Genomic DNA, 113,266 nt, shown 5'->3' with positions numbered 1-113,266 from the left:
TGCTCGATGCCGCACACGAATTGCGCACGCCCATCGCCATCCTGCAGACGCGACTGGAAACCATGCCGGAAGGCGCCTTCCGCAATCGCCTGCTGGTGGACGCCGGGCGTATTGCCGCCCTGGCGGAACAGATGCTGGACCTGCAGCGCCTGGACCATGGCAAAGCGGCGTTCACCGCCGTCGACCTTGTTTCCCTGTGCCGGCAGGTTGCTGCCGACCTCGCTCCTCTCGCCATCGCCGACGGTTACGAACTGTCGTTCGAGGCGGGCGAGGATCGCGTGATCGTCAAGGGCGATGCTGGCGCGCTGGAACGCGCTGTCGTCAACCTGGTCCAGAACGCCATCGAGCATGGCGGTCAGAAGGGCCTTATCCTGGTCCGGGTCACTGGCGACGGGATCATCGAAATCTCGGACGAAGGAACGGGAATTCCGTTCGATGAGCGCGAGCGGATTTTCGAACCCTTCCACCGCTTGCGGCCGCGCGATCGCGGCGCGGGGCTGGGGCTCAATCTGGTGCGGGATATCGTCAGCAGGCACGGCGGCCATGTCTCGGTGGCCGATGCGCCCGGCGGCGGCGCCTGTTTCAGCATTGCTCTCCCTAAGGATGCCTCGCGCAAGCCCAGCGATTTGGTCTCTCTGCGGAAGCATCAGGCAAAAGCGGCATTGTAACCACGGCGCTGCGTTCTTTGGCAGATTCCGGCATGCCCTCGGGAGAGGCGTGGCCTTGCTACTTTGGCACTCGTATCCGAGGCAGATGAACCTCGCGGCGATCCGGAACCGGTTCCTCGGCGCGTGGTATCCGTTGATGACGCGGCAGCGGCGAGATGCAGCGCAGCAGGTCGAATGGCTCGACGAAGGCAGTGATCAGCGGAAGGCGTTGCATAGCAATATCCAGTTCCGTTTTAAATATGTATGCAGTATGCATATTACTGAAGCAACTGTCAAGACACGCCCGGCGACGCTGCCAGCGTATCTTTACCAGATCACGCCTTCGCAGCCATATCGTTACGAAGCGGGAAAACCGCTCACCAGAGTCAGGAGCCCTTTCCAAGGGCGGCTGTCGCATCGACGATCCGGGTAAAGCTCGCGCGGGCGCGGCCGACCGTGTGCCGGGCCCTCAGATAGCCATGCACCAGCCCCGGTTCCTCGAACCAGGTGGCTTGACCGCCTGCCGCGACGATACGGTCGCGATAGGCTTCGCCATCGGACGACAGTGGGTCGCATTGCGCGGTGATCAGCACCGTCGGCGGCAGGTTGGAGAAATCGGTATCGGCAAGCGGCGCCAGCGTCGCGTCGCCGCTGCGCTCCTGCCCACCGGACCGGATGTGCTTGTAGAATTCGAGATCACGCACGGTCAGCATCGGCGCTTCGGCATGAGTCACGTAAGATCCCTTTGAGCGGTCGCCGCCGAGGCCGGGATAGATCAGCACCTGGCCGATCGGCTTGCGCGGATGGCCGCGTGTCGCATGGCTGACTGCAGCGGCGAGGTTGCCGCCGGCGCTGTCGCCGCACAGCAAAATAGGATGCGAGCGGGTTCCGGCGGCCCATTCGAATGCGTTCATCACATCATCGAAGGCGGCTGGGTGAAGATGCTCCGGCGCCAGCCGGTAGTCGACCGAGACCACCTCATAGCCGGTGCGGGCGCAGAGTTCGGCACAGACATCATCATGGCTGTCCAGCCCGCCAAGGATGAAGCCGCCACCATGGAAATACAGCACCATCGCCGCCGCCTTGTCCGATGTCGGCGTGCGGTAGATGCGGATCGGGATGTCGTGCGTGGACGTGGCAATGGCCGAGGTTTCGACCGTCACGCCATCTGGATAGCCGGCAAAGAACTCCCGGCACATGCGGTCGTAGATGCCCCGCTGCTGCGCTATGGTGTAGTCGATCGTATCGGGCGGATAGTGGGAATTGGTCCTCTCGATGAAGGCCCACGTCTCGCCATCGATGAGGGTTGTGTAGTCGGTCATGGGAGCCGGCCCGCCGCTCACTTCCCCTTCCACACCGGCTCGCGCTTTTCGGCAAAGGCCCGGAAACCTTCCATATTGTCCTCGGAGCCATAGAGCGCGTCGACCGTCGGCAACTGGCGGCGCGTCACCTTGTTCATGGCGTCCTGGAAGGTCAGGGATTCAGCCACCCGTGCCGTCTCCTTGATGGCGGCAAACACCAGCGGCGGGCCGCCGGCCAGCAGCCGGGCGATCTCCCAGACGCGGTCCTCGAGCTTTTCCTTGGGCAGAATTTCGTTGACCAGGCCCCAGCGATGCGCCTCGGCGACATCCATCCAGCGGCCGGTGAGCAGCAGGTCCATGGCGACATGATAGGGAATGCGCTTCGGCAGCTTGATCGTCGCCGCATCGGCCAGTGTGCCGGCGCGGATCTCGGGCAGGGCGAAGGAGGAATGATCGGAGGCGTAGATGAGGTCGCAGGACAGCGCCAGCTCGAAGCCGCCGCCGACAGCCATGCCGTTGACGCAAGCGATGACCGGCTTGTTGAGGTCGCGCAGTTCCTGCAGTCCGGCAAAGCCGCCGACACCGTAGTCGCCGTCGACCGCGTCGCCGCCAGCGGCCGCCTTCAGGTCCCAGCCGGCGCAGAAGAACTTGTCGCCGGCGGTCTTGACGATGGCGACGCGTAGGCTCGGATCGTCGCGAAATGCCTTGAAGGTTTCGCCCAGCAGTCGCGAGGTCTTGAGGTCGATGGTATTGGCCTTGGGGCGGTCGAGCGTGACCTCGAGGATCGTGCCCTCGCGGCGGGTCGAAATGACGTCAGACATTCTTGTTCTCTCCAAGCACGAGCAGGGCATCGGCGATCCAGGCGCCCTTGCCCTCCCTGCAGACGATCAGCGGGTTGATGTCGAGCTCCTCGATCTCGCCGGCATTCTTCTGCACGAAGGCGGCAATACCGGCGATGGCGTCGATGGCGGCCGCGACATCGGCCTTCGGCCGGCCGCGATAGCCCTCGAGCAGCGGGAACAGTTTCAGGCCGCGCAGCGCCGCATCGATGTCGTCGCGCGTGGCCGGCAACATCAGCGTGACGCTGTCGCGCAACAATTCGACCAGCACGCCGCCGGTGCCCAGCGTCATGACAGCGCCGAACATCGGGTCGCGGGTGAAGCCGACGATCAGTTCGGCGACGCCGTCACGCACCATGTGCTCGACATAGAGCCCGGTGCCGAGCGGCAGGAGATCATGGGCGGCGGCGCTGACGGATTCAGCATCCTTGAGGCCGAGCCTGACGGCACCAACCTCGGATTTGTGCGTGACGCCCAGCGCCTTCAGCGCCACGGGGAAACCGAGCGCCATCGACGAGATCACTGCCTCGACCGCATTGCCGGCGCGCTCGCCCTTCGGCACGGGAAGCCCGGCCTTGATCAGTCGGGACTTGGCTTCGGCCTCGTCAGGCGTGACGTGGTCGCCGCTGGCAGCACCGGAGGCCGACGTATCGACCGGCTGTGCCTGCGGCTCGTGCCAGGCCCAGCCGATGAAGGCCGCCGCCTGGGCGGCATCCATCGCCTCGGAAATGCCGAACAGCGGCACCATGCCCCGCGCCATCAGCTCGGCTGTGTATTCCTCCGGCAGGTTCTCCGGCAGGGAGGAGACGATCGCGCCATGCGCCTTGTTGGTCTTCAGTGCCGATTCGAAGGCGCGCAGCGTTGCCCACCAGTCGGTGACCGAGCAGCGGTCGGGGCGCGGAAAGTCGAGCACCAGCATGTTGAGGTCGAAACCGCCCGACACCATGGCGGTGAAGGTGGCGGTCATCGCCGGCTCGTTGTTCCAGATGAAGGTGTGGTAGTCGAGCGGATTGGCCACCGCAACCAGCGGTCCGAGCGTCGATTTGACATGGGCGCGGTGCGTTTCGGTCAGAACCGGGAAATTGACCCAGCGACCTTCGGCGCTGTCGGCCATGACGGACGCTTCGCCGCCCGAACAGCTCATCGACGACAGCTTGTAGCCGGGCAGCGGTCCGGTGATGTGCAGAAGCTTCAGCGCCTCGATGAAGGCCGGGATGGAATCGACGCGCGCAATACCGAGCCGCTTCAGGAAGGCGCCGGATGCGGCATCGGAACCGGCGAGCGAGGCGGTGTGCGAGACGGTCGCCTGCCTGGCCTGTTCGGAACGGCCGACCTTCATGGCGATGATCGGCTTCTTCAGTTCCCGCGCCCGTGCAGCCAGCCTTTCGAAGCCGGCTACCGAATCGAAGGCCTCGATGTGCAGGCCGAGCGACGTGACCCGTTCGTCCTCGATCAGGCCGAGCGCCATTTCGGAGAGGCCGGTCTGCGCCTGGTTGCCGGCGGTCATCAGGAAGGCGATCGGCAGGCCGCGCTTCTGCATCGTCATGTTGATGGCGATGTTGGAGGACTGGGTGATGATGGCGACGCCCTTGCCGCCCTCGTCCAGCCGGATCCCGCCATGCTGGTCGGGCCACAGGAGCGCACCGTCGGCATAGTTGATCAGGCCGTAGCAGTTCGGCCCGATGATCGGCATCTGGCCGGCAGCGGCGACCAGTTCGGCCTGCAGCCGCTCGCCGTCATCGTCATAGGCCTCGGTTTCGAGGAAGCCGGCGGCAAAGCAGACGGCACCGCCAGCACCCCGCTCGGCCAGCGCCTTGATCACTTCGATGGTCAGATGCCGGTTGACACCGACGAAGGCGGCATCCGGCGCTCCTGGCAAATCGGCGACCGAACGGTAGGCCTTGCGGCCGGCAACCTCGTCCTTGGTCGGATGCACCGGCCAGATCTCGCCGGCAAAGCCCATCTTGATCGATTGCGCAACGACCGCGGCGGCCTGCACGCCGCCGAAGACGGCGATCGATTTCGGCCGCAGAAGACGTTCTAATTTATGCATTGTCATTCTTCTCGTTTGAGCATGATCTTGTCCGAAAACCGGATCCACTTTTCGGGATCATGCTCTAGGCTCCAAACGGACGCAGCAGCGACCGCGAAATGATGTGGCGCTGGATCTCGGACGTGCCTTCCCAGATACGCTCGACGCGGGCGTCGCGCCAGATGCGCTCCAGCGGCAGGTCGTCCATCAGCCCCATGCCGCCATGGATCTGGATGGCTTCATCGGCGACGAAGGCGAGCATTTCGGTGGCCTTCAGCTTGGCCATGGCCATGTCCTGGTCGGTAACGGTGCCCTGATCGTACTTCCAGCCGGCTTCGAACACCATCAGGTCGGCGGCCTTGAGTTCCGTCGCCATGTCGGCAAGCTTGAACGACACGCCCTGGAACTTGCCGATCTGCTGGCCGAACTGCTGGCGCTGCGCGGCATATTCTATTGCATGGCCGAGTGCCCGCTCGGCACGGCCGAGACAGGTGGCGCCGACCTGCAGGCGCGTTGCGCCGAGCCAGGAATTGGCGACCTCGAAACCCTTGTGGACTTCGCCGAGAACCTGACTTGCGGGAAGGCGGCAGTCGTCGAATTCAAGGATGGCGTTGGTGTAGCCGCGATGCGAAACGTTGCGGTAGCCGTCGCGCACCGTAAAACCCTTGGTGCCCTTGTCGACGAAGAAGGCGGTGATCTTCTTGCGTTTTCCCCGCGCGGACTCTTCCTCCCCTGACGCCATGAAGACAATGGCGAAGTCGGCGAGATCGGCGTGGGAGATAAAGTGCTTGGTGCCGTTCAGCACCCAGTCGTCGCCATCCTGCACGGCGGTCGCCTTCATGCCGCGCAGGTCGGAGCCGGCGCCTGGCTCCGTCATTGCCAGGCAGTCCCACTTCTCGCCACGGATGCAGGGAAACAGGTATTTTTCGCGCTGCTCCGGCGTGCCGGCCAAGAGGATGTTGGAGGGGCGCGCAACGCAGGTCCAGTGCAGCGCATAATTGGCGCGGCCGAGTTCCTTTTCGTAGAGCAGCCAGGTCACCGTATCCAGGCCGGCGCCGCCGACATCGGCCGGCATGTTGGCGGCATAGAGCCCGGCTTCGATCGCCTTGGCCTTGATCTCCTCGATCAGGTCACGGCGCAGCACGCCGGTGCGCTCCACCTCGCGCTCATGCGGATAAAGCTCGTTCTCGACGAACGCGCGCGTCGTCTCGACGATGAGTTTCTGCTCCTCCGAAAGACCGAAATCCATGGTCTCAGCCTTTCTTCTTGCTGCTCTTCTTCGGCTTTTCGGCCTTCTTCACCGGCTTGCTCGCCTTGGCCTTCTCGGCCGCCTTGGAAGCCGTCGGCTTCTTCGCCGCCAGCTTGGCGAGCTGCTTGGTATAATCCTTGTGCAGGGCGCCGGCGCCCCAGCCCTTGCCCTTGTTCTGCTTCGACAGCGCATCCATGATCGCGACCAGATTGTCGTCACGGATCTTTTCCAGCTCGCGGATCGACAGGCCATGGGCCTGGTCGTCCGACTGCGTGGCGATCAGGTCGACCAGCTCGTCATTGAACTCCGGCACGTCCATCAGCTTGGTCCACGGCCATTTCAGGCACGGCCCGAACTGCGCCATGAAGTGGCGCATGCCGGCCTCGCCGCCGGCGACGCGATAGACCTGGAACATGCCCATCTGCGCCCAGCGCAGGCCAAAGCCGTAGCGCATGATGTCGTCGAGCTCCTCGACCGTGCAGATGCCGTCCTTGATCAGCCACAGCGCCTCGCGCCATGCCGCTTCGAGCAGGCGGTCGCCAACGAAGGCCTCGATCTCCTTGCGGATGACCACCGGCTTCATCCCGATCGAGGCATAGATCTCCTTGGCGACCTCGATCGCCTCGGGAAAGGTCTGTTCGCCGCCGACGATCTCGACCAGCGGCAAGAGATAGACCGGGTTGAACGGATGGCCGACGACCAGCCGCTCCGGGTGGTTCTTCATCGCCACCTGCATGTCGGTCGGCTTGATGCCGGAGGTGGAGGAGCCGACAATGGCGTTGGCCGGCGCATGGGCGTCGATCTCGGCCAGCACCTTGTGCTTGAGGTCGAGCCGTTCCGGCACGCTCTCCTGGATGAAGTCGGCGTCGGCAACGGCCTCGGCGATCGTCTTGGCGAAGGTGAGTTTGCCTTCCGTGGGCAGGCCGCCGGGCACCATCTGCTTGTATGCGCGGCGTGCGCCCTTCATCACTTCCGAGACCTTGCGCGACGCTTCGGGATCGGGATCGAAGATCGACACGTCGATGCCATTGAGCAGCAGCCGCGCCACCCAGCCGGCGCCGATGACACCGCCACCGATGGCGGCTGCCTTGTTGATGATGCTCATGCTGAGGCTCCGGTTCTTGTCTTGGCTGTTTGGGGATCGATGAGGGATACACGCTCGCCGGCGCGGATCACGGCGGGGTCGTAGGCCTTGCGGGCAAAGACTTCGAGCACGAAGGGCCGGAAGAACTCGATCGGCAACGTCTCATAGTCGGGGTCGAAGCTCGACTGGTCCCAGCGCTCGCAGAACTGGTCGCAATCGTCGAAATAGGCATGGCCGGCGAAGCGGTCGCGCGCATGGCGATTGCCGCCAAGGTGATGGGCATAATAGAGCCGCTGGAAATCGCCGTGCTTCTCCACCACCCAGGTGCATTGTTCGCGCACAAAGGGTTTCAGGATCGAAGCGGCGTATTCGTCATGATTGTAGGGCGCGTAGATGTCTCCGATGTCGTGCAGCAGGGCACAGGCGATCCAGTCGGTATCGGCGCCGTCGCGCCAGGCGCGCGTCGCCGCCTGCAGCGAATGTCCGAGCCGGGTGATCTTGTAGCCGGACAGGCCCTCATCGAGTTGGACAAGGGCATCAAGCAGACGATCGCCGGTCTTGGCCGCATAGTCGATCTCATGCGCGGTCAGGAACTGGTAATCGTCCCAGTCGCCATCCTTCATCGCGGTGAACTTGACTGTCGTCATGTCGATCTCCTCCCAGCGATCGTGCTATGCAGCTATTGGCGCGCGCTTGGTCAGGTTCAGCTTCTTGCGCACTTCCTCCGGCCCGATGACCCTGGCGCCCATATTGGTGACGATGCTGGCGGCGCGCTCGACCAGCTGCGCATTGGTCGCCAGCACGCCCTTGTCGAGCCAGAGATTGTCCTCGAGGCCGACGCGGACATTGCCGCCGGCCAGCACCGCGGCGGCGGCATAGGCCATCTGGTTGCGACCGATGGCGAAGGCCGACCAGTTCCAGGTCGACGGCACATTGTTGACCATCGCCATAAAGGTGTTGAGGTCGTCGGGCGCCCCCCACGGCACGCCCATACAGAGCTGCACCAGCGCGTCCGCATTGAGCACCTTTTCCTCGACCAACTGCTTGGCGAACCAAAGATGGCCAGTGTCGAAGGCCTCGATCTCCGGCTTGACGCCAAACGCCGTCATCATGCCGCCCATGGCGCGCAGCATGCCCGGCGTGTTGGTCATGACATAGTCGGCTTCGGCGAAATTCATCGTGCCGCAGTCGAGCGTGCAGATTTCCGGCAGGCACTGGCGCACATGTTCCATGCGGTTGGTGGCGCCGCCCATGTCGGTGCCTTTTTCGTTGAGCGGCAGCGGCGCTTCCGGCGAGCCGAACACCATGTCGCCGCCCATGCCGGCGGTCAGGTTGAGGACCACATCGACATTGGCCTCGCGGATGCGCTCGGTCACCTCGCGGTAGAGATGCACGTCGCGCCTGGGCTTGCCGGTTTCGGGGTCACGGACATGGCAGTGAACGATCGCGGCACCGGCCTTGGCGGCATCGATGGCCGAATCAGCGATCTGCTTGGGCGAGCGCGGCACATGTGGGCTGCGGTCCTGCGAGCCGCCGGACCCGGTCACGGCACAGGTAATGAAGACCTCGCGGTTCATCGCAAGCGGCATGGAACTCTCCTCCCAATCGAAAACCACGCATGTCGCCCAAAGGGTGGGAACCGGTTTTGGGACAACGACATGCACAAAGACGAGCCAACAATGCCCGACTTGCCGGAAACTGTTTTGCGTTTTACGAAGGCGTTATGATCAAAAGCGAAAAACCGACAATCTTTCGTGTCGAGCACGCGCCGCTCAAGGTGACGCTGCTGGTGTTTTCCGGGGCGTCCATCATGTGCGTGGCGTGCGCCGTCGATCCGTTGCGCGCCGCCAACCGCATTGCCGGCGAAACCCTGTTCGATTTCAGGCTGGTTTCCGTGACGGGCGACGCGCCGGTCACGACATGCGGCCTGCCCGTGGCGGTCAGTGGCCGGTTCGACGCGACGGAACCAACCGATGTCCTTGTCGTGGTCGCCGGCTTCGGCACGCAGAACTATGCCACATCGGCCTTGCTTGCCGGCCTGCGCCGCGCGGCGCGGTCGGCGCGCGCCTGCGGCGGCGTCGAGGCGGGCACATGGCTGGTGGCACGTGCCGGCTTGCTGGAAGGGCGCAGCGCGACCACCCATTGGGAGGACATGGAGGATTTTTCGTCGGCCTTTCCGGGTGTCGACGTGCGCCCCGATCGATACATCATCGACGGGCCGGTCTTCACCACGGGCGGCGCCTCGCCAACCCTGGACCTGATGCTGCACCTGATCCGCACCCGGCTCGGCATGGCCGTGGCGCTGGATGTGGCAAGTGCGTTCATCTACGACCAGGCGCGCGCGGCGACCGACGCGCAGCCGCTGGTCTCGCTTGGCCGGCTGGATGGCTATGACCCGCGATTGGCACAGGCGATCCGGCTGATGGAAGCGCATGTCGACCAGCCGCTGACCATAGAGGCCATAGCAAAGCGTGCCGGCGTGACGGCGCGAACACTGGAAAGCATCTTTCGCAAGTCGATCGGCGAGACGCCGGGCGCCTATTATCTCAGGCTCCGCCTGGGTGCGGCGCGCCGGCTGGTGGTCGATACAAGGGTCGCGATGGCCGATATTGCCGGGAGGACGGGGTTCTCGTCCGCCGCGGCATTTTCACGGGCATTTTCACGGGCTTTCGGCGAGGCGCCAGTCAGGTTGCGGCGCGGTTGGTGAGTATCCAGTCCGCCGCGGCAGCGAGGTCGTCCACCAGCGCCGTGGGGGCCGGATTGAAACGTGTTTCGTCGCCTGGGCGATACTTGCCTGTCCGTACAAGCAGCGCCGCGCCAAGCCCGGCGCGCAGTGCGCCGGCGACATCGCTCTCGGCGTCGTCGCCAACCATCACCGCATCGGCCGCCGGACAGTTCATGTCGGCAAGCGCCGCAAGAAAGAAATCCGGTGACGGCTTGCCGAGCACGACAGGACTTCGGCCACTGGCGAATTCGAGGGCGGCAACGAAGGCGCCCGTATCGAGGCTGAGCAGACCGTCTGCATCCTTGAAGGTCCGATTGGTGGCGAGCGCCACAAAATCGGCGCCGGCAACCAACTCGCGGAATGCCCGGTTGAGCCTGGCATGATCGAAGGCTTCGCCGGCATCTCCTATGATCACGGCCCGCTTATTCGCGCCGTCCAGTCCGGAAAACTCAGGTTCCAGGTCGGGATGGACGAGCAGATGCGGTGCTCGGCCATGCCTACGCAGCCATTCGACTGCGGCACGTGCCGGCGTCAGCAATTCCGCTTCTCCAACCTCGACGCCGAATGCGGCAAGTTGCGCGGTGATTGCCTTGCGCGGCGAGCGAGTTGTGTTGCTGACGAAGCGGAGCGGCAAGCCCGCACGGCGCAGGCGCTCGATGGCGGGGATAGCGCCCGCTATTGGGGTGTCGCCATTGTAGACGACACCCAGTAGGTCCAGGAGCACCGCGTGTACCATCGGTGAAGGATGACGAAACAGCCTGGGTTCGTCAAACCACGGGGACCATCAGGCGACATCGCGGTTTTCGCTGACAATGCGGGAACGCATGCTCTTGGCCAGCACAGTCTCGAGCCGCGCGGCAATCGCGCGATCCCATTCGTTTGAATGCCGTGCGCCGTCCTTCGGGTGCGGAATTGCCATGAGCCGATCGATGATGGATCCGGTCTCGCCCGGTGAGAGCAGGGCGTCGATTTCACGTTCGTGCTGCATATCGTTTCGCCTCCTTCTTCCTCTCCCGCCACGCAACACATATACGAGATACGTGACGGCAGTTTGAAGGCAAGAGCGAGGTCATTGAAGGGCGGCCGGGGGCAAATCCTGTCGTCGCGATCAACCCTCCGCGCAAAGGATTCCAAACGTCGAAACGGTTAGCTGGTGGGGCCGCCCAACCGCTTCTCGAACAGCACGGTGGTGAACCCGCTGTCCCATTCATCGTCAGGGTAGCGACCCTTCTCGACATAGCCGACGGCCTTGTAGAGGCCCTGGGCGCGTTCGTTGAACGTATCGGTTTCGAGCCGCGCCTGCGGGAATCCGGCGGCGCCGATGGCCTGTTCGGCATGGGACAGCAATTTGCGGCCGACGCCCTGGCCCTGGCGGTTGGCCCTGACATGCACGGCCTCGATGAAATCACCGCGCCAGTGGATCAGGCCGGCGATGTCGCCGTCAATTTCGGCAACGGTGAATTCCGGCCAGCTCTCATCGACGTAACGCCCGCCAAGATCGGCCTCGACATAGCGCTGCGCCGAAGCCTTGGTGATGTGCGGCAGCCAGGTGCCTTCGAACGTTTCCCGAAGGACCCGCTTCACGGCCGGGATATCGCTTGCCTGTGCCGCGCGCACGCTGATCTGGCCCTCTGCCATGTCCATCTCCACCTGGTTGGGGTGCTGACTAGCAGAGGGCGTCGAAGATGGCTTTCAGCCACCTTCGACAGGCATGGGTCCAGATGTCGGACGGCCCGTGGGGTCAGACGTATCTGTTGACGATGTTTTCGAGCAGCTCCTGGCGTCCGGACCTTGGCTGCGGCTCGATCTTCTTCTTCACGACGCGTTCAGCGATCTCTTCCAGCGTGCGCTTGCCCGACAGCATCGCCTTGCCCTCGGCCGTGTTCCAGCCGGCATAGCGCTCGGCCAGCGGCGCCGACAGCGCCTTGTCCTCCACCATGCGCGCGGCTGCCTTCAGGCCCCGTGCGCAGGAATCCATGCCGCCGATATGGCCGATCAACAGATCCTGCGGATCGAGCGACTGGCGACGCAGCTTGGCGTCGAAATTGGTGCCGCCCGTCTTGAAGCCGCCGGCCTGCAGGACCTGGTAGTAGGCCAGCGCCATTTCCGGCACGTTGTTGGGGAACTGGTCGGTGTCCCAGCCCGACTGGTAGTCGTTGCGGTTCATGTCGATGGAACCGAAGATGCCCAGCGCATTGGCCAGCGCAAGCTCGTGCTCGAAGGAATGGCCGGCCAGGATCGCGTGGCCCTGCTCGATGTTGACCTTGACTTCCTTCTCCAGGCCAAAACGCTTGAGGAAGCCGTAGACGGTCGCGACATCATAGTCGTACTGGTGCTTGGTCGGCTCCTGCGGCTTCGGCTCGATCAGGATCGTGCCCTTGAAGCCGATCTTGTGCTTGTAGTCGACCACGAGGTTGAGGAAGCGGCCGGCCTGTTCCTGCTCGCGGGCAAGGTCGGTGTTGAGCAGCGTCTCATAGCCCTCGCGCCCGCCCCACAATACGTAGTTCTCGCCCTTCAGCCGTTTGGTCACGTCGATGCAGTGCTTCACCGTCGCCGCCGCATAGGCGAACACATCCGGATCCGGATTGGTGGCCGCTCCCGACATGAAGCGGCGATTGGAGAACAGGTTGGCGGTACCCCACAGCAATTTGACGCCGGTCTGCTTCATCTTGCCGGCAAAATAGTCGGCGATCTCGTCGAGCCGATCGGCACTCTCGGAGAAATCCTTGCCCTCGGGCCGGACATCGGCGTCGTGGAAGCAGAAATAGGGCGCGCCGAGCAGCGAGAACATCTCGAAGGCGACATCGGCCTTCAGCTTTGCCAGCTCCATCGTGTCGGTGCCACCGGCCTTGGGGAACCACGGCCGGTCGAAAGTCTGGCCGCCGAACGGATCGCCGCCCGGCCAGGCGAAGGAGTGCCAGTAGGCGACGGCAAAGCGCAGATGATCCTCCAGCCGCTTGCCCGCCACGACCTCATCGGGATTGTAGAAGCGATAGGCCAGCGGATTGGTCGAATCCGGGCCCTCGTACTTGATCTTGCCAATGTCTCCGAAAAATCCGCTGCTCATGATTTCTGTCCTCTCGAATAGTTCACCTGATTACCTCAGGCGTAATTGGTTTCGTTCTTCTGCTGGTCGAAAAGGTTCGTGTCAAAGCCACTCAACTGAAGGAGATAGACCATGACCGACCTCAACAAGATCGCCGAAGGCTACATCATCGCCTGGAACGAAAGCGATGCGGACCGTCGCGCAGCCCTGCTGAAGGCTGTTTTCACCGAAGACGTCAGCTACCGCGATCCGATCATGCAGGGCGACGGCCATGAAGGCATCGCGGCGCTCATCGGTGGCGTGCAGCAGCAGTTTGCCGGCTTCCGGTTCTCGCTGAAGGGAACGTCGGACGGCTATGCCGACAAGATCCGCTTCTCGTGGAATCTCGGGCCTGAGGGAACCGACTCCATCATCGAGGGCACCGATATCGGCATCATCGAAAACGGCCGTCTGAAGAGCGTCACCGGCTTCCTCGACAAGGTGCCGGCGCAGTGAGGTTTTCGGGGTAAGGTGGGTGTGAAGCACCCCCCTCTGGCCTGCCGACCATCTCCCCCTCAAGGGGGGAGATTGGCTGGCTTTTCTACCTTCGCCAGACCCCAACCTCTCAAGACCGGCATAGCCGTTGACGCTGCTGATCTCCCCCCTTGAGGGGGAGATGGCCGGCAGGCCAGAGGGGGGTAAACCCACGCTCACGCCGTGGCGCCCTTGATCGCCGGGTATAGCGCCCGGTAGCGCTGATAGGCATCCGCATAGGCGCCGCCAAGGGCGGCATCCGGGTCGATCGTGGCGTCCGTCGCCGGCGCCGTGCAGACGCCGAGAGGATCAGCACCCGTCGCCGCGATCAGGCCAAGCCTGGCCGCACCGAAGGCGGCGCCGAAATCACCATCGGCCGGAATGTCGACAGGTATTTGCAGGGCGGTGGCGATGGCCTTCAGCCAGTAGCGCGAGCGCGAGCCGCCGCCAATCGCCGTCACCCGCGTCAACGTGGTCCCGGCCTTGGCCAGGGCTTCGAGGCTGTCCCGGAAGGCGAAGGCCACGCCCTCAAGCACGGCCTGTGTCAGCACGGCGCGGCTGGATTCATGTCCAAGCCCGGTAAACGCGCCGCGAATGGCAGAATCATTGTAGGGCGTGCGCTCGCCCGACAGATAGGGCAGGAAGGATACGCCGGTGGGCGCCCGCAGTGTGTCGCCGAGTTCGGCGGTCAGTTCACCCGCGCCCTTGCCGGTGATTTCCGAAAGCCAGTTGAGCGAATCGGTCGCCGACAGGATGACGCCCATCTGGTGCCAGGTATCGGGCAAGGCATGGCAGAATGTGTGGACAGCACTTGCCGGGTTGGGCAGGTAGGAGGCGTTGGCGGCAAACAGCACGCCTGATGTGCCGAGCGAAACGAAGGCATGGCCGGCGCCCACCGTGCCCATGCCGCAGGCCGAGGCTGCATTGTCGCCGGCGCCGCCGGCGATCGGAATGCCTGCCTGCATGCCCCATTTCGACGCCAACTCGGCGCGCAGCGCGCCGGCCTTGTCCGTGCCTTCGACCAGCGACGGCATGTGCTTTTCATCAAGCGATGTCGCGGCAAGCAGGTCTGACGACCAGCTGCGTTTGCCGACATCGAGCCAGGACGTGCCGGCTGAATCCGACATTTCCGAAATATGCTCGCCGGAGAGCCAGAGCCGCAGGAAATCCTTCGGCAGCAGGACCTTTGCCACCCTGGTGAAGACAGCGGGCTCATTGTTCTTCACCCAGGCCAGTTTCGGCGCGGTGAAGCCAGGAAAAACGATGTTGCCGGTGAGCTTGCGGAAACGTGGGTCGGCATCGAGCGCGGCGGCTTCCGCGTGGCTGCGCGTGTCGTTCCACAGGATGCACGGGCGCAGCACCTTGTCGCCGGCGTCAAGCAGCGTGGCGCCGTGCATCTGGCCGGACAGGCCAATGCCCTTGACCGCCGCGAGTTGTCCTGGATGGGATGATTTGAGCTCGGCAATCGCGTCTTCGCAGGCGCGGATCCAGTGATCGGGATTTTGTTCCGACCAGCCAGGATGCGGCCGTGAAACGTCAAGCGAGCCGTGGCCGGAACCGATGACGCTCTGGCGGGCATCAATAAGCAGCGCCTTGACACCTGACGTGCCCAGATCGAGGCCGAGATACATGCATTTCCTCCCATTGCCCAATTTTTTCGGATCTCGAAAAAATCTGGCTTGGCCAGTTTTTAAGACAAGATACGTCGCAGGTCAATTCTCTGACAAATCGGCCGCGCGTCGCGAAAACAGAACCGACAATGGGCTGTCTGGCCGCGCCAATGCGCGTTCAGCGGCAAGCGCGCTCGCCAGGGCCCTGTCGCCCGACCGCAATGCCGCTTCCATCAATGTCAGGTCGATGACGTCGCGCTGCGCGTGGCTGCCACCGAAGCGATGGGCGATTGCCCGGATCGGCCTGATCCGCCGCACCGTCTCCTGGTAGTCGCCGCTTCCGAATGCCTTGATGGCCAGGGTGAGGGGATGGCCGACATCCCGGGTGAACGCGGCGTTGTCGTCGCCGCCCAGCATGGCTTCGTGCTGCGCCTGAAGAAGGGTTTGAGCCAGCGCTTCGAGCCCCGCGCCGACAAAGGCCATCATCGCGTGGGCATCATTGAAGGCGTAGTTGCCGGCGCTGGCCTTCGGCGCCCAATTGGCGGCAAGCGTTGCCCAGCGGTCGCCGACATCGACGCCGCCGAGCTGCAGCCGCCACAGGATTGCCGAGGCATCGACCATGTTGAGCGCCAGCGTCGAACGCTTGCCGTATATCGGGCCGTCATAGAGCGCCAGCGCCTCGTCGACCTCGCCGAGATCGTAGTGGAAAAGCGCCAGGTGCCACCAATTGTGCACTTGCAGGAAGCTTTCCTGCGTCCATGCGTCGGGATTGGCGCGCATCCAGGCAATGCCGTCCCTTTGCCGGCTTTGCATTTCCATGACGTGCGCCACTGCATGCTGCGCCCAGCCGTCGCGCGGCTCGATCTCGATCGCGGTCCGGCCGAACTTTTCGGCGCGGGCATAGTCGCCCATTTCCTCCAGCCCGAAGGCCTGCATGCCGAGAATGGCGTGGTAGCCGGGCATGCCGTTTTGCCATGACGGCAATGCGCGGCCGATGCGGTCGCGCAGCATGCGGGCATCGCCGGTGAAGAAATCGATCTGGTGCCCCACCTGCAGCGCCAGCGCGTCGAGCGGGTGCTCGATGGTGATATCCTCGAGAAGGCGGGACGCCTCGTGCCAATGCCCTTTGGCGAGATGTCCGAGCGCGGCGACATGCGCCCGCTCATGCGTCGAAGCGGCCAGGGGGAGCGCTGCCGCGTGGCACGCGGCGGTTACGACCATCGCATCGCGCTCCGTGGCGAGCCCGAACAGATAGCCCTTCAGCACATGCGCCATGACGAACCCCGGCGCATCGGCAATGGCGTGGTCGACGGAACCGACGGGGTCGCCGACGAAACATTGCAACTCGTGGAGAGCCTGGCCGTACGAGGACAGGCTGGTTTGCGTCGCGCCCGAGAACACCGGAGGAAATGCACTCCTGATCGTCATGCCATGCCCTTCGACTGCCCATTCATATCCGGGCCACGACTATAGGGCAGGGGCGGTCGGAGCGGCAAACAGGATCTGGACCAGCCACCATGCAGGTCTATCCAGTCTTCTTCGCAGTGTATCAACCATAAGTTTGTGATTAGGCTTTGTAAAACGAGGCGAATTATGACTTCATTGCGGCAGAGGGTGGGGAGCTTGTAATCGCGACTGCGAGGAACGCGATGCGGCAATCTGAAGATCGGCTTCCAAATGGCGGTTTGGAAGAAGTTGCTAATGTAGTTGTTTCAAGGCGAGGGAAGATACGATCGTTTAATCCTTGGGTCTCTGTCCTTCTCGCCTCCACGGCGCTGGTTTTGCTGCCCAATTCCGCGACCCTGGCGGCCTGCGTGCTGAGCCCGACGGCCGGAAATGACACGTTCACCTGCGACAGTGGCGATTCAGGCGGCAGTCTCACCGATACGAGCGGTAACAACACACTGACATTTCCTGCTGGTGGCACCGGAACGTTGAGCGGCAACGTCACCTTCGGCAGCGGCTCCGACCACATCGATATGCAATCCGGCACCATCACCGGCGCCGTCGACCAGGGCGGTGGGAACGACTTCTTTGTCATCGGCGCGGGCACGGTTGCCGGCAATGTCCAGCAGGGCGCTGGCATCGACGATTTCAGGATGACCGGCGGCCAGATCGGCTCGCTCAACCAGGGTGACGGCCTCGATACCTTCTTCATGTCGGGCGGGCGCATCGTCGATTTCTTCGACGATGGCGACTATGCTGTCATGACCGGCGGCCGCATTGGTCGCGTCAACATGAAGCTCGACAAGAACTACTTCAACATGTCGGGCGGCACGATCGACCGCAATCTCGTCACCGGTTTCGATGACGACACGATCATCCTCTCGGGCGGCACCATTGGCGGCAACATCAGCGTCAGCGGCGGCAATGACAGCGTCACGGTGACCGGCGGCACGGTTGGTGGCGATGTGCTGATGAGTTTCGGCACCGACACATTCGTCTGGAACGGCGGCGGCATCATCTACGGCACGGTTGACCTCGGCCCCGACAACGACACCGCCAGGCTCAGCAACCTTACCAACGCCAATCTGGGCGGCACTGTTGCAATAACCGGCGGCCTTGGCACCGACACGCTGACCTTCGACAATGTCAAGCTGGACCGGATCAGCCGGGTCCAGAACTGGGAAAGCATCAACGCCACCAATGACACCGAACTGACGCTGGACGGCAATCTGGTGCTCGGCGACAGCGGCACGGGCACAGGCGCGCTCAAGGTCGATGCATCGAGCACGCTGTTCGGCGGCGGCTTCAACGCGTCGATCCAGGCCTTTACAGCTGGCCAGCTGACGACGGTCACCAATGCCGGCCGCATCGACCTGACCAATGGCGGCACCGGCGCCACGGATCGGCTGACGATTTCCGGCAACTATGTCGGGATGGGCGGCCTGCTTCTCGTCCAGACAGTGCTCGGCAACGATTCCTCCGCCTCGGACAGGCTGGTGCTGTCGGGCGGAACAGCATCCGGCTCGACTGGCATCTCCGTCGTCAATGTCGGTGGTGCCGGCGCGTCGACGACGCAGGACGGCATCATGGTCGTCCAGGCCATCAACGGCGCCACGTCCGGCGCCACGACATTCGCGCTCGATGCGCCGGTCGCCGCCGGCGCCTTTGAATATTACCTTTTCAAGGGCGGCGTCAGCGACGGCAGCGCGGAGAACTGGTACCTGCGCTCGACGCTGACGACGCCGGCCCCGCCGGCTCCGGCGCCGCCGCCGCTCGAGCCGACAGCGCCTTTGACGCCCGTGCCGCCGGAAACCGCGCCGCCGCCGCCACCGTCGACATTGCCATCGACACCGCTTCCGACCGATGGCGACATCAACAATCCGCCGGTCGACCCCACAGCGCCGGTACAGGCCGGCGATCCGGTGCCGCAAGGGCCACCGCCACCTCCGCCGGCTCCCCCGGCGGACCCGCCACCGCCACCGCCGACGCCGCCAACGGCTGGCCCCGATCTTCCCGTCCCGACGCTGCCAGGCCCGCCGCCCGTCCAGCCGGCACCGCCGACGCCCGGCGCGACCGCGGTGTTAGCAGCCGAGATCCCGCTCTACCGCATCGAGGTGCCCGTCTATTCCGCGGTGCCGCCGGTGGCCGAGCATCTGGCGATGACGACGCTCGGCACCTTCCATGAGCGGCGCGGCGAGCAGAGCCTGCTGTCGAACACCGAATTGTCGCCGGTCTGGGGACGCATTTTCGGGCAGGACGCCAAGATGAACTGGTCAGGCACGGTCTCGCCGTCCTTTGACGGCACGCTGTTGGGCTTCCAGACAGGGTTCGACGCATTTGGCAGGGAAACCGCGTCGGGTGTGGTCGACCGTGCCGGCCTGTTCATCGCCTATGGCAGCATGAACGGCGACGTGCATGGCCAGGCGCTGGGATGGAACAATCTGTCGGTGGGGAGCATCGACCTCAGCGGCACCAGCGTCGGCGGTTACTGGACCCGCATCGGCCCGACCGGCTGGTATCTGGACGGTGTCGTCATGGGTACCTTCTTCAGCGGCAACGCGAGCTCATCGCGCGACATCGGCATCGATGTCAGTGGAACGGGCATCACGGCGTCGCTGGAAGGCGGCTATCCCGTTGCGCTGGCGCAGGGCTGGACCCTCGAACCGCAGGCGCAACTGGTCTGGCAGCATCTGTCGCTCGACGATGCCAGGGATCGGTTCTCGTCGGTTTCCTTCAATCTCGACGATAGCGTGACCGGCAGGCTGGGCCTCAGGCTGCAAGGCGAAGCGACCATGAATGGCATCGCCCTGCAGCCCTACCTGAAAGCCAATCTGTGGCACGATTTCGGCGGTACCGACCGCGTTACATTCGATACAACCGATATCTCGACCGAGGGCAGGTCAACCTCGTTCGAGTTCGGCGGCGGCATGATCGCCAAGGTAACCGACAAGGTCAGCGTCTTCGCCACCGGCGACTACACCACCAATCTCGGCGGCGACAGGCGACGCATCCTCGAAGGCAATCTGGGCTTCAGCGTCAAATGGTGAGGCGGGGTCCTGATACCAGGATAATGCCGGTTTGCGATGGCAGTTTTCGCGATGACACCCAAGGTTGGTGCCGCCCCTCATCGCCCTGCCGGGCACTCCTCCCCGTATAGTGACAGGGAGAAGGGGACTGGCCGCAACCTCGGCACGACTTCTGCAACGTTGGTGATTGGCGAAATCGTAGACGACAGCGTCCCTCTCCCCGTCACTATACGGGGAGAGGGTGCCGGCAGGCAGGTGAGGGGCAGCCCCCACGTTTCATAAACCTAACCTCAATTCCCCGAACGCATCGCCACCGTGGCGATGCCGGCGCCGACCAGCAGCGAGCCGCCGGTGCGGTTGAAGATGCGGATCGCCTTGGGGTTGCGCACGACATTGCGGGCGCGCGCCGCGACCAGCGCGTAGCCGAAGGCATTGGCGAAGGCGAGCGCCAGGAAGGTCGTCTCGAAGATCGCCATCTGCGTCCAGAAATTGGCGTGCCGGTCGAGGAATTGCGGCAGGAAGGCGACGAAGAAGGTGATGCTCTTGGGGTTGAGCGCCGTCACCAGCCAGGCATGCGCCATCATCTTCGCGGAGGATACCGCATCGGTGCGCGGTTCGGCCTTGAGCGTGCCACCGGCACGAAACAGTTTTATGCCGAGATAGATCAGATAGCCGGCGCCGATCAGCTTCAGCACCGTGAACACGGTGGCCGAGGCGGCCAGCAACGCACCGATGCCCAGCATCGACAATGTCATCGCGGTGAAGTCGCCGAGCGCCACGCCGACAGCCATTGGCAGCGCGGTGCGCCAGCCCTGGCCCAACGCATAGGACACCACCAGCAGAATGGTCGGGCCTGGAATGATGAGAAGGATCGTCGACGCGGCGGCGAAAGCGGCCCAGTTTTCGAAGGACATGTCTGTCTCCCTAGGGTTAAAGAAAAGGATAAATCCTCGGGCCCGGGAGAATGTAAAGAGGCGAAAGTATTAATTTCGCCAAGGCGAGGTCGGCGTCAGTTCACGCCGCTGATCGCGCCCACCATATCGGCCAGGCTGACATTGGCACCGAGAACCACGGCGGCGGCGATGATGGCAGCCGCAAAAAGCTTGATGTCTGTCATTAACGTCTTGCACATGATTTCCCCTCGATCGCGGTCCGAGGGGTAGGGCTTGCCCGCGCCGGGATTATGACCTGACGGAGGTCATTTTGTGCGGGATGAGTCGTTCGACGGGCGGATTGCTCGGTCAGAGCCCATGCTCATCCGCGCGAATGCAGGAAACGCAAGGCCTTCACCCTTTATCAACCATGATTGTTGAAAATGCCCGATATCCGGCCGGACCGTGCTTCCCGCCGATAGCGTAGGGTTTGGTATATGCGTGAGTTGCCGCAAGGTCTGACGCCGCCGCGAAACGGCGACGCAATCGAAACCGAAAATCGCCTTTCCCGCCGCGCCGTCCTGTCCGGGGCCGGTGCATTCGCCCTGCTCGGCGTCGCCGGCTGCTCGACTTCGGGCGGAGGCGGTGGTCTGTCAGCGCTGCAGCTAGACGACACCGTCACCGGTTCCGTGCGGCCCATGCGCCCGAGCATCAGCGTCGACAAGCACGTCACCAGCCCCGACCTCATGTATGCCGCCATGACCGATGGCGGCTTCAACGTGCCCGAGGTGCCCTATCTCAAGGTCAAGCCGGAGTTCCGCCGCCAGATCGTCGTCGATCCGACCGGCGAGCAGCCCGGCACCATCGTCGTCCATCTTCAGGAGCGCATGCTTTATCTGGTGCAGCCCGGCGGTGACGCGATCCGCTACGGCGTCGGCATCGGCAAGGACGGCTTCCGCTGGTCCGGCCGCGCCAACATCCAGTACGGCAGGGAATGGCCGACCTGGACGCCGCCGCCGGAAATGATCGCACGCAAGCCGGAACTGGTGAAGTGGCAGGGCGGCCAGCCCGGGGGCCTGACCAATCCGCTCGGCGCGCGTGCGCTCTACATCTACCAGAACGGCAAGGACACGGGTTATCGCATCCACGGTTCGCCCGAATGGTGGAGCATCGGCCAGGCCATGTCGTCAGGCTGCGTGCGCCTGATCAACCAGGACATCATCGACCTCTACAGCCGCGTGTCCAAGAAGAACCCGGTCGTCGTCATGTGACCTGCTGGCCGCCGCGTGCGGCGGCCCTATCTTTTTGTTTGAGCATGAACTTTTTCGCGAAAACCGGTTCCGGGTTTTCGCGATCATGCTCTCGTTTCTCCCGTTGCGCGATGGCGCAAGACAGGCGAATGTGGCGGGAAACCCACCGCCCGGGAGGCCTGAACAATGTCCGGAACTTTTGTCATCGCGCAAGGCGGCGGCCCGACCGCCGTCATCAACCAGACCGTGGTGGGGGCGGCACTGGAGGTGCGCAAGCGGCATCCCGGCGCCAAGGTTCTGGGATCCCTGCACGGTGTGCGCGGCATCCGTGACGGCAACTATGTCGATCTCTCCGCCGTCCCCGAGGATCGCCTGCGGTTGATCGCCGGGACGCCGAGCGCAGCCCTCGGCTCGACGCGCGACAAGCCGGACGCCGCCTATTGCGAACTCGTCCTCGCCGGCCTCAAGAAGGTCGGCGCCGACGCCTTCATCTATATCGGCGGCAACGACACGTCGGGCACGCAGCAGATCCTGACCGACGCCGCCGGCGGCAAGATCGCCTTCGTCCATGCGCCCAAGACCATCGACAACGATCTCGAGGAAAACGACCATACGCCGGGCTTCATGTCGGCGGCCGAATTCGTCGCCGGCGCCTTCCTGTCCGTCGATCTCGATTTCCGCGCTCTGCCGGGCATCTATGTCGGCATCGTCATGGGCCGCCACGCCGGCTTCCTGACGGCGGCCGCCGCCGCATGGCAGCTCGACCGCGACAGCGGCCCGCATCTGATCTACGTGCCGGAGCGTCCGTTTTCTCCCTCCGGCTTCATCGACGATGTCCGCGCCACGATGGACCGTCACAAGCGTTGCATCGTCGCCGTCTCGGAAGGCGTCAGCACCGCCGATGGCAAGGCACTTGTCGAGAGCCTGGTGCCGCCTGAGAAGCTGGAACGCGACCAGCACGGCAATTTGAAACTGTCGGGCAGCGATCTGCCGGCCGCACTGGAGCGTGCGCTGGCCGAGGGCCTGCCGGGCAAGCGCGCACGCGTCGATGCGCTCGGCTACATGCCGCGCGGCAATGTCGGCGCCATCGGTGCTGTCGACGCGCAGGAAGCCTTCGATGCCGGCGCCTTTGCCATCACCGTCGCGGAACAGGGCGGCGGCTCGGTGGCGCTGCAATATGACGGCACGAAAACGGTGTTGAAGAAAGTGCCGCTCGAGAATGTAGCCGGCAAGACACGTCACATGCCCGATGATTTCATGAAGCCGGACGTCCATCAGCTGTCCGATACCGGCAGGGCCTATTTCAAGCGGCTGGTGCCTGAAAAATACAAGGTCGGAAAGCCGTTCGTCTGATGGACTGGTTCAGCAAGAGCAGCGTCGACGACAGGACGACGATGCTGACCGAGCCATTCGTGCATGAATACGTGCGCGCCAATATCTGGCATCTGCGCGGCCGCGACGTCGACCTGCTGGTCGACACCGGCATGGGCATCTGCCCGCTGGCACCCGAGATCGAGACGCCAGCAGGCAAGCCGCTGCTGGTCGTCGCCACCCACATCCATCTCGACCATGTCGGCTCGCTGCATGAATTCCCGCTGCGCGCCGGACCACGGCAAAGCGCTGGTCAATTCGACAGCATGGATGATGCCGTGACCTATGCCTACATGTTCCATGATCTCGAAGGTGCCGTCTCGAAACTGCCGGCGCCGGGCTGGAAGGCAGCCGACTATGTGATTCCGCCCGCGCCGCTGACGCGCATCCTCGACGAAGGCGACGTGATCGATCTCGGCGACCGGCAATTCCGCGTGCTGCATCTGCCCGGTCATTCCCCGGATTCGATCGCTCTGTTCGACGAGGCCGACGGGCTGTTCTTCAGCGGTGACGCCATCTACGACGACACGCTGATCGACAGCTTGCCGGATTCCGACCGGGCCGCCTATCGCCGCACGATGCAGCGGCTGCTCGACCTGCCGATCCGCATCGGCCATGGCGGCCACGGCCCAAGCTTCGACGGCAAACGAATGCGCGAGATCGCGGCCAGCTATTTGCGCAAAACCGGCGAGGACGACGCCTAGCGGCAGAACCGCTCCCCGGCATGGCTGCCACTGCGATGTCAGGAGTGGTCGGCAGAATGGCCGGCGCATGGTGGCCATGGGCGTTTGACATCTGTATAAGCGCCGCTCCCGAAAAGAGCCTTGCCATGTCCATTGTATCCGGTTCCAAACGCCAGGCGGCCATCGCCTTCATCTTCGTCACCGCGGTGCTCGACATCGTGGCGATGGGCATCATCATCCCGGTGCTGCCGTCGCTGATCGAGGAGTTCGCCGGCTCGAATGCCAATGCCGGCTGGATCAACGGGGTGTTCGTGGCGCTGTGGGCCGGCATGCAGTTCGTCGCCTCGCCGGTCATCGGCTCGCTGTCCGACAAATATGGCAGGCGGCCGGTGATCTTGTTGTCGACCATCGGCCTTTCGGCCGACTATGTGTTGATGGCGCTGGCGCCGAACCTTTGGTGGCTGGCGCTCGGCCGCATCGTTGCCGGCATCACCTCTTCCAGCTTCACCACGGTGTTCGCCTACATGGCTGACATCACGCCGCCGGAAGGACGTGCCAAGGCCTATGGCATGATCGGCGCGGCCTTCAGCGCCGGTTTCGTCGCGGGGCCGCTGCTTGGTGGCTTTCTCGGCGAAATCTCGCCGCGCGCGCCGTTCTGGGTCGCCGCCGGCATGAGCGGCCTCGCTTTCCTCTATGGATTACTCGTCCTGCCGGAATCGCTGGCGCCCGAAAAGCGCATGGCGTTTTCTTGGCGCCGCGCCAATCCGTTCGGCGCCATGGTGCTGCTGCGCTCGCATCCGGAGCTTTCGGGCCTCGCCGCTGTCACCTTCCTTCTGCACTTTGCCCATCACGTCTTTTCGGCGGTGTTCGTTCTCTACGCCGCCTATCGTTACAACTGGCATGCCTGGGAAGTCGGCGTCTTGCTGGCCATGGTCGGCGTGCTCGACATGATCGTGCAGGGGCTGCTGGTGAGCCGGGTGGTCAAGCGCTTCGGCGATCGCGCCACCATGGTCTTCGGCCTGTTCGGCGGCGCCATCGGCATTGCGCTGATGGGTCTGGCGCCGACGGGCCTCATGTTCACGCTTGCCATGCTGCCGAACGCGCTGTGGGGCCTCGCCATGCCAACCCTGCAGTCGCTGATGACGCAGCATGTTTCCGAATCCGAGCAAGGCCAGTTGCAGGGTGCCACGATGAGCGTGGCAAGCATCGCTGGCGTTGCCTCACCGCTGTTCTTCGGCGCGGTCTATGCCTTTTCCATCAGTGAGGATTCGCCGCTGCCCTATCCCGGCCTGTCCTTCCTGATCGCGTCGCTGGTGCTGCTTTCAGCGGCGCTGCTCGGCTGGTCGGTTGCGCGCACCGCCAATAGGGCCGAGGCGCAGGAACAGGCATCGTAGCTGCAGGTTTTGTTTTCGTCTGGAAGGCTCCGGTGTTCTGGCTATGTCGACGGTTGCGTTGCTGTAGATCTCGTGTATCGCAAAGTTGTGGCTGGCGATTAAGAAAATATAATTTTCAGACCAATCAAATTCGTCTGGTGCAGCGTGAACATCGACTGCGATTTTGTCCCGTTGCCCTGCGCTGGCGTTCAAGCGTCGATCAGTTAAACGTGAACTTCAGCTTTTCGGGATGAACAGGAGCCCGGTTGCGGTCCACCAGAAAAGAATTAAATCTTTGTAACATGGCTTGAAGGCCTAATTCTCGCCCACCCGCGCACTAGATTCAAATTCGTCGACCCCATCGGTTGCCGCGAAAAGCGAGACCGGCAACCCCGAGCGTCGACAGCCGAATGGGCGATTCCGGAAGGGATATGCCACGGCGCCCAACCCGTTTCTCGCTCGGACAACGACCATGTCATCTCTTAACATTCTACGCAGACATCGCGTCGCCGCATTGTTGGGCGCCGCGCTGATCGTAAGCCCCTTGGCTGTCTCGGCTCTCAGGGCCACCAATCATGCCCAGGCCGCGACAATGACACCTGTCGCCGGCGTGGCGGCTCCCAACGGCTCGTTCGCGCCCATCGTGGCGACCGATAAGCCGGCGGTGGTGACGGTCACCGCCCTCATGAAGGCTCAGCCTTCCGACACGAGCGACGACACGCCGTCCAACGGCAACCCGTTTGACCAATATTTCCACCAGTTCTTTGGTGATCAAGGGCGCCGGTCGCCCAAAACGCCGCCGCAGGAGCAGGCGCAGCGCGCCGAGGCCCTCGGTTCGGGCTTCATCGTTGCCGCTGACGGCACCATTGTCACCAACAACCACGTCGTCGACGGCGCGGTATCGATCAAGGTCACGCTCGACGACGGCACCGAGCTCCCCGCCACACTGGTCGGTCGCGATGCCAAGAATGACCTCGCGGTCCTCAAGATCAAGGCCGACAAGCCTCTGCCAACCGTCAAATGGGGTGATTCCGACAAGCTGATGACGGGCGACCAGGTGCTCGCCATCGGCAATCCTTTCGGCATCGGCACCACCGTCACCGCCGGCATCGTTTCGGCGCGTGGCCGCGATCTGCACAGCGGCCCGTTTGACGACTTCATCCAGATCGACGCGCCGATCAATCACGGCAATTCCGGTGGTCCGCTGGTGGATGTGAACGGCGATGTCGTCGGCGTCAACACGGCGATCTATTCGCCGAATGGCGGCAGCGTCGGTGTCGGCTTCGCCATCCCGTCCGACCAGGCGCAGAAGGTGGTCGCCAAGCTGATGAAGGACGGCTCGATCCAGTATGGCTACCTGGGTGTCCAGATTCAGCCTGTGACACCCGACGTGGCCAGTGCGATCGGGCTCGATCATTCCAGCGGCGCCCTGGTTTCCCAGGTCAATGACGGCTCGCCTGCCGCCAAGGCCGGCGTGGAGACTGGTGACGTCATCACCAGCTTTGCCGGTCAGGAGATAAAGGACCCCAAGGACCTGTCGCGTGCCGTGGCTGACGTCTCGCCCGGTGCCAAGGAAACGCTCGACATCTGGCGCAACGGCAAGGACATGGCGATTTCCGTCGATGTCGGCAGCAACGGAGATGACGTCAAGACCGCTTCGCTGGACGATTCCGGCACGCCATCGGTCGAGCAGGGGCTTCGGTCTCCCGCCATCGGCCTTGGCTTAATGGACATCACACCCGACATCCGCCAGGCGATGAACCTCCCGGTCAATCAACACGGCGCCATCGTCGCGGCCGTCAATCCCGACAAGACCGCATCGGCCGCGGGCATCCAGACCGGCGACATCATCATCGCCGTCAATCAGGCCCCGGTGAAGACCGCCCGGCAAGTGACCCAGGCGATCGCGCAGGCCGGCAAATCCGGCAAGAAGTCGGTGCTGTTGCTGGTGGAGCGTGGCGGCGCGCAGATATTCGTCGCGGTGCCTTTCGCCAATGGCTGATGCCAGGCGCTGATGCAACCCGGACCGGGGCAAGCCTGCCAATCCCTTGGCAGGCTTGCCCCGGTCCGGGCCGACGAATCTTGTTGCCTGCCATCGCATCTTCGAGAACACTGCCGAAGGCCGTAGGACGGCCGAAGCAAACGGAGTGTCTCGATGATCACCCGCGGCTTTTCCGGACGGCGGCCTCCCACCGGCAACGATGGGCGCATCCCGCCCGGACAGTATCTCGAACAGGGCTTTCCGGTCCTGTCGGCCGGGCCAACGCCGCGCGTGCGTACGCAGGACTGGTCGTTCACGCTGAAACACGGCCCCCGGCCGATCAAGAAATGGAACTGGGCGGAGTTCAATGCCTTGCCCCTGAGCAAGATGACGCGCGACATCCATTGCGTTACCGCCTGGACGAAGTTCGACACGCCGTGGCAGGGCGTGCTGGTCGACGACATTCTGGGCGATGCCGGGATCGAGCCGCCAACCGCCTTCACGCTGGCACTTTCCTTCGACGGCTATTCCACCAATGTGCCGACAAAGGATCTCGTGGCCGGCAAGGCGATGGTGGCGTTGTTCTATGAAGGCAAGCCGATCACGCCAGACCATGGCGGACCCGCACGGCTGCTCGTTCCACATCTCTATTTCTGGAAATCGGCCAAATGGGTGAACGGGCTGCAGTTCACCCAACGCGATGAGCCGGGCTTCTGGGAATTGCGCGGGTACCACATTTACGGGGATCCCTGGCGCGAGCAGCGCTATACGAGCGACCCATGAGCGGCGAACTGGCCGCGCAATCGCCCTGGCAGACAGCCACCATCACCGGCATCCGCAAGCGCACGCCACGCGTCACCAGCTTCTTCATCCAGCCGTCGCGTCCCTTCACCTATCGCGCCGGGCAGCATGTCGATGTCAGGCTGACGGCGCCGGACGGCTATCAGGCGCGCCGTTCCTACTCCATTGCATCCGCGCCGGAAGCGGGCAAAGCCATCGAACTGGCCATTGAAAGACTGGACGATGGCGAGGTCTCGCCCTTCTTCCACGATGTCGCGGCGGTGGGCGACGAGATCGAATTGCGCGGACCGCTTGGCGGATATTTCGTCTGGTCCGACAGCGACGGCGGCCCGCTTCTGCTGGTCGGCGGCGGGTCCGGCGTTGTGCCGTTGGCGGCGATGATCCGTCATCGCGCCGCGCGCAAGTCGCCGGTGCCGGTCGCCCTGATGTTTTCCGCCCGTGTCTGGGACGAGGTCATATTTCGCGACGAGTTGATCCGTCTTGATGACCGCATGGATGGCTTTCAACTGGTGCTGACACTGACGCGCGAGGCAGCCCGGCGTCCGTCGGATTACTCGCGACGCATCGACGCCTCAATGGCGGTGCAATCCATGGCGCGGCTTCCCGAGCCGCCGAAACTGGCCTTCGTCTGCGGCTCGAACTCATTTGTGTCGACCGCCGCGCAGGCGCTGATCGACGCCGATGTTCCAGCCGATATCATCCGCACCGAGCGCTATGGCGTCTGACCCTGAAACTCGCCTTTGCCAATCAGGCGGGCGAGAACTTCGCCGACAGCAACTGAAAGGGCAGTGCGCCGTAGGCGGCGACGGTCGCCTCATCGTTCCATTCGCGAAACTGGCGGGCTGGCCTGGCCTCGAGCACGAACGCTTGCCGCGCGCCGTCCAGCGTGACCTTGCCGCGGAAATGCAGCACCCTCTCCTTGCCTGAGCGGCTTATGGCCATCGACCGCAGGCGGGCGACATGGCGGCTGGCGGCATTGATCTCCATTTCGATGCGCCGCCGTACCGGAGGAACGCCGATCCTGACGACGAGGTCCAGCATGACGTCTCCCGTCGTCTCCGGGTGGGGGACGGCTTGCGAAAATACGAACGGCGCCGGCGCTGCCGCCGCTGCATGCCTGATCGATCGGCCGCGCCAGACGATCTCGGGCGTGGATTGCCGCAGCCGGCCCTGTCGGCCATTCCGACCACGCTTGCCAGCGCGATCGGCGGCATCGCGCTGCCTCAGCAATGAGCGTAGCGCCGAGCCGACATATTTTTCGCGATTGTAGACCGGCATGATCACGCTGAGCTTCATCAGCCGTCTCGCATCAGGGGATTTGCCGTGATTGCCCCGTCCGCCCAAGCCACGGTCCCGGCATCAATCATCCCATCATCGACCATGTCACATGAAACGCCAACCGGCGGAATCCCTGAGGTCGAAGATACCCTCGACCATGCGCAGCGATGGATTCGCCTTGCGCCGGCTCATCGATTTGTGGATGGCGCGCAAATACTCGCGAAGCGGAACGTCCCGCGCCTTGGTCATGTTGCCGGGGTGGCGCCTGTAGTAGGTCGCCACGGTATCGGGCATGACGAACCTCGCGCCGCTTTCAAAGATTCGCAGCAAGTAGTCGGTGTCTTCGGCCTGGCTGAACGCCTCGTCGAAGCCACCGGTTCGATCGACCAGCTTCCGGGTGAATATCCCAGCGCTCAAGGAGAGCCCCCGGACGGTCAACGACCGGGTGTTGGCCGCCGGCTCCAGCGCCTCATCATCCATGCTGTCGACCAGCTTGATCAGCGAATAAGTCAGTTCAAGACTGGGATCGGCCTCGAAGCGGCCAAGGTCGGCCTTGAAGCGTCCGGCTGGCGAAATGTCGTCGGAGTCTAGAAACGATATGAACTCGGTTTGCGGAAGTAATTGCCTCAGCCCATGGTTGCGCGCCCTGGCGACACCCTTGTTGGTTTGCTGGAAGAGGCGGATGCATGGTGCCTCGTCCATCATCGCGCGCACCGCCTTGGCCGATCCGTCGGTCGAGCCGTCGTCGATGACGATGATGTCGAGGTCGGCGGCGTCGCGTTGCCTCAGCAGGGATCGCAGGGCAGGGACGACATAACGCTCGCGATTGTAGACCGGCATGATCACGCTGAGCTTCATGAATTGCCTCGCGCCAGGAATTCCGAAATCGTGCTTGCGATCTCCTCGGGCTGTGTCCCAAGAGACAACCGGTAGCACGGCAGAAGGCGCGTCAACTCGCTGAAAAAGCGGAAGCCGCTTTCCCGTTCGCCCGGCATCTGGGCAATGCCAGATGGCGCCAAGGCAATCATGGCATCCTTTCGCGATACCGGCATTATCGAGCTTGCCCCACCCCCGCCGATACTTGGCACCAACAATGCAACAATGTCCAGACGTGCAGGCGTTGTTTGCACCGCGATATTTTCCAGAAGAAACTGATGCTTCCCCTGCCAGTTTAGCGGGCCTTGTGACTTCAACCTGTGCTGCAACCCCAGTCGCCTGAAGCCTTTGGGATCCTGCTTGAGCGTAGCAAACAATGGATAGGCGGCCACGCCGCCGGCTATGTCCGCCAACACATAGTCGTCACCGACACTGTCCAGTCCATTGAGTAATCCGGCGACGACCGTTCCAGATTTCCCGGACCCGCCCGCGCCGGCGAGCAGAATGCCCCTGCCATCGATGCCCAGGGTTCCGGCGTGAGCCAGCCGCATGCCGCGCGCCGCATACTCCCAATGCAGGAAGGCTCGCAGTGGCGCCCCTGGCTCCCAAGGCGGAAAACTGTCGGCTGATCTCATCAACTGGGCGCCGACGCGCCGGCGCGGATCGTAGAACTGCCAGAAATCCAGATCGTAGAAATAGCTGCCGCGCAGCCCGGCATCGGCCAGTTTGCTGGCAAAGGACTGCGGCGTGAAATGCTCATGGCCCCACGCCGCGGGTTCAGGAACGGCGCCGATACCCGGGTGGCCGACGAAAATGCGGCATTCTTCTGATGGGATTTGGCTATCGGGAGCCCGGACAAAGGCGTGCTCGACGGCGTCCGCCAATGGGCCATGGCCCGCATGCACGGTAAGGTTCAGGCCCGGCAGCCGCACCGTGCTGGTGACGGGATAACTGTCGGCGTTGCTCACAGCCATATCGAGCACATGGCGGGCATAGTCCGTCAGGTTTTCGAGGGTGACACGCTGCATGGCCGGCCTATCCCCGTGCCGGCCATGCAGCGTGACGGTGCGCAAGGCATGGGTGCTCACGATGTATGCTTGACCGCCGGCCAGCCCTGAGGCTCTTCGACCTCATGGATCGGGTCGGCGAGATCGTCATGAACCTCGACCCTGATCGGTTCGCGGGTCTGGGCGAGATCGGCAAGACGGTCGGCGGAAACGGGCTGCGCCGGCGTGTCGGCCAGAGGTGCGAGCAGCCCGTATTCGAGCAACCGGGAAATGAAGCCTTCGAGCTCGGCCATGCTTATCGTTGCGCCACCGGCCGATTGGCCAGCCAGGGCTTGGGCGGAAACACCTGACGACAGAGCGTGCCAGATCCTGCTGCCGGAATCGGAGAAGCCAAAATACTTGCCGGTCGACAGATCGAGGACCACGGCCTCGCCGTCGAAAGACTCAAAGACGATATCCTTGCTTGCAACAGCGTAAACATCGCAATGACGCATTCGTCCTGGCCCCGCTCCGCGACGCCCGTCAGTCGCTGCCGACGGACGCGATCACTCCACCCCTCGACAAGGCCTGTAAACAGTCGGTTCCGCCTTGGCGAAACAAAGGCGCCGGCGCGGCGCCGACCATTTTGGGGTCAGTTTGGCCGCTGCCGGATCATGCCTCGATTTCAAGCGCCGACAGCGGCCTGGAGCAGCAGGCGAGAATGAAGCCGTCATCGACCTCGTGGTCGAGAATGCCGCCATTGTGGCTCATCTCGACGTCGCCTGCGACCTTCTTCACCTTGCAGGTTCCGCACAGGCCGAATTCGCAAGCGGCGGGAATCCGGACCCCTGAAGCGCGTGCCGTCTGCAACACTGTCTGGCCGGCGACACATTCGGCATCGACATCCGAAAGCGAGAAGCGGATCGGCACCATGACTTCCACGGCGGCTTCGATGCCTTCCGTGGGCGAAGCGAAGGGAGCCGGTATTTCCTCCACGACAGAAGCGGCGAAGCTCTCCTGATGGTAGTGGTCCATGTCGAAACCCGTGGCTTCCAGCATGCCGCGCACGGCGCGCATGAAAGGATCTGGACCGCAGCAGAAGATCTCGCGCTCGCGAAAGTCGGGCGCCAGCAGCGGCAGACGTATCGCGTCGATCCTGCCCATATGCCCGTACCAGCCTTCGCGGCTCGACCGTTCCTCGATCATGAAGCCGAGCGACAGGCCCGGCATATGGCCGCCAAGCAGCTCCAGCTCCTTGCGGAAGATGATCTCCTCCGGGCGCCGCGCGCAGTTGACGAAGCCGACGTCGGTCCATGGCGCGCAGTCGTTCAGCCAGCGCAGCATCGACATCATCGGCGTCACGCCGGAGCCGGCCGAAATGAACAGATACTTCGCGGCCGGGTGGCTATGCAGCGAAAAGTCGCCTGTCGGGCCATAGGCCTTGACGTGCGTGCCGGGCTTCAGATGGTCGAACATCCAGCGCGTGCCGATGCTGCCCGCCTGCGCCTTCACCGTCACCGCGATCGAGAATGGCCGCGACGGCGAGGACGACAGCGTATAGGTGCGCATCAGCGGGCCGTCGGCTGTCGGCAATTCCAGTGTCACGAACTGTCCTGGCTTGTAGCGGAACCAGGTCTGGTTGTCGGAGCGGAAGGTGAAGGTCTTAACGTCCGGCGCCTCGTCGCTGACGCCGATCACTTCCAGCACCTGAAGCCTGTCGTTCCAGGGCGTCATCTGGTCGAGATGACGATAGAGGCCAAGGTCAGTCATCGCGTTCATCCCTCAAGTCCTTCTTGCACTGCTCATGTCGTGATCCCAAAACCGCGGAGCACTTTTGGGCGACATGAGCTAGGCGACACTGCGCAGCGCCGGCCGGCCGCCTTCGGCAAGGCGCGGCCCGATGAAGTTCGCATACCACTCGACGAACTGGATCACGCCGCCTTCATGCAGCTCTGAATAAGGGCCGGGTTCATAGGCCGGCGACAGGATGCCGAAAGCATTCTCCTCGACGATACGGCGGTCCTGGTCGTTGGTCTCGGTCCAGACATGGGTGAGTTCGTCGAGCTTGTAGTCGACGCCCTCGACCGCATCCTTGTGCACCAGCCACTTCGTCGTCACCGCCGTTTCCGTGGCGCTGATCGGCAACACGCGGAAGGTCACCGCGTGGTCGCCGAGGATATGGTTCCACGTCGTCGGGTAGTGGTAGAGCAGCAGCGAACCGATCCGGTCGGTGGAAACACTGTCGGAAAGGTTCTTCTCCACGGCGCGCTTTCCCGTCATCGTGTAGCTGACGGCATCGCGCAGCAGCGGCGCGCGGGTGGCGCGGTACTGCCCGGCCGGATCGATGCGGAACCTGCTGGGCAAGCCCGCCGCCTCGCACTTCGCCCAATGCGCCAGCATTTCCGGATCGCTGTCGGCGCCCTGCACGCCGGTCACGGTCGGCGCCTCCGGGAACGTCTTGCACAGTTCCGGATGGTTGCCGGCGCAATGATAGCACTCGCGGTTGTTCTCCCAGACGAGCTTCCAGTTGCCCTTCTCGATGATCGTGCTCTCGAAGGCGACCTTTGCCTCGCGCAGCCGGTGCGGCAGAAGATAGGGTTCGATCATGGCGCGCATGGGCGCGAAATCGGCGGGTTCCTTGGCCAGGCAGATGAAGATGTAACCGCCGACGCTTTCGCAGGCGACCGGCTTCAGGCCGAACTGGCTCTTGTCGAAGCTGTCAGCCATCTGTCTTGCGAACAGAAGCCGGCCATCCAGCTCATAGGTCCATTGGTGATAGGGACAGACCAGTTTTGCCGCCGTGCCCTTGTCGGTGTTGCAGACGCGGCTGCCGCGATGGCGGCAGGAATTGTGGAAGGCGTTGATGTTGCCCTTCTGGTCGCGCACCAGGACAACCGGATAGTCGCCGATCTGGACGGTGATGAAGCTGCCGGGCTTCGGCAGTTCGCAATCATGGCCGATGAACAGCCAGTCGCGATACCAGATCAGCTCCATGTCGAGCTGGAAGTATTCCGGATCGGTATAGAAGGGCTGCTCGAGCGAGAAGCCGTCCCTTCGGCTGTGCAGCCGCTTAAGCATGTCGTTGCGCGCGTCCATGTCCTGTCCTCATGCTTTCGCATCGGCCCGAAATCGGACGATGCGCAATCCAAATCCCGAAGCGTATTTGCGCGGCCAACAGCGCACGACGCTCCAAAAACTGAACAGGAGGGGAAGAGAGGAAGGATTGGACGCAGGCCGGCAATGCGCCGGACATGCACGATCCACCTCTTGACCGCCCACCGCGATCAGTCGAGTTCAAAAATCTCGGGCTGGTTTCCGGGCTCTGGAGTGTCCATTTGGACGGTCGCAACACCTTCCCAGGCCTTGGCCCAGTGGTCTCCCGTTGCGACTTGAACTCCACCACCGTTGCGGGGGCAGCGCCGGATTTCGACCGGCTTCCCAATTCTCCGCTTCGTTTGTCTCGAAGCGGCACCTGAGATGCCATGATCTAATCACGATGGCGTTTGCGACATCGGCATGAAAGCGACATCGCATCCATGTAGCGCGACACGTATCCAAAACGTGCTGGCCCTGGATCGCAGGGCGGATCGCGGTCGGGAAGGTCACCCGTTGCGGGCCATAAGCGGCGGATTCGGCGCACCGGACTCGACCCCCAACGTGGTTAAAAACCGTTAACAGTATCAAAAAGTGACTATTAGCACTTTCTAAAATCGAACCGAACGGTTCGTTTCTGTTGACGGTGCGTGCAGCAGGGTGTGAACGCCGGCTCACGAACAGGGTCTGATGGGAGACCGTGGAATTCAAGTAACCGTTTGATCATAAACGATAAAATTAGAGGTGTAGAGACGTCTGGCACAATTTCAAGATGTGGATTCATGGTCCACGCGGAACAACTTCGTGATTGGAAATGGCCGGGTGGCTCACCCACATCGGGGCTGTCCGAACGACGCGAATTCCTTCCAAGACACGCCGCTAGACGGACGGAAAAATACTGGAGTACCAAAAATGAAAAAGATCATCATCACTGCCGCCGCCCTTCTGGCGATTTCCGGCAGCGCCTTCGCTGGCAGCGACAACTACGGTTCCAATGGCGCCAATCAGGCTGCCACTGCTGTCGACAGCTCGTACACGGCTTCCATCAAGAAGCCGGCTCCGGCTGCCCAGACGCCTGCCCCTCAGGGTGCTGACCATAACCTTTTCGGCAACAACTAACAGCCGATCCCTCGCAGACGGCGGGCACCGCCCGCCGCCCTCGCGGAATTCAGAAATTCAGGAGTACTTGAAATGAAGAAGATCATCCTCACCGCCGCCGCGCTTCTCGCGATTTCCGGCAGCGCTTTCGCCGGTAGCGACAACTACGGTTCGAACGGCGCCAACCAGCACGCTACCGCTGTCGACAGCTCGTACACGGCTTCGATCAAGAAGCCGGCACCGGCTACTCAGACGCCTGCCCATCAGGGTGCCGACCGTAACCTCTTTGGCAACAACTAACATTGCCGGCCAGAGGGATGGGCACGCCGATCCCTCCGGCCGAACTTGAAATTCAGGAGTACTAAAAATGAAAAAGATCATTCTTGCTGCCGCCGCCCTTCTGGCGATTTCCGGCAGCGCCTTCGCCGGTAGCGACAACTATGGTTCGAACGGCGTCAACCAGCCGGCTGTGACCAATGTCGACAAGGCCCCGACGGCGTCGATCGCCAACAGTGGCTCGCCGGTCTACAAGCTGCTCAATTCGTCGAATGATGCGCCGAAGTCCGCGCCTCAGGGTGCCGACCGTAACCTCTTCGGCAACAACTAACAGCTGAAATTGATATACAAAAAAGAGCGGCGGGCCTGGCCCGCCGCTCTTTTTTGCGTCGCTGGTTTTGGCGCTGGCCTGTCTCAGGCCGCCTTCGCCTCTGCCGCGTGCAGCGCGAATGAACGCCCGTCCGTGTCGAAGATATGGAGGTCCTCGGCGTTCGCGGTCAGCCGCAGCGTCGCCCCGCGCTTGACCTCGACATTGCCCGGCAATTTGGTCACCAGCGGCAGGTCGGCACGGCCGATATCGACATAGACCAGCTGCACCTCGCCGAGTTGCTCGACATAGTCGACCTTCCCCTCGAACAGATAATCCGTGCCGGTGGCGATCATCAGATTCTCGGGTCGTACACCGAAGCTCACCGAAGCTCCCTTGGCGGATGCCGGTGTCGTGATCGGCACGGTCGCCTTGCGCCCGCCGACATGGCTGACGACGGTGGGGCTTCCAGTCTTGTCGACGGTCGCCGGCAGGATGTTCATAGCCGGCGAACCAATGAACTGTGCAACGAACAGATTGCCGGGTTTCTTGTAGAGATCCATCGGCGTGCCGACCTGTTCGATATGGCCGTCCTTCAGCACCACGATGCGGTCAGCCAGCGTCATCGCCTCGACCTGGTCGTGGGTGACATAGATCATCGTCGTGTTCGGCATCGATTCCTTGAGCTTGGCGATCTCGATGCGGGTGGCGACGCGAAGCGCCGCGTCGAGGTTGGACAGCGGTTCGTCGAACAGGAACACCTTTGGATTGCGCACGATGGCGCGGCCGATGGCGACGCGCTGGCGCTGGCCGCCCGACATCGCCTTGGGCAGACGGTCGAGATATTTGGTCAGCTGCAGGATTTCGGCTGCCTGCTTCACCCGCCGGTCGATCTCCGCCTTGTTCTCTTTGCCGATCTTCATCGAGAACGCCATGTTGTCGTAGACGGTCATGTGCGGATAGAGGGCGTAGGACTGGAACACCATGGCGATGCCCCGCTTCGACGGCGGCACATCGTTCACCACTTCGCCGGCTATCTTGAGCTCACCGGAGGTGATTTCCTCCAGCCCGGCGATCGACCGTAGCAAGGTCGACTTGCCGCAGCCCGACGGGCCGACGAAGACGATGAACTCGCCCGACTTTATGTCGAGGTCGATGCCGTGGAGAATGTGCAAATTGCCGTATGATTTCTTCACTTGCCTTAGCGTGACATCGGCCATGATTTCCTCCCAGTGAATTCTTCTAGCGATTCAGTCGATACGCCCAAACCAGGCTCCGTAGCCGCCGAGCCGGATGGAGCCGGTCCCCGACTGCCCTGAAAATCCGTGTCCCGGCAAGGGTTGCAGCGAACCGCCGCCGAGATCGACTTCTGCCGGTTTGGCTCCGAGATTGAAGACGCAGGCGATCCGCTCATTGCCTTCGCGGCGCGTGAACGCAACTGTATCGCCCTCGCTTTCGATGAAATCAATATCGCCCTTGGCGAGCGCCGGGTGAGCGCGGCGGAAGGCGAGGAAGCGCCGGTAATGTTCGAGCAGCGAGCTGTCGTCATCCTGCTGCACGTCGACCGCCTGCGAAAGGTGCTTGCCGGGCACGGGCAGCCAGGGTTTTGCCGTCGAGAAGCCGCCATTGGCGGCGGCGGCGTCCCACACCATCGGCGTGCGGCAGCCGTCGCGGCCCTTGAACTCCGGCCAGAAGCGGATGCCGTAGGGATCCTGCAGATCTTCGAACTGCAAGTCGGCTTCGCCGAGCCCGAGTTCCTCGCCCTGGTAGATGCAGACCGAGCCGCGCAGGGACATCAGCAGCGCCGATATCACCTTGAGATAGGCGGTCGGATCGGCTTCGCCGACCGCCCAGCGCGTCGCTGGGCGCATCACGTCATGGTTGGAGAACGCCCAGCACGACCAGCCGTCGCTGGCGACCCTGCCGAAGGCTTCCAGCACCGAGCGCACCTTGGTGGCACTGATTTTCTCAGGCGCCAGGAAGTCGAACGAATAGCACATATGCACGCGCTTACCGCCGGCGGTGTAGGCGGCCACCACTTCCAGCCCGCGCTGCGAATCGCCGACCTCGCCGACAGCGGCGGTTGCCGGATATTCATCGAGCAGGGCGCGGAAGCGTTCGAGGAAACCGAGGTTCTCCGGACGGCTCTTGTCGTAGAGATGGTCCTGATAGTTGTAGGGATTGACCGACGGCGCGGTCTGGTCGTTGCGCTCTTCCGGCGGCAACGGCGGATTGTTTTCCAGGCCCTGGCTGTGGAAGTAGAAATTGATCGTGTCGAGGCGGAAACCGTCAACGCCGCGCTCCAGCCAGAAGCGGGTGACGTCGAGCAGCGCGTCCTGGACTTGGCGGTTGTGGAAGTTGAGGTCTGGCTGCTCGGCCAGGAAATTGTGCAGGTAATATTGCTGGCGGCTGGTGTCCCACTGCCAGGCCGAGCCGCCGAAGATCGACAGCCAGTTGTTGGGCGGCGTGCCGTCCGGCTTCGCGTCCGCCCAGACATACCAGTCGGCCTTCGGATTGTTGCGGCTGGCTCGGCTTTCCTTGAACCATGGATGGTTGTCGGCGGTGTGCGAGAGCACCTCGTCGATCATCACCTTCAGCCCCAGCCGGTGCGCTTCCGCTGTCAGCGCATCGAAGTCGGCCAGCGTGCCGAACATCGGGTCGACGTCGCAATAATCGGTGACGTCGTAGCCGAAATCCTTCATCGGCGACTTGAAGAAAGGCGAGATCCAGATCGCGTCCGCGCCCAGCGCCGCGATGTAGGGCAGCCTGGTGATGATGCCCTTGAGGTCGCCGATGCCGTCGCCGTTGGAGTCCTGATAGCTGCGCGGATAGATCTGGTAGATCACCGCGCCACGCCACCAGTCGCGATCGACGGCGGCATCGGGCTTTGCGGTAACCTTCAAAGCGGATTGCATTATCTCAACCTCCTTTCACCGAGCCGGCAAGCAGCCCGCGAACAAAATAGCGCTGTAGCGAGAAGAACACGATCAGCGGCACGATGATGGTGATGAACGCCGATGTCGTCAGGATCTCCCAATTGCCGCCACGCGAACCGAGCAGAGCGTTGAGCTTGGCGGTCAGCACGATCTGGTCCGGGGCGGTTCCGAGGAAAACCATTGCGACCAGCAGATCGTTCCATACCCACAGGAATTGGAAGATGGCGAAGGACGCCAGCACCGGGAACGACAGCGGCAGCACGATCTTGACGAAGATCTCGAAATCACTGGCGCCGTCGATGCGCGCCGATTCCATGATTTCGCGCGGCAGGCCGGCAATGTAGCTGCGCAGCAGGTAGATGGCGAAGGGCAGGCCAAAGCCCGTATGCGCCAGCCATATGCCGAGATAGGTTTTCGAGGGAACTCCGAAGAAGGTACCGACGCCGTTGTAGAGCTTTAGCAGCGGGATCAGCGACATCTGCAGCGGGACGACCAGCAGTCCGATGATGACCGCGATGAGCAGGGCACGGCCGGGAAACCGCATCCAGGCCAGCGCATAGGCGGCGAACGCGGCGATCAGGATCGGGATGACGGTCGCCGGAATGGTGACGGTCAGCGAGTTCATGAAGGAGCGGCCGATGCCTTCCGAAAACAGCACCGTCTTGTAATTGTCGGTGGTGAATTTCGGCGGCGCCGACGAGGCATAATAGACGCGCTGGCCACGGTCGCCTTCGAAGGCCTTGGGCGATTGCATGACGAAACTACCGTCGGCATTGAGCTGCAAGGTCACGCCATCGCCAAGGTCGGCGGTACTGCCGGCGGGGTACTGCGTCGGTGCGGCCGCCTTGGTGCCGAAGGCGCTGATGTTGCGCTTGGCGCCGTCGCCGAAGATGTTGCCCTGGAGGACGAACTTGCCGTCCTTCTGGACTTGCGTCGAGGCGGCGGGCAGGCGGCCCGCTTCCGTCTGGCTCGAACTGGAGAACGAGTTCCACCAGCCCGAGGCGATGATCTGGTCCTTGTCGCGCAGCGACGAGACGAGAATGCCGAGTGTCGGGATGGTCCAGATCACCACGAAGATCAGCACGGCAAAGTGGACACCGAAGCGGCTGGCAAAGGAGTTTCCGGTTGCGACGGCCATCTCAATGCCCTCCCGTCTCTTTGTTCGCCTGGCGGATGTTCCAGATCATGATGGGAATGACCGCGATCATGATGATGATGGCGATGGTCGCTCCGCGGCCGAAATCGCCACCGCCGCGGAACATCCAGTCGAACATCAGATTGGCCAGAACCTGGCTGTTCCATTGCCCATTGGTCATGGTCAGCACGATGTCGAAGACCTTGAGCACAAGGATGGTGATGGTGGTCCAGACCACGGCGATGGTGCCCCAGATCTGCGGCACCATGATCTTCCAGAAGATCTGGAACGGGTTGGCGCCGTCGATGACCGCGGCCTCCAGCGTTTCCTCGGGAATGCCGCGCAGGGCAGACGATAGGATGACCATGGCAAATCCGGTCTGGATCCAGATCAGGATGATCATCAGGAAGAAACTGTTCCAGAACGGCAGCGATATCCAGACCTGTGGCTGGCCGCCGAAATGCTGGATGATGGCGTTGAGGATGCCGATCTGCACCTGGCCCTCGCCGCGATACTCGTAGATGAATTTCCAGATCACGCTGGCGCCGACAAAGGAGATGGCCAGCGGCAGGAAGATGAGGCTCTTGGCGATCGTGCCCCACCAGATCTTGTCGGTGAGCACGGCGATGATCAGGCCAAGGAAGGTGCAGGCGGCAGGCACGACGGCCAGCCAGATGATGTTGTTGAGGATCGAGTTGCGGAAGTCGCGGTCGCCAAACGCCCATTGATAGTTGGCAAACCCGACGAAACTGGTGCCGCCACGGTCGAGGAACGACAGCCTCAGCGTCTCCACCACCGGGTAGATCAGGTAGATGGTCAGGATGATCATTGCCGGGCCGACGAACAGCCAGGGGCGGATCAGCCCTTGCCGGCGCAGATTGTCGATCGCGGCGGCGCCTGCCACGCCACGCGACGGGAATATCAGGTCGACCAGCTTGTTGGCGCCCCAGAAATAGGCGACGCAGCCGCCGACGCCGATGATGATGACGAATATGGCCGAGAAAATCTGACCCGCCATGGTATCCCTCCCCATGCGCGTGATCGGCGAAGGTGAGTGACCTTGGCGACGGAATCAGGCGCAGATTCAGTTTTTTCGAGAGCACTGCGGAGGCAATCAGGTTCCCCTTCTTGCGGACAGCGCTTCATGCCGGAAATGGTCTATGCGCTCATGAGGATCGCGAGCGGTGATGCTCGCCGGATCCGGGCCGACAGGTCCGGATCCAGGGCAATGGGCTGGACCGCTTACTTGATCGCGTCCCAGGCCTTCTGGATATCGGTCGCGACATCCTGGGCGGACTTGCCGCCGACCAGGTCGACCATGCCCGTCCAGAAGGCGCCAGCGCCGATCTTGCCGGGCATCAGGTCCGAGCCGTCGAAGCGGAAGGTTGTCGCATTCGCCAGGATTTCACCCTGCCGCTTGAGCGCGTCGCTGGCATAGGCATCCTTGTTGACCGCCTTGAAGGGCGTCACGAAGCTGCCCTGGGCCATCCAGAGTTCATGCGCCAGCGGCATCTTGAGGAATTCGATGAAGGCGCGCGCCGCCTTTGAATCCTTGGTGATCATGACCAAGGTGCCGGCGCCTTCCACTGGCGTGCCGAGTTCAGGCTTGGAGGCATAGGGCGGGTACAGGAAGAAATCGGCGTCCTGACCAAGCTTGGTGCCTTCGGGGAAGAAGCTTGGGATGAACGATGCCTGGTGATGCATGTAGCACTTCGGCGGCACCGTGAAGAGCCCCTTCGGGCTGTCGCGGAAATCAGTGGCCGCAACCGCCTTGGCACCGCCGTCGACCATCTTGTCGTCGGTCGCGATCTTGGCGAAGATGTCGATGGCGTTGACGACGGCGGGATCGGTGAACGGGATCTGGTTCGTCACCCACTTGTCATAGACCTCCGGCGCCTGCGTGCGCAGCATGATGTCTTCGACCCAGTCGGTCGCCGGCCAGCCGGTGGCGCCGCCCGAACCGAGGCCGATGCACCATGGCTTGCCGCCGTCAGCGATGATCTTCTGCTCTAGCGTGGCCAACTCTTCCTGGGACTTCGGCACCGTGTAGCCGGCTTCCTTGAAATTGTCCGGCGAATACCAGATCAGGCCCTTGACGTCGGCCTTGTAGGGCAACGCATAGAAGTCGGACTTTCCGTCCTTGCCCTTGTACGTGCCGAGCGCGGCCCAGGACTGGCCGGCGCCATAGTTCTCGGCGACCCATTTTCCTGTCGCATCGCCGAGCGGCGTCAGCAAGCCCTTGGAGGCCAGGTCCTGGATCAGGCCGGGCTGTGGCAGGACGGCGATGTTGGGCGGGCTGCCGGCCTGCGTATCGATGACGATCTGCTGCTCGTAATTTTCCGACGAGGAGTATTTGATCTCAACGCCGGTGGCTTCCTGGAAGTATTCAAGAACGTTGCGGACCAGGGCCTCGTCCTCGCCGCGCCATGGCCCGAAGATCGATAGGGTTTCGCCCTTGAGGTCGACCTTCTTGAGGTCTTCATAATTCGCCCAGTGAAAGCGGGGATCCTCGCCTGGCTTGAATTTCAGTTCGGCCTGCGCTGGCGCGTTCAAGGCGAGCGCGGCCAGCGCGACGCCAAGCAGAAGCACTTTCTTCATCGGTATTCCTCCCAGTGGTCATCAACACCGGACGGAACCTCCATTCCGCCCGCCGACGTCGCAGGAATGTGACTCAGTCAGAAAGGAACCGCAACCTTTCGAAGAGCATTCCAAAGCGCTTTGGCTTTGCTGATCTCGCCATTGAATCGATCGGAAGTCAAGAGGGATGCGAGCTAATCGATTTAGTCTCCGAGTTCAGAAGCCATAAAAGTGCGCTGCAGCATGCATTTATGGCAGTGCAATAGCAATTTTCCTTTCAAAGCGCCCCAAAGCCCGGCTATGGTCCCTGCGGTTGCTAGCGCCATCACGGCTGCGGCCCGGATTCAAAATTGAAAGCGCTTTGAGGCTTGGAGGCCTCCTGTGAATCTCAAGCAACTCTCGCACATGCTGGCGCTTTCGCAGACCACGGTCAGCCGTGCGCTGAACGGTTATCCCGAGGTCAATGAGGAAACCCGCCGGCGGGTTATGGATGCCGCCAAGCGCCATGGCTATCGCCCCAACCCGAGTGCACGGCGACTGGCCACCGGCAAGACCGGCATGATCGGCTATGTGCTGCCGACCGGTGCCTCCGTCGACATCGATCCGCACTTCGTCGAGTTCCTGTCCGGGCTCGGCGACTATGCCCGCTCGCATGAACTCGACCTCGTGCTGTCCCCGGCCGATGCCGACGACCAGGAAACGACCTATCGGCGCATTGTCGCCAACAAGCAGGTCGACGCCGTCTACATCTCGTCGCCGAGGCCCGCCGACCGCCGCGTCGCGCTGGTCAACGCGCTCGGCATTCCCTTCATCGTCCATGGCCGCAGCGAAGGCCTCGATTTCGAATACCCCTTCACCGATATCGACAATGAGGGCGCCTTCCACGAGGCAGCCAGGCTGCTTATCCAGCTTGGCCACCGCCGGCTGGCGCTGATCAATGGCGACGATCGCGAGACCTTCGCCATCCATCGCGAGCGCGGCGTGCGCCGCGCCCTGGCGGCGAGTGGGCTAATGCTGGGCGAGCGCCGAGTCTGCTCTGTCTCGATGACCGAGGAGAACGGCTATCGTGCCACCAGGCGGCTGCTCGAACAGCCGGATGCGCCGACGGCGATCGCCTGCTCCAGCCTGATCATGGCGCTGGGCGTCGTGCGCGCGGTGCGCGACCTTGGCCTCACCATCCCGGGAGACGTGTCGCTCATTGCCCATGACGACGTCTTCCCCTGGCTGAAACCGGAGAATTTCTCGGTTCCGCTGTCGACCACGCGCTCGTCGATCCGGCTGGCCGGCGCCCGCATCGCCGAGCGGCTGGCGGCGCGCATTTCCGGGCTGGAAGAAGGCGCGCGCGGCGAAGTCTGGCCTGTCGATCTGGTGGTGAGGGGATCGGTTGCCGGCGCGCCTGTGTAGTGAAGTAGGCGCACGACCTCCATATTGGTATAGGTATGAGCTTTCCCGAGCGGGCACTGGTCATCAAGCACAGTTCAAGGCGCTATTGGGGATTGTTAGGAGAGTTATGTGAGTCTGGAAGACTGGATCGTCACGGATGAGGGGAGGCGCATTGGGGGACAGGGGACCGTCGCAAAGGTGCGTCACCGGGTAGATGGGCACGCTGGTGCGCTCAAGCTCATGCACGAAACCAGACAAACTGAAAGGCGCTATCGGTTTCTCGCAGAAGTCAGCGGCCTTCGCGCTATGGCGGCGAATGGAGTTCCTGCCGTGTTGGAAGCGAATGAGCGAGGGTGGGAAAACCCTGATATCGAACTCTACCTAGTGATGGACCTCATTGACGGTCCGACAGTGCAAGAGTTGGTTCAAAAGTCGCCGCCAACGCTGGATCAGGCGCTTGCCGCCACTCGACGGATCCTCGCGATACTGGACGCTGGTCATCAACTTCCCCTTCTTCACCGCGACCTCAAGCCCGACAACGTGATATTGCGCCACGGAAAATGGGAAGACCCTGTTTTGGTAGATTTCGGCATCGCTTGGTATCGCGACCACCCTGATGTCGATTTCCGAACACCCGATGGCAGCGAACTTGGAAATCGATTCCTAAGACTTCCAGAGTTTGCTCCTGGCGGGGAGCACCATGACCTTCGTTCCGATGTAGCAATGGCCGCCGGTCTGCTGTTCTTCATGCTGTCCGGCCGGGCACCTCGCACCCCTGTCAACGCAGATGGCCGTCATCCTCATGAGGTCACACCTTCTCCTATACGACCTGCGGTATTGGAAGACTTGCGATGGCCTAAACTAAACCGACTGTTGCGAGTCGCGTTTCAACAAAGAATTGAGGCTCGTTTCCAAAGTGCTCAGGAGTTTTCGGCTCATTTGAATCAGCTGGATGGAGACAAAAGCGTGCCGATCGATGACCTAGACGCGGAGATAGCTCGATACATTGAGACAACCAGCTCCGCTGTTGCAAGGGAACGGTCCGAGGCGGCCCCGGCCATGGAGCAGGCGAGCCAAGCTCTCTACGTCGAATTGAATCGCATATGGACCGGTGTTGGTCTCCAGCAGGGCGGACAGAATCCTACGTTCAAAAATGGTGGCGCCACTAATGAATTCTACTGCGTGGTTTCCAGACAAGGGCAGGCCGATCCCGCGGTAGTTTTTCGACACATAATCGAGCTGCTTGATGGTCGCCTGCGCGCGAGTTGGTCCATCGATGGGGCCGGGTCAGGCCTAGAGTTCGATGGCTCCACTGCCGACGGCGAAGGCCTTCGGGAGGCGCTAGTGATGTCAGCCCGCAAATTGTCGAGCGGCGTCATACGAGAACTTACGCACAAGTTGACCCCACCTGCAGACCTTAGGCCGTTTTTCAAACAATAGAGCGAGTGGGAATGAGCGGCTTCTGGCAACGTGCTCGTTATGGCAGATGACCTGAAGGGCAACTTCCCACCCATTTCGGCCATTGATGATCGAGTTTCGGCCATAACCAGAAGCGTTTAAGCGTTAGACCTACTCCTTCGCCGCCTCGGCCGCCTTGATATCCAGCAGGCCATAGCCGAAATCACTGTCGCGGCCGTGACCACCGAGATCCCTGGCGGTGGTGGCCAGCGCCTTCTCGACCCAGTCGGCGGTGCGGTCGGGTGCGGCATGAAGGAGGTTGGCGATGGCGCCGGTCACGATTGCCGCGGCAAACGAGGTGCCGGTGACCACATCCGAACCCGCACCGCTCGGCGCCACCATCTCGACGCCGGGCGCGGAGATAAACACATAGGGTCCGCGATTGGCCTGCGGCATCAACTGGTCCTTGGCGTCGGTGGCGGTCACCGCGATGACGCCGTCGAAGGCGGCCGGGTAGCCATAGGGCGCCTTCGGCCCGTTGTTGCCGGCGGCGGCGACCAGCACGATGCCCAGCGCCCGCGCGTTCTGGCAGGCCGTGCCCAGCAAGTCGTTCTTCGGGCCAACGAAGCTCATATTGATGATGCGGACATTCTGGTCCGCCGCCCAATCCAGCGCCGCCAGGATGACGTCCATGGTCGACTTGCCGCCTTCGAAGGCGCGAGCGTGGTAGATCTTCGCTCCTGGCGCCATGCCTTCGAGCGCGCCGACACCGGCAATCAGGCCGTCAACGGATGTGCCATGGTCGCGCGCCTTGATCGGCACGTCGGGCATGGCGTCGAACTGCTGGGCGATGACGCCGGACAGCGCCGGATTGGTGTCGTCGATGCCGGTATCGATCACGGCAATGCGCACATTCTCGCCGCTGGCCTGCTTTGGATCGAGCACGATGTGGTCGAAGGCATAGTTGACGATGGTGGCCGCCTGCTGCAGCGAATAGATGTGGTTGGGCTCGCGCCTCTGGGTGCGGCCGTCTGCGGCAAGCTGCGCCAGCACCACGCCGACCGGGCGCCCGTCGGGGATGCCGAAGCGCACCAGCGTCGAGCCGAGCAGCCTCGACTGGCGCTGCGAACGCACCTGGAGGCCGAATGAGGTGGCGATCTGCTGCACGGCGGCCGCATCGCCGGCAACCGTCACCAACACCTCGTCGGGCACGAACGCGCCGGTGACGGCGCGTGGCGGCTCGGTCAGGACGGCATTCGTGAGCGGGCTGACAGGTCCACTCGGCGCAGCGGCCTGCCCGGCAACGGGCTGAGACGGCGCTGCTGCGCCGTTTGCCGGCTCGCTGGGCACATTGGTGGTTGGCGCTGGGCTCGCGCCGGCAGGATTGGGGAACAGGTCGACGATCAGGCTTGGGAGAAATACAGCGCCGGGGCGTGCCGCACCGGTGCCGGGCGTCGCCCCTGCATTGTCTTTTCCGCCGGCCTTCGTGTCGCCGCCGCCCTTGTTGCAGTCGGCGGCCGCCGCGTTCGTCCGGCTGAGGCAGTCGATCTGCGTCTGGGTGAGGGTCGGATCGTTGGTTTGCGCGAAGGCCGAGCCGGCGGTGATTGTCATCGCCACTGCCACCGAAAATCGAATGACCGCCTTAGCCGCCACTGGCCGGTTTCCTTCCCTCCATCACAGCTTCCGCGAAAGGCTGGGCAGCAATAAGGCCGAGCGCTTTTTCATAGTCGGCCGCGCTCGTGGCAGGGATACCCAGTCGGAAAACGCCGTCGGCGGTCGGGCCATCCAGGACTTTCATGCCATTCTGGCCGAGAAAGCCGGTGATATCGGACATCCTTGCATCCGGCTTGAACCTGGCCAGCGCGAACGGCATCTTAGCCAGGTCGGTTTCCGTGCCGGCGACCTCGAAATCGCCGCCCTTGCCGCCGGGATGCACAAGCGATTGCACCGTGATCACAGCAAGCAGCACCGCGGCAGCGGCCCAGGCGACGCCAACGGGAACCGACATGAAGCGGCTCCACGCCTGCGCCAGCCAGGACGGACTTGCCGGCACACGGGCCGGACCGGCCTCGGCGTCAAGCGCCCTGGCAAAGCGGCTGAGTGCATCGGCCGGCGGCCGGATCGCTTCATTGGCGGCGGCGGTGCCGGAGAATTCGGCCTCGGCCTCGCCAAGTGCCGCCATCGCCGTGGGATCACTGGCCAGCCATTCCTCGACGGCTTCCAGATCCGAGCCTTCCAGCGAGCCGTTCAGGTAGAACGGCAGCAGCGTTTCCATTTCGTCGCGGCGCGACATTTTTTCAGCGGCGCTCATGGCCACCCCCTGTCGTAGCCGGCGGCCTTCAAGGCTTCGCCGAGTTTCTTGCGGGCGTAGAACATCCGGGTCTTGACCGTGGCGACCGGAATGCCCAGCACCTCGCCGATCTCGCTCACCGATTGTCCATGGTAATAGGCGAGGTCGATCACCACGCGGTGTTCTTCGGGCAAGGCATCGACGAAACGGCGCAAGGCGGCCGCCTTGTCCTCCTTCATGGTGACGACTTCCGGCGTATCGGCGCTGTCGGGCACCGCGGCGGCGGCCTCGTCGTCGATCCAGTCTTCCTTCCTTTTACGCAGCAGGGAGAGCGCCTTGAACCGGGCGATGCCGAGCAGCCATGTCGAGACTTCAGAGCGCCCCTCGAAACCTGGCGCCTGCCGCCACAGTTCCAGGAACACCTCGTTCGCGATATCGTCAGCCATCATTTCCGATCCCGTCTGGCGCGCCACGAAGCGGTAGACCCGCGCGTGGTGACGCATGAACAGGAGCCGCACGGCGGCCCGGTCGCCCTTCGCGACCCGGTCAACAAGCGCGCGATCGGTCTCCGTCGCGGCGGTCATTGCCGGTCGAGCCGCCTGGCTCCTGCCTGCTCTGTCGTTGATCGGTCCAAAAAGGTTCATCCTCCGCCAAGGAATTCGCGGAGGCTAGCCGAAGAGCGGGGATGTTGCCAGAGCATCCCTTCTCCCCGTCATTATACGGGGAGAAGGTGCCGGCAGGCGGTTGAGGGGCGGCGCCGGCGTTCACAATTGTATTCAACGTTCGCGCTGCCCCTCACCCTTACCCTCTCCCCGTATAGTGACGGGGAGAGGGGGCACCAGCGTCACGGCTACCCACTTACACCAAAAACGGCTTCGCCCTCATCGTCGCCGGCACCGGCACACCAAGGCGGCTCAGCACGGTCGGCGCAAGCTGCAACTGGCCGAGCAGCACATCGGCCTCCGGCCCCTTGCCCGGGCCGAAGTAATACAACGCGAAATCCTGCATCTCGTCGTCATGGCCGCCATGGTGGCCGCGGTCGGTCTGGCCGTGGTCGGCGGTGACCATCACTTCATAGCCGGCTTCGCGCCAGCGCGGCAGGAAGGCGGCGAGCATCCCGTCCATGGCGTAAACGGCATGGTCCATCTCGTGGCAATCATGGCCGAAGCGGTGGCCCATCGAGTCCAGCGTGCAGGTGTGCAGGATGCCGTAGTCGATGCCGTGGCGCTTGGTCAGCATGGTCAGCGTCGCGAACAGGTCGACATCGCTCGGCGTCATCTGGTTGCGCAGATTGTAGCCGGTCATGGTGTGGAAGCGGCCATGCGTGATCGGCCCATTCGGCTCGTCGTACTCCATGTCCTCGACCAGATCGAACGGGTAGGCACGGAAGAACTCGGACCAGTAGGAATGCGTGACCGCGCCCGTCTTGCCGCCGGCCTTGCTGACTTCCGAAAAAATGTCCGGCTGCTCGACGCGGAACCGGTTCTCATTGGACAGGATGCCGTGCACCTGCGGCGAGACGCCGGTATGGATCGAGGCATAGCAGCAGGCCGAGGTCGACGGCAGGACGGAGCGCATCTTCCAGACGCTTGCCTCGCCCGATTGCACCCAGCCTTCGAGATTGCCCATCAGCCGGCGCCAGTTCCTGTAGGGAACGCCATCGAGGATGATCAGCAGGAGTTTTGATTTGAGCGCCACGGGCTGCTCCATGCGGTTCGTCATTTAACTGGAAGCGCCGCGCATCCTGCCGGATGTGCGGCGCTCTTGTTTGGTGGATGGACTGAACAGCTACGCGCGGAGCCGCTCAATCGCCAAATCCATGCTAGGCGTTGAGCCAGCACTCGCCAAGCGCGTAGCCATCCATCATTTCGCCGATAGGGCTCTTGGCAAAGCCGCCTATCTTGTTGGTGGCCGCGGCGTCGATGAACTGGTTGAAGAAGGGCACGATCAGGCCGCCTTCATCACGCATCAGCATCGCCATGTCGTGGTAGATCGCCTTGCGTTTGTCCTGGTCGAGTTCGCCGCGCGCGGTGTACAGCATCTTGTCGAACTCCGGCCGCTTGAAGCGCGTGTCGTTCCAGTCGGCGGTCGAGACGTAGCCGGTGGAATACATCTGGTCCTGCGTGGCGCGACCGCCCCAATAGGAAAGCGAGAAGGGCTGCTTGTTCCAGACTTCCGACCAGTAGCCGTCGCCCGGCTCGCGCTTGATCTCGATCTTGATGCCGGCCTTGGCCGCACTCTGCTGATAGAGCTGCGCTGCATCGACGGCGCCGGGGAAGGCGACATCGGAGGTGCGCAGCAGCACCGGGCCGCTATGGCCGGACTTCTTGTAGAGGGCGGCGGCCTTTTCCGGATCGAATTTGCGCTGTTCGATGGCGGTGAACAGCGGATAGGCTTCGTTGATCGGAAAGTCGTTGCCGACCGAACCGTAGCCACGAAGGATCTTCTCCAGCATCTCGTCGCGGTCCATGGCGAGCTTGAGCGCCATGCGCAGGTCGTTGCTGTCGAAGGGCGCGGTGTCGCAGAACATGTTGAACGGGTAGTAGCCCTTGCCCGAGACGTTCTCGATGCTGACGCCCGCGATGCGCTTGACCAGATCCACGACCTTCGGCTCGACGCGGTTGATCATGTGGACCTGACCGCCCTGCAGGGCGGCCAGACGTGCCGTCGCGTCGTTGATGACGACGATCTCGATCTGGTCGGCATGGCCGGCCTTGTCGCCCTGCCAGTAATTGGCGAAGCGCTCGCCGCCATGGCGCACGCCGGGCTGGTTGACGGTGACCTTGTAGGGGCCGGCGCTGATGCCGGCATTCGGGTTGTCCTTGCCGCCATTCGGCTGGATGACAAGATGGTAGTCGGCCATCAGATAGGGGAAGTCGGCATCCGCGTCGCCCAGCGTGACGATCACTTCCTTGCCGCTCGCCTTGACGCCCTTGATGTTCTTGAGGATGCCGAGCGCGCCGGACTTCGACTTCTCGTCGGCATGGCGTTCGATGGTGGCGGCGACGTCTTCCGCGCTGACCGTCTTGCCATTGTGGAATTCGATGCCGTCACGGACCTTGATCGTCCAGGTCTTGGCGTCCTTGGAGGCGCCGATGTCCTCGGCGATCAAATTGACCAGCTTGTTGTCGGGGGTCAGCCGGACAAGGTATTCGCCCCACTGCTTGCCAAAACTGTAGGTGACCTGGCTGAGGTTCAGCGCCGGATCGAGGCTGTTGGTGGATTCGCCACCTTGCAGGCCGGCCTTGATGATGCCGCCCTTGACCGGCGTCTGCGCGAAGGCCTTTCCGGCCAGTGTCGTCGCCAATGCGGCCGAGACGCCGAGCGCGGCGGTGCGGCCGAGAAAGTCGCGGCGTGAGATCCTGCCCTTGCCGGCGAGCTCAGCGAGATGGTCGAGTTCGGTCTTCATATCCAAGTCCCCCTTTTACAAACTCTAAAAAATGCACGGGCGGCGCCCGTTGGTGTCAATCCTGTTCGTCCTGCATTGCAACCGGATGACGGTCACAGTGCTTTGTTACATCCCGGCTGTGAATCGATGGTTCCGGTCGGCCTAATTCCCCGCGCTGGCCATACGGCGTCCCTTGATTGCCTTCTCCAGCCAGCCCATCTCCATTTCCGGAACCGAGGACAGCAGGAGGTCGGTGTAGTCGTCGAAAGGCGGCGTCAGCACCTTGCTCTTCGAGCCGTAGCGAACCACTTCGCCGCGGTACATCACCGCGATCGAATCGGCGATCGACTTCACCGTGGCGAGGTCGTGCGTGATGAACAGGTAGGCGACGTTTTCCTCCTGCTGCAGGTCGAGCAGCAGCTTCAATATGCCGTGCGCCACCAGTGGATCGAGCGCCGAGGTCACCTCGTCGCAGATGATCAGCTTCGGCTTGGCGGCGAGCGAGCGGGCAATGCAGACACGTTGCTTCTGGCCACCGGAGAGCTCGGCCGGATAGCGGTCGATGAAACCCTTGCCCATCTCGATCTTGTCGAGCAGTTCGGCGACGCGGGCGTCGCGCTCCCTGCCACGCATGCCGAAATAGAACTCCAGTGGCCGGCCGATGATGGTGCCGACCGTCTGGCGCGGGTTCATCGCCACATCCGCCATCTGGTAGATCATCTGCAACTGGCGCAGATCCTCCTTCGGCCGGTCGGCGAGCCGGTTGGCAAGCGGCCGTCCGTCGAAGGTGACGGTGCCTTGTTCGGGCGGCAGCAGGCCGGTGATGGCGCGCGCCAGCGTCGATTTGCCGGAGCCGGATTCGCCGACGACGGCCAGCGTCTGTCCCGGATAGATGTCGACCGAGACGTTCTTCAGCACCTTGATGTGGCTGCGGCCATAGGCGGCGGTGATGTTCTTGACCGACAGGAACGGCGTCGTGCCGGGCCTTTGCTCGGAATGCTCGATCTCATGCACCGACACCAGCGCATTGGTGTATTCCTGGCGCGGCTCCTTGATGATCTGGCGGGTGCCGCCCCATTCGACCAGCCGGCCATGGCGCAGCACCATGATCTCGTCGGCGACCTGGGCGACGACGGCGAGATCGTGAGTGATGTAGAGCGCTGCCACATGCGTATCGCGAATGGCGTCCTTGATCGCCGCGAGCACGTCGATCTGCGTCGTCACGTCGAGCGCGGTTGTCGGCTCGTCGAAGACGATCAGATCGGGTTCCGAACACAGCGCCATCGCCGTCATCACGCGCTGCAGTTGGCCGCCCGAGACTTGGTGCGGAAAGCGTTCGCCGATGGTTTCCGGGTTCGGCAGACTGAGCTTCTTGAACAGCGCGACCGCTCGCTTCTCGGCCTCGGCCCGTGTCGCCCTGCCATGCAGCAGCGTCGCCTCGACCACCTGGTCCATCAATCGGTGGGCGGGGTTGAAGGCGGCGGCCGCCGACTGCGCGACATAGCAGACCTCGTGGCCGCGCAGCTTGCGAAAACCTTCCTTGCCGCCCTTAAGGATATCGCGGCCGTTGAGGATGACCTCGCCGCCGGTGATGCGCACGCCACCACGACCGTATCCCATAGAGGACAGGCCGATGGTCGATTTGCCGGCGCCGGATTCGCCGATCAGGCCCAGCACCTTGCCCTTCTGCAGCGTCAGCGAGACGTCGTGGACGAGCACGATGTTCTTCGGCGCCTCGCCAGGCGGGAACACGGTGGCCTCGATGCGCAGGTTGCGGATGTCGAGGAGCACGTCGGACTTTGCTTGCCCGGACTTCGGTTGCCCGGACTTCGGTTGCTTGTCAGCCATCAGCCGCGTCCTCCCTTCAGGCTTGTCGTGCGGTTGAGCACCCAGTCGGCGACGAGGTTCACCGAAATCGCCAGCAGCGCGATTGCCGCTGCCGGGATCAGCGCCGCGGCGATGCCGAAGACGATGCCGTCCTTGTTTTCCTTGACCATGCCGCCCCAGTCCGCGTCCGGCGGCTGGACGCCGAGGCCGAGGAAGGACAGCGTCGACAGGAACAGCACCGCATAGATGAAGCGCAGGCCGAGTTCGGAGACCAGCGGCGACAGCGCATTGGGCAGGATCTCGCGGAAGATGATCCAGCCGCTGCCTTCGCCGCGCAATTTCGCGGCTTCGACATAGTCCATGACATTGATGTCGACGGCGACGGCCCGCGACAGGCGATAGACCCGCGTTGAATCCAGGATGCCCATGACAAGGATCAGCGTCACCAGGTTTGTCGGCAGCACGGAGAGCACGACAAGGCCCATGATCAGCGTCGGGATCGACATCAGGAGGTCGACAAGGCGCGACAGGATCGTGTCGAACCAGCCGCCGAAGACCGCCGCCGAAAAACCGAGAATGGCGCCGAGCGAGAAGGACAGCGCCGTGGCCAGCACCGCGATGAACAAGGTGATGCGGGCGCCGTAGATCATGCGCGACAGCAGATCGCGGCCAAGATTGTCGGTGCCCAGCCAATGCGTCGCTGACATCGGTTCCCAGACGTCGCCGACGATCTCGCCATTGCCGTGCGGCGCGATCCAAGGCGCGAACACCGCCGCGATCACGAACAAGGTGGTCAGGATGATGCCGATGAGCGCGGGAATGGGGATGCGTTTGATATCGAGCATACCCGCCCCCTATTTCGGATGTCTGAGGCGCGGATTGGCGATGATCGCCGCAATGTCCGCGATGATGTTGAGCGAAATGTAGACGGCGGCAAAGATCAGGCCGACAGCCTGCACCACCGGCACGTCGCGTTTTGTGACGTGGTCGACCAGGTACTGCCCCATGCCCGGATAGACGAAGATCACCTCGACCACGACGACGCCGACGATCAGATAGGCGAGGTTGAGCATGACGACGTTGATGATCGGCGCGATCGCGTTCGGGAAGGCGTGCTTGCGAATGACCGCAAAGGCCGAAAGCCCCTTGAGCTCCGCCGTCTCGACATAGGCCGACTGCATGACGTTGAGGATCGCGGCGCGCGTCATGCGCATCATATGGGCCAGAACCACCAGCGTCAGTGCCGTTGCCGGCAGCGCGATCGCCTGCATGCGTTCGCCGAACGGCATGCCGTCATAGACGGTCGAGATGCCCGGGAAGATCTGCCACTTCACCGCGAAGAAATAGACGAGCACATAGCCGATGAAGAATTCGGGAAACGAGGTCGAGGCCAGCGCCAGTCCCGAGATCAGCTTGTCGACCCAGCCGTTGCGGTAACGCACGGCGATCAGGCCGAGGATGATCGCCAGCGGCACGGCCACGATAGCCGCCCAGAAGGCGAGGAACAACGTGTTCCACAAGCGTCCCTTGATCGACGTCGCGATATCCTGGCCGCTCGACATGGCCGTGCCGAGATCGCCGGTCAGCACGCCGCCTAGCCAGTGGAAATAGCGGACATAGGCCGGATCGTTGAGCCCGAGCTGCTCGCGCAGATTGGCGAGCGACTCCGGCGTCGCCGATTGTCCGAGAATGGCTTGCGCGACGTCGCCGGGCAGGATCTGGGTGCCGGCGAAGATCAGGACCGATATGGCCAACAAAAGGAGGATGCCCAGCGCGATGCGCTGGGCAATGAGTTTCAGGATGGGTGAAGACATATCTGCAAAGCCGGTCTCAGGCCTGCAGCCAGCACTTCGCCAAAGCGTAGCCGTTCATCAATTCCTGATGCGGATCGTCCACCCAGCCGTCGACCTTGGCGCCGGTCGCATCGATGAACTGGTTGAACATCGGCAGGATCAGGCCACCGTCGTCGCGCACCATGACGGCCATGTCGTGATACATCTGCTTGCGCTTGGCCTCGTCGAGCTCGGCGCGCGCCGCCAGCACCATCTTGTCGAAGTCCGGGCGTATGAAGCGCGTGTCGTTCCAGTCGGCCGTCGACAGATAGGCGGTCGAATACATCTGGTCCTGGGTCGAGCGGCCGCCCCAGTAGGAGGCGCAGAAGGGCTGCTTGTTCCAGACCTCGTTCCAATAGCCGTCGCCGGGCTCGCGCTTGAGCTCGAGTGTGATGCCAGCCTTGGCCGCGCTCTGCTGGAAGAGCTGAGCAGCATCGACCGCGCCGGGGAAGGCCACGTCCGAGGTCCGGAGCAGGATGGAGCCGTCGTGACCCGACTTCTTGTAGTGGAACTTGGCCTTGTCGGGATCGTACTTGCGCTGCTCGATCTCGGTGAACAGCGGATAGGACGCGTTGATCGGGAAGTCGTTGCCGAGCGAGCCATAGCCGCGCAGCACCTTGGTCAGCATTTCCTCGCGGTCAATAGCCAGTTTCAACGCCATTCTGAGGTCGTTGTTGTCGAACGGCGCCGTGTTGCAATGCATGATGAAGACGTAGTGGCCGGGACCGGCGTGGTTGCGGATGGTCACGCCCGGTACGTGCTTGATCAGGTCGACGATCTTCGGCTCGACGCGGTTGATCATGTTGACCTGGCCGCCCTGCAGGGCCGCCGTGCGCGCCGTGGCGTCGTTGATGACGATGACTTCGATCTGGTCGGCATGGCCCATCTTGTCGCCCTGCCAGTAGTTGGCGAAGCGCTCGCCGCCATGGCGCACGCCGGGCTCGTTGGTCTTGACCACGTAAGGGCCGGCCGAGATGCCGGCATCGGGCTTGTCCTTGCCGCCATTGGGCTGGACGATCAGGTGATAATCGCTGAGCAGGTAAGGAAGGTCGGCATTGGCCTCTTTCAGGGTCAGCACCACTTCCTTGCCGCTGGCCTTGATGGTCGCGATGCCCTTCATGTAGCCGAGCGCGCCGGACTTGGACTTCTCGTCCGAATGGCGTTCGAGCGTGGCGGCCACGTCTTGGGCGGTCACCGTCTTGCCGTTGTGGAATTCGACGCCGTCGCGGATTTTCAGCGTCCAGGTCTTGGCATCGTCCGAGGCGCCGATCTCCTCGGCAATCCGATTCTCAAGCTTGCCGTCCGGCGACAGCTCGACAATCATTTCGCCCCAGCACTTGCCGAAGGCGAACGGCACCTGCGTCATCATCAGTGCCGGATCGAGGCTGTTGGTGGATTCACCGCCGACCAGGCCGGCTTTCAGCGTGCCGCCCTTTATCGGGCCAGCGGCGCGCGCCGCGTTCGAAAGCAGCGAGTTGGCGAAAGTTGCGGTGACGCCAAGCGCTGCCGCCCGGCCGAGAAAGTCGCGACGGCTCAGCTTGCCCGATGCGACACGCCGGCTAAGGAATTCCAGTTCGTTTGACATTTGAGTTCCTCACTCTGTTGGTTCGACTCTGCGGCCGATTTTTCTTGGTTACTCTCGCTGGAATAATGAGGGTAAGCTAATGCGGTAAGCAAGACGGAATGCGACATGCCGTGGCGTAAATCGTACGTCGCATTTGGACCAACGATTTCAGCACTCAAACCAGCTCGCGCGCGACCTTTTCCTCGAAATCGCGGCCGAAGACGAGGATTTCGTTCTCATAGGCTTCGATTCTGGCGCTAAGAATGAAGTTTTGCCCGTCCGACCGCATCTCTGCCGATGTTTCGGTGCGCACCGACCATCCATTTCGCGACAGGGTCTGTGTCCAGTGCGTCTTGCCCGACGCTGACAGGGGATTGTCGGGGTGGATCGCCCAGGTCTCGCGGGCGATGCTGCCATGGGCGAGGTCATGTTCGAGATCGCGCAGTTCGCCGAAGTCGTCGACGATGGAAAGTGTGACGATTCCAGTCTTTTCGTCGCGCTCGACATGGCGCTCGGAATTGGCGGCGCGGATCGTTTCAGTCGCCCAGGGGGTGGCGCCTTCCGGGGCTGGGAATGAAATCTCGTCGCCCTTGGCCAGCGGACGCAGCGGCAGACTGAGCGTCGCCGCCGAGAGGTCCAGACGGACCGGCTCCGGCGACGGCCAGATCATCGGCCAGTAGGCGTTGGAAACGGCGATGCGAAGGTGATGGCCGGCCGGCACGCGGTAGGCGCATTGGTCGAGCACCACGCGCGCCGACACGGTTTCGCCCAGCACAAGCGCTTCGGGGAATTCATGCGAGTTGCGATGCGTCAGGTTGAGCACGCCATAGGAGATCAGTTCAGAGGCGCCGTCGGGATGCACGTCGCAAAGCCTGATCGCGATGTTGGCCTGACGGCGGTCCGAGGCGAGCTGAACCAGAACCTCAGGCGCGCCGACAATGTCGATCGCTTCGGTCAGCGGCGGCTGGTCGAAACACACCGACAGTGCGTCGTCGGGCCGCTGGTCGCCCGGCAGTTCCGGGCCGAAGGTGAACGGAAAATACTCGCCGCCAGCCAGGCCGCAGTTCTGCGGCGAGGCGACGATGGCGGGTTTGCCGCCCTTGGGCATCAGATCGATCGCTTCCGCCTTGATGTTCGGCGACGGCCATTGCTGCTCCGCCACCCAGCGTCCCGGACGTTCCGGATGCCAGCGCGTCGGACGCACGCTGTCCATCACATAGGCGCGGTAGGCCGGGTCGGCCTCGACGCCGGTGTCGATGTCCTTCAGCCAGCGGTCCCACCAGCGCAAGGCCTCCTGCAGGAAGCCGATTGCGGGCTTGGGCGCGGCGTAATGCGGATATTTGTGGATCCAGGGGCCGACGATGCCCTTGACCGGCGCCTCGATATTGGTCGCTAGGTTGGAGACGGTGTTGCGGTAGCCGTCATGCCAGCCGCCGATCGACAGCACCGCGGCTTTCACAGAGGAAAAATCCTCGCAGATCGAGCCGCGTTTCCAGTAGGCGTCGCGATGCTGGTGCTTCAGCCACAGCGGCGCCAGGAAGGGCTCGTTCTCCAGCCGGGTCAGCCACAGGTCGCGCCACCGGTTGTCGCCGGCGATCAGCGGGTCCGGCGGCCGCGACGAATAGGACAGCATGGTCGAGGCCCAGCCGAAATTCTCGATCAGCAGGCAGCCGCCCTTGTAGTGGATGTCGTCGGCATAGCGGTCGACGGTCGAACACAGGCTGATCACCGCCTTCAGCGCCGGCGGCTGCTTGGCCGCTACCTGCAGGCAGTTGAAGCCGCCCCAGGAAATGCCCATCATGCCGACATTACCGTTGCACCAGGGCTGTGAGGCAGCCCAGGCGATGACGTCGCAGGCGTCCTGAAGCTCCTGCTCGGTGTATTCGTCGTCCATCAACCCTTCGGAATCGCCATTGCCGCGCATGTCGACACGAATCGAGGCGTAGCCGTGGCCGGCGAAGTAGGGATGGGTCAGCTGATCGCGAAAGATCGTGCCGTCACGCTTGCGGTAGGGCAGATGCTCGAGGATTACCGGTACCGGATCATCGCCGGCATCTTCCGGCATCCACACTCGTGCCGACAACCGGCATCCATCCGGCATGACGATCCCCATGTCCGGAAACTCGACGACCTTGCGGGGAAATTCGGTGATGGTTTTCATGGCGCTATAACGCCCGTCGGCGAGGCAACTTTCAATCGCCATTCGCGACTGGAGCAGCGAAATATGCGACCTGTCACGGACGCTGCGGTCGCCTCTAACTTGCAGCGTTGGCGCTGCCCCTCACCCTTACCCTCTCCCCGTATAGAGACGGGGAGAGGGGGGCGCCGGCGTTGGAGCGCTTCTTTCTCCCCGTGACTATACGGGGAGAAATGCCCGGCAGGGCAATGAGGGGCTGCGCCAACCTCGATAGCTATCGTCTCCAATTGCGGGAAGCGATTGCGCTGCCAACCAACCGCCGAAAAACACTCAGTTCAGCGGAATGTCGTTTTCATCCTTGCTCGCCTGATAGGCGCCGGACAGCCCGTCATAGAGTGCCGAAATCCTGCCGATGCGTGCTTCCAGCCTGTTGCGCTCGGCCTCGGGCAGTGCCCGCGCCAGCCTGCGTATGGAAAAACTCTTCCAGTAGGCATTCTCGGCATTGTAACCGCCGGGATCGAGGGTGAAGACCTCCTTCAGGATCTTCAGATCGTGCGGAATGGCGAAGCTGTCGCGCGAGTCCTCGTGGCTGAAAAGATAGTAGAAATTGTCGAAACCGGTCCAGGTGATCGCCGACAGGCAGAGCGAGCAAGGTTCGTGCGTGGCCAGGAAGATGGCGTCCTTGGTATCGACGCGCTCGGCCTTCGGCATCTCGTAGAAACGCTTCAGGCAATGCACTTCACCATGCCAGAGCGGGTTTTCCATCTCGTTGTTGGTCTCGGCCAGTACCAGCGACCGGTCGTCCTTGCGCAGGATCGCCGCACCGAACAGCTTGTTGCCATGGGCAACGCCTTCCGCCGTCTTCGGTACGATGTCGTGCTCGATGACGTCGAGCAGGCGGTCGATCAGCGAAATGTCGGTCATTGTCGGGTCTCCTGCTGCATGTCGCCAAAAGTGCCGCCGGTTTTGGGATGACGACATGCACAAAAATCAAGGGAGGTGGATCTCGTAGGCGTGCGAGAAATGAAACTCTTCGAGGTTGGAGCCGTCGCCGCCACGGTCGACGATCAGGAAGTCCTGGGCCTCGCCGAGCGGCGTCAGCACGCCATGCCAGAGATTGCGGGAATAGTTGATGCCTTGTCCGGGCGCGGTGATGAAAGCATGCGGCTCGCCCGGCCCCTCATCGCCGTCATGGCAGACAACGACCAGGAACGGACGCGGCGACAGCGGGATAAAGGCCTGGCTGCCGAAGGGGTGGCGTTCGACCATGGTCAGCTTCAGCGGCAATTCATAGGGCGTGCCGCGCACCATCGAGATCAGCACGCGCGCGTTAGGCCCAGTCGCTTGCGCCGTGGCTAGATCGTGGTAGCGCACGGCCTTGCCGCCATTGATCGGGTAGTGGTTGTCGCCGCCCATGTCGATGACGTCGCCGAATTCGGCAAAGTTTTCGCGGGTTAGCGGCCGCGCGATGATGCGGCTCATGGCGCGCGTTTCGCGATGCCGGCGCCGCCAAGCTTGGCGTGCCGGTTGACGTCCTTGTAGAGCAGATAGCGGAACTTGCCGGGGCCGCCAGCATAGCAGGCCTGCGGGCAGAAGGCGCGCAGCCACATATAGTCGCCGGCCTCGACTTCGACCCAGTCCTGATTGAGGCGATAGACCGCCTTGCCTTCCAGCACATAGAGGCCGTGCTCCATGACATGGGTCTCGGCGAAGGGAATGACGGCGCCCGGCTCGAGCGTGACGATGGTCATGTGCATGTCGTGGCGCATGTCTGCGGGATCGACGAACCGTGTCGTTGCCCAGCGGCCATCGGTGCCGGGCATCGGGGTCGGCGCGATCTCCTGCTCGTTGGTGAAGAAGGCCTGGGGCGCTTCGATACCATCGACGGCCTCGTAGGCCTTGCGAATCCAGTGGAAGCGGACTGTAGCCTTGCTTTCATTGTGAACCGTCCAGCCGCTCGCCGGCGGCAGGAATGCAAAGCCGCCGGGGCTTAAGCTATGTTTCTTGCCGGCGAGCAAAACGGTGAGTTCGCCCTCGACCACGAACAGGGCGCCTTCGGCGCCGGCATCGGGTTCCGGCCGATCGCTGCCGCCGCCGGGCGCGACCTCGACAATGTATTGCGAGAAGGTCTCGGCAAAACCGGACAGCGGTCGCGACAATATCCAGACGCGGGTCTTGTCCCAGAACGGCAGGGCGCTGGTGACGATGTCCTGCATCACGCCCTTCGGAATAACAGCATAGGCTTCGGTGAAGACGGCGCGACCGGTCAGAAGCTCGTTCTGGCCGGAATGCCCGCCATGCGGTGCATAGTAGGTTCGGTCGGGCATCTTGAGCGTATCCATGAGTTCAAACCTATGAAGGGAGCATGTCCTTGAGGCGGAGCAACGCGATGCGCTCGACCTGTTTGCAGGCGGTGCCGAATTCGGCCGCGCGGCTGTTGCCGATGCGCGTTTCGAACTCCGCCAGGATCTCCTCCTTGGTCTTGCCCTTCACCGCGATGATGAACGGGAAGCCGAAGGTGGTGACGTAGGCGGCGTTGAGCTTGGAGAACAGTTCGCGCTCCTTGTCGGTCAGCGCGTCGAGGCCGGCCGAGGCCTGTTCCCTGGTCGATTCCGCGGTCAGCCGCTTGGCCTTTGCCAGTTTGCCGGCAAGATCGGGATGAGCGTTGAGCACGCCGAGCCGCTCGGTTTCGCTGGCGGAGCGGAAAATGCGGCAGAGCGCATTGTGCAGGCCGCCGGCCGTATCATGCGCCGGGCCGAGTTCAAGTTCGTAGGCGCGCTCAGCAATCCACGGCGAATGCTCGAACACGCCGCCGAATGTGTGAACGAACGTCTCGAATTCCATCTTCGACGGACGCAGCGCCGCCGGCTTGTAGGGATGGTTCTCTTGCCAGTGTTTGGCGATATCGATGCGTCGCGCCAGCCAGACCTTGTCGTGGGACTTCACATAGTCGACGAAGCGCTTCAGCGCGGCCACCCGGCCGGGACGTCCGACGAGGCGGCAATGCAGGCCGATGTTCATCATGCGCGGCCGACCGGCCTTGCCCTCGGCATAGAGCGTGTCGAAACTGTCCTTCAGATAGGCGAAGAACTGGTCGCCCGAATTGAACCCCTGCGGCGTGGCGAAGCGCATGTCGTTGGCGTCGAGCGTATAGGGGATGATGAGCTGGGCGCCATCTTCGTGCTCGAACCAGTAGGGCAGTTCGTCGTCATAAGTGTCCGACACATAGTCGAAGCCGCCTTCCTGCGCTGCCAGCCGCACGGTGTTGACCGATGTGCGGCCAGTGTACCAGCCGGTCGGGCGTTGGCCCGTCACTTCGTAGTGCAGCTTGATTGCGTCTTCCAGGTCGCGGCGCTCGTCCTCCGCGGCATAGTCGCGGTAGTCGATCCATTTCAGCCCGTGCGAGGCGATCTCCCAGTCGGCTTCCTGCATCGCCGTGACCTGGTCGGGCGACCGGGCGAGCGCGGTGGCGACGCCGTAGCAGGTTATCGGTACGTCGGCCTCGGTGAACAGGCGAAGAAGCCGCCAGAAACCAGCGCGGGCGCCATATTCGTAAATCGATTCCATGTTCCAGTGGCGTTGGCCAAGCCAGGGCGCGGCGCCGACGATCTCGGACAGGAAGGCTTCGGATGCCTTGTCGCCATGCAGGACGCAGTTCTCGCCGCCTTCCTCGTAGTTGACGACGAACTGAACCGCGACATGCGCTCCGTCAGGCCATTTCGGATCCGGTGGATTGGCTCCGTAGCCGCGCATGTCTCGTTCGTAACGCATGGTCCCTCCTGCCGGACATCGCCGGGAGCGTGCTCAAGATAGTCGAAAGGGTCGCGTGCGCATTCCCCCGAAATTTTTGAAAGTGTTTTTGCCGCGCTCCGCTCGACCGGGACTTATGCATCGCCTTTAATTGGCGCACAATTCATCAGTAGAGTTCGGCTGTACCTGGCCAGTTCGTCGTATTGGAAATGGGAGGCTGCCAATGGCAGAAACGTCGAAAGCCGATGGCGGGCGTCTGACGACGCATGTCCTCGACACCGCGACCGGCAAGCCGGCGGCAGGGCTGTCGATCGAGCTCTATCGCGTCGATGGCACCGCGCGCACCCATTTGAAGACCGTTGCCACCAATGCCGACGGCCGCTGCGACGCACCATTGCTGGCCGGCGCGGACTTCCGCACTGGCGAATACGAGCTGGTTTTCGCGGCAGGCGACTATTTGCGCCGCCAGGGAACGAAACTGCCTGAACCGGCCTTCCTCGATATCGTACCGATCCGCTTCGGCATGGCCGAACCGGTGCATTACCACGTGCCGCTGCTCGTCTCGCCCTATGGCTATTCGACCTACAGGGGAAGCTGAGGCATGGCCACGGTCACGACACGCAACGAGATACGCTTCATCCTCAACGGGCAAGACGTAGCCCTGACCGCTGTCGCGCCCGACGAGACCTTGCTCGACTGGCTGCGGCTCAACCGCACCCTGCGCGGCACCAAGGAAGGCTGCGGCGAGGGCGACTGTGGCGCCTGCACGGTGCTGGTTGGAAGGCTGTCCGCCGGTGGGCTGGTCTATGAGAGCGTCAATGCCTGCATCCGCTTCCTCGGCTCGCTCGATGGCACCCATGTGGTGACGATCGAGCATCTGCGCGGCGAGCCGGGCAAACTGCATCCGGTCCAGCAGGCGATGGTCGATTTCCACGGCTCGCAATGCGGCTTCTGCACGCCGGGCTTCGTCATGTCGCTCTATGGCCTGTGGATGAAGTCGCCGGAACCGTCCGACGGGGCAATAGAAAAGGCGCTACAGGGCAATCTCTGCCGCTGCACCGGCTATGAGGCGATCATGCGGGCGGCGCGCGCCATCTCCAGCTACGGCAAGGTTGCCAGGGATCCGCTGGCGGCCGAGCGCAAGACGATCACGGCCCGGCTCGAAGCGATGAACGACGGCCTGCGCGTCGAGATCGGCACGGCCAAGGCGCGGCTGATCGTGCCGGCCGATGTCGATGATTTCGCTGACATCCTCGACCAGGAGCCGGGCGCCACCATCGTGGCCGGCTCGACCGATGTCGGCCTGTGGGTGACCAAGCACATGCGCGACATCTCGCCGGCTGTGTTCATCGGCAATCTCGACGGCCTGTGCGCGATGTCCGAGGAGGATGGTGTCATCACCATCGGCGCCGGCGTCACCTACACCGAGGCATTCTCGACGCTCGCCAAACGCATCCCGCCGCTGGGCGCGCTGGTCGATCGCATCGGCGGCGAACAGGTGCGCAACATGGGAACGATCGGCGGCAATGTTGCCAACGGTTCGCCGATCGGCGACACGCCGCCGCCCTTGATCGCGCTCGGCGCTCGGCTGACGCTGCGCAAGGGCAAGGAGCGGCGGACGATCCCGCTGGAAACCTTCTTCATTGCCTATGGCAAGCAGGACCGCCAGCCCGGCGAGTTCGTCGAGGCGGTGCATGTGCCGGTTCCGGCCAAGGGCACGAAATTCGCCGTCTACAAGGTCACCAAGCGCCGTGACGAGGACATCACGGCTACGCTCGGCGCATTCCTGCTGACGCTGGCCGGGGATGGCACGGTGGCGGATGTCCGCATCGCCTATGGCGGCATGGCGGCCACGCCGAAACGAGCCTCAGCGGTGGAGAACGCGCTGCTTGGCAAGCCATGGACGGAAGAGACCGTCGAGGCCGCAATGGCTGAGTATGCCAGGGATTTCACCCCACTGACCGACATGCGCGCTTCCGCCGAATACCGGGCGCTGGCGGCGCGCAATCTGCTGTTGCGCTTCTTTGCCGAGACAAGCGGCACCAGGGAGCCGATCCAGGTTTCAAGGTACGAGGCGGCATGATGAACAAGCACGCCACCCAGAATCTCAAGGCGGTAAAAATCGTGGGCGGCGTTGCCACTGACCAGCGCCATGATTCCGCGCACAAGCATGTCGACGGCACGGCCGTTTACATCGACGACATGCCGGAGCCGGCCGGCACGCTGCATGTCGGGCTCGGCCTCTCGAAGGTGGCGCACGGCAGCCTGAAGAGCGTCGACCTCTCGGCCGTGCGCACGGCTCCCGGCGTCGTCGATGTGCTCACCTATGCTGACGTGCCTGGCGAGAACGACGTGTCGCCAAGCAACATGCATGACGATCCGGTGCTGGCGGAAGGCAAGGTGCAGTTCTTCGGCCAGCCGATCTTCGCTGTCATCGCCACGACCCGCGAGCATGCGCGCCGCGCCGCGCGGCTGGCCAGGATCGAATATGATGAATTGCCCGCCATCATCGGCATCTGCGATCTCGATCCGGTCAAGGACAAGCTTGTCACCACGCCGCTGACCTTGCGGCGCGGCGATGCGGCCGCTGCGATTGCCGCTGCGCCGCGTCGGGTGAAGGGGCGGATGAAGCTTGGCGGACAGGACCACTTCTACCTCGAGGGCCAGGTGTCGTTGGCGGTGCCGGGCGAAGATGACGAGGTTCTGGTCTATTGTTCGACGCAGGGGCCAAGCGAAACGCAGCATCTGGTCGCTCATGCGCTCGGCGTGCCCAGCCATGCGGTGACGGTCGAAGTCCGCCGCATGGGCGGCGGCTTCGGCGGCAAGGAAACACAGGCCAACCAGTGCGCGGCAATCGCCGCTATCGCGGCCAAGAAGCACAAACGCGCCGTCAAGGTCAGGCTCGACCGTGACGAGGACATGACCGCCACCGGCAAGCGGCACGACTTCGCCATCGATTATGAGGTCGGCTTCGACGACGAGGGCAATATCCTCGGCGTCGACTACATGTTCGCACTCAATGCCGGCTTCTCGGCCGACCTGTCCGGTCCGGTCGGCGACCGTGCGCTGTTCCATTGCGACAACGCCTATTTCTATCCGAATGTCCACGCCAGGTCGGCGCCGCTTTACACCAACACCGTTTCCAACACGGCTTTCCGGGGCTTCGGCGGTCCGCAGGGCATGGTCGGCGCCGAGCGCGTCATCGACGAGGTTGCCTTCGCGGTCGGCAAGGACCCGCTCGAAATCCGCAAGCTGAATTTCTACGACCCGATGGAGGCGATCGGCACCCGCAACGTCACGCCCTACCACCAGAAGGTCGAAGACAACATCATCCAGCGCATCGTCGCCGAGCTGGAGGAAAGTGCCGACTATGCCGGAAGGCGACGCGAGATAGCGGCCTTCAACGCCAACAGCCGCTTCATCAAGCGCGGCCTGGCGCTGACGCCGGTCAAGTTCGGCATCTCCTTCACCAAGACCGAGTCCAACCAGGCCGGCGCGCTGGTGCATGTCTACGCCGATGGCTCCGTGCACATGAACCATGGCGGCACCGAAATGGGCCAAGGCCTGCACCTCAAGGTGGCGCAGGTCGTGGCCGAGGAATTCCAGATCGATCTCGAGCGGGTAAAGATCACCGCCACCACCACCGCCAAGGTGCCGAACACGGCACCGACGGCGGCGTCTTCGGGCGCCGACCTCAACGGCATGGCGGCGCAGAATGCGGCGCGGCAGATCCGCAAGCGGCTCACCGACTTCGCGGCCGAGAAATATCAGGTTCCGGTCGATCAGGTGGTGTTCCTGCCCAACCGGGTTCGCGTCGGCAACCAGGAAATTAGCTTCAACGATCTGGTCAAACAGGCCTACATTTCGCGCGTACAGCTTTCGGCCGCCGGTTTCTACAAGACTCCGAAAATCCATTGGGACCGCAGCAAGGGCCAGGGCCACGCCTTCTACTACTACGCCTATGGCGCGGCCTGCGCGGAAGTGTCGGTGGACACGCTGACCGGCGAATATGTCGTCGAGCGCGCCGACATCCTGCACGATTGCGGGCGCTCGCTGAACCGGGCGATCGACATCGGCCAGGTCGAGGGTGGGTTCATCCAGGGCATGGGCTGGCTGACGACGGAAGAGCTCTGGTGGGACGACAAGGGAAGGCTGCGCACGCATGCGCCATCGACCTACAAGATCCCGCTCGCCTCCGACCGCCCGAAGATCTTCAACGTGGCGCTGACCGACTGGTCGCAAGCCTATGAGCCGACCATCCATCGCTCCAAGGCGGTCGGCGAGCCGCCCCTGCCGCACGGCATGTCGGTGTTGCATGCCTTGTCGGATGCGGTCGCGAGCGTAGCTGACAACAAGATCTGTCCGCGCCTCGATGCACCTGCGACACCGGAGCGGGTGTTGATGGCGATCGAACGGCTGAAGAAAGAGATGAAAGCAGGGGCCTGAAGCGGCAAACCGTGCAATTCGGACCGAAAAAGCCTATATTTCCCGATTGGGAACGCGAGATATGAACTCGAAAGTGCAAAGCCTTAAAGCCTTTCTTGGCCGCGCCGGCCGGCTCGCCCTGGTCGAAGTGGCGAGCACGAAGGGCTCGACGCCACGCGAAAAGGGCGCCTTCATGCTCGTCTCGCAAGCGGCGATCCTTGGCACGATCGGCGGCGGCCAGCTCGAATACATGGCCATCGACAAGGCACGGCAGATGCTTTTCTCCCCCCTTGAGGGGGAGATGGCCGCGAAGCGGTCAGAGGGGGTCCTCTCAGGAGGCACCGCGAGGGCGTCGAGCACTGCCGCAACGACCCCCTCTGTCGGCTTCGCCGACATCTCCCCCTCAAGGGGGGAGAGATCCCGCGCCACCAGGGGGAGGGATGCCCGCATCGAAGTCGACGAAGTCTGCGCCACGCTCGATGTGCCGCTCGGGCCGGAGATCGGTCAATGCTGCGGCGGGCGCGTCGAGGTGCTGATCCGGCTTGTCGATGCTCCCCTCGCTGCTGAACTGGTTGCGGCTGCCGAAGCCGAGGAGGCGCACTTGCCGCATGTCTATATCTTCGGCGGTGGCCATGTCGGCCAGGCGCTGGCGTCGACGATTGCGCTTCTTCCCGTGCACGGCGTCGTCGTCGAGACGCGCGCCGAGGCGCTGGAAGGCATGCCGGAAACCGTCGAGACGCGACTGACGGCGATGCCGGAAGCCATGGTGCGCGATGCTCCGGCAGGCGCGGCCTTCGCCATCCTCACCCACGACCACGCGCTGGATTTCCTGATCGTCGCCGAAGCGCTGAAGCGCGATGACACCGCCTATGTCGGCATGATCGGCTCGAAGACGAAGAAAGCGACGTTCAGGAACTGGTTCCTGAAATCGGCGGATGGCAGCGAAGCCGAATTCGCCCGCCTCGTCTCGCCGATCGGCGGCGATGCGGTCAAGGACAAGCGACCGCCCGTCATCGCAGCGCTTGCGGCCGCCGAGATCATGACCGCGCTGGTCACTCATGCTGCTGTATCAAATGCCGGCCATCATGCCCCGCATGACAAGGCGATGGCCGGCTAGCCTCGTCGGATACGTCACAGCTGCTCATTGATTTCGTCATTTCCCAATCGCTCGAAAATCGCGTTTGCTGTGTCGGCATTGCAGCACGAGGCGAAGACATATGAACGTTCTGAAAATTGCGGCCTTTTCGGATGGAGAAGCCGGCGGTAATCCTGCTGGAGTCCTGATCGGCGACGTCTTGCCCGATGCCGCCGAAATGCAAGGCATCGCGGCGCGGGTAGGGTTCTCGGAGACCGCCTTTGCCGCACGCGATGGGAACAACTGGCGGGTGCGTTATTTCTCACCGGAATCCGAGGTGCCCTTTTGCGGTCACGCCACCATAGCTCTTGGCGCGGCGTTGGTCCGGCAATTTGGCGACGGCATTTTCCCGCTGACCCTCAACCAGGCGAGCATCACCGTCGAAGGATTCCGCGATGGCGCGAATGTCGCTGCCGCGTTGCAGTCGCCGCCAACACGCAGCAAGGCTGCCTCGCCGGAGTTGATTGCCGAGGCGCTGGCGCTGTTCGGCTATACAGCGGGCGATCTAGATGCGGCCATTCCACCGGCCTTGATCCATGGCGGCGCGGATCATCTTGTGCTGGCCCTCAAGTCGCGCGAGGCGCTGGCCGCCATGCGCTATGACCTGAAAGCCGGCCAGGCCTTCATGCGGCGGGAAGGGCTGGTGACGGTCCTGCTTGCCTATGCCGAGACGCCGCGATTGTTCCACACGCGCAATCCGTTTGCGTCCGGCGGCGTCTACGAGGATCCGGCGACGGGTGCCTCGACGGCCGCATTCGCTGGCTATCTGCGCGACATAGGCTGGCCGCATGGCGGCGCGATCGACATCGTGCAGGGCGAGGACATGGGCATGCGTTCGCGCCTGCATGCCGATATTCCGCCGGAAATCGGCAACTCGATCAGGGTCTCCGGCACTGCCCGGATGATGGACGAGGCGTAGGCGTCGTTCAGTCTCAGGCAGGCCGTTTCAAGCCGAGATGGTCGCGCAGCGTGCGGCCTTCGTAGTCCCTACGGAACAGGCCGCGCCGTTGCAGTTCCGGCACGACCAGCGTGGCAAAGGCATCGAGTTCGCCGGGGAACCAGGAGGGCATGACGTTGAACCCGTCGGCCGCACCGCCCTCGAACCGCGCCTGCAACTCGTCGGCGACCTGCGCCGCCGTGCCGACGATGCGCCAATGGCCCCGCGCCCCAGCGAAATGGCGGGCAAGCTGGCGGATGGAAAGGCCGTCGCGGCGCGATTGCTCGACGACCAGCGCCTGCCGGCTTTTCATCCCTTCGCTCTCCGGCAGTTCGGGCAGTGGCCCGTCGATCGGATAGCGCCAGAGGTCGGAGATGCTGAGATAGCTGGACAGCAGGGCGACACCGACATCATCGGGGATCAGCTCCTGCAATTCCTCGTGTTTCTCGCGGGCTTCAGCTTCCGTTTCCGCCACCACGGGCGCAACCCCGGGCATGATCTTGATGTCGTCGGGTTCGCGTCCATACGCTGCCATGCGCCCTTTCAGATCGTCGTAAAAGGCCTTGGCTTCCTCGAATGTCTGGGCCGCCGTGAACACCACGTCGGCGGTGCGGGCGGCAAGGTCGCGGCCGACATCCGAGGCACCGGCCTGGACCATCACCGGTGCGCCCTGGGGCGAACGCGGCAGGTCGAGCGGGTCGCGAACCGAAAAGCTCTGGCCGTCATGCCCGGAAGCGCCGCCGTGCCAAAGTCCGGTCACCACTTCGGCGAACTCACGCGCCCGCTCATAGCGGTCAGCATGGGGCTTGAGGCCGGTCGAGCCGAAATTGGCGGCCTCGATGGGACTGGCTGAGGTGACCAGGTTCCAGCCGGCCCGGCCGCCGCTGAGATGGTCGAGCGACAGAAAGGTCCGCGCCAGCCCGTAAGGCTCGTTGTAGCTTGTCGACGCTGTCGAAACGAGACCGATGCGGCTGGTCTGGACGGCCAGCGCCGACAGCAAGCTGATGGGCTCGAAGCCGATCGAGCGCGACGTCTGGCTGGCGATGCCGACATTGGCCTCGCGCAGGCCGGCGGCGTCCTCGCAGAAGACCATGTCGAACTTCGCCGCTTCCGCCGTGCGCGCCAGCTGGATGTAATGATCGATGTCGACGCCGGCCATGACATGCGCCTTGGGATGGCGCCAGGCGGCAATGTGGTGGCCTGTCGCCCAAAGGAAGGCGCCGAGCTTCATCTGGCGGGACGCAGCGGTCATTGGTCACCTCCGCCGGCAAGTCCAAGATGCGAGCGCAGGGTCGTCCCGCGATAGCTCTCTCGAAACAGGCCACGCCGCTGCAACTCCGGCAAAACCAGATCGATGAAGTCGTCGAGCGCTGCAGGCTGCATTGGCATCCGGATGTTGAACCCGTCGCAGCCTTTTGACTGGAATTGTCCCGCCAGCCTGTCGGCGGAGATGGTCGGCCTGCCATCGGTGATGGGCGCGATGGTCGTCAGAACCTTCACGGCATCCGGGGCGCGCCCGTTGACGGCAACGCGACGCTTTAGATTGTCATGGCGTGCTTTCGCGCCATCGATCGGTCCGTCATCCAGAAGAATGACATCGGCGGTCCGGGCGGCAATATCCATGTCGGGCTCCGACAGGCCGGACAGCACCAGCAACGGCGTGTCCTGTGGCGATCTCGCGACGTTCAGCGGTCCTTGCACGGAAAAGAACTCGCCCTTGTGGTCGAGCAGATGCATCTTCTCGGGATCGTGGAAGCGACCACCGCTCTTGTCGAACAGCAGTGCATCCGCATCCCAGCCCTGCCACAACCCCTGGACGATGCCGATATATTCGTCCGTGCGGCGGCGAAAATCGTCAGGCGAAAACCCTTCCGATCGGCTGAAATTGGCCGCTTCGCGCGGGGCCTGCGCCATGGTCGCATTCCAGCCGGCGCGGCCATGGCTGATGATATCGAGCGAGGCGAAACGGCGCGCCAGATTGTAGGGCTGGTGGCCGATGGTCGACGCCCCGGCGACGAGGCCTATCCTGCTCGTCACCGTTGCGAGCGCCGCCAGCAAGGTCGTCGCTTCGAAGGGCGCCTGCCTGCTTACGGCATCACCAGCGGGAGCCGGCGCGGAATCGGCGATAACAACCATGTCCAGCTCGGCTGCTTCAGCCTTTTGCACAAGCTGCGCCAGACGATCGAATTCAGGTTCGGACCCGGGCGATCCATCGGCGGCTCCGGGGAACAGCGAAACGGCAAGATGCATTGTGGCGCCGTTGTCCATCGATGATCCCTGCAAGACGAAATGGAACCCGGACTATGTTCGCCGGTTGCGGGGATGGCAACCGCTGGCGCTGGGCCAACTGCCGGTCACTTGCCGGCCAGCCCATCACCGGCCCGCCAAGAGATCGTTGATCAGCCGCTGGCAACGCTCGGCCATGAAGTCGAGCAGCAGCCGCACTTTCGGATCCTGCAGCTTCTTGTGCGGATAGACGGCGGCGAACTGAACCGGCGTCGGCGGCGTGTTGGTCAGGATCACCTTCAGTCGCCGGTCCCGGATGAACGGCTCGACCTCGAAGCGTGGCTTGTTGATGATGCCACGCCCGGACAGCGCCCAGCCGGTCAGCACATCGCCGTCGTCGGTGTCGTAGGGACCGTGCACTTCGAATTTCTGCGGACCGGTGGGCGTCTGCAAGGTCCAGACATATTCGCGCGCGCCGGAATAGCGCAGCATCAGGCAATCGTGCTTCTTGCCGATCAGTTCCTGCGGTTCCGTCGGCTCACCGCGCGCTTCCAGATATTTCGGCGCCGCCACCAGCACCCGCTCGCATTCCATGATGCCGCGCATCCTGAGGCTGGAATCCTCGATGATGCCGAGCCGGAAGGCGACGTCGATGCCTTCCTTCATGATGTCGACATTGTGGTCCGAGAGCCTCAGCCGCACCTCGATGTCGGGGTATTTGTCGTGGAAATCGGGAATGCCCGATGCTACCAGCCGCCGTCCCAGGCCCAAGGGGGCTGTGACCCGGATGGTGCCGCGCGGTTGGCCGGACAGTGCGGATACCGCGGCTTCCGCCTCGGTGATCGCCTCCAGAACCTGCTTGGCGCCGGAATAGAACACGTTGCCGTGCTCGGTCGGCATCAATTGACGTGTCGTGCGGTTGAACAGCCGCACGCCAAGATGCTTTTCCAACTCCTTGATGCGGTTGGAGGCGACCGCCGGCGAAATGCGCATGTCGCGGCCGGCCGCCGACAGATTGCCGAGTTCGACGACGCGGACGAAAACGGCAATGTTGTCGAGATAGGCCATGCGGTTCCGTGGCTTTCATGCTGCGGCTTGTTGCGACTCTAGTTCATGCCCCCGAAATTCGGAATCGATTTTCGGAAAGGATCATGAACCAGCTAAAATATTCTACAGCGTCCTTTGCGCGTCCAAGGGGACGCGCGGCGCTGTAGTATTTTCCATTTTTTTTTGAAAGTCATCGTACACTTCGCCTCTTTTCGTTTGCGTTCAAGCCCGTAAAGTCACCGGACTGGCAGGGACGACTTCAATGATGGATTTCGCGATTTTCTGGGACTGGCTGAGCTTTGCCGTGCGCTGGCTGCATGTCGTCACCGGCATCGCCTGGATCGGCTCTTCCTTCTATTTCGTCGCGCTCGATCTCGGCCTGCGCCAGCGTCCGGGCATGCCCGTCGGCGCCTTCGGCGAGGAATGGCAGGTGCATGGCGGCGGCTTCTACCACATCCAGAAATATCTGGTGGCGCCAGCCGAAATGCCAGAGCACCTGACCTGGTTCAAATGGGAATCCTACGCCACCTGGCTGTCCGGCTTCGCCATGCTCTGCGTCGTCTACTATGCTGGTGCGGACCTCTTCCTGATCGATCCCAACGTGCTGCCAATGTCGGTGCCGGTCGGTATCCTGCTGTCCATGGCAACCATCGGCGTCGGCTGGGTCGTCTATGACCTTCTGTGCCGCTCGCCGCTGGGAAAAAGCGACACCGGCCTGATGCTGTTGCTGTATTGCGTGCTGGTGTTCATTGCCTGGGGGCTGACGCATCTGTTCACCGGCCGCGCCGCCTTCCTGCATCTCGGCGCCATCACCGCCACGATCATGTCGGCCAATGTCTTCATGGTCATCATTCCCAACCAGAAGATCGTCGTCGCCGACCTCATCGCCGGCCGCAAGCCAGATCCGAAATACGGCAAGATCGCCAAGCAGCGCTCGCTACACAACAACTACCTGACGCTGCCGGTGCTGTTCCTGATGCTGTCGAACCACTATCCGCTGGCCTTCGGCACCCAGTTCAACTGGGTCATCGCCTCGCTGGTGTTCATCATCGGCGTGCTGATCCGGCACTATTTCAATACAGTGCACAAGCGCGCCGGAAACCCGCACTGGACTTGGCTGGGCGCCCTTGTCTTGTTCATCATCATCATCTGGCTGTCGACCGTGCCGAAGGTGCTGACCGGCGAGCCGAAAGCGTCTGCCGAGGCCCAAGTCTATATTGCCTCGGCGCATTTCCCGGCCGTTCGCGACACCGTGCTCGGGCGCTGCTCGATGTGCCATGCACAGGAGCCGTCCTATGAAGGCATCTATCACGCGCCGAAGGGCGTGATGCTCGACACCGACGCCAACATTGCCAACCACGCCCGCGAGATCTACCTGCAGGCCGGCCGCAGCCATGCGATGCCGCCCGCCAACGTCACCCAGGTCACCGACAAGGAACGGGCGCTGCTGGTGGCGTGGTTCGAGGGCGCGGGCAAATAGCCTGGCGGGGCAGGCTCTTCGTCGCGGGCGAGGGCATCTCAAGACAATGACATGGCGGATTTCATGACCACCACACTTCTGCGCGGCCGAACCCTGTCCTTCCTGCGCTGGCCCGAAACCATCGACGACCATTCCGCCTGGCGCTACGAGGAGGATGGTGGCCTGCTGATCCGGGACGGCCGGATTGTTGCCGCCGGCGCCTATGCCGACGTCGAGAAACAGGCGGGCGAAGGAGCAAAAAAGATCGATCACCGGCCGCATCTTCTGCTGCCGGGCTTCATCGATGCCCATGTGCATTTTCCGCAGATGCAGATCATTGCCTCATACGGCGCCGAACTGCTCGACTGGCTGAACACCTACACGTTTCCGGAAGAGACGAAGTTCGCCAATGCCCAGCATGGCCGCCGCATCTCCAGGCTGTTCCTCGACGAGATGGTGCGCCACGGCACCACTACGGTGGTCGCCTATTGCTCGGTGCACAAGGCCTCCGCCGAAGCCTTCTTCGCGGAATCGCACGACCGCAACATGCTCAACATCGCCGGCAAGGTGATGATGGACCGCAATGCGCCCGAAGGTGTGCTCGACACGCCTCAGTCCGGCTATGACGACACCAAGGCACTGGTCGCGCAATGGCATGGCAAGGGCCGGCAGCACTATGCCATCACGCCGCGCTTCGCCATCACCTCATCGCCGGAACAGATGGAGATGGCCGGCGCACTATGCCGCGAACATCCCGACCTGCATATGCAGACGCATCTGTCCGAAAACCACGCCGAGATCGCCTTCACCCAGCAACTCTATCCCTGGTCGCGCGATTACACCGACGTTTACGAGCATTACGGGCTGCTGGGGAAGAAGAGCCTGTTTGGCCACTGCATCCATCTCTCGGAACGCGAGGCGGATGCGCTCTCGGAGAGCGGCTCGGTGGCGGTATTCTGCCCGACCTCGAACCTGTTCCTCGGCTCCGGCCTGTTCGATTATCAGCGCTACCGCACGCGTGACAAAGCCCTCCGGATCGCGGCGGCCACCGATGTCGGCGGCGGCACCAACTATTCGATGCTGCGCACCATGGACGAGGGCTACAAGGTGATCGCGTTGAACGGCGAGAAGCTGAACCCGTTCCAGTCCTTCTGGCAGATGACGCGTGGCAATGCCGAGGCGCTGTCGGTGGCTGAAAAGGTCGGCACGCTGGATGAGGGGACCGACGCCGACATCGTCGTGCTGGATGCCCGCGCCACGCCGGCGATGCGCTTGCGCATGGAGACGGTGGGCACGCTGGCGGAAGAGCTGTTTCTGCTACAGACGCTGGGAGATGACCGCGCCGTGCGCGAAGTCTATGTCGCGGGGCGGCCGGCCAAGACCGACATGGCGCTTTAGGCATGTCGATATTCAGGTGATGCCGGCCTGACCTGAATCTCGACATACCTGCGCGCCCGACCCTACGGTGTCGCACAGACGCTTGACCCGGCGGCAGCCATCGGTCAAAGCGTGCGGCGAAGTTGACAGGGGAACGACATGGCCGTTGCTGACGACATTGCTCTGATCAAGAAACAGGAGGAGACTCTTGTCTTCCCGGCTTTCGATGAAGCCGTGGCCTTCAAGATCGGTTCGGCCATCCGCGACCGCGCTGTGGCCGAAAACCTGCCCGTCATTGTTGATATCCGCACCTTCGACCGGCCGCTGTTCTATGCAGCGATGCCCGGTTCGAACGCCTCCAATCCCGACTGGGCGCGGCGCAAGATCAATGTGGTCCGGCGGTTTCTCCGGAGCACTTATCGCCTGGTGCTGGAGCAGCAGCGTCCCGACCGCACCTTCAAGGTGGGTGAGGGGCTGGACATAGCCGACTACGTGCTGGCCGGCGGCGGCTTTCCGGTGACCGTGAAGGGCGCCGGCGTCATCGGCGTGATCGCGGTGTCCGGCCTGCCGGAGCGCGAGGATCACTCTGTCGTGGTCGATGCGCTCTGCGATCACCTGGGCATCGACAAGCGCGGGCTGGCACTGGCTCCGGAAGAAAAATGACCGGCATGGACTCCAAGCTCTTCCTCACATCGATCTTCAACGCTGCCGTTGCGGCCGCCGATCCGGAACGCACGATCCGCGATCATTTGCCGGCGAAGCCCAAGGGTCGCACCATCGTCATTGGCGCGGGAAAAGGCTCGGCACAGATGGCCGCGGCCTTCGAAAAGGTCTGGGACGGACCTATCGAAGGGCTGATCGTCACCCGCTATGGCTATGGCGCCAAATGCGAGCGCATCGAAATCATCGAGGCGGCGCATCCAGTGCCTGATGCCGCCGGGCTCGAGGCCTCGCGCCGCCTGCTGGCAAAGGTGCAGGGCCTGACAGCGGACGATCTGGTCGTGGCGCTCATTTCCGGTGGCGGCTCGGCGCTGTTGCCGTCTCCAGCCGGCAGCTTGACGCTGGCCGACGAGATCGCCGTCAACGAGGCGCTGCTTGCTTCCGGCGCGCCGATAGCGGCGATGAACACTATCCGCAAGCATGTTTCCACCATCAAGGGTGGTCGGCTGGCGGCGACCGCCTGGCCAGCCAGGGTCGTGTCGCTGGTCGTCTCCGACATTCCCGGCGACAATCCCGCGCTGGTCGCCTCCGGTCCAACCGTTCCCGACACCGGTAGCCGCGAAGATGCGCTGGCGTCGATCGCCGCTTATGACATGAAGCTGCCGGCCTCGGTGATGGCGCATATCAATTCGCCGGTCGCCGATGCCCCAAGTCCCGATGATCAGCGATTTTCGCGCAACGAAGTGCATCTGATCGCCTCGGCTGGAGTCTCACTGGAAGCGGCCGCAGCGGAAGCCAAGCGGCAAGGCATCGACGCCGTCATCCTTTCGGACTCGATCGAGGGCGAAGCGCGCGAGGTTGGTGGTGTCCATGCCGCGATCGCGCGCGAAGTGGCAACGCGCAACCGGCCGTTCCCGAAGCCTGTGCTGATCCTGTCGGGCGGTGAAACCACGGTGACCTTGCGCGCCAAGGGCAAGGGGGGCCGCAACTCGGAATTCCTGCTTGCCTTCGCCATCGGCATCAACGGTGCGGAAGGCATCCACGCCCTGGCCGCCGACACCGACGGCATCGACGGTTCGGAGAACAATGCCGGCGCCTTCGCCGATGGTTCGACCGTGTCGCGCATGCGGGCGGCCGGCGTCGATGCCAAGGCGATGCTGGCCGGCAACAATGCCTGGACGGCATTCAATGCCGTTGGCGATCTGTTTGCGCCCGGCCCGACCGGCACGAATGTCAATGATTTGAGGGCGATTCTGGTTCGATAGAGAACCGCTGCAGTTTTGACAGATTGGACGCTCATCGGGCCAAGCTTCCACAGTCGAATTTCTCGCATCGTTGGAGATTGGCCGGAGCTCTCCCAACTTCGTCATCCCTGGGCGAAGCAGGAGCGAAGCTCCGTCGTGGAGACCCTGGGATCCATTCCGTGACCTCACGCCGCCATCAGCCGCTTCACCTCTCTCATATCCCTTAGAAACCGCTCGCGTTCAGCGTCCTTGTCCGCGGGCTCATGGATGCGCAGGATGAAGGAGGGGTGGATGGTGATCAATACCCGCAACCCGTCCTCGCGCTCGATCACTTGGCCGCGCATTTTTGTGACAGGGATCGCCTTGCCCAGCAGCGACAACGCCGCCGTTGCGCCCAGCGCCACGGCAAGATCCGGCTTGATCTGCGCGAATTCCCGGTCGATCCACCAGCGGCAGGCCTGGACTTCGCCGGCATTCGGTTTGGAATGGATGCGGCGCTTGCCGCGCGGCTCGAATTTGAAATGCTTGACCGCGTTGGTGACGTAGACTTTCCGCCGGTCGACCCCAGCATCGTCCAGTATGGCATCGAACACCTTGCCTGCCGGGCCGACGAAAGGTTTGCCGGCGATGTCTTCCTGATCGCCCGGCTGTTCGCCGACGAAGATCACTCGGGCATTGTCAGGTCCTTCGCCGAACACGGTCTGCGTCGCGTCGCGCCACAGCGGGCAGCGGCGGCAACCCTTGGCTGCTTCACGCAATGCGGAAATCGTGGTGGCACCATCGTCCTCCGTCGCCTCGGCCGGCTCACGCTTCGGCCAATGCTTTGCCTGCACCTTGGCGTGGTGCGGCGCTGGCGTCGTCGGCATCCTGGCAATCATATCCTTGGCGGCCTTGTCCGCTCCCGCGATCAATTCAGGAATGAGCGAGGCCTCGGGAAGGTTCCGCCAATATTTCTTCGGCATCTCCTTCTGCATGGCTTTCACCTTCAGCCGCGCCGGGTTGAAGATGTTCTCGAAATAGGTGCGCCACAGCGCCTCCGTGTCGTCCTGCGTCGGCGCATCGCCCTTGGCTGCGCCCGGCCCGATGGCCAGCCTTTTGCCATCCCAATCAGCGGAGGCATAGGGCGTCAGGATGGTCCAGCGCATGCCGGTGAATCGCCTGACGAAGAAATCCGCGTTGCGCTCGACGATGAAATGATCGGGCTCGAACCAGGCGACATAGCGCTCATCGTCGCCATCGCCGATCTTTCGGAAACGCACGAAGGCATGCATCTTGTGGCTATCGCGGCGTACCGCCTTCTCCATGGTTTCGAGGCGCCTGGTGTCGGGATCCGACGCAATCGACAGCAATTTGGGTTCGCTTCGCAATCGCCACAGCAGCCGGTAGAGAAAAGCGAAACGGCCGGGGTCGGAATGGCAGAAGGCCGTTTCGGCGTGCCCGATGAAGTCTCGCGGCACCGCGAGCTGCGCGCCCGCGGGTACGGCCGGCAAATCGGTTTGAGTGGAGTCCGATGCGACATGCCAGCCGATGTCCTCGGGTTTGACCTCGTTCAGCGCCAGCCGCCGCGCCGCATCGCGCCAGCCGGCAAAATCGGTCTCGCTGTCGAGCCGAACGCTGTATCGGGCAAGATTGAGCTCGGCCGGCTGCATGGTCAAAACAGCGACAGTTGTTCGCAGGAACGTACGATCTTGCCGCGCAAGCCGGCCTTGTCGGTGAGCGCGCCCGGCGACCAGCCTTCGGCGATAATGAAGGGCCGCAGCTTGGTGATCGACTGGCAGAGGCGCCCGACATCTTCCAGCCGCAGCCGCCGGTGGCGGCGGGTCTCCAGGATTTTCATCACCACCTTGGTGCCCAGACCCGGCACGCGCAGCAGCGCTTCGCGGTCGGCGCGGTTGATATCGACGGGGAATTGCCCCCGGTTGCGCAGCGCCCAGGCCAGCTTCGGGTCGATGGCGAGGTCGAGCATGCCATCGCTGCTGCCGGCGAGGATTTCTGGCTGCGAGAATCCGTAGAACCGCATCAGCCAGTCGGCCTGATAAAGGCGGTGTTCGCGCATCAAAGGCGGCTTTTGCAAGGGCAGCGACGACGATGAATCGGGGATCGGGCTGAAAGCGGAATAATAGACACGCCGCAAATGGTAGCTGCCATAAAGCCGCGCGCTGGTGTGCAGGATGCCGTCGTCGGAGGTCTTGTCGGCACCCACGATCATCTGCGTCGATTGTCCGCCCGGCGCGAAGCGTTCGCGCTTTTTGGTCCTCAGCGTCGGCTCGGCTTTTTCCTCCATCTTCTGGCGCAGCTTGGCCATCGAAAGGCGGATGGTTTCCGGCTTCTTTTCCGGCGCCAATCTCTTCACGCCTTCGTCGGTCGGCAGCTCGACATTGATCGACAGCCGGTCGGCATAGAGCCCCGCCTTCTCGACCAGTTCCGCCGAGCTTTCCGGAATGGTTTTCAGATGGATGTAGCCGGAGAACTTCTCGTCCAGCCGCAGCCGCCGCGCCACTTCGACCATCTCGCCCATGGTCTCATCCGGAGAGCGGACGACGCCCGAGGACAGGAACAGGCCCTCGATGTAATTGCGCCGGTAGAAATCCATGGTCAGCTTGACCACCTCACCGACGGTGAAGCGGGCGCGCTGCACATTCGAGGAAGAGCGGTTGATGCAATAGCTGCAATCATAGATGCAGAAATTGGTGAGCAGGATCTTCAGCAGCGAAATGCAACGGCCGTCCGGCGCGTAGGAATGGCAGATGCCCATGCCCTCCGTGGAGCCGATGCCCCCGGAGTTCAGCGAATCGCGCTTGGTCGATCCCGATGAAGCGCAGGATGCATCGTATTTGGCGGCATCGGACAGGATCGCCAGCTTTTCGAGAACGGTGAGTGCGGTCATTCGTTCATGATATGTTCTAAATGACCGGCGCACCACCACATTTGATGTAAGGCGGCGAAAAGTGATCACCGCCTCAGATCTTTCTGAGCTCAGACCTCGTGCAGATAGAGGTGGTAGTCCAGTTCGCTGACCGTGCGTGCCACACGCAGGTACTCGGACTGCTTGATTGCCACGAAGGTGCGGTGCAGGTCTTCGCCAAGAGCTTCCTTGAGGAAGGTGGAAGCCCTGGCCGCCTCGATCGCCGCGCGCCAATCCACCGGCATCGTCGTGCGCGTGATCGCAGACTCATAGCCGTTGCCGGTCGTCTCTGGTCCGGGATCGAGGCCTTCATCGAGGCCCTTGATGATGCCGGCCAGTACGGTCGCCGCGATCAGATAGGGGTTGGCATCAACGCCGGACGGCCGATGCTCGATGCGCCGGTTCCTGGCGTCGCCGGCCGGCACGCGCAGCGCCACCGAACGGTTGTTGACGCCCCAGGTCGGCGCCACCGGCGCATAGGATTGCGAAACGAAGCGGCGCCAGGAATTGGCGTGCGGCGCAAACACCAGCATGGACTCCGCCATTGTCTGGATGAGACCGCCGAGCCCCTGGAGCAGCGGCAGCGACCAGCTCTCGCCGCCGGCTTCGGCGAAGACATTTCGGCCGGCCTTGTCCTGCAGCGAGACATGGAAATGCATGCCGGAGCCGGCATATTTCTCGATCGGCTTGGCCATGAAGCAGGCGGTGACGCCGTGGCGGCGCGCCTGCGCCCGCACAAGCCGCTTCAGCATGACCAGGTCGTCGGCCGCCCGCATCACATCCTTGCGGTAGTTCAGCGTCAATTCGTACTGGCCGGGAGCGTATTCGGAAATGACCGTCTCGGCCGGAATGCCCTGCGCCTTGGCGGCGGCATAGATGTCGGAGAACAGCGGCTCCATGCCGTGCAGATGGTCGACGGAATAGACTTCGGTCTTGCCGGAGACACGGCCATCGAGCACGGCGCGCGCCGGCTGCACCTTGCCATCGGCATCGCGTTCGTTGGCGAGGAGAAAAAATTCGAGCTCGAAGGCGCCTGCCGGATAGAGGCCCTTGGCCGCAAGGATTTCGACCTGTCGCGCCAGCGCCAGGCGAGGGTCGGAAGACATGGGCTGGCCGTCAAGCTGGTACATCGCCATCAGCACCTGGCCGCGCGCCGGGTTCGTGCCGTAGAGCGGCACAAGCGTGCCAGGGATCGGCCATGCCCTGAGATCGCCGTCACCCGTCGTCCAGATCAGCCCGGTTTCGTGCACATCCTCGCCGGTGATGTCGAGGCCGAGGATCGAGATCGGCATGTGCCGTCCGCCCTGGAATATGCTCATCAATTCGTGCCGCCGAACGATCTTGCCGCGCCCGACGCCATTGGCGTCGGTCAGCACGATATCGAAGGCCTCGATCTCGGGATGAGCGTCAAGAAAGGCTTGCGCCTCGGTGGGCGTCGAGCCCGAAGGTGAGGTCATGATGGCACTCTGGTTTTGCTCGCGCGCTTGTCTCATGCCGCAAGCTTTGCCGCAACCGCGCCGAAGGCGGCGATCAGCCGGTCCACCTGCGCGGCTGATGTCGCCGGCGAGATCAGCATCATGTTGTGGAAAGGCGCGATCAGCACGCCGCGATTGACCAGCGCGACATGGATGGCGGCCTCAAGCTCGGGCGCGTGCGCCGATTCCGCCTCGGCACCATTCCGCAGCGGGCCGGGCGCGCAGATGAACTCGACGCGGGCGCCGACGCGGGCAACATGCCAGGGCAGGCGGTGGCGCTCGATGGCGGCGCTGAGCCCGACGTCGAGCCGCTGCGCCAGTTTGTCCATCCGTGCATAATTCTCTTCGGTCATCACCTCTTCGAGCGTGGCGCGCATCGTCGCGAATTGCAGCGGGTTGGCCGACAGCGTCGTGCCCATGCCGGAATAGCCGGGTTCCTTGGTCCGGTTGTAGTCGGCATAGCGCGTGGCGACGTCGTCGCTCATGCCCCAGACACTGGCGGGCACGCCGCCGGCGATCGGCTTGCCCAGCACGAACAGGTCGGGGTCCAGGCCATATTTGCGTGTGTAGCCGCCGGGGCCGGTCGAGATCGTGTGCGTCTCGTCGATCAGCAGCAATGTGCCTGCCGCACGCGTCAGACGCCGCAATGCATCGTGGTAACCGGCGTCGGCTAGCACCATGCAGGAGTTGGTCAGCACCGGCTCGGCGATGACGCACGCGACATCCCTGTCCTTGAGCGCGGCCTCCAGGGCGGTGACATCATTGAACTCGATGACCTTCGCCGTGCGGGTCAGGTCGCGGAACTCGCCTGCCAGTCCCGGCCGGTTGACCGGCTTGCCATCGACGAGCCGCACCATCGTCTCGTCGACCGAGCCGTGGTAGCAGCCGTTGAAGACGAGGATCTTCTCGCGGCCGGTGACGGCGCGGGCGACGCGCAGCGCAAAGCGGTTGGCATCGGTCGCCGTCGTCGCGATCTGCCAGAAGGGCAGGCCGAAACGCTCCTGCAGCAGTGGGCCGATGGCGAGCGCGTCCTCCGAGGGCAGCATGTAGGTCAGGCCACGCCCGGCCTGGCGGCGGATGGCGCGCGCCACCGGCGGCGGCGAATGGCCGAACATCGAACCGGTGTCGCCAAGGCAGAAATCGTCGAGTTTGTTGCCATCGATATCGGTGATGCCCGCGCCCTTGGCGCTTTCGACCAGGATCGGAAACGGCGTCGGCCAGTCCTTCATCCAGTGCATGGGCACGCCGCCGAAAAAGCCGGGCAGGCCATTGCCGACCTTGGCCGCCGATTTCGGCCGCGCCTTTCGGAAGACCTCACCCTCGGTGTCGCGCAGTTCGGCGACGCGGTCAGCACTGATGCCGCCGATGGAAGTCTTCGAATTGTCGATGCTGTGCATGGATACCCCTCTCGTTGGCTCCTTCTAGCCAATAGGCATCCCGAACCGCAATTGGCCGCGCGATGGCTCTGTGTTGGCTCAGCGGTACTGGGTGCTTGACCCAGGCGCAGAGGTCAGCCTCAATGCAATCGCACAGGCGTGAAGTGGAAGACATGCGGACGATCATCTGCGCGACCATGCTGTTGCTGTCAGCCAATGCTGCTTTCGCTTCCGGCGGCATCTGGTGCTCCGCTGATGATGCGGCGGTAAAATTCCAGCTCGACGCCGGTGTCACCAACGGCTTGGGCAATCCCACCTTCAATTTTCGCGGCAGCCTTGAAATTCTGGGCAGACCCATAGGCGACGATTTGCGCAAGACGGTGTTCGAGAATTCCAACCTGACGCAGTACTGGCTCGACGACAGGGAATTGCGACTGCTCGTCTATCACGAGCACGAAGCATCAAAGATGTTCAGCTCCGTCGAACTGACGATCCTGACAAAGGCCACGGAGGAAGGCGTCTATGACGGGCAGTATACGCTTACTGTCTATGACAGTACGGCCGACACGGACCGCAAGTCCGTCGATTTCAGCGGCAAGGTCTCCTGCGGCGCCGAGTGAGTTTTCGCCGATCCGCTGCGTCAGTCCGTCTGCATCGACGCGATGGCGCGGCGCATCAGGTCGAGAAACAGCTGCCTTTCATCCGCGCTGAATCCGGCCATCGCCGCCTCGTTCTGTGAACGTGCCGCTTGCGTCGCCGGTTCGCGGAGCGCAATGGCTTTCGCGGTGAGATGGATCGACTGCGAGCGCCCGTCTTCAGGATGCGATCGTCTTTCGATCAGCCCGTCGCGCTCCATGCGGATCAGCGTGTTGGCCATCGTCGCCTGCTCGACGCTGAGCCGCCGCACCAGCTCCCGCTGTGTCAGGCCATCCTGTTCCCACAGCGCCAGCAGCGTCATGAACTGGGCGGGCGCCAGCCCCAGGGGCCGGATGCGCTGCTGCAGGCCATTTGCGAACAGCCGCGCCATATGGTTCGCCAGGAAACCGGCGGATCGTTCCTTCTGAAATGCCATGTCAGCCAGATATCAGTTGAATAGCATGCTATGCAATGATATATAGCATGCTATGGAGGAAGGCATGAAAACGAAAATCCACGCAGCCGCTGGCGCCGTGGCGCTTCTCACCGTATCGGCCTTCTGGCTGTCGACGGTGACGGTCGAACTGCTTGGCGACGCGGCGGCGATCACAATGGTGAAGACAAGCGTGCTGGCCGGCATGGCCGTGCTCATTCCGGCGATGATCATTGCCGTGGCATCGGGCTTCTCACTCGGCAAGGGGTGGAAGAACCAGGTGATCAATACCAAGAAGCGGCGCATGCGCATCGTCGCCGCCAACGGCCTGCTGGTGCTCCTGCCTTCGGCCATCGTGCTCGCAAGCTGGGCGCAGGCGGGGCGCTTCGATGCGGCGTTCCTTGGCCTTCAGGCGGTCGAACTCGTCGCCGGCGCGCTCAACATCACTCTGTTATCGCTCAACATGCGCGATGGGTTGTCGCTGCGCCGGAAGGTTGTCCTCGGCGCACGCAGCAGATAATGGCCCCGGCCGTGCCGTCTCAGGCCGCGATGTCGATGACGCCGCAGTCGCCGGCCGCGCTGCCGAAGGCGATGCGGCGCTCTTCCTTGTCCCACATCATCGAGGTGATCGCGCCCTTGCCCGGCCGGCGCAGCAGCACTTCCTTGGTGTCGGCAAAGCGCACCGCCATCACCATGCCGTCGTCATAGCCGATCGCCGCGACGTCCTGGCTTGGATGGCAGGCGACGGCGGTGACCATCGCGTTGCCGCGTGTACCGAGTTCCAGCGGCGCCTTGCCCATCGGTCCGTCCTTGCCCGAAAACGGCCAGACGATGGCCGCCGGCGCGCCGGAACTCGCCAGCCACTTTCCCTTCACGCTCCACGACAGGCTTTTGACCTTGCCGGGATAACCGGTCATGCGCATGTGCTTGCCGTCAGCGAGCTTCCAGCCATGCAGCGCGTTTTCCTGCATGGTGGTGACGAGGAAAGCACCGTCCGGCGAGAAGGTGACGCCGGTATGGGCGCCCGCCCATTCAAGCTCGACAGGCTTGCCCTCGGCGGCCGGGAAATGCAGCGTCGCGCCATTGTAGCGGGCGACGCCGAAGCGCATGCCCTTGGGCGAGAACGCCAGCCCCTCGACCGAACGCGGATGCGTAAATTCCCGGGTCTTGCCATCGGCGAAACGCACGAAAGCGGTCTTGCCCGTGGCATAGGCGATGGCGCCCTGCGGCCCGGCGGCGACGCTGGTGATCCATTTCTTGCCGGCGCTGGCCAGTTCGGCGGCATTGCCGCCGGCGGTGATCGCAAAAACCTTGCCGTCCTCACCGCCAGTGATCAGCCGATCGTTGGCCGCATCGTGGAAGGCGGCAAGCAATCCGTCATTGGCCTGCACCGTCTTGTGGCCATGGTCGAGCCGATGCACCGCGCCATCGGCCAGCGCGAAATGCGGCACGTCGCCGAGGAAGACGGCGGCGATGCAGTGGCCTTCAAGGTCAAGCGGGGCGACTGTGGGCATGGTGATCTTTGTTCATCCGGTCGAGATTGCATAGGCGCTCGGGCGGCTTACTCGACGTTTGCGGTTCCGGCAACCAGGAGGATCGGCGAAGTGGCGAGAGACCATTGTCAAAGCAGTCCCTTGGCCCGCAGATCGGTTGCGAACGTTGCCAGTGGCATCACCAGGGTTAAATCCGGTCCCTGGAGGCGCTCGGCTCCATAGCTGGCATACCACCTTGCGGCCCGCTCGCTCTTGGCATCGATGATGAGCAGGATGCCGCCACCCTCGGCGGCAAGCCGCAGGCAGCGCAACGCCGCGGCGGCAAGCAGTTGCCCTCCGAGCCCTTGCCCGGCGACGGAGTGGTTGGTCGCAAGTCGGGCAAGCTTGAAGCCGGAAACCTCGTGTCGCGCCAAGCCTCTCGTCATCGCTTCAGGAACGGTCTCATGAGCGACGGCCGACGGTGCGATCGTATAGAACCCGAGTATCCGCTCCGGAGCAGTGTCATCGATCGCGCAGAAGGTCTTGGCGGCGTTCTGATCGTGGCTCTGTCGCGCGAACCGCCGCAGAAAATTGTTCATCTGCGCATCGCCGCAATCGAAGGAAGCCCTATCGTGCCGTTTGGCAATGGGTTCCTCGTGCCAGGACGGAAGCGTCACAGAGTATCCGGAAGGGCGGCGATGGCTGCCCTGAGCTTGGCATTGGGTTTTGGCGGGTGCTCCAAGAGGTCGAGGATGCGCGTGAAGTCGCGGCTGGATACCTTCGTCACTTCGGCCGCTTCGATCACGGCCTGCGCTTCGGGCACGATCTTGTCGAGGATGAAGTCGGCCATGTCCTTATGCGACAGTGCCGCGGCACGAGCGATCATCGCCTTTTGCGCGGGGGGAATGCGGATTTGGTAGCGGTCGGTCTTGTTGTCTGCTGATCTAGGCATGGATCCCTCACGATGTACACATGATATGTGTACATCGCGAAATATTCAAGCCTCCTTGAGTTGCGCTGCCAGACCTCGCCTAGGCTTGGCAAGCCTCAAAACTCTTCTTCAGCCGCTCGGCGTCGAGGTCGCGGCCGATGAACACCAGTCGGCTCTCATGCTTCTCGCCATCCTTCCAGGCGCGCTGGTGGTCGCCCTCGATGATCATGTGCACGCCCTGGATGACATAGCGCTCGTCATCGCCCTTGAGCGCGATGATGCCCTTCAGCCGCAGGATGTTCGGGCCTTCCATCTGGGTGATCTTCTCGATCCACGGGAAGAACTTCTTCGAATCCATCTCGCCGCCGCGCAGCGACACCGACTGCACCGTTACGTCATGGATGGCCGAGGGGTGCGCGTGGTCATGATGATCGTGGCCGTCATGATCATGGTGATGATGGTCGTGATCGCAATCCGGGCCGCATTCGTGATCATGGTCATGATCGTCATGCGCCTCGAGGAAATGCGGGTCATTTTCCAGCGCCCGGGAAAGGTCGAAGGCGCCGCGGTCGAGCACTTCGGACAGCGCCACCCCAGCGCGCGTGGTGCGATGAATCCTGGCCGCTGGATTGATCGCGCGGATCGTCGCCTCGACCTTGGCCAGCTCTTCCGGCGTAACCAGATCGGTCTTGTTGAGCACGACGACATCGGCGAAGGCGATCTGGTCCTCGGCCTCCTTGGAATCCTTGAGCCGCAGCGGCAGGTGCTTGGCGTCGACCAGCGCCACCACGGCGTCGAGCCTGGTCTTGGAGCGCACGTCGTCGTCCATGAAGAAGGTCTGCGCCACCGGCACCGGATCGGCAAGGCCGGTCGTCTCGACCACGATGGCGTCAAAGCGGCCGGGACGACGCATCAGGCCCTCGACAACACGGATCAGGTCGCCACGCACCGTGCAGCAGACGCAGCCATTGTTCATCTCGTAGATTTCCTCGTCGGATTCCACGATCAGGTCGTTGTCGATGCCGATCTCGCCGAATTCGTTGACGATGACCGCATAACGCTTGCCGTGGTTCTCCGACAGGATGCGGTTGAGCAGCGTCGTCTTGCCGGCGCCGAGATAGCCGGTGAGAACGGTTACGGGAATCTGCGTCTGTGCGTCGCTCATGGCTTGCCTCGAAAAAATCTGGGCCTTGAAAAAAGTCCGGGCCTCGAAACTGGATTGTTGGCATCCATATAGGATGCTCCCGGCCGTTTTGCACGAGGCAAACCGATAGGCCAAAAGGGCCTGCCGACATTACCGAACTTTCATTGGTGATGGGCGGGTTCCTTGCTTAGATATGCGGCAGGGAGGCCGTTCGAACGAATTAGGAGGCGTCAGATGTCCGACAAGCCATCCTCTTTCCTGTTGAATCGGCGGCAGGCGCTCGGCCTGATCGCAGTGACTGCGGGCGGTGGCGTCTTTCTACCGGCCACTGCCGGGGCGCAGCAGGCTTCGCCTTATGCGGGGCTTGCCTTGTTCGACAATGGCGCCGGCGTCTGCGCCATCACGCCGGAGGTCACAGAGGGTCCGTTCTATTTCGACCCGAAACTCGAACGTGCCGATATCACCGAAGGCAAGAAGGGCGTTGCCCTCAATGTGCGGCTGCAGATCGTCGATGCCGCCTGTCGCCCGCTTGACGGCGCGCGTGTCGACATCTGGCATTGCGACGCCCAAGGCGCCTATTCCGGATATCCCGGGCAGGGCGACGGCCAGGATGTCGACACCTCCGGCCTGACGTTCCTGCGTGGCTGGCAAAAGACCGACGCCAACGGCATCGTCTCCTTCGCCACCATCTATCCCGGCTGGTATCGAGGCCGCACCACACACATCCACTTCAAGATCTTTCTAACCGACAACTCGGTGATGACCGGCCAGATGTTCTTTCCCGACAGCCTCAGTGAGCAGATATTCACCACTGTTGCGCCCTACAATGACCGCCCCGGCAGGCGGGATACGTCGAATGCAAGGGACGGCATCGCGAGGCAGGCTGGGCCGCTGTCGCAGGCGGCGCTGCGCGAGAAGGCGGAAGCCTATGAGGCCATGATGGTCGTCGCGGTGAAGGCTGCCTGATCGGCCTTCACCTGCGCGCGCCCGCTCGCTCAAAAGCCCCCCGTGCAAAAAAGTCGTTTGTCATCTAACTGAAATAAACATCTGGCATTAGCCACGGCGGGCACTCCAATGCTTGCCGGCAAAGCTGTTTTGCGGCGCCGGAATCTTTTTGATCGTCGATTGCCAACCGGCTGGCTGCGGCTATGCTGCTCTCACCGGTGTGGCCGAAGAGGGATGACCATGGCCAAGGCGGATAAGACTGCGACAATGAGCCGGCTGCATTCTGCGGCGCGGCTGGCGCGTACGGCATTGGCGGCGCGGCTGCTGGCGCACGGTTTCTATGCCGGCCAGGACCAGATCATGCTGGCGCTCGACCGCGAGGACGGCCAGACGCCCGGCAATCTCGCCGGACGGCTTGGCGTGCGCCCGCCCACCATCACCAAGACCATCAACCGGCTGCAGGCCCAGGGTTTCCTGGACAAGCGCGCGTCCGAGGCCGATGCCCGCCAGGCGCATATCTTCCTCACCGACTCCGGCCGCGAAACCATCCGTGCCATCGAGAAGTCGGTGAAGAAGACCGAAAAGCAGGCCCTGAAGGGTCTCGACAAGAAAGAGCAGAAGGCGCTGTTGAAGCTGCTCGCGCGGATCGAGGCGAACCTGCTGAACGAGGAAATGGTGCTCGTCGACGACGACGCCGAGTCCGACGAATAGCCCTGCTCTAGGCGACCATTGCGTCGTTGCCGTGAACGAGTGACGACCAGCGCCCCGGCGTGATGCCGAACGCCTTCTTGAATTGCCGGTTGAAATGGCTCTGGTCGCTGAACCCCGCTGCTATGGCGATCTGCGCCAGGGGTTCGCCGATCTCGATCATCCGACGCGCTTGCTGAAGCCGGCGCATCACCAGGAACCGGTGCGGGCTGGTCGAGAAGGCGGCGCGGAAATGCCGCGACAACGCATAGCGGTCAAGCCCGGTAATCGCCTCCAACTCTTCCGAGCGAACGCTTCGCGCAATATTGTCTTCCAGATAGTCGCGCGCCAGCCGGGCGGCCCGCCACGCCGGTTTCAGCATCGGCCTGGCCGGCTGGCCGGCATGCCGGGCCAGGCTTTGCATCAGCTGCGCGACGAAGTCGGTGACGAACAGGTCATCCAATTCCCTGTCGATCGGCCCCAGTGCGGACAGCAGCGTTGTACAGAAAACGGGGTCCGTCAGTACTGCGTCGCGCACGAATGGCAGCGATGCACCCTCGAGGCAGTCCAGCATCAGCGACGGCTCCAGATAAAGGATCCTGTAGCGCAGGCCATCTTCGGTGCCGGCGCCGCCGTCATGAAGCTCATCGGGATGAAGCACGATGATCTGGCCGGGCAGGCTGTGATGTGTCGTCCCGCGATAGCGGAAACTCTGCACCCCATGCAGCGTCACGCCGATCGCATAGGTGTCGTGGCGGTGCAGGTCGAAGGCATTGCCATGGAACCGTGCCTCGATCCGCTCCATGCCAGTAGTGCTGGGGGCGGTGATGATGCGGTTTTCCGTCGGCCCCTCGCACAAACGTCCAAGACCCTGGAATGCCTGGCTGTCTATTTCGGGCGACATCGCTTCCTTCCGCCTCGGATTGGGGCGCAACCTCGAAACGGTAAATGTCTCATGTTCGATACGAAATTTGCAATCGTGCTCGTCGACGATCTTCCAGTCTGGCAGAAGCTCAACGTCACCGCTTTCCTGACCAGCGGCATCGTCGCGCAGTTCCCCGGCATCATTGGCGAGCCCTATCGCGATCGCTCCGGCAATCTCTACAATCCGCTGTCGATCCAGCCGGTCATCGTGCTGTCGGCCGATCGCCCGGCGCTGAGTACGATCCACCGACGTGTGCTGGAGCGCGGCGTGACAAGCTCGCTCTATGTCGAGGAGATGTTCTCGACCGGACACGATCTGGCGAACCGCGCTGTCTTCGCACAATTCGCGCCCGATGATGCCAAGGTCGTCGGCATCGCGCTCCGCGCCGAGAAGAAGCTCGTTGACAAGATCACCAAGGGCGCCCGCATGCATCCCTGACGGTATTGTGGGAGCAGGGACTGGGTCAGTCGGCGCCGCTTCTTGTGTGCCAGCCGCTTTTGGCTTGCCGGAAACCGACAATTCCCGCAAAGGTGGGCGTCCCCGCCTTGCTCCCGATCCGGCCCGCAGTTGAGTGCTCCCCAAAGACAAGTTGAAAGCGCGACGCCCCCGGTGGCGATCCTCTGCATGCTTGCCACCTATGTCTTCTTCACCTTCCTCGACACCTCAAGCAAATACCTCGTCCTTGCCGGCGTCTCGGCCCTGATCGTCGCCTGGGTTCGCTTTGCCGTACATGTCGTGCTGGTCGGCACGCTGCTGCGCGGATGGCGCAATCCCCGGCGCTTTCGCCCAGTCAACCTGCCGGCGCATGTCCTGCGCGGTCTGTTCCTGTTCGGCTCGACCATGTTCAACATCCTGGCGCTGCGCACCCTGCAGCTGGCAGAAACCACGTCGATCTATTTCTTCGGCCCGATGGTGATCACGGCACTCGCCGGTCCGCTGCTCGGCGAGTGGGCGGGGTGGCGGCGCTGGCTGGCGATCCTGGCGGGCTTTGCCGGCGTTCTCATCATCACCCGGCCGGGCGTCGGCGTTTTCGGCATCGGTCATCTCTTTGCCCTGGGCTCGATGATGTCGAACTGCTTCTACGTCATCATGACGCGCCGCATGTCGGCGACGGAGACGTCGGAGAGCCTGATCCTGTTCTCGGCGCTGGCGCCCGCTGTGCTGCTGCTGCCGATGCTGCCGTTCTCGTTCTCGCTGCCGCATGATGGCTGGCACTGGTTCATCCTGCTGATGCTCGGCGTGTTCGGCGGCATCGGCCACTGGCTGCTCGTGCAGGCCTATCGGCGTGCGACCACGACCGCGCTCGCCCCCTATCCCTATTCGCAGATGGTGTGGATGATCATCTCCGGCTGGCTCATCTTCAACCAGTTCCCCGACCGCTGGACGCTGATCGGCGCCGCTGTCATCGTTGCCAGCGGTCTTTACATCGTCCACCGCGAGCACCGGCTTCGCCTGCGCAATCTCGCGGCCTCGGATGTGGAGGCGGAGGCTCTGGCAAAAAAACTTTGATTTGCCCGGGAACGATGGCATAAGGCCGCCTTTAAACTGTTTAAATCGGTTGGGGAGCGCAGGCCGCTGGCACAGAAGATCAAGCTTTCGACGATCGCGGATGCGCTTGGCGTGTCCACGGCCACGGTTTCGCTGGCGCTGCGCGACAGTCCGCTGGTCGCCGGCACCACGCGCGACCGCATCAAGGAACATGCCCGCGCCATCGGCTATATCTATAACCGCCGCGCCGCCAGCCTGCGCACGTCGCGTTCGGGCATTGTCGGCGTCGTCGTGCACGACATCATGAACCCGTTCTTCGCCGAGATCCTGCGCTCGATCGAAAGCGAGCTCGACCGCAGCCGCCAGACCTTCATCCTGTCCAACCACTACGACCAGCTGGAAAAGCAGCGCACCTTCATCGACACGCTGCTGCAGCTTGGCGCCGACGGCGTCATCATGTCACCGGCCATCGGCACGCCGGCTTCCGACATCGTGATGGCCGAGGAGAACGGCCTGCCGGCGGTGCTGATCGCGCGCACCGTCGAGGGCGCCGATGTGCCGGTGTTTCGCGGCGACGATGCCTACGGCACCGGCCTTGCCACCAACCACCTGATCTCGCTTGGCCACAAGCGCATCGCCATGATCGGCGGCACAGACCAGACCTCGACCGGCCGCGACCGCTATCAGGGCTATGTGAACGCCATGGAGGCGGCAGGGCTGGAGGTCAGGCCGTCCTGGCGCATCGCTGGCCCCCGCACCAAGCAGGCGGGCTTCGAGGCCGCCGGGCAGTTCCTGGCGCTGAAGGACCGGCCGACCGCCGCCTGCTGCTGGAATGATCTCGTCGCCATCGGCCTGATGAACGGCATTGCCCGCGCCGGACTGGTCCCGGGCATCGACATCTCCGTCACCGGCTATGACGATCTCGAGGAAGCGGCGATCGCCACCCCGGCCTTGACCACTGTCTGGAACGGCCAGCGTGAGGTCGGTCGCCGTGCCGCCAGCGCCTTGCTGGACAAGCTCAATGGGCAGACGGTGCGGCCGTCGCAGGAACTCATCAAGCCGGAACTGCATGTGCGCCAGTCGACCGGCAAGCCGGTGGAGCGGGCATGAGCGAGACTGAGCAGAAGCTACCCGTCACCATTCTGGTGCCTAGCAACTTCCACGACCATGCGGTCGACCGCATTGAGCGGACATTCAGCCCGGTCAGGATCGAGCGGGCCGACCCGGCGCTGGTGACCGACGAGGTGCGAAGCAAGGTGCGCGGCATTGCCTCCTTCGCCGGCATCAGCGCGGCCTTCATGGATGCGCTGCCCAATCTCGAGATCATCGCCAGCTTCGGCGTCGGCTATGATTCGATCGACGCCCGCCATGCCGCGGAGCATGGCATCATGGTCACCAACACGCCGGATGTGCTGACCGAGGAGGTCGCTGACACCGCGCTCGGGCTGCTGATCAACACCATCCGCGACCTGCCACGCGCCGAAACCTGGCTGCGCGACGGCAGCTGGGAGCGCAACGGTGACTATCCCTTGAGCCGGCTGACCCTGCGCGGCCGCAAGGCCGGTATTTTCGGCATGGGCCGCATCGGCCTGGCCATTGCCCGACGGCTGGAAGCCTTCGGGTTGCCTGTCGCCTATCACAACCGGCGCCGGGTCGAAGGCTTGTCCTACGAACACCACGAGACATTGAAAGGGCTCGCCGAGGCGGTCGACACATTGATCTCGGTGGCGCCTGGCGGCGCGTCCACGGCAAAGGCGGTCAATGCCGAAATCCTGTCTGCCCTCGGTCCGAACGGCGTCTTCATCAACATCGGTCGCGGCAGCACCGTCGATGAGGAGGCCCTTGCGGCCGCGCTGGCCAACGGCACCATCGCCGCCGCCGGGCTCGATGTCTTCGCCAATGAACCGAACGTGCCGCCGGCATTGCTTGCCGCATCGAACGCCACGCTGCTGCCGCATGTCGGCTCGGCCTCGGAGCATACCCGCCGCGCCATGGCCGATCTCTGCGTCGACAATCTCGTTTCCTGGTTCACGGCGCGCAAGCCGCTGACCCCGGTGCCCGAGACGGTGCAGGTCAAGGCGAGGGCTTGAAGGGCGGTTGCCACACTTATTAACGCCGGCTTAATGCTTTGGAATCATTCTGTATCCTCGTGCGTGTCGCGTGCGCGGAGAAGACAGGATGAGGATACTTCCTGCACTGATTGCGGTCGCCGCCCTGTTCGCCGGCTTCCAGCTGTTTCGCGGTGTCAGCGATCAAAGCTCTGTGGGTTCTGTCGACAAAGCATTGTCATCCGGCAATTACCGCCTAGCCGCCAATGGCGACGAAGCGGCATGCGCGGTCAGGCGCGGCGCCGAGATTTCGAAAGGCTTGTCCAAGCTCATGGTCGCTTCGGACTGCCGGCTGGTTTTCCCCGGCATAGAGCGCGCGAAATTCTGGCGTGAAAGGGATGACGGCACGGTCGCCTTCAGCACGGACGGTGTCGATCCGATCGTCACCTTCGGCGTGGCTGATGGTGAAGGCTATGAATCCTATGCGCCGGCAGCACCGCTGCTGTCGCTGGCAGCCGAAAACTAGCGGCTTTTTGATTGGCGCCCCAACACTCCCTGCATTATCACTCTTGGCGTGCGGCAGCGTGAGAAGTCTTACTCCGCCGCGGCGCGCGCTCCGGATTTCGCTGCCGCATGCAGGCGCACCGCGTCGCCGAAGGCGCGGAATATCTTTGCCGAGACGCTATCCGACTTGACCCAGTATTCGGGATGCCACTGGACGCCGACGGCGAAGGCGCGCGCATCCTTGACGGACACCGCTTCGACGGTTCCGTCGGTGGCGACAGCTTCCAGCTGCAGCTTCGGGCCAAGCCGGTCGACGGCCTGGCGGTGCACCGAATTGACCATGATGTCGCCCTCGCCGAAGACGCCAGCGAGGCAGCTTCCGGGCTTGATCGTCACTTTCTGGCGAATGCCGAAGCGCTCGTCCTGACTGTCGCTTGCCGGCGCGCGATGATCAAGTGAACCCTCGCGCTCCTGGATCTCGGTGGCCAGCGTGCCGCCGAGCGCCACATTCATCTCCTGGATGCCGCGGCAGATGGCCAGCAGCGGCACGCCACGCTCCACGGCCTTGCGGATCAGCGGCAATGTTGTCGCGTCGCGTGCGGGATCGTAGGGACCGTTGGCTTCGCTGGCATCGCCGCCATAAAGCGAGGGGTGCACATTGGATTTCGAACCGGTGACCATGACGCCGTCGACGGATGACAGCAGCTCATCGAAATCCAGCCTGTCGCCAAATGACGGCACCAGCAGCGGGAACACGCCCGCGCCCGCGATCGCCGCCTCCAGATATTGCTGCGGGGCGGCATGCCAGGTGTAGTTGTCGAACTGACGGACGTCGGTCGATATGGCGACGAGCGGCTGGTGCATTTTGGATACGGTTTCCATTCAGTGGCGAAGGCTTATTCGCCTCTAAAATAGGCGATCCCAAGGCGCTTTTCCATGACAAGTTTTGGAATGACGACTGGGCCAGGGGGCACCAGCCTAGGCAGTCTGCGTCGCAGCATCTCGACCCGATCAGAAGGTCTCGCCTCCCGCGTAAGACTATAGTTGCAGGCTTGGCGCCCGCGCCGTGCAATTCCTCGATCCGAGCCCTGTAAATAACGCCGCGATGCTGGACTCGACTTATTGCCTGTGTATTGTTTCGGCCAAGCCGATACGGGGGGTATCGAGGATTTCCCAAACGTCGGTCTGTTGATCCAAAAGGGAGGAACTTCATGGATCGTCGTTCATTCATCCGCAAGGCCGGGACGACGGGTGTGGGAGCCGCGGCAGCCGCCGCAACGCTCGCCGCGCCCGCCATTGCCCAGTCCAATCCCAAGGTGACGTGGCGCCTTGCGTCGTCCTTTCCGAAATCGCTCGACACGATCTATGGCGGCGCCGAGGTCTTCTCAAAAATGCTCTCGGAAGCGACCGATGGCAATTTCCAGGTCCAGGTCTTCGCCGCCGGTGAACTGGTGCCCGGCCTGCAAGCAGCGGATGCCACCGCTGCCGGCACGGTCGAAGCCGCTCACACGGTGGCATATTATTACTGGGGCAAGGACCCGACATGGGCGCTGGGTGCGGCGGTTCCGTTCTCGCTGAACGCACGCGGCATGAATGCTTGGCACTACCATGGCGGCGGCATCGACCTGTTCAATGAATTTCTGGCCACGCAAGGTCTTTTCGGCCTGCCTGGCGGCAATACCGGTGTGCAGATGGGCGGCTGGTTCCGCAAGGAGATCAATACGGTCGCAGATCTGTCTGGCCTCAAGATGCGCATCGGTGGCTTTGCCGGCAAAGTAATTGAGCGGCTCGGTGTCGTGCCGCAGCAGATCGCCGGCGGCGATATCTACCCGGCGCTGGAGAAAGGCACGATCGACGCCGCAGAATGGGTCGGCCCCTATGACGACGAGAAGCTCGGCTTCTACAAGGTCGCGCCCTATTATTACTATCCCGGCTGGTGGGAAGGCGGCCCGACCGTTCACCTGCTTTTCAACAAGGCCAAATACGAAGAGCTGTCGCCGGCTTACAAATCGCTGGTCCGCACCGCGGCGCAGGCGACGGATGCCGATATGCTGCAGAAATACGACTATGTGAACCCACCGGCGGTGAAGCGGCTGGTGGCAGGCGGCGCGAAATTGCGGCCGTTCAGCCAGGACATCATGGCGGCCTGCTTCGAAAAGGCCAACGAGGTCTATGCCGAGATGGAAGCCTCGAACGCGCCCTTCAAGAAGATCTGGGAATCGATCAAGGGCTTCCGCAAGGAGCACTATCTCTGGGCGCAGGTGGCCGAATACAATTACGACACCTTCATGATGGTCCAGCAGCGCAAGGGCAAGCTCTGAGGATCGTGCCTGGCAGCGCCACGTCTCAGAAAGAGGCGTGGCGCATTCCAAGCGTCGTTAACGCGGCACGACCAGCACCTTGACTTCACCGGGCGCCGGCGGATTGGCGATCACCGCCGGTGCCTCCTCGAGCGTCACCTGCCTGGAGATCAGCCGGTCGATCTCGATGGCGCCGGACGCGATGAGATCGGCGGCGCGCCGGTGCGTGAAGGGATTGAGGAAAGACCCCAGGATCTTCAGCTCGCGGAACAAAAGGTCGAAGGGCTCGAATTCCACTTTCATGCCCTGGGGCATGACGCCGACGATCGCCACTGTGCCGCCGGCTCTCGCCAGATGCATCGACTGCTCGACGGTTTCCCTCACGCCGGCGCATTCCAGCACCACGTCGACGCCGCCCGGCGCCAGCCCTGACGGCCCGGTCACCACATTGAAAAAGTCGGCTGCGTTGGGATCGACCGTCGCTGTCGCGCCGAGTTCTTCGGCAAGCGCGCGCCGGGAGGCCTGGCGTGTCGACAGGATGATGGTTTTTGCACCAGCGAGTTTAGCCAGTTGCACAGTGAGCAGCCCGATCACGCCGCCGCCGAGCACGGCGACCGAAGAGCCGGGCCTGATGCCGGCGAGGTCGACGCCATGCAGGCAGCAGCCAAGCGGCTCGCAGAAGGCGCCATGCGTTGGCTTGAGGTCAGGCGGCAGGAGGAAGGCCTGTTTCTGCGGCAGGACAAGATATTCGGCAAAGCCGCCGTCGCGATGGATGCCGATGGCTTGCAGATTGCTGCACAGATTTACCCTCCCTGCATGACAGTGCGCGCAACGGCCGCAAGCGATGTTGGGATCGCCGGTGACGCGGTCGCCGACGGCAAAGCCGGAGACCGTGGGTCCGATGGCCTCGACGATGCCGGAGAATTCATGGCCGAGCGTGACCGGTGGCCTGCAGGGAAATTCGCCGTGGAAGAGATGGCGGTCGGTGCCGCAGACGCCACTGGCTTCGATCCGCACGAGGAGGTCTTCCGGGCCGGCAAGCGGTTTGTCGACGTCGCGCATGGCGATGCTGCCCACCGCCTCCAGGCGTACCGCTTTCATGACTGTTACCCCTGTTGGCCGAAATCAAAATGCTACAGTGTGCGTTGCGCCTCTGGAAGGCGTCACCCGTGTCAATTGAAACTCGGCGGCTGGGACAGATCGGTCGACGGCGCCTCCGGTTTGGCCGGTGGTGTCTCGCCGAAACTTGGCGGCTGCGACAGGTCCGGTGCCGCACCATCATTGGCTGGCGCCGGGTTGCCATTGGCGGGCGGCGTCTCCGGCGACAGGCCGAGGCCGGGCACCTCCGGGACCTTGTAGTCGATTCCGCCTGGATCAACTGTCGCGCCCTTGTAGTGCATCACCATCTGCGGGAAGGCGATGGTCAGCCCGATCATGACCACCTGTATCCCGACGAAGGGCACCGCCCCCCAATAGATCTGGCCGGTGGTGATCGGCTGGATCGTCCTGCCGGTGAGGCGGTCCAGATAGGGCACGCGGGCGGCGACCGAACGCAGGTAGAACAGCGCGAAGCCGAATGGCGGATGCATGAAGCTGGTCTGCATGTTGACGCCCAGAAGCACACCGAACCAGATCAGGTCGATACCGAGTTTTTCGGCGGCGGGCGCCAGCAGCGGCACGATGATGAAGGCCAGCTCGAAGAAATCGAGGAAGAAGGCCAGGAAGAAGATGAGGATGTTGACGCCGATCAGGAAGCCGATTTCGCCGCCGGGCAGAGAGGTCAGCAGGTGCTCGACCCAGATCTGCCCGTTGACGCCGTAGAATGTCAGCGAGAAGACGCGAGCGCCGATCAGGATGAACAGCACGAAGGACGACAGCCTTGTCGTCGAGGCCAGCGCCTGCTTGACCACATCCAGCGACAGCCGGCCCTTCATGGCGGCCATGGCCAAGGCTCCGACAGCGCCCATGGCGCCGCCCTCTGTCGGCGTGGCGATGCCGAGGAAGATCGTGCCGAGAACCAGGAAGATCAGCGCCAGCGGCGGGATCAGCACGATGATGACCTGCTGCGCCAGCCGCGACATCAGGTTGAAATTCAGGCGCCTGTCGGCGATCGCGACGAGATAGATGAAAATCACGCCGACGCTGCCGCCGAGGATGTCGGCGTTGTCGCCATGCGCCGGCGCCATATAGCGGTAGGCGGCGTAGGAAACGATGATGGCCGCCGCCAGTGCCGCCAGCAGCGACAGGACGCCATGGCCAAGCGTGCGTGCCTCCAGCGGCAGCGCCGGCATCGACTTCGGCCGGACGATCGACATGATCAGGATGTAGAGCGCGTAGAGGCTGGTCAGCACCAGGCCCGGTATCAGGGCGCCCGCATACATGTCGCCGACGGAGCGGCCGAGCTGGTCGGCCAGCACGATCAGCACCAGCGACGGCGGGATGATCTGGGCCAGCGTGCCCGAGGCGGCGATGACGCCGGACGCCAGCCTGCGGTCATAGCCATAGCGCAGCATGATCGGCAGCGAGATCAGCCCCATGGCGATGACCGAGGCGGCCACCACGCCGGTGGTCGCCGCAAGCAGCGCGCCGACGAAGATCACCGCATAGGCAAGGCCGCCGCGAATGGGACCGAACAACTGGCCGATCGTGTCGAGCAGGTCTTCCGCCATGCCGGACCGTTCGAGCACGATGCCCATGAAGGTGAAGAAGGGGATGGCCAGAAGCGTGTCGTTGGACATCACCCGGCTGCCGTAGAAATTGTCCGGAAGCGCGTAAAGGAGCGGCCAGTCGAGATTGATCGCGCCGCCTGAATACGGTGTCAGCAGGACGCCGATGAAGAAGAACATCAGCCCGTTTGCGGCAAGCGAGAAGGCGACCGGGTAGCCGATCAGCATGAACAGGATCAGCGAGATGAACATGATCGGCGCCATGTTCTGGGCGATGAACTCCATCACGGGCGCACCTCTTCGACGAGCGCCTTGGCTTCGAGTTCGGCCTGCTCATGCGCGGAAATGAATGGATTGGGGTCGTCCATGACGCCACGCATGATGGCGATCTTCTTGATGATCTCGGAGATGCCCTGGAGCGCCAGCAGGGAAAACCCGACCAGCAGGATCGCCTTGGCCGGCCAGACGATCAATCCGCCGGCGTTTGTCGACATCTCGCCGCTGCGCAACGACAGGGACACATAGGGGACGAAATAGAACACCATCAGCGTCACGAACGGCATCAGGAAGAAGACGTGGCCGAGAAGGTCGATCCAGTGCTGCACGCGCCTGGGAAACATGCCGTAGACGATGTCGATGCGGATATGCTCGTTCTGCTTCAACGTGTAGGCTGCGGCGAGCATGAAGGCGGCGCCGAAGAGATACCATTGCAGTTCGAGCCACGCATTCGACGACATGTCGAACACCTTGCGGATGACGGCATTGCCGGCGCTGACCAGGATCGCCAGCAGGATCAGCCAGGAAACCCATTTGCCGATGAATTCATTCAAACGGTCAATGGCTCTGGATAGAGCGAGAAGCCCTGCCATGCATTCCTCCCCCGATGGCAAAGGCGCGCCGATCCCCCCGGTTTTTTCGAAGCGCCTTGGTGGCCCAACGGTATGCCGCGCGTGGTCCGGCGGGTCAACACGGGACGGGCTCGGCCGTGGTGAGACGAAGAGGAAAGCCAAACGCCAAAATCGACTTTCCTGTCGGGGATCGTCCAGCAAATCAGGGGGCTGCACCGTCCCTCGCGCGTCCGAGCCAGCGAACCGGACCAGGGCAGCATGCAACGAAAGTCTGATGCTCAGGCGACCTTGCCCTGGTCACGGCCGGCGCCCATCAGCACCAGCATGGCGACGAGGAACAGATACATCCACGCCTCGCGCCATTCGAGCGGGAAATAGCCGGCCCACAGTGATTCGGCCATGCCGAAGGCGGCCGCGCCCAGCGCCGCCCGCGATGGCGACATGTATCCGCCGACCGCCGTCACGAACAGGATCTTCAGCCCGTAGACCAGGCCGGAGCCGAAGCTGACATTGCCGTAGTAGAGGCCGGCCATTATGCCGGCCAGCGCGGCGCAAAAGCCGCTGTAGAGCACCGCGCCGCGGAAGGTCGCGCGCACGTCGACGCCGCACATGGCCGCGGCGCTGGGATCGTCGGACACGGCGCGCCAGCGTCGGCCGAAGCTTGATCGGGCGAATGCCCAGGAGGCGAGGACGATGGCCGCCAGCACTACGGCGCAGTCGAGCAACTGGATGAGCGTCAGCGTCGCTTTGAAACCGGCGCCTTCAGCGAAGACGACGGGCTCGGCCAGCATCGGCGGAAGCCAAAGATCATGGGTGTCGGCGGCGATGCGGCTTGCCTCCGACAGAACCAGCAATATGCCCAGTGTGGTGACCACGATGGCGTTGGGCGTTCGATCGGCCAGCGGTTCGAACACGCTGCGCGACAGCACGTGACTGATCAGGGCGGCATAGAGGAACGCAGTGACAATTCCGAGCATCAGCGACGCCAGCAGCGTCAGCCACAGCACTTGGTAGCCGAAGGCCACGGTAAGGATCATGGTCTGGCCGCAGAAGGCGAACAGCGCGCCATAGGCGAGGTTGGTGCGATGCAGGAGGCCGTTGGTCAGCACATAGCCAAAAGCGAGCAGCGCATAGAGCGCGCCGGAATGCAGCCCGTTCAGAACCTGCTGGAAAAAATACAGCATGCAAAATCCTCGGAGCATGTCGCCCGGCAGCAGATCAGCTTGGGCAAGGACATGCCCAAGACAAAGGCTGCGGAGGCCGCGTCCATGTGAAGGTTGCATTGTAGAATCTAACTTGTCAAACTCGATTTATCGGTTAGATTTCAGCCATGACGGTATCCTGGACACCACATCGCTTCACCGGTGGCCTTCTGGCGCTCGACACGGCCAACACGGTCGTGCTGCGAGGCGATCCGCAAAAGACCTTCGATCGTTTCGACAATCCGCAGGAGATCGCCCGTTTCGCCGATGCGGCAAGCGGCTTTCGCACCACCGAGCTTGGTGGCAGGCGGCTTGAAGCGCCGTCGCCGCAAGCCATCGCACCGGTCGTGGTCTCGATCCGTGAAGCGACCGACCGGCTGTTTCGCGGCGCGGTCTCGAAGGGCGCGGTCGCCACCGGCGACCTGCCCGGATTTCTGCGAGCCTGCGCCGAGGGTCTGGCTGGCAGCCGGACCGAAGTTGGCGCGCCCGGGAGACCGTTCGGAGATCCGGCGAAGCCGATCGCCTTCGAGGCTGCGCTTGCGGTTTCCGCCCTGTCGCTGCTGCGTGACGACACCATCGCAAGGCTGAGGATTTGCCCCAACTGCACTTGGCTGTTTGTCGACAGGAGCCGCAACTCCAGCCGCCTGTGGTGCGACATGGCGGTGTGCGGCAACCGTCAGAAGGCTAGCCGCCATTACCGCCGCCGCACCGCCGCCAAGGAGGTCAGCAATGCCTAGACGTCTTTCGCGCTCGATCCTCTTAGGTGCCGCCCTGGCCGCGGCAATGGCGCTCGGCGCCTGTCGCGACACGGGCAAGGGTGAAGGCAAGCTTTTCGAGATTTCCGGCAAGATATTCGTCTTCAACTACCGTCTTGCGCGGGCGACCTATGTGGTGACGCTCAGGCCCCTGCAGCCGATGGGCGAGGGGCAAGTGGTCGTTGCCAGCTTCCAGAACCCGGCCGGCGGCGCGCCGCTCGTGGTCGAGCAGAAGGTCTGGCCGAAGCTCAACAAGGTGTCGTTGGAAAGCCCTGCGTTGACCTGCGTCGTCAAGGACAAACCCTATGCGATCGCCATCAGCATCAAGGGTCCCGATGGCGCGGTACTCCAGACGATCGACACCACGCTTATGTCGACGGAGGACCAGTCCGTCCTTCCCGACCGGCCCCTGGTCATCGACCAGCTCTATACGGCCAATCCTGACCTTGCCGGCCATCCCGATGGCAAGCTGCCCGGCGAACCCAAGCCCGATTGCTCGAAGGGCATGTGAGGCATGCCGCCCAAAAGTGCGCAGCGGTTTGGGACAACGACATCCATAAACAAAAGGCGCAGCGACTTCCCTTTGACACCGCGCAGAAATTTTCGTGCGTCACGGTGACATCGGTTGAACGATTTCATACGTAGGCAATGAGCCGGTCGGCCCGTTCGTTGCGCTTTGTCTGGCACCTGCGATTTTGTTTGACCTGCCCGGCAAGGGGATAAACACTGCGCCATTCGACCCCGACGTTGGCTGCTGGTCCCCGCGCGGCCTCCGCAGAGGAAATACCTGATGACGCTGCATGACGTCGCGCTCGACGACAAGTTCGACCTGGGCAAGGAGCGCATCTTCCTTTCGGGCGCGCAGGCGGTCATCCGCATGCTCCTGATGCAGCGCGAGCGCGACCGCCGCGCTGGGCTGAACACGGCGGGCTTCGTCTCCGGCTATCGCGGCTCGCCGCTGGGTGGTCTCGACCTGCAGCTCTGGAAAGCCAAGAAGCAGCTTGCCCAAGCGGATATCGTCTTCCAGCCTGGCCTCAACGAGGAGCTCGCGGCCACGGCATGCTGGGGCTCGCAGCAGGCCGAATTGATGGGGGAAGGCACGCGTGACGGTGTCTTCTCGGTCTGGTACGGCAAGGGACCGGGCGTCGACCGCTCCGGCGACGTGTTCCGTCACGCCAATCTTGCCGGCTCGTCGAAACATGGCGGTGTGCTCGCCCTGATGGGCGACGATCACATGGCCGAATCCTCGACCAATGCGCATGCCACGGAATTCCTGTTCGTCGACACGATGGTGCCGATCCTCAATCCGGCCGGCGTCCAGGAAATCATCGACTACGGACTCTACGGCTTTGCCATGTCGCGCTTCGCCGGCACCTGGGCGGCGATCAAATGCGTCAAGGACAATATCGAATCGACAGCCTCGGTCGACGCCTCGATGGCACGGCTGAACATCGTCGTTCCCGAGTTCGACATGCCGCGCGGCGGGCTCAACATCCGCAACGAGATCGACATGCTCGGCCAGGAAGAGCGGCTGCATGAATACAAGCGCGCCGCCGCTTCCGCCTTCATCCATGCCAACGGCCTGAACAGAACCGTCTATTCGGGCGGCCGCAACCCGAAGCTTGGCATCATCACCATCGGCAAAAGCTATCTCGACGTCCGCCAGGCGCTGGACGATATCGGCGTCGATGAAGCGGCGGCCAACCGCATCGGCATCCGGCTGTTCAAGGTCGGCTGCCCATGGCCGCTCGACCTGCAGCATATCGCCGACTTCGCGCGCGGCCTCGACACCATCGTCGTCGTCGAGGAGAAGCGCTCGCTGATCGAGGTGCAGCTGCGCGAAAGCCTCTACGGCACGGCCATTCAGCCGGTCATCGTCGGCAAGAAGGACGAACGCGGCGACTGGCTGTTTCCGGCCAAGGGCGCGCTTGACCCCAACGAGATCGCCATCGCGCTTGGCGACAGGATCGTGCGGACCATCGGTCCGTCGGAAGAGATTTCGGCGCGGGTGGCAAAGCTGCGCCAGTTCCAGGCGATGCTCGCTGACACCACCGACATCGGCTCGCGCACGCCGTTCTTCTGTTCCGGCTGTCCGCACAATTCCTCGACCAAGGTGCCGGACGGCTCGATCGCCGCCGCCGGCATCGGCTGCCATTTCATGGCGCTGTGGATGGACCGCAACACCGTCGGCTTCACCGCCATGGGCGGCGAGGGCGCGCAATGGGTGGGACAGGCGCCGTTCTCGAAGCGCGGTCACATCTTCCAGAACCTCGGCGACGGCACCTATAACCACTCCGGCACGCTGGCGATCCGTTTCGCGCTGTCGACCGATGCCAACATCACCTACAAGATCCTCTACAACGACGCCGTCGCCATGACCGGCGGCCAGCCGCACGAAGGCGGCCTGACCGTCGACATGATCGCCAGGCAGGTGCGCGCCGAGGGCGTCGACCGCATCGCCATCGTCACTGATGAGCCGGATAAATATTCAAGCAAGGCGGAGTTCCCCGCCGGCGCCACCATCCATCACCGTGATGACCTCGACCTCGTCCAGCGCGAATTGCGCGACGTGAAGGGCGTTTCGGTGCTGCTCTACGACCAGACCTGCGCCGCCGAAAAACGCCGCCGCCGCAAGCGCGGCACTTTTCCCGATCCCGACAAGCGCGTCTTCATCAACGAACTGGTCTGCGAAGGCTGCGGCGATTGCGGCGTGCAGTCGAACTGCGTGTCGATCCAGCCGGTCGAGACCGAGTTCGGCCGCAAGCGCAAGATCGACCAGTCGAGCTGCAACAAGGACTTCTCCTGCGTCAACGGCTTCTGCCCGTCCTTTGTCACGGTGCATGGCGCCAAGATCAGGAAGGCCGAAGGCATTGCCGGCAAGGCCGATCCCCTGGACGGCGTGCCCACGCCCGCTGAATTCCCGCTCGGCGAACAGGGTTGGGCGGCGATCATCGACGGCGTTGGCGGCACCGGTGTCGTCACCGTCGGCGCTGTGCTGGGCATGGCAGCCCATCTCGAGGACAAGGGTTGCGGCATGATCGACATGGCCGGCCTCGCCCAGAAGGGCGGCTCGGTGTTCACCCATGTCCGCATCGCCCGCACGCCCGACGATATCAACGCCATCCGCGTTTCCGCCGGCAAGGCCGATCTTGTGCTTGGCTGCGACCTGGTTGTCTCCGGCGCCAAGAAGGTGCTTGGCGCCGTCCGCGAGGGCCACACCATATTCGTCGCCAACACCGCCGAAATCATGCCAGGCGAATTTGCCCGTTCCGCCGATTTCTCGTTGCCTGTCGAACGCCTAAAGAAGGCGATCCGCACCGCGGCCGGCGAAGACAAGGCGCATTTCTTCGACGCCACGCGCACCGCAGCCACGCTGTTCGGCAATTCGCTCGGCGCCAACATGTTCATGCTTGGCTTTGCCTTCCAGCATGGCGGGCTGCCGCTGTCGGCCGAGGCTGTCGAGAAGGCAATCGAACTCAACGGCGAAGCGGTTGCAATGAACATCTCAGCGTTCCGCTGGGGCCGTCGCGCCGCCCATCAGCCGGATTTCGTGCGCGGCCTCGTCACCCAGCCGGGCAAGGCCGGACAGGCTTCGATTGCCGAGACGCTGGACGACATCATCGCCCGCCGGGTCGCCTTCCTGACCGCCTATCAGAACGCCGCCTATGCCAAGCGCTATGCTGGCCGGCTGGCCGCGCTGCGCGCCGCCGAAACCAGGGCCGTGCCGGGCTCGACGGTGGTTACAGAGGCTGCCGCGAGGAACCTGTTCAAGCTGATGGCGATCAAGGACGAATACGAGGTGGCGCGGCTCTATACCGACGGCTCCTTCGCCGCCGAGTTGGGAAAGCAGTTCCAGAGCTACGACAAACTCGAATTCCACCTCGCGCCGCCGATCATGGGCAGGCGCGGCAACGACGGCAAGCCCAGGAAATCCAGCTTCGGCCCTTGGATGATGAAGGGTTTTCGCGTGCTGGCGGCGATGAAGAGCCTGCGCGGGACGGCCTTCGACCTGTTCGGCTACAGCGCCGAGCGCCGCATGGAGCGCGGGCTGCTTGCGCAATACGAGGCGGATCTCGATCTGGTCGGCGGCTCGCTCGCGCCGGGCAAGATCGAGGCAGCGACGGCTCTGGTCTCCGTGCCCGCGCTCATTCGCGGCTACGGCCATGTCAGGCAGGCTTCGGTGGCAAGCGTCGAAGGTGAGCGCCAGCGCCTTCTCGAACGTTTCAGGGCATCGGTAAAACCAACCGAGCTGCAGGCGGCCGAATAGCTGGAAATCAAAGAGAATCAGGCTTTTCAGCTGATACTAAAGGTTTTTTAATGGGCCTGTGCCAAGGCTGGGGCTCAGTTGGGCGCCAGTAATGGGCAGAACAAAGACCGATAACATCCCTGCGGATGTTTATATCCAGTTTGTGCGGTCGTTGTTCGACAACGCGCACATGCTGGTGATTGGCGCCGTTTGCCACGCCACGGTCAGCCTCATGGTGTACTGGCGCAATGGCCAGCCCGTCTTTCTGTTCCTTGCCGGTGCGCTGCTCGGTATCGGTGTCTGGCGCTATTTCGGCCTGCGGCGGTTCCACACGTCGGGTGGTGTCATACGCGATGCGCTCGACGCGGAGCGGTGGGAGCGCGAATACGTCCTGAAGGGCAGCATTCAGGGCCTGATCCTGGGGTTTTTCTGCTTCATTTCCATCTACTTGTACTCGGATTCCTATGCCGAGATCGGAGCGCTTGCGATTACGCTCGGATCGCTCGTCACGGTCGTAGGGCGCAATTACGGTTCGCCCCGCATGGTCATGATTTTTGCCGTGACCTTTGTGGGGCCGATAGCGGCAGCACTTATCCTGCGGCTCGACATACCTCATGTTGTGCTCGGCCTGCTCATCGTCCCCTTCATGTTCATCATCAAGGGCAGCGCCGACCATGTGCGCGATGTCCTGTTCTCGGCCGTTGTCGGACACAAGCAGGCAAGACAGATCGCGCAACGCTTTGACCGGGCTTTGAACACGATGCCTCATGGCCTCGTCATGCTTGGCCCGGACGGCAAGGTGGTTGTCGGTAATGCCGAAGCCGCGCATTTGATGTCGCTGAAATCTCCTGACGCACTGCTCGGGCGTTCGATCCATTCGTTGCTCATGCGTGGCGTCGCCGGCGGCATGCTGGCCCCCAAGGAATGCCGCTATATCGAGGCACAGCTCACGCGCGCGCTTCGCGAGGGGCGGGACCGCAAGGTCCTTGTTTCGTTTTCCAATGGCCAGCACTACGAGTTCTCGGCGCGCGAAGGCAGCCAGGAACTGGGGGTCATTACCTTCGAGGACGTGACGGCTCGCGTCGAAGCGGAAGAAAAGATTCGCTTCATGGCGCGTTACGACAGCCTCACCGGCCTGCCAAACCGTGCCTATTTCCACGAGCTGGTCGGCGAGAGCATGGCCTCGGGCGACCGGGACCGCCTTTGTGCGCTCGCCGTGGTCGATCTTGACGACTTCAAGAGTGTCAACGATACGCTCGGCCACCCGGTCGGTGACGGATTGATCTACGCCGTCGCCGAGCGGCTTGCCGCCATGGCGGGCCAGGACATCAATGTCAGCCGCTTTGGCGGCGACGAGTTCATGATCTTCTTCGACAGGATCGAAGACGAAACCCACCTCGCCGGGCTGCTCGATGACATCTTTGCCGGCTTGCAGGGCGATGTCGATGTCGCCGGCCATGTTCTGCGGATACAGGCAAGCGTGGGCGCCGTACTTTCGCGGGTAGCGGTCACCGATGTCGATGAGATGATCGTCAAGGCTGACCTGGCGCTCTACAAGGCCAAGGAACTGGGCAAGAACAACTGGCGGCTGTTCGAGGCTTCGATGGACGCCGCTTTCCGCAATCGCCAATTGATGAAGGCGGACCTGCGCAGCGCCGTGGAAAGCAAGGGGCTGCGGGTGGTCTATCAACCGATCGTCGCGATGAGCACGATGCGGATCGCCAGTTGCGAGGCGCTGTGCCGATGGGATCATCCCGATCTCGGGCCGATCTCGCCGAGCATCTTCATTCCCCTGGCCGAGGAAATGGGCATCATCTCCGAGATCAGCACCTTCGTCCTCCAGGCGGCGTGCACCGAATGCGCCAAATGGCCCGATCAGACCAGCGTCTCGGTCAACCTATCCGCCAAGGACTTCCGCAATCGCGATGTTGTGCAGAAGGTTCGTGAAGCGCTCGCTGGTTCCGGCCTTGCCGCGGGTCGCCTGGAGATCGAGGTCACCGAAACGGCGCTCCTCGACGACAAGTCGCTGACGCGTCAGTATATCGAGGAACTGAAACAGCTTGGCGTGCGCATCGCCCTCGATGATTTCGGCACAGGCTATTCAAGCCTGAGCTACCTGCACAAGCTGCCGCTCGACAAGATCAAGATCGACCGGTCGTTCCTGATGGACGTCACGCAGAACAGCCGGTCGCTGGAACTGCTGAAGGGTATCGTCAGCCTGTCACGGCCGCTGGGCCTTTCAGTCACCGTCGAAGGTGTCGAAACCTTCGAACAGCTGAAGATCCTGGCCCAGCAGGTTAAGCCGGACCTGGTCCAGGGCTTCCTGTTCGGTGCGGCGCTCAGCGCATCGGGCATCCGCACGATGTCCAACGTTACGTGGCCGTTCGCCGCCGAGCTGAAGCCGGTCGTGAAGCTCGCCAAAAACTAGCCCTTGCGTGAGGTGGACCAGTCATTGCGTCCCGGTCGGCGCCATCTTGTTAACGTTAATTTTCAGTAAACGGAAAAGATGGGAATTTTACTTCTGGTTCTTCCGTGCGTTCGCTATTGTTGTCCTGCGACGGGGTGAAGGGACACATGGACACGCAACAGCTAGGCTTGGCCAGCGCGGCTTCGAAGACGACACCTCCATCCTCATCCGGTTTCTCGCGCCACGTCATGGACGTTCTGGAGCATATCGAGTACCGGCTCTGCGATGGCGGAGAGGACTTGGAAGCGATCTATCGGCTTCGGTACAATTCCTATGTCCATGCAGGCATGGTGAAGCCGGACGCCTCTCGCATGGTCATGGACAAGTTCGACGACCTGCCCAATTCCTACCGCTTCGGCGTATTCTACGACGGCACCCTGGTGAGCACCATCAGGATCCACTACGCCAGCGCGAAATACTCTGTTTCACCCAGCACCGATGTCTTTGGCGACGTGCTGGCACGCCGGTTGTCGGCTGGAGAAACCTTCGTCGATCCCAGCCGCTTCGCGGCGGATCTTGAATGGTCGACCAGCCTGCGTGTGCTGCCCTATGTAACTCTGCGGCTTGCCGTGGTCGCCTGCAATAAATTCAAGGCTACTTATTGCCTGACCGCGATCAAGGAAGAACATTCCAGTTTCTACCAGCGCATATTCCGTTCCGAACAGGCCGTTCCACCCCGTACCTACCCGGGGCTCACCGTGCCGGTGCATCTGTTCCAGTCGAAATGTTCCGAAAACATGCAGGCCACGCTGGATCGCTTCCCGTTCTTCCAATCCACGGCCTTCGAACAGCGAATGCTGTTCCATCGTCCGATCAATGGCGAACTCGCGCCGCTGACCATTCTGCCCACTGCCAAGTACTTCAGCGAAGCCGCCTGACATCCGAGATTTTTGGGCGCGCATGGAGCTTTCCGGCTGGTCCGGCGTTCTTGTGGCGGCAGCAGCGTCAAAGACGCATGGGCCTGCCATGGAACAGCTTCGGCCAGGTGTCTGGCCGCGCAATTGGAAGGATTCTCGCATGCACATCTCCACGCTCGCGCTCACCCCGCTCATCTCGCTGATCGCCGGCGTGCTGATCCTGGTGATGCCTCGCTTGCTGAACTACATCGTCGCCCTCTACCTGATCGTCGTCGGTTTGATTGGTTTGTTTCCGCATCTCGCTGGATGATAGCGTCCTGTCAGCCGGCAAAGAACCGCAGGGCTGCAGCCACAATCGCTTCCGGGGCATCTTCCTGCATGAGGTGGCCGGAACCGGGAACCAGGCTCAATGTGCAATCCGGCAGCATGGCTGCAAGCTTGTGGGCGCTCCGCGGCGATATCCATCGGTCTTCTTCTCCCCACAGCAAGGCCACCGGGCAGCGGAATTCGCTGTAGAGCGGCTCGACTTCGTCCGTGAAACGCTGATCCATCTGGGCGATCTGCCGATAGAAAGCCGGTTGGCCAACCGGTCCCATCCATGGCGCGATGTAGGGTTCCATGTCGCTGTCCGACAGGGGCCTGGCCGCCGCCCCGGAGACATACGCCTTCAGGATCGCCGCCTGAATGTATTCCGGCACGCCGGCGAAGGCGTCTTCATGCTGCCGGACATGCTGGACAAAGGGTGAGCCCCAGGGTCGCACCGCCACCGGGTCGATAAGCAGCAGCCTTTCATAGTCGCAACCGTCGATCAGATGCGCACGCAAGGCGGTGGCGCCGCCAAAATCATGGGCGACGATGTTTGGCCGCTTGAGTTTCCAGAAGGCGAGCATCGCCGCCAGTGCCTTGTCCTGCACGCCCAGCGAAACATCCTGGCCTTCCCGCTTCCCTGATCGCCCATATCCTGGAAGATCATAGAAATAGAGCGTGTGGTCGCGCGCCAGTTCCGGAGCGACGCGATGCCAGACATGCGAGGAAAACGGCGTTCCGTGCACGAGTACGATCGGTGGGCCCGAGCCGGCCATGCCCCAGGCGATGCTGGTGCCGTTCCAGTCAAACTCCTGTGTCGGCGAAATCATTGCATTTTCCTGCCCGGCCGGTCGATCGGACAAGAATAGTCTCGCCCCACCTCGTCGAAAAACGCGAAATTATCACTGTATGTTCAAAGCCAATGAAGATCGCCGGACCGGTGCGCCGGCAGCCGGCTTCAACTTTCCTTTGAGGCACTTCTCCGCAGCAATGCGGCAATAGCGCCATTGCCCTTGGCGCGGGTTTTCGCTATGTGCCTGAAAGATGTCTTCGAAGGGGTATTCCTATGGCTGATCACTCGCCGACCGGTCCTGTCGAACTGGGCGCGAAGATGGACTATGCAGAGCATGACCGCACCTATGCGGGCTTCCTCACGCTGGCCAAATACGGGTCGCTTTTTTGCGCGGCTCTTCTCATAGCAATGGCTTTCGGCTTCTTCGCGGGCGGCTTCTTTTCGGCGACCATCCTGTTCGTCCTGATCCTGGCCGTCGGCGGCTTTATTCTCCGATAGGTTTTCCAGCCTTTCTATCCAGGGCGCTGCCGCAATGCCGGCTGGCGCTTTGCGGCAACAAGGTTCCAACCGAAAGGATCATGCGGTGGGACAGACGGTTTTCATTCCTCGTGAACTCGATGCGAACGAACCGCGCGTTGCGGCCTCGCCGGATACGGTGAAGCGATTTACCGGCCTGGGCTTCGACGTGATTGTCGAAACCGGCGCCGGGACGAGGTCGCGCATTCCCGATGAGGATTTCGCCAAGGCGGGAGCCACAATCGGCAAGGCCGCCGATGTCGCCAAGGCCGACGTGGTGCTGAAAGTGCGCCGGCCAACGGATGCCGAGCTCAAGGGCTACAAATCCGGCGCGGCGGTCATCGCCATCATGGATCCCTATGGCAATGACGCCGCCGTCGCGGCTCTCGCCAAGGCCGGTGTCACCGCCTTCTCGATGGAGTTCATGCCGCGCATCACCCGGGCGCAATCGATGGACGTGCTGTCCAGCCAGGCCAACCTTGCCGGCTATCAGGCGGTGATCGACGGCGCCTCGGAATATGACCGGGCGCTGCCGATGATGATGACGGCGGCGGGCACGGTCCCGGCCGCGAAGGTCTTCATCATGGGCGTCGGCGTTGCCGGCCTGCAGGCGATCGCTACCGCGCGCCGCCTCGGCGCGGTCGTCACCGCCACCGACGTTCGTCCCGCCGCCAAGGAACAGGTCGCCTCGCTCGGCGCCAAATTCCTGGCCGTCGAGGACGATGAGTTCAAGGCGGCCGAGACGGCCGGTGGCTACGCCAAGGAAATGTCCAAGGAGTACCAGGCCAAGCAGGCGGCACTCACCGCCGAGCACATCGCCAAGCAGGATATCGTCATCACCACGGCGCTGATCCCCGGCCGTCCCGCGCCGAAGCTGGTCTCGGCGGTGATGGTCGCCTCGATGAAGCCGGGCTCGGTGATCGTCGACCTCGCGGTCGAGCGCGGCGGCAATGTCGAGGGCGCCGAAGCCGGCAAGGTGGTCACCACGGCCAACAACGTCAAGATCGTCGGCCATCTCAATGTGCCCGGCCGCGTCGCCGCATCCGCCTCGCTGCTTTACGCCAAGAACCTGTTCGCCTTCCTTGAGACGCTGGTCGACAAGACTACGAAGACGCTTGCCATCAATCGCGATGACGACCTGGTCAAGGCAACGATGCTGACCGACGGCGGCAAGGTCGTGCACCCCGCCTTTGCCAAGGCGGCGGAGCAGCCGCATGTCGAGCCGGCCGCGATCCCGGCCAAGACGATGGTTGCCGACGCTTCGCCCAAGCCTGCGAAGAAATCGGCCTCGGCAAAGAAACCTGCCGCGCCCAAATCGGCCGCGCCCAAGTCGACCTCGTCCAAGCCCAAGGGGATTGCGTGATGGATCAGACCCTGCAGAAAGCCCTCGACCAGCTCGACCAGGCAAGTGCCGCCGTCAGGCTCGCGGTCCACAATATGGCGAACGCGCCCGGTGCCGAGGCGGCCGGTGATGCCGCGCATGCGCTGTCGGGCGGTGCCATCGATCCCTTCGTCTTCCGCTTCGCCATTTTTATCCTGGCGATCTTCGTCGGCTACTATGTCGTCTGGTCGGTCACGCCGGCCCTGCACACGCCGCTGATGGCCGTCACCAACGCCATTTCCTCCGTGATCGTCGTCGGCGCGCTGCTCGCAGTCGGCATCTCGGCGTCCGGCATTGCCACCGGCTTCGGCTTCGTTGCGCTGATGCTGGTGTCCGTCAACATCTTCGGCGGCTTCCTCGTCACCCAGCGCATGCTGGCGATGTACAAGAAGAAGGACAAGTGACGTGAACGCCAACTTAGCCTCCTTCCTCTATCTGGTTTCCGGCGTCCTGTTCATCATGGCGCTGCGCGGCCTGTCGCATCCAACCACCAGCCGCCAGGGCAACATGTACGGCATGATCGGCATGGCCATCGCCATTGCCACGACGCTGGCGCTGGCGACCCCTTCGCTGGGAGGTCTCGGCCTGATCGTGGTTGGCCTGGCCATCGGCGGCTCGGTCGGCGCGGTCACCGCGCGGCGCATCGCCATGACCTCGATGCCGCAACTGGTCGCTGCCTTCCATTCACTCGTCGGCCTTGCCGCCGTCATGGTGGCGGCTGCCGCCATCTATGCGCCGACCAGCTTCGGCATTGGCGAAGTGGGCGCCATTCATGCCCAGGCGCTGGTCGAGATGAGCCTCGGCGTCGCCATCGGCGCTATCACCTTCACCGGCTCGGTCATCGCCTTCCTCAAGCTTGACGGGCGCATGTCCGGCAAGCCGATCATGATCGGCGGCCGCCATTTCATCAACGCCGCACTGGGTATCGCGCTGATCGTGCTGATCGTGCTGCTCGTCACCACGCAGAGCTATGCGGTGTTCTGGCTGATCGTCATCGCCTCGCTGGCGCTCGGCGTGCTGCTGATCATCCCGATCGGCGGCGCCGACATGCCGGTCGTCGTGTCGATGCTCAACTCCTATTCCGGCTGGGCGGCGGCGGCACTCGGCTTCACGCTCGGCAACCTGGCGCTGATCATCACCGGCGCGCTGGTCGGTTCGTCCGGCGCGATCCTGTCCTACATCATGTGCAAGGGCATGAACCGCTCCTTCATCTCGGTCATCCTTGGCGGCTTCGGCGGCGAGACGGCCGCGGCTGTCGACGACGACATCGAGCGCACGGTCAAGCAGGGTTCCGCTGATGACGCCGCCTACCTGATGATGAACGCGCAGAAGGTCATCATCGTGCCGGGCTACGGCATGGCGGTGGCCCAGGCACAGCACGCGCTGCGCGAACTGGCCGACAAGCTCAAGGCCAATGGCGTCGAAGTGAAATATGCGATCCATCCGGTCGCTGGCCGCATGCCAGGCCAT

The 113,266-nt window shown here is 63.1% G+C and carries 103 protein-coding genes, 1 pseudogene and 1 riboswitch (2 of these 105 cut by a window edge); of the genes and pseudogenes, 45 read left to right on the top strand and 59 right to left on the bottom strand.

Translation table 11 applies throughout. The features are described from left to right. On the top strand, positions 1-668 hold the final stretch of the coding sequence (locus ABVQ20_RS21000) for a sensor histidine kinase (RefSeq protein ID WP_354461390.1). It extends 733 nt beyond the left edge of the window; only the last 668 of its 1,401 coding nucleotides appear in the window; its start codon lies beyond the left edge, outside the window; it ends in the stop codon at positions 666-668. Positions 669-726: 58 nt separating this feature from the next. Here ABVQ20_RS21000 and ABVQ20_RS20995 read toward each other — a convergent pair whose 3' ends face one another. The 8 genes from ABVQ20_RS20995 to bcoG all read right to left on the bottom strand — a co-directional run bounded on the left by ABVQ20_RS20995 (position 727) and on the right by bcoG (position 8,741). Beyond that, positions 727-882, bottom strand: a complete 156-nt coding sequence (locus ABVQ20_RS20995; protein WP_354461389.1) for a hypothetical protein — start codon at positions 880-882, stop codon at positions 727-729. A gap of 151 nt (positions 883-1,033) precedes the next feature. Next, positions 1,034-1,969: an alpha/beta hydrolase gene (locus tag ABVQ20_RS20990; protein ID WP_354461388.1), complete on the bottom strand. Its 936-nt coding sequence runs from the start codon at positions 1,967-1,969 to the stop codon at positions 1,034-1,036. A gap of 17 nt (positions 1,970-1,986) precedes the next feature. Continuing rightward, complete coding sequence (locus ABVQ20_RS20985; RefSeq protein ID WP_354461387.1) at positions 1,987-2,769, bottom strand: carnitinyl-CoA dehydratase; 783 nt, start codon at positions 2,767-2,769, stop codon at positions 1,987-1,989. After that, positions 2,762-4,840 carry an acetate--CoA ligase family protein gene (locus ABVQ20_RS20980; RefSeq protein ID WP_354461386.1) on the bottom strand — a complete coding sequence of 693 codons (2,079 nt, stop codon included), beginning with the start codon at positions 4,838-4,840 and terminating at the stop codon, positions 2,762-2,764. Before ABVQ20_RS20980 ends, ABVQ20_RS20985 begins: the two co-directional genes overlap by 8 nt. Positions 4,841-4,904: 64 nt before the next feature. After that, positions 4,905-6,068 carry an acyl-CoA dehydrogenase family protein gene (locus ABVQ20_RS20975; protein WP_354461385.1) on the bottom strand — a complete coding sequence of 388 codons (1,164 nt, stop codon included), beginning with the start codon at positions 6,066-6,068 and terminating at the stop codon, positions 4,905-4,907. A gap of 4 nt (positions 6,069-6,072) precedes the next feature. Next, the gene (locus tag ABVQ20_RS20970) at positions 6,073-7,173 is read right to left on the bottom strand and encodes a carnitine 3-dehydrogenase (protein ID WP_354461384.1); all 1,101 of its coding nucleotides are present in this window, start codon (positions 7,171-7,173) and stop codon (positions 6,073-6,075) included. After that, positions 7,170-7,799: an HD domain-containing protein gene (locus ABVQ20_RS20965; RefSeq protein ID WP_354461383.1), complete on the bottom strand. Its 630-nt coding sequence runs from the start codon at positions 7,797-7,799 to the stop codon at positions 7,170-7,172. The genes ABVQ20_RS20970 and ABVQ20_RS20965 overlap by 4 nt, the downstream gene beginning before the upstream one ends. A gap of 24 nt (positions 7,800-7,823) precedes the next feature. Beyond that, positions 7,824-8,741, bottom strand: a complete 918-nt coding sequence (bcoG, locus tag ABVQ20_RS20960; protein WP_354461382.1) for a 3-dehydrocarnitine:acetyl-CoA trimethylamine transferase BcoG — start codon at positions 8,739-8,741, stop codon at positions 7,824-7,826. Positions 8,742-8,875: 134 nt separating this feature from the next. Here bcoG and ABVQ20_RS20955 point away from each other — a divergent pair, with 134 nt between their 5' ends. Beyond that, positions 8,876-9,859, top strand: coding sequence for a GlxA family transcriptional regulator (locus ABVQ20_RS20955; protein ID WP_354461381.1), 984 nt, complete (start codon positions 8,876-8,878; stop codon positions 9,857-9,859). On the opposite strand, the gene ABVQ20_RS20950 is transcribed toward ABVQ20_RS20955, so the two are convergent. From ABVQ20_RS20950 to xylA, 4 genes are all read right to left on the bottom strand, one after another. Next, the gene (locus ABVQ20_RS20950) at positions 9,837-10,601 is read right to left on the bottom strand and encodes a TIGR01458 family HAD-type hydrolase (RefSeq protein WP_354461380.1); all 765 of its coding nucleotides are present in this window, start codon (positions 10,599-10,601) and stop codon (positions 9,837-9,839) included. The two genes, ABVQ20_RS20955 and ABVQ20_RS20950, sit on opposite strands and share 23 nt — an antisense overlap. 60 nt (positions 10,602-10,661) lie before the next feature. Further along, complete coding sequence (locus ABVQ20_RS20945) at positions 10,662-10,865, bottom strand: hypothetical protein (RefSeq protein WP_354461379.1); 204 nt, start codon at positions 10,863-10,865, stop codon at positions 10,662-10,664. A 158-nt stretch (positions 10,866-11,023) separates the two neighbouring features. Then, positions 11,024-11,515 (bottom strand): GNAT family N-acetyltransferase, encoded by a 492-nt coding sequence (locus ABVQ20_RS20940; protein WP_354461378.1) that lies wholly within the window; start codon positions 11,513-11,515, stop codon positions 11,024-11,026. Between the two features lie 103 nt (positions 11,516-11,618). After that, positions 11,619-12,944: a xylose isomerase gene (xylA, locus tag ABVQ20_RS20935; protein WP_354461377.1), complete on the bottom strand. Its 1,326-nt coding sequence runs from the start codon at positions 12,942-12,944 to the stop codon at positions 11,619-11,621. A gap of 111 nt (positions 12,945-13,055) precedes the next feature. On the opposite strand from xylA, the gene ABVQ20_RS20930 reads away from it, so the two are divergent. After that, positions 13,056-13,418 carry a nuclear transport factor 2 family protein gene (locus ABVQ20_RS20930; RefSeq protein WP_354461376.1) on the top strand — a complete coding sequence of 121 codons (363 nt, stop codon included), beginning with the start codon at positions 13,056-13,058 and terminating at the stop codon, positions 13,416-13,418. A gap of 194 nt (positions 13,419-13,612) precedes the next feature. Here ABVQ20_RS20930 and xylB read toward each other — a convergent pair whose 3' ends face one another. Then, positions 13,613-15,067, bottom strand: coding sequence for a xylulokinase (gene xylB / locus ABVQ20_RS20925; protein WP_354461375.1), 1,455 nt, complete (start codon positions 15,065-15,067; stop codon positions 13,613-13,615). Positions 15,068-15,148: 81 nt separating this feature from the next. Next, a complete protein-coding gene (locus ABVQ20_RS20920; RefSeq protein WP_354461374.1) occupies positions 15,149-16,474 on the bottom strand; it encodes a tetratricopeptide repeat protein in 1,326 nt (441 codons plus the stop codon). Positions 16,475-16,695: 221 nt separating this feature from the next. Between ABVQ20_RS20920 and ABVQ20_RS20915 the strand changes: the two genes are divergently transcribed. Then, positions 16,696-19,539, top strand: coding sequence for an autotransporter family protein (locus ABVQ20_RS20915; protein ID WP_354461373.1), 2,844 nt, complete (start codon positions 16,696-16,698; stop codon positions 19,537-19,539). Between the two features lie 269 nt (positions 19,540-19,808). Here the strand turns inward: ABVQ20_RS20915 and ABVQ20_RS20910 are convergent, their stop codons facing one another. Next, positions 19,809-20,432: a LysE family translocator gene (locus ABVQ20_RS20910; protein WP_354461372.1), complete on the bottom strand. Its 624-nt coding sequence runs from the start codon at positions 20,430-20,432 to the stop codon at positions 19,809-19,811. A gap of 455 nt (positions 20,433-20,887) precedes the next feature. Between ABVQ20_RS20910 and ABVQ20_RS20905 the strand changes: the two genes are divergently transcribed. The 7 genes from ABVQ20_RS20905 to ABVQ20_RS20875 all read left to right on the top strand — a co-directional run bounded on the left by ABVQ20_RS20905 (position 20,888) and on the right by ABVQ20_RS20875 (position 28,574). Continuing rightward, complete coding sequence (locus ABVQ20_RS20905; RefSeq protein WP_354461371.1) at positions 20,888-21,661, top strand: L,D-transpeptidase; 774 nt, start codon at positions 20,888-20,890, stop codon at positions 21,659-21,661. A gap of 165 nt (positions 21,662-21,826) precedes the next feature. Further along, a complete protein-coding gene (locus tag ABVQ20_RS20900) occupies positions 21,827-22,993 on the top strand; it encodes a diphosphate--fructose-6-phosphate 1-phosphotransferase (protein ID WP_354461370.1) in 1,167 nt (388 codons plus the stop codon). Beyond that, complete coding sequence (locus ABVQ20_RS20895; protein WP_354461369.1) at positions 22,993-23,715, top strand: MBL fold metallo-hydrolase; 723 nt, start codon at positions 22,993-22,995, stop codon at positions 23,713-23,715. Before ABVQ20_RS20900 ends, ABVQ20_RS20895 begins: the two co-directional genes overlap by 1 nt. 125 nt (positions 23,716-23,840) lie before the next feature. Beyond that, positions 23,841-25,088 carry a TCR/Tet family MFS transporter gene (locus ABVQ20_RS20890; protein ID WP_354461368.1) on the top strand — a complete coding sequence of 416 codons (1,248 nt, stop codon included), beginning with the start codon at positions 23,841-23,843 and terminating at the stop codon, positions 25,086-25,088. Between the two features lie 451 nt (positions 25,089-25,539). Beyond that, the gene (locus ABVQ20_RS20885) at positions 25,540-27,069 is read left to right on the top strand and encodes a DegQ family serine endoprotease (RefSeq protein WP_354461367.1); all 1,530 of its coding nucleotides are present in this window, start codon (positions 25,540-25,542) and stop codon (positions 27,067-27,069) included. A gap of 153 nt (positions 27,070-27,222) precedes the next feature. Continuing rightward, positions 27,223-27,831, top strand: a complete 609-nt coding sequence (locus ABVQ20_RS20880) for a molybdopterin-dependent oxidoreductase (protein WP_354461366.1) — start codon at positions 27,223-27,225, stop codon at positions 27,829-27,831. Next, positions 27,828-28,574 (top strand): FAD-binding oxidoreductase, encoded by a 747-nt coding sequence (locus ABVQ20_RS20875; RefSeq protein ID WP_354461365.1) that lies wholly within the window; start codon positions 27,828-27,830, stop codon positions 28,572-28,574. The genes ABVQ20_RS20880 and ABVQ20_RS20875 overlap by 4 nt, the downstream gene beginning before the upstream one ends. A 478-nt stretch (positions 28,575-29,052) precedes the next feature. Here the strand turns inward: ABVQ20_RS20875 and ABVQ20_RS20870 are convergent. From ABVQ20_RS20870 to ABVQ20_RS20845, 6 genes and pseudogenes are all read right to left on the bottom strand, one after another. Further along, a pseudogene (locus ABVQ20_RS20870) lies at positions 29,053-29,145 on the bottom strand (glycosyltransferase); the annotation flags it as partial. Between the two features lie 87 nt (positions 29,146-29,232). Further along, positions 29,233-29,985 carry a glycosyltransferase family 2 protein gene (locus tag ABVQ20_RS20865; protein WP_354461364.1) on the bottom strand — a complete coding sequence of 251 codons (753 nt, stop codon included), beginning with the start codon at positions 29,983-29,985 and terminating at the stop codon, positions 29,233-29,235. Then, the gene (locus ABVQ20_RS20860; RefSeq protein ID WP_354461363.1) at positions 29,982-31,031 is read right to left on the bottom strand and encodes a serine kinase; all 1,050 of its coding nucleotides are present in this window, start codon (positions 31,029-31,031) and stop codon (positions 29,982-29,984) included. The genes ABVQ20_RS20865 and ABVQ20_RS20860 overlap by 4 nt, the downstream gene beginning before the upstream one ends. A 56-nt stretch (positions 31,032-31,087) precedes the next feature. Then, positions 31,088-31,504: a PqqD family protein gene (locus ABVQ20_RS20855; RefSeq protein WP_354461362.1), complete on the bottom strand. Its 417-nt coding sequence runs from the start codon at positions 31,502-31,504 to the stop codon at positions 31,088-31,090. A gap of 157 nt (positions 31,505-31,661) precedes the next feature. Then, complete coding sequence (locus ABVQ20_RS20850) at positions 31,662-32,759, bottom strand: FAD-binding oxidoreductase (RefSeq protein WP_354462239.1); 1,098 nt, start codon at positions 32,757-32,759, stop codon at positions 31,662-31,664. Positions 32,760-32,837: 78 nt separating this feature from the next. After that, entirely contained in the window at positions 32,838-34,085 is a 1,248-nt protein-coding gene (locus ABVQ20_RS20845; protein ID WP_354461361.1) for an aromatic ring-hydroxylating oxygenase subunit alpha, read from the bottom strand. Positions 34,086-34,278: 193 nt separating this feature from the next. After that, positions 34,279-34,480, bottom strand: a riboswitch (cobalamin riboswitch). A gap of 514 nt (positions 34,481-34,994) precedes the next feature. Here ABVQ20_RS20845 and ABVQ20_RS20840 point away from each other — a divergent pair. The 3 genes from ABVQ20_RS20840 to ABVQ20_RS20830 all read left to right on the top strand — a co-directional run bounded on the left by ABVQ20_RS20840 (position 34,995) and on the right by ABVQ20_RS20830 (position 35,787). Further along, complete coding sequence (locus ABVQ20_RS20840; RefSeq protein WP_354461360.1) at positions 34,995-35,201, top strand: DUF680 domain-containing protein; 207 nt, start codon at positions 34,995-34,997, stop codon at positions 35,199-35,201. 72 nt (positions 35,202-35,273) lie between these two features. Next, positions 35,274-35,480 (top strand): DUF680 domain-containing protein, encoded by a 207-nt coding sequence (locus tag ABVQ20_RS20835; RefSeq protein WP_354461359.1) that lies wholly within the window; start codon positions 35,274-35,276, stop codon positions 35,478-35,480. A 67-nt stretch (positions 35,481-35,547) separates the two neighbouring features. Continuing rightward, the gene (locus tag ABVQ20_RS20830) at positions 35,548-35,787 is read left to right on the top strand and encodes a DUF680 domain-containing protein (RefSeq protein ID WP_354461358.1); all 240 of its coding nucleotides are present in this window, start codon (positions 35,548-35,550) and stop codon (positions 35,785-35,787) included. Between the two features lie 83 nt (positions 35,788-35,870). On the opposite strand, the gene ABVQ20_RS20825 is transcribed toward ABVQ20_RS20830, so the two are convergent. From ABVQ20_RS20825 to ABVQ20_RS20805, 5 genes are all read right to left on the bottom strand, one after another. Beyond that, positions 35,871-36,983 carry an ABC transporter ATP-binding protein gene (locus ABVQ20_RS20825; protein WP_354461357.1) on the bottom strand — a complete coding sequence of 371 codons (1,113 nt, stop codon included), beginning with the start codon at positions 36,981-36,983 and terminating at the stop codon, positions 35,871-35,873. A 30-nt stretch (positions 36,984-37,013) separates the two neighbouring features. After that, complete coding sequence (bglA, locus tag ABVQ20_RS20820) at positions 37,014-38,678, bottom strand: beta-galactosidase BglA (RefSeq protein ID WP_354461356.1); 1,665 nt, start codon at positions 38,676-38,678, stop codon at positions 37,014-37,016. 4 nt (positions 38,679-38,682) lie between these two features. Further along, entirely contained in the window at positions 38,683-39,837 is a 1,155-nt protein-coding gene (locus tag ABVQ20_RS20815; RefSeq protein WP_354461355.1) for a carbohydrate ABC transporter permease, read from the bottom strand. 1 nt (position 39,838) lies between these two features. Then, on the bottom strand, positions 39,839-40,852 hold the full coding sequence (locus tag ABVQ20_RS20810; RefSeq protein WP_354461354.1) for a carbohydrate ABC transporter permease: 1,014 nt from the start codon (positions 40,850-40,852) through the stop codon (positions 39,839-39,841). 224 nt (positions 40,853-41,076) lie between these two features. Continuing rightward, positions 41,077-42,432, bottom strand: a complete 1,356-nt coding sequence (locus tag ABVQ20_RS20805; protein WP_354461353.1) for an ABC transporter substrate-binding protein — start codon at positions 42,430-42,432, stop codon at positions 41,077-41,079. Positions 42,433-42,792: 360 nt separating this feature from the next. Here ABVQ20_RS20805 and ABVQ20_RS20800 point away from each other — a divergent pair, with 360 nt between their 5' ends. Together ABVQ20_RS20800 and ABVQ20_RS20795 are read left to right on the top strand one after the other, a co-directional pair. Further along, positions 42,793-43,815: a substrate-binding domain-containing protein gene (locus ABVQ20_RS20800; RefSeq protein ID WP_354461352.1), complete on the top strand. Its 1,023-nt coding sequence runs from the start codon at positions 42,793-42,795 to the stop codon at positions 43,813-43,815. A 108-nt stretch (positions 43,816-43,923) separates the two neighbouring features. Continuing rightward, on the top strand, positions 43,924-45,234 hold the full coding sequence (locus tag ABVQ20_RS20795; protein ID WP_354461351.1) for a protein kinase domain-containing protein: 1,311 nt from the start codon (positions 43,924-43,926) through the stop codon (positions 45,232-45,234). A gap of 129 nt (positions 45,235-45,363) precedes the next feature. Here the strand turns inward: ABVQ20_RS20795 and ABVQ20_RS20790 are convergent, their stop codons facing one another. The 14 genes from ABVQ20_RS20790 to puuE all read right to left on the bottom strand — a co-directional run bounded on the left by ABVQ20_RS20790 (position 45,364) and on the right by puuE (position 62,001). After that, complete coding sequence (locus ABVQ20_RS20790; RefSeq protein ID WP_354461350.1) at positions 45,364-46,845, bottom strand: S8 family serine peptidase; 1,482 nt, start codon at positions 46,843-46,845, stop codon at positions 45,364-45,366. After that, positions 46,835-47,503: an anti-sigma factor gene (locus tag ABVQ20_RS20785; protein ID WP_354461349.1), complete on the bottom strand. Its 669-nt coding sequence runs from the start codon at positions 47,501-47,503 to the stop codon at positions 46,835-46,837. Before ABVQ20_RS20785 ends, ABVQ20_RS20790 begins: the two co-directional genes overlap by 11 nt. After that, entirely contained in the window at positions 47,500-48,066 is a 567-nt protein-coding gene (locus ABVQ20_RS20780) for a sigma-70 family RNA polymerase sigma factor (protein WP_354461348.1), read from the bottom strand. Before ABVQ20_RS20780 ends, ABVQ20_RS20785 begins: the two co-directional genes overlap by 4 nt. Before the next feature lie 274 nt (positions 48,067-48,340). After that, entirely contained in the window at positions 48,341-49,180 is an 840-nt protein-coding gene (locus tag ABVQ20_RS20775) for an alkaline phosphatase family protein (RefSeq protein WP_354461347.1), read from the bottom strand. Positions 49,181-49,304: 124 nt separating this feature from the next. Then, a complete protein-coding gene (locus ABVQ20_RS20770; protein ID WP_354461346.1) occupies positions 49,305-50,891 on the bottom strand; it encodes an ABC transporter substrate-binding protein in 1,587 nt (528 codons plus the stop codon). 141 nt (positions 50,892-51,032) lie between these two features. Then, positions 51,033-52,718: an ABC transporter ATP-binding protein gene (locus ABVQ20_RS20765; RefSeq protein WP_354461345.1), complete on the bottom strand. Its 1,686-nt coding sequence runs from the start codon at positions 52,716-52,718 to the stop codon at positions 51,033-51,035. Further along, positions 52,718-53,542, bottom strand: coding sequence for an ABC transporter permease (locus ABVQ20_RS20760; RefSeq protein ID WP_354461344.1), 825 nt, complete (start codon positions 53,540-53,542; stop codon positions 52,718-52,720). Before ABVQ20_RS20760 ends, ABVQ20_RS20765 begins: the two co-directional genes overlap by 1 nt. A gap of 9 nt (positions 53,543-53,551) precedes the next feature. Next, complete coding sequence (locus tag ABVQ20_RS20755; RefSeq protein WP_354461343.1) at positions 53,552-54,511, bottom strand: ABC transporter permease; 960 nt, start codon at positions 54,509-54,511, stop codon at positions 53,552-53,554. 16 nt (positions 54,512-54,527) lie between these two features. Further along, the gene (locus tag ABVQ20_RS20750; protein ID WP_354461342.1) at positions 54,528-56,114 is read right to left on the bottom strand and encodes an ABC transporter substrate-binding protein; all 1,587 of its coding nucleotides are present in this window, start codon (positions 56,112-56,114) and stop codon (positions 54,528-54,530) included. Between the two features lie 154 nt (positions 56,115-56,268). Further along, positions 56,269-58,254, bottom strand: coding sequence for a CocE/NonD family hydrolase (locus ABVQ20_RS20745; protein ID WP_354461341.1), 1,986 nt, complete (start codon positions 58,252-58,254; stop codon positions 56,269-56,271). A 306-nt stretch (positions 58,255-58,560) separates the two neighbouring features. Further along, positions 58,561-59,154 (bottom strand): nucleoside deaminase, encoded by a 594-nt coding sequence (locus tag ABVQ20_RS20740; RefSeq protein ID WP_354461340.1) that lies wholly within the window; start codon positions 59,152-59,154, stop codon positions 58,561-58,563. 66 nt (positions 59,155-59,220) lie between these two features. Continuing rightward, positions 59,221-59,712: an ureidoglycolate lyase gene (locus tag ABVQ20_RS20735; protein ID WP_354461339.1), complete on the bottom strand. Its 492-nt coding sequence runs from the start codon at positions 59,710-59,712 to the stop codon at positions 59,221-59,223. After that, entirely contained in the window at positions 59,709-60,572 is an 864-nt protein-coding gene (locus tag ABVQ20_RS20730) for a bifunctional allantoicase/(S)-ureidoglycine aminohydrolase (protein ID WP_354461338.1), read from the bottom strand. The genes ABVQ20_RS20735 and ABVQ20_RS20730 overlap by 4 nt, the downstream gene beginning before the upstream one ends. Positions 60,573-60,582: 10 nt before the next feature. After that, positions 60,583-62,001, bottom strand: coding sequence for an allantoinase PuuE (puuE, locus tag ABVQ20_RS20725; protein WP_354461337.1), 1,419 nt, complete (start codon positions 61,999-62,001; stop codon positions 60,583-60,585). A gap of 202 nt (positions 62,002-62,203) precedes the next feature. Between puuE and uraH the strand changes: the two genes are divergently transcribed. The 5 genes from uraH to ABVQ20_RS20700 all read left to right on the top strand — a co-directional run bounded on the left by uraH (position 62,204) and on the right by ABVQ20_RS20700 (position 68,459). Then, positions 62,204-62,578 carry a hydroxyisourate hydrolase gene (gene uraH / locus ABVQ20_RS20720; RefSeq protein ID WP_354461336.1) on the top strand — a complete coding sequence of 125 codons (375 nt, stop codon included), beginning with the start codon at positions 62,204-62,206 and terminating at the stop codon, positions 62,576-62,578. 3 nt (positions 62,579-62,581) lie between these two features. Then, positions 62,582-64,063: a xanthine dehydrogenase small subunit gene (gene xdhA / locus ABVQ20_RS20715; RefSeq protein ID WP_354461335.1), complete on the top strand. Its 1,482-nt coding sequence runs from the start codon at positions 62,582-62,584 to the stop codon at positions 64,061-64,063. After that, a complete protein-coding gene (gene xdhB, locus ABVQ20_RS20710) occupies positions 64,063-66,426 on the top strand; it encodes a xanthine dehydrogenase molybdopterin binding subunit (RefSeq protein WP_354462238.1) in 2,364 nt (787 codons plus the stop codon). Before xdhA ends, xdhB begins: the two co-directional genes overlap by 1 nt. A gap of 61 nt (positions 66,427-66,487) precedes the next feature. Continuing rightward, complete coding sequence (gene xdhC / locus ABVQ20_RS20705; RefSeq protein ID WP_354461334.1) at positions 66,488-67,522, top strand: xanthine dehydrogenase accessory protein XdhC; 1,035 nt, start codon at positions 66,488-66,490, stop codon at positions 67,520-67,522. A gap of 100 nt (positions 67,523-67,622) precedes the next feature. Then, positions 67,623-68,459: a PhzF family phenazine biosynthesis protein gene (locus ABVQ20_RS20700; protein WP_354461333.1), complete on the top strand. Its 837-nt coding sequence runs from the start codon at positions 67,623-67,625 to the stop codon at positions 68,457-68,459. 13 nt (positions 68,460-68,472) lie between these two features. Here ABVQ20_RS20700 and ABVQ20_RS20695 read toward each other — a convergent pair whose 3' ends face one another. The 3 genes from ABVQ20_RS20695 to ABVQ20_RS20685 all read right to left on the bottom strand — a co-directional run bounded on the left by ABVQ20_RS20695 (position 68,473) and on the right by ABVQ20_RS20685 (position 71,771). Beyond that, positions 68,473-69,729 carry an LLM class flavin-dependent oxidoreductase gene (locus ABVQ20_RS20695; RefSeq protein WP_354461332.1) on the bottom strand — a complete coding sequence of 419 codons (1,257 nt, stop codon included), beginning with the start codon at positions 69,727-69,729 and terminating at the stop codon, positions 68,473-68,475. Further along, positions 69,726-70,745, bottom strand: coding sequence for an LLM class flavin-dependent oxidoreductase (locus ABVQ20_RS20690; protein ID WP_354461331.1), 1,020 nt, complete (start codon positions 70,743-70,745; stop codon positions 69,726-69,728). The genes ABVQ20_RS20695 and ABVQ20_RS20690 overlap by 4 nt, the downstream gene beginning before the upstream one ends. 105 nt (positions 70,746-70,850) lie before the next feature. Continuing rightward, complete coding sequence (locus ABVQ20_RS20685) at positions 70,851-71,771, bottom strand: LysR family transcriptional regulator (protein ID WP_354461330.1); 921 nt, start codon at positions 71,769-71,771, stop codon at positions 70,851-70,853. Between the two features lie 241 nt (positions 71,772-72,012). On the opposite strand from ABVQ20_RS20685, the gene ABVQ20_RS20680 reads away from it, so the two are divergent. The 4 genes from ABVQ20_RS20680 to ABVQ20_RS20665 all read left to right on the top strand — a co-directional run bounded on the left by ABVQ20_RS20680 (position 72,013) and on the right by ABVQ20_RS20665 (position 76,511). Beyond that, positions 72,013-73,230 carry a urate hydroxylase PuuD gene (locus ABVQ20_RS20680; protein WP_354461329.1) on the top strand — a complete coding sequence of 406 codons (1,218 nt, stop codon included), beginning with the start codon at positions 72,013-72,015 and terminating at the stop codon, positions 73,228-73,230. A 63-nt stretch (positions 73,231-73,293) separates the two neighbouring features. Next, complete coding sequence (gene guaD / locus ABVQ20_RS20675) at positions 73,294-74,607, top strand: guanine deaminase (RefSeq protein ID WP_354461328.1); 1,314 nt, start codon at positions 73,294-73,296, stop codon at positions 74,605-74,607. Positions 74,608-74,745: 138 nt separating this feature from the next. Then, positions 74,746-75,249, top strand: coding sequence for a heme-degrading domain-containing protein (locus ABVQ20_RS20670; protein WP_354461327.1), 504 nt, complete (start codon positions 74,746-74,748; stop codon positions 75,247-75,249). Next, positions 75,246-76,511 carry a glycerate kinase type-2 family protein gene (locus tag ABVQ20_RS20665; RefSeq protein ID WP_354461326.1) on the top strand — a complete coding sequence of 422 codons (1,266 nt, stop codon included), beginning with the start codon at positions 75,246-75,248 and terminating at the stop codon, positions 76,509-76,511. Before ABVQ20_RS20670 ends, ABVQ20_RS20665 begins: the two co-directional genes overlap by 4 nt. A 164-nt stretch (positions 76,512-76,675) precedes the next feature. Here ABVQ20_RS20665 and ABVQ20_RS20660 read toward each other — a convergent pair whose 3' ends face one another. From ABVQ20_RS20660 to ABVQ20_RS20645, 4 genes are all read right to left on the bottom strand, one after another. Then, positions 76,676-78,139, bottom strand: coding sequence for a UdgX family uracil-DNA binding protein (locus ABVQ20_RS20660; RefSeq protein WP_354461325.1), 1,464 nt, complete (start codon positions 78,137-78,139; stop codon positions 76,676-76,678). Between the two features lie 2 nt (positions 78,140-78,141). Next, on the bottom strand, positions 78,142-79,377 hold the full coding sequence (locus ABVQ20_RS20655) for a putative DNA modification/repair radical SAM protein (protein ID WP_354461324.1): 1,236 nt from the start codon (positions 79,375-79,377) through the stop codon (positions 78,142-78,144). Positions 79,378-79,466: 89 nt separating this feature from the next. Continuing rightward, positions 79,467-80,852 (bottom strand): glutamine synthetase family protein, encoded by a 1,386-nt coding sequence (locus ABVQ20_RS20650; protein WP_354461323.1) that lies wholly within the window; start codon positions 80,850-80,852, stop codon positions 79,467-79,469. 32 nt (positions 80,853-80,884) lie between these two features. Beyond that, the gene (locus ABVQ20_RS20645) at positions 80,885-82,267 is read right to left on the bottom strand and encodes an aspartate aminotransferase family protein (protein WP_354461322.1); all 1,383 of its coding nucleotides are present in this window, start codon (positions 82,265-82,267) and stop codon (positions 80,885-80,887) included. Between the two features lie 152 nt (positions 82,268-82,419). Between ABVQ20_RS20645 and ABVQ20_RS20640 the strand changes: the two genes are divergently transcribed. Continuing rightward, a complete protein-coding gene (locus ABVQ20_RS20640; RefSeq protein ID WP_354461321.1) occupies positions 82,420-82,866 on the top strand; it encodes a hypothetical protein in 447 nt (148 codons plus the stop codon). Between the two features lie 20 nt (positions 82,867-82,886). Here the strand turns inward: ABVQ20_RS20640 and ABVQ20_RS20635 are convergent, their stop codons facing one another. Then, positions 82,887-83,318, bottom strand: coding sequence for a MarR family winged helix-turn-helix transcriptional regulator (locus ABVQ20_RS20635; protein ID WP_354461320.1), 432 nt, complete (start codon positions 83,316-83,318; stop codon positions 82,887-82,889). A gap of 64 nt (positions 83,319-83,382) precedes the next feature. Between ABVQ20_RS20635 and ABVQ20_RS20630 the strand changes: the two genes are divergently transcribed. After that, on the top strand, positions 83,383-83,835 hold the full coding sequence (locus ABVQ20_RS20630; protein ID WP_354461319.1) for a hypothetical protein: 453 nt from the start codon (positions 83,383-83,385) through the stop codon (positions 83,833-83,835). A 19-nt stretch (positions 83,836-83,854) separates the two neighbouring features. Here the strand turns inward: ABVQ20_RS20630 and ABVQ20_RS20625 are convergent, their stop codons facing one another. The 4 genes from ABVQ20_RS20625 to ABVQ20_RS20610 all read right to left on the bottom strand — a co-directional run bounded on the left by ABVQ20_RS20625 (position 83,855) and on the right by ABVQ20_RS20610 (position 86,883). Further along, positions 83,855-84,829, bottom strand: a complete 975-nt coding sequence (locus ABVQ20_RS20625; protein ID WP_354461318.1) for a WD40 repeat domain-containing protein — start codon at positions 84,827-84,829, stop codon at positions 83,855-83,857. Between the two features lie 107 nt (positions 84,830-84,936). After that, complete coding sequence (locus ABVQ20_RS20620; protein WP_354461317.1) at positions 84,937-85,464, bottom strand: GNAT family N-acetyltransferase; 528 nt, start codon at positions 85,462-85,464, stop codon at positions 84,937-84,939. Next, positions 85,461-85,739, bottom strand: a complete 279-nt coding sequence (locus tag ABVQ20_RS20615; RefSeq protein WP_354461316.1) for a type II toxin-antitoxin system TacA family antitoxin — start codon at positions 85,737-85,739, stop codon at positions 85,461-85,463. The genes ABVQ20_RS20620 and ABVQ20_RS20615 overlap by 4 nt, the downstream gene beginning before the upstream one ends. 79 nt (positions 85,740-85,818) lie before the next feature. Continuing rightward, a complete protein-coding gene (locus ABVQ20_RS20610; RefSeq protein WP_354461315.1) occupies positions 85,819-86,883 on the bottom strand; it encodes a CobW family GTP-binding protein in 1,065 nt (354 codons plus the stop codon). A gap of 213 nt (positions 86,884-87,096) precedes the next feature. Here ABVQ20_RS20610 and ABVQ20_RS20605 point away from each other — a divergent pair, with 213 nt between their 5' ends. Then, positions 87,097-87,828, top strand: a complete 732-nt coding sequence (locus ABVQ20_RS20605) for an intradiol ring-cleavage dioxygenase (RefSeq protein WP_354461314.1) — start codon at positions 87,097-87,099, stop codon at positions 87,826-87,828. A 219-nt stretch (positions 87,829-88,047) separates the two neighbouring features. Continuing rightward, a complete protein-coding gene (locus ABVQ20_RS20600) occupies positions 88,048-88,518 on the top strand; it encodes a MarR family winged helix-turn-helix transcriptional regulator (RefSeq protein ID WP_227349607.1) in 471 nt (156 codons plus the stop codon). A 7-nt stretch (positions 88,519-88,525) separates the two neighbouring features. On the opposite strand, the gene ABVQ20_RS20595 is transcribed toward ABVQ20_RS20600, so the two are convergent. Further along, a complete protein-coding gene (locus tag ABVQ20_RS20595; RefSeq protein ID WP_354461313.1) occupies positions 88,526-89,398 on the bottom strand; it encodes an AraC family transcriptional regulator in 873 nt (290 codons plus the stop codon). Between the two features lie 51 nt (positions 89,399-89,449). Between ABVQ20_RS20595 and ABVQ20_RS20590 the strand changes: the two genes are divergently transcribed. The 5 genes from ABVQ20_RS20590 to ABVQ20_RS20570 all read left to right on the top strand — a co-directional run bounded on the left by ABVQ20_RS20590 (position 89,450) and on the right by ABVQ20_RS20570 (position 93,481). Then, positions 89,450-89,857: a DUF2000 family protein gene (locus ABVQ20_RS20590; RefSeq protein WP_354461312.1), complete on the top strand. Its 408-nt coding sequence runs from the start codon at positions 89,450-89,452 to the stop codon at positions 89,855-89,857. Between the two features lie 186 nt (positions 89,858-90,043). Then, positions 90,044-90,928 carry a DMT family transporter gene (locus ABVQ20_RS20585; protein ID WP_354461311.1) on the top strand — a complete coding sequence of 295 codons (885 nt, stop codon included), beginning with the start codon at positions 90,044-90,046 and terminating at the stop codon, positions 90,926-90,928. 66 nt (positions 90,929-90,994) lie between these two features. After that, positions 90,995-92,017 carry a LacI family DNA-binding transcriptional regulator gene (locus ABVQ20_RS20580; protein WP_354462237.1) on the top strand — a complete coding sequence of 341 codons (1,023 nt, stop codon included), beginning with the start codon at positions 90,995-90,997 and terminating at the stop codon, positions 92,015-92,017. Next, positions 92,014-92,997: a 2-hydroxyacid dehydrogenase gene (locus tag ABVQ20_RS20575; RefSeq protein ID WP_354461310.1), complete on the top strand. Its 984-nt coding sequence runs from the start codon at positions 92,014-92,016 to the stop codon at positions 92,995-92,997. The genes ABVQ20_RS20580 and ABVQ20_RS20575 overlap by 4 nt, the downstream gene beginning before the upstream one ends. Positions 92,998-93,085: 88 nt before the next feature. Beyond that, positions 93,086-93,481, top strand: coding sequence for a hypothetical protein (locus tag ABVQ20_RS20570; protein WP_354461309.1), 396 nt, complete (start codon positions 93,086-93,088; stop codon positions 93,479-93,481). Between the two features lie 68 nt (positions 93,482-93,549). On the opposite strand, the gene ABVQ20_RS20565 is transcribed toward ABVQ20_RS20570, so the two are convergent. Then, positions 93,550-94,323: a gamma-glutamyl-gamma-aminobutyrate hydrolase family protein gene (locus ABVQ20_RS20565; RefSeq protein WP_354461308.1), complete on the bottom strand. Its 774-nt coding sequence runs from the start codon at positions 94,321-94,323 to the stop codon at positions 93,550-93,552. Between the two features lie 347 nt (positions 94,324-94,670). Between ABVQ20_RS20565 and ABVQ20_RS20560 the strand changes: the two genes are divergently transcribed. Then, positions 94,671-95,780 carry a TRAP transporter substrate-binding protein gene (locus tag ABVQ20_RS20560; protein WP_354461307.1) on the top strand — a complete coding sequence of 370 codons (1,110 nt, stop codon included), beginning with the start codon at positions 94,671-94,673 and terminating at the stop codon, positions 95,778-95,780. Positions 95,781-95,837: 57 nt separating this feature from the next. Here the strand turns inward: ABVQ20_RS20560 and ABVQ20_RS20555 are convergent, their stop codons facing one another. The 4 genes from ABVQ20_RS20555 to ABVQ20_RS20540 all read right to left on the bottom strand — a co-directional run bounded on the left by ABVQ20_RS20555 (position 95,838) and on the right by ABVQ20_RS20540 (position 100,457). Then, positions 95,838-96,860 (bottom strand): zinc-dependent alcohol dehydrogenase family protein, encoded by a 1,023-nt coding sequence (locus ABVQ20_RS20555; RefSeq protein ID WP_354461306.1) that lies wholly within the window; start codon positions 96,858-96,860, stop codon positions 95,838-95,840. 71 nt (positions 96,861-96,931) lie between these two features. Further along, positions 96,932-98,710, bottom strand: coding sequence for a TRAP transporter large permease (locus ABVQ20_RS20550; protein ID WP_354462236.1), 1,779 nt, complete (start codon positions 98,708-98,710; stop codon positions 96,932-96,934). After that, positions 98,710-99,294 (bottom strand): TRAP transporter small permease subunit, encoded by a 585-nt coding sequence (locus tag ABVQ20_RS20545; protein ID WP_354461305.1) that lies wholly within the window; start codon positions 99,292-99,294, stop codon positions 98,710-98,712. The genes ABVQ20_RS20550 and ABVQ20_RS20545 overlap by 1 nt, the downstream gene beginning before the upstream one ends. A 257-nt stretch (positions 99,295-99,551) precedes the next feature. Continuing rightward, positions 99,552-100,457, bottom strand: coding sequence for a branched-chain amino acid ABC transporter permease (locus ABVQ20_RS20540; protein ID WP_354461304.1), 906 nt, complete (start codon positions 100,455-100,457; stop codon positions 99,552-99,554). A 146-nt stretch (positions 100,458-100,603) separates the two neighbouring features. Here ABVQ20_RS20540 and ABVQ20_RS20535 point away from each other — a divergent pair, with 146 nt between their 5' ends. The 6 genes from ABVQ20_RS20535 (at position 100,604) to ABVQ20_RS20510 (ending at position 109,110) form a co-directional block, all read left to right on the top strand. After that, positions 100,604-101,212, top strand: coding sequence for a CGNR zinc finger domain-containing protein (locus tag ABVQ20_RS20535; protein ID WP_354461303.1), 609 nt, complete (start codon positions 100,604-100,606; stop codon positions 101,210-101,212). After that, positions 101,205-101,741, top strand: a complete 537-nt coding sequence (locus ABVQ20_RS20530) for a hypothetical protein (RefSeq protein WP_354461302.1) — start codon at positions 101,205-101,207, stop codon at positions 101,739-101,741. The genes ABVQ20_RS20535 and ABVQ20_RS20530 overlap by 8 nt, the downstream gene beginning before the upstream one ends. 279 nt (positions 101,742-102,020) lie before the next feature. Next, a complete protein-coding gene (locus tag ABVQ20_RS20525) occupies positions 102,021-105,497 on the top strand; it encodes an indolepyruvate ferredoxin oxidoreductase family protein (RefSeq protein WP_354461301.1) in 3,477 nt (1,158 codons plus the stop codon). A gap of 91 nt (positions 105,498-105,588) precedes the next feature. Then, entirely contained in the window at positions 105,589-107,904 is a 2,316-nt protein-coding gene (locus ABVQ20_RS20520; protein ID WP_354461300.1) for a putative bifunctional diguanylate cyclase/phosphodiesterase, read from the top strand. A gap of 146 nt (positions 107,905-108,050) precedes the next feature. Next, a complete protein-coding gene (locus ABVQ20_RS20515; protein WP_354461299.1) occupies positions 108,051-108,821 on the top strand; it encodes an N-acyl amino acid synthase FeeM domain-containing protein in 771 nt (256 codons plus the stop codon). Positions 108,822-108,960: 139 nt separating this feature from the next. Continuing rightward, on the top strand, positions 108,961-109,110 hold the full coding sequence (locus ABVQ20_RS20510) for a DUF3096 domain-containing protein (protein ID WP_354461298.1): 150 nt from the start codon (positions 108,961-108,963) through the stop codon (positions 109,108-109,110). A gap of 10 nt (positions 109,111-109,120) precedes the next feature. On the opposite strand, the gene ABVQ20_RS20505 is transcribed toward ABVQ20_RS20510, so the two are convergent. Beyond that, positions 109,121-109,936, bottom strand: coding sequence for an alpha/beta fold hydrolase (locus tag ABVQ20_RS20505; protein WP_354461297.1), 816 nt, complete (start codon positions 109,934-109,936; stop codon positions 109,121-109,123). Positions 109,937-110,172: 236 nt separating this feature from the next. Between ABVQ20_RS20505 and ABVQ20_RS20500 the strand changes: the two genes are divergently transcribed. The 4 genes from ABVQ20_RS20500 to ABVQ20_RS20485 all read left to right on the top strand — a co-directional run. Then, positions 110,173-110,397 (top strand): aa3-type cytochrome c oxidase subunit IV, encoded by a 225-nt coding sequence (locus tag ABVQ20_RS20500; RefSeq protein WP_354461296.1) that lies wholly within the window; start codon positions 110,173-110,175, stop codon positions 110,395-110,397. Positions 110,398-110,482: 85 nt separating this feature from the next. After that, complete coding sequence (locus ABVQ20_RS20495; RefSeq protein WP_354461295.1) at positions 110,483-111,778, top strand: Re/Si-specific NAD(P)(+) transhydrogenase subunit alpha; 1,296 nt, start codon at positions 110,483-110,485, stop codon at positions 111,776-111,778. Continuing rightward, positions 111,778-112,200 (top strand): proton-translocating transhydrogenase family protein, encoded by a 423-nt coding sequence (locus tag ABVQ20_RS20490; RefSeq protein WP_435528393.1) that lies wholly within the window; start codon positions 111,778-111,780, stop codon positions 112,198-112,200. The genes ABVQ20_RS20495 and ABVQ20_RS20490 overlap by 1 nt, the downstream gene beginning before the upstream one ends. A gap of 1 nt (position 112,201) precedes the next feature. Further along, on the top strand, positions 112,202-113,266 hold the 5' portion of the coding sequence (locus ABVQ20_RS20485) for an NAD(P)(+) transhydrogenase (Re/Si-specific) subunit beta (protein ID WP_354461293.1). Its footprint extends 333 nt past the window's final position; the window shows 1,065 of its 1,398 coding nt (coding positions 1-1,065); the start codon lies at positions 112,202-112,204; the stop codon falls past the right edge of the window.

The organism is Mesorhizobium shangrilense (assembly GCF_040537815.1).
Classification (GTDB): Bacteria; Pseudomonadota; Alphaproteobacteria; order Rhizobiales; family Rhizobiaceae; genus Mesorhizobium; species Mesorhizobium shangrilense.
The sequence above is the reverse complement of the archived record's forward strand: the minus strand, read 5'-3'. Positions and strand labels throughout refer to the sequence as shown.

Excerpts from the sequence above, each read along its gene's own strand:
- ABVQ20_RS20995 (WP_354461389.1), bottom strand. The coding sequence starts at position 882 with ATGCAACGCCTTCCGCTGATCACTGCCTTCGTCGAGCCATTCGACCTG.
- ABVQ20_RS20990 (WP_354461388.1), bottom strand. The coding sequence starts at position 1,969 with ATGACCGACTACACAACCCTCATCGATGGCGAGACGTGGGCCTTCATC.
- ABVQ20_RS20985 (WP_354461387.1), bottom strand. The coding sequence starts at position 2,769 with ATGTCTGACGTCATTTCGACCCGCCGCGAGGGCACGATCCTCGAGGTC.
- ABVQ20_RS20980 (WP_354461386.1), bottom strand. The coding sequence starts at position 4,840 with ATGCATAAATTAGAACGTCTTCTGCGGCCGAAATCGATCGCCGTCTTC.
- ABVQ20_RS20975 (WP_354461385.1), bottom strand. The coding sequence starts at position 6,068 with ATGGATTTCGGTCTTTCGGAGGAGCAGAAACTCATCGTCGAGACGACG.
- ABVQ20_RS20970 (WP_354461384.1), bottom strand. The coding sequence starts at position 7,173 with ATGAGCATCATCAACAAGGCAGCCGCCATCGGTGGCGGTGTCATCGGC.
- ABVQ20_RS20965 (WP_354461383.1), bottom strand. The coding sequence starts at position 7,799 with ATGACGACAGTCAAGTTCACCGCGATGAAGGATGGCGACTGGGACGAT.
- bcoG (WP_354461382.1), bottom strand. The coding sequence starts at position 8,741 with ATGCCGCTTGCGATGAACCGCGAGGTCTTCATTACCTGTGCCGTGACC.
- ABVQ20_RS20955 (WP_354461381.1), top strand. The coding sequence starts at position 8,876 with ATGATCAAAAGCGAAAAACCGACAATCTTTCGTGTCGAGCACGCGCCG.
- ABVQ20_RS20945 (WP_354461379.1), bottom strand. The coding sequence starts at position 10,865 with ATGCAGCACGAACGTGAAATCGACGCCCTGCTCTCACCGGGCGAGACC.
- ABVQ20_RS20940 (WP_354461378.1), bottom strand. The coding sequence starts at position 11,515 with ATGGCAGAGGGCCAGATCAGCGTGCGCGCGGCACAGGCAAGCGATATC.
- xylA (WP_354461377.1), bottom strand. The coding sequence starts at position 12,944 with ATGAGCAGCGGATTTTTCGGAGACATTGGCAAGATCAAGTACGAGGGC.
- ABVQ20_RS20930 (WP_354461376.1), top strand. The coding sequence starts at position 13,056 with ATGACCGACCTCAACAAGATCGCCGAAGGCTACATCATCGCCTGGAAC.
- xylB (WP_354461375.1), bottom strand. The coding sequence starts at position 15,067 with ATGTATCTCGGCCTCGATCTGGGCACGTCAGGTGTCAAGGCGCTGCTT.
- ABVQ20_RS20920 (WP_354461374.1), bottom strand. The coding sequence starts at position 16,474 with ATGACGATCAGGAGTGCATTTCCTCCGGTGTTCTCGGGCGCGACGCAA.
- ABVQ20_RS20915 (WP_354461373.1), top strand. The coding sequence starts at position 16,696 with ATGCGGCAATCTGAAGATCGGCTTCCAAATGGCGGTTTGGAAGAAGTT.
- ABVQ20_RS20910 (WP_354461372.1), bottom strand. The coding sequence starts at position 20,432 with ATGTCCTTCGAAAACTGGGCCGCTTTCGCCGCCGCGTCGACGATCCTT.
- ABVQ20_RS20905 (WP_354461371.1), top strand. The coding sequence starts at position 20,888 with ATGCGTGAGTTGCCGCAAGGTCTGACGCCGCCGCGAAACGGCGACGCA.
- ABVQ20_RS20900 (WP_354461370.1), top strand. The coding sequence starts at position 21,827 with ATGTCCGGAACTTTTGTCATCGCGCAAGGCGGCGGCCCGACCGCCGTC.
- ABVQ20_RS20895 (WP_354461369.1), top strand. The coding sequence starts at position 22,993 with ATGGACTGGTTCAGCAAGAGCAGCGTCGACGACAGGACGACGATGCTG.
- ABVQ20_RS20890 (WP_354461368.1), top strand. The coding sequence starts at position 23,841 with ATGTCCATTGTATCCGGTTCCAAACGCCAGGCGGCCATCGCCTTCATC.
- ABVQ20_RS20885 (WP_354461367.1), top strand. The coding sequence starts at position 25,540 with ATGTCATCTCTTAACATTCTACGCAGACATCGCGTCGCCGCATTGTTG.
- ABVQ20_RS20880 (WP_354461366.1), top strand. The coding sequence starts at position 27,223 with ATGATCACCCGCGGCTTTTCCGGACGGCGGCCTCCCACCGGCAACGAT.
- ABVQ20_RS20875 (WP_354461365.1), top strand. The coding sequence starts at position 27,828 with ATGAGCGGCGAACTGGCCGCGCAATCGCCCTGGCAGACAGCCACCATC.
- ABVQ20_RS20865 (WP_354461364.1), bottom strand. The coding sequence starts at position 29,985 with ATGAAGCTCAGCGTGATCATGCCGGTCTACAATCGCGAGCGTTATGTC.
- ABVQ20_RS20860 (WP_354461363.1), bottom strand. The coding sequence starts at position 31,031 with ATGCAGCGTGTCACCCTCGAAAACCTGACGGACTATGCCCGCCATGTG.
- ABVQ20_RS20855 (WP_354461362.1), bottom strand. The coding sequence starts at position 31,504 with ATGCGTCATTGCGATGTTTACGCTGTTGCAAGCAAGGATATCGTCTTT.
- ABVQ20_RS20850 (WP_354462239.1), bottom strand. The coding sequence starts at position 32,759 with ATGACTGACCTTGGCCTCTATCGTCATCTCGACCAGATGACGCCCTGG.
- ABVQ20_RS20845 (WP_354461361.1), bottom strand. The coding sequence starts at position 34,085 with ATGGACGCGCGCAACGACATGCTTAAGCGGCTGCACAGCCGAAGGGAC.
- ABVQ20_RS20840 (WP_354461360.1), top strand. The coding sequence starts at position 34,995 with ATGAAAAAGATCATCATCACTGCCGCCGCCCTTCTGGCGATTTCCGGC.
- ABVQ20_RS20835 (WP_354461359.1), top strand. The coding sequence starts at position 35,274 with ATGAAGAAGATCATCCTCACCGCCGCCGCGCTTCTCGCGATTTCCGGC.
- ABVQ20_RS20830 (WP_354461358.1), top strand. The coding sequence starts at position 35,548 with ATGAAAAAGATCATTCTTGCTGCCGCCGCCCTTCTGGCGATTTCCGGC.
- ABVQ20_RS20825 (WP_354461357.1), bottom strand. The coding sequence starts at position 36,983 with ATGGCCGATGTCACGCTAAGGCAAGTGAAGAAATCATACGGCAATTTG.
- bglA (WP_354461356.1), bottom strand. The coding sequence starts at position 38,678 with ATGCAATCCGCTTTGAAGGTTACCGCAAAGCCCGATGCCGCCGTCGAT.
- ABVQ20_RS20815 (WP_354461355.1), bottom strand. The coding sequence starts at position 39,837 with ATGGCCGTCGCAACCGGAAACTCCTTTGCCAGCCGCTTCGGTGTCCAC.
- ABVQ20_RS20810 (WP_354461354.1), bottom strand. The coding sequence starts at position 40,852 with ATGGCGGGTCAGATTTTCTCGGCCATATTCGTCATCATCATCGGCGTC.
- ABVQ20_RS20805 (WP_354461353.1), bottom strand. The coding sequence starts at position 42,432 with ATGAAGAAAGTGCTTCTGCTTGGCGTCGCGCTGGCCGCGCTCGCCTTG.
- ABVQ20_RS20785 (WP_354461349.1), bottom strand. The coding sequence starts at position 47,503 with ATGAGCGCCGCTGAAAAAATGTCGCGCCGCGACGAAATGGAAACGCTG.
- ABVQ20_RS20780 (WP_354461348.1), bottom strand. The coding sequence starts at position 48,066 with ATGACCGCCGCGACGGAGACCGATCGCGCGCTTGTTGACCGGGTCGCG.
- ABVQ20_RS20770 (WP_354461346.1), bottom strand. The coding sequence starts at position 50,891 with ATGAAGACCGAACTCGACCATCTCGCTGAGCTCGCCGGCAAGGGCAGG.
- ABVQ20_RS20765 (WP_354461345.1), bottom strand. The coding sequence starts at position 52,718 with ATGGCTGACAAGCAACCGAAGTCCGGGCAACCGAAGTCCGGGCAAGCA.
- ABVQ20_RS20760 (WP_354461344.1), bottom strand. The coding sequence starts at position 53,542 with ATGCTCGATATCAAACGCATCCCCATTCCCGCGCTCATCGGCATCATC.
- ABVQ20_RS20755 (WP_354461343.1), bottom strand. The coding sequence starts at position 54,511 with ATGTCTTCACCCATCCTGAAACTCATTGCCCAGCGCATCGCGCTGGGC.
- ABVQ20_RS20750 (WP_354461342.1), bottom strand. The coding sequence starts at position 56,114 with ATGTCAAACGAACTGGAATTCCTTAGCCGGCGTGTCGCATCGGGCAAG.
- ABVQ20_RS20745 (WP_354461341.1), bottom strand. The coding sequence starts at position 58,254 with ATGAAAACCATCACCGAATTTCCCCGCAAGGTCGTCGAGTTTCCGGAC.
- ABVQ20_RS20740 (WP_354461340.1), bottom strand. The coding sequence starts at position 59,154 with ATGACCGACATTTCGCTGATCGACCGCCTGCTCGACGTCATCGAGCAC.
- ABVQ20_RS20735 (WP_354461339.1), bottom strand. The coding sequence starts at position 59,712 with ATGAGCCGCATCATCGCGCGGCCGCTAACCCGCGAAAACTTTGCCGAA.
- ABVQ20_RS20730 (WP_354461338.1), bottom strand. The coding sequence starts at position 60,572 with ATGGATACGCTCAAGATGCCCGACCGAACCTACTATGCACCGCATGGC.
- puuE (WP_354461337.1), bottom strand. The coding sequence starts at position 62,001 with ATGCGTTACGAACGAGACATGCGCGGCTACGGAGCCAATCCACCGGAT.
- uraH (WP_354461336.1), top strand. The coding sequence starts at position 62,204 with ATGGCAGAAACGTCGAAAGCCGATGGCGGGCGTCTGACGACGCATGTC.
- xdhA (WP_354461335.1), top strand. The coding sequence starts at position 62,582 with ATGGCCACGGTCACGACACGCAACGAGATACGCTTCATCCTCAACGGG.
- xdhB (WP_354462238.1), top strand. The coding sequence starts at position 64,063 with ATGAACAAGCACGCCACCCAGAATCTCAAGGCGGTAAAAATCGTGGGC.
- xdhC (WP_354461334.1), top strand. The coding sequence starts at position 66,488 with ATGAACTCGAAAGTGCAAAGCCTTAAAGCCTTTCTTGGCCGCGCCGGC.
- ABVQ20_RS20700 (WP_354461333.1), top strand. The coding sequence starts at position 67,623 with ATGAACGTTCTGAAAATTGCGGCCTTTTCGGATGGAGAAGCCGGCGGT.
- ABVQ20_RS20695 (WP_354461332.1), bottom strand. The coding sequence starts at position 69,729 with ATGACCGCTGCGTCCCGCCAGATGAAGCTCGGCGCCTTCCTTTGGGCG.
- ABVQ20_RS20690 (WP_354461331.1), bottom strand. The coding sequence starts at position 70,745 with ATGGACAACGGCGCCACAATGCATCTTGCCGTTTCGCTGTTCCCCGGA.
- ABVQ20_RS20685 (WP_354461330.1), bottom strand. The coding sequence starts at position 71,771 with ATGGCCTATCTCGACAACATTGCCGTTTTCGTCCGCGTCGTCGAACTC.
- ABVQ20_RS20680 (WP_354461329.1), top strand. The coding sequence starts at position 72,013 with ATGATGGATTTCGCGATTTTCTGGGACTGGCTGAGCTTTGCCGTGCGC.
- guaD (WP_354461328.1), top strand. The coding sequence starts at position 73,294 with ATGACCACCACACTTCTGCGCGGCCGAACCCTGTCCTTCCTGCGCTGG.
- ABVQ20_RS20670 (WP_354461327.1), top strand. The coding sequence starts at position 74,746 with ATGGCCGTTGCTGACGACATTGCTCTGATCAAGAAACAGGAGGAGACT.
- ABVQ20_RS20665 (WP_354461326.1), top strand. The coding sequence starts at position 75,246 with ATGACCGGCATGGACTCCAAGCTCTTCCTCACATCGATCTTCAACGCT.
- ABVQ20_RS20660 (WP_354461325.1), bottom strand. The coding sequence starts at position 78,139 with ATGCAGCCGGCCGAGCTCAATCTTGCCCGATACAGCGTTCGGCTCGAC.
- ABVQ20_RS20655 (WP_354461324.1), bottom strand. The coding sequence starts at position 79,377 with ATGACCGCACTCACCGTTCTCGAAAAGCTGGCGATCCTGTCCGATGCC.
- ABVQ20_RS20650 (WP_354461323.1), bottom strand. The coding sequence starts at position 80,852 with ATGACCTCACCTTCGGGCTCGACGCCCACCGAGGCGCAAGCCTTTCTT.
- ABVQ20_RS20645 (WP_354461322.1), bottom strand. The coding sequence starts at position 82,267 with ATGCACAGCATCGACAATTCGAAGACTTCCATCGGCGGCATCAGTGCT.
- ABVQ20_RS20640 (WP_354461321.1), top strand. The coding sequence starts at position 82,420 with ATGCGGACGATCATCTGCGCGACCATGCTGTTGCTGTCAGCCAATGCT.
- ABVQ20_RS20635 (WP_354461320.1), bottom strand. The coding sequence starts at position 83,318 with ATGGCATTTCAGAAGGAACGATCCGCCGGTTTCCTGGCGAACCATATG.
- ABVQ20_RS20630 (WP_354461319.1), top strand. The coding sequence starts at position 83,383 with ATGAAAACGAAAATCCACGCAGCCGCTGGCGCCGTGGCGCTTCTCACC.
- ABVQ20_RS20625 (WP_354461318.1), bottom strand. The coding sequence starts at position 84,829 with ATGCCCACAGTCGCCCCGCTTGACCTTGAAGGCCACTGCATCGCCGCC.
- ABVQ20_RS20615 (WP_354461316.1), bottom strand. The coding sequence starts at position 85,739 with ATGCCTAGATCAGCAGACAACAAGACCGACCGCTACCAAATCCGCATT.
- ABVQ20_RS20610 (WP_354461315.1), bottom strand. The coding sequence starts at position 86,883 with ATGAGCGACGCACAGACGCAGATTCCCGTAACCGTTCTCACCGGCTAT.
- ABVQ20_RS20605 (WP_354461314.1), top strand. The coding sequence starts at position 87,097 with ATGTCCGACAAGCCATCCTCTTTCCTGTTGAATCGGCGGCAGGCGCTC.
- ABVQ20_RS20600 (WP_227349607.1), top strand. The coding sequence starts at position 88,048 with ATGGCCAAGGCGGATAAGACTGCGACAATGAGCCGGCTGCATTCTGCG.
- ABVQ20_RS20595 (WP_354461313.1), bottom strand. The coding sequence starts at position 89,398 with ATGTCGCCCGAAATAGACAGCCAGGCATTCCAGGGTCTTGGACGTTTG.
- ABVQ20_RS20590 (WP_354461312.1), top strand. The coding sequence starts at position 89,450 with ATGTTCGATACGAAATTTGCAATCGTGCTCGTCGACGATCTTCCAGTC.
- ABVQ20_RS20585 (WP_354461311.1), top strand. The coding sequence starts at position 90,044 with ATGCTTGCCACCTATGTCTTCTTCACCTTCCTCGACACCTCAAGCAAA.
- ABVQ20_RS20575 (WP_354461310.1), top strand. The coding sequence starts at position 92,014 with ATGAGCGAGACTGAGCAGAAGCTACCCGTCACCATTCTGGTGCCTAGC.
- ABVQ20_RS20570 (WP_354461309.1), top strand. The coding sequence starts at position 93,086 with ATGAGGATACTTCCTGCACTGATTGCGGTCGCCGCCCTGTTCGCCGGC.
- ABVQ20_RS20565 (WP_354461308.1), bottom strand. The coding sequence starts at position 94,323 with ATGCACCAGCCGCTCGTCGCCATATCGACCGACGTCCGTCAGTTCGAC.
- ABVQ20_RS20560 (WP_354461307.1), top strand. The coding sequence starts at position 94,671 with ATGGATCGTCGTTCATTCATCCGCAAGGCCGGGACGACGGGTGTGGGA.
- ABVQ20_RS20555 (WP_354461306.1), bottom strand. The coding sequence starts at position 96,860 with ATGAAAGCGGTACGCCTGGAGGCGGTGGGCAGCATCGCCATGCGCGAC.
- ABVQ20_RS20550 (WP_354462236.1), bottom strand. The coding sequence starts at position 98,710 with ATGGAGTTCATCGCCCAGAACATGGCGCCGATCATGTTCATCTCGCTG.
- ABVQ20_RS20545 (WP_354461305.1), bottom strand. The coding sequence starts at position 99,294 with ATGGCAGGGCTTCTCGCTCTATCCAGAGCCATTGACCGTTTGAATGAA.
- ABVQ20_RS20540 (WP_354461304.1), bottom strand. The coding sequence starts at position 100,457 with ATGCTGTATTTTTTCCAGCAGGTTCTGAACGGGCTGCATTCCGGCGCG.
- ABVQ20_RS20535 (WP_354461303.1), top strand. The coding sequence starts at position 100,604 with ATGACGGTATCCTGGACACCACATCGCTTCACCGGTGGCCTTCTGGCG.
- ABVQ20_RS20530 (WP_354461302.1), top strand. The coding sequence starts at position 101,205 with ATGCCTAGACGTCTTTCGCGCTCGATCCTCTTAGGTGCCGCCCTGGCC.
- ABVQ20_RS20525 (WP_354461301.1), top strand. The coding sequence starts at position 102,021 with ATGACGCTGCATGACGTCGCGCTCGACGACAAGTTCGACCTGGGCAAG.
- ABVQ20_RS20520 (WP_354461300.1), top strand. The coding sequence starts at position 105,589 with ATGGGCAGAACAAAGACCGATAACATCCCTGCGGATGTTTATATCCAG.
- ABVQ20_RS20515 (WP_354461299.1), top strand. The coding sequence starts at position 108,051 with ATGGACACGCAACAGCTAGGCTTGGCCAGCGCGGCTTCGAAGACGACA.
- ABVQ20_RS20510 (WP_354461298.1), top strand. The coding sequence starts at position 108,961 with ATGCACATCTCCACGCTCGCGCTCACCCCGCTCATCTCGCTGATCGCC.
- ABVQ20_RS20505 (WP_354461297.1), bottom strand. The coding sequence starts at position 109,936 with ATGATTTCGCCGACACAGGAGTTTGACTGGAACGGCACCAGCATCGCC.
- ABVQ20_RS20500 (WP_354461296.1), top strand. The coding sequence starts at position 110,173 with ATGGCTGATCACTCGCCGACCGGTCCTGTCGAACTGGGCGCGAAGATG.
- ABVQ20_RS20490 (WP_435528393.1), top strand. The coding sequence starts at position 111,778 with ATGGATCAGACCCTGCAGAAAGCCCTCGACCAGCTCGACCAGGCAAGT.